Genomic DNA, 97,173 nt, shown 5'->3' on the forward strand with positions numbered 1-97,173 from the left:
TCGCGATATCACTGCAAAATGGGTCACGCTGCCAAACTGGGCACGGATTCGCAACCAATTGGCCATTCGCTTTGACGGACGCTTTCCGGGGTAATGGGGCGAAATACACAATCTACTTGACAGTCCCCTTGGGCAAGGCCAAACAAGTCCATCCATTGTTGTGGTTCGTCGCCGTAGCCTTCTTGGTTTACTTCCTATTGCCGTTGATCGAGGCGAAGATTTAGGTTCCCCTCACCCCCTAGCCCCCTCATCCCGCACGCGGGAGAGGGGGAAAATCACCTGTTGTTTGCAACTAACCTGCTACATTCTTGCTGCATTTCTGCTCTATACTGCTCTAGCTCCTTGCTATACTCGATATATCTCGTTCTCGTCAACGAGTCACTAGGCAAGGAGTCGCGCTCGAAGCGCTCTGCTAGAGGAGTCACATTGTGGAACGTCGTTTTCGACCAAAACTACTATTCGTATCTTTATTGGGATTAGGCTTGTTTGGCTTGTTGCCCCAACAACCAAGTCGGGCATCCAGTCCAGTCCAGTCCAGTCCAGTCCAGTCCAGTCCAGTCCAGTCCAGTCCAGTCCAGTCCAGTCCAGTCCAGTCCAGTCCAGTCCAATTCAACCCCTATCCAACCCCAATGGCTGAACCAATTCTTGAGCCAGTTCAGGGGATGACGGCTATTCCGGTCAGTACCGATGCGATCCTGCCAGAAGATCTGGATCAACCCTACAGCATTGTTGGCGAATATAGTGGGCAAACCTATATCTTTCTCCACACGCTGGATGCCCAATTGAATGTAGGCACTGATTGGTTTGATAGCAATCAGCAGCCCATTTCCTATACAACCTTCTTAGAACAAGAACGCGCTGCCTATTGGGCCAGTTATGGTAATTTTGATGAAACCTTGGTCACTGAACTCGCCTTGAAGCAAGCCAACGATTATGTACCTGTTATGCTCTGGCTCAGTGATGAAACCGCCAATAAACAATCGGTCATCACCACCCTCAATAGCCTGACGAGTCAACCCTATCAATTTACCCAAGGGCAGGTTGCACCAACCTTGTATTCCGCGCTGCGCAAAGCCGATCTCCAAGCCTTGCAATGGCAACCAAGTATTGATCGCATCTATCCCTCGCGCTCATTTGACCCACAGCCCGAGCCGTTAGACATTAATGCGATCCAGTCACCATTGATTCATAGCGCTCTGCAAACTGAATACATTCCAGCATTCTGGCAAGATGAGAACTATGGAGGAGGCCAGAAATTAGCACTAATTGAACCAGGCAAAGTCCGCCCCTTATATGTTGATGTTGTTGCCAGCCAAGCCTCATGTACGAATTATCCTTTTGACCCGCATGCGACAGCCGTTGCCAATGTGATGGCCAGCAGTGGTGCGCTCCTTGGAGTTGCTTCATCTGCCAAGATTATCTCTAGTTGTATTAGTGGTGATGGGCAATTAGAGGAGGCCTTGCATTGGGCCGATACACAAGGTGCAGATGTTACCAATATCAGCCTTGCCCTAGAAGGTTCTTCCCAATTAGGCGGGCCAGATCGGGTTGTTGATTACTTTACCCGCAGTCGTCATCGACTAGCCGTGGTTGCATCAGGAAATGAAGGCGGGTTTGTTGCCACACCCGCTAAAGCATGGAATGCCTTATCGGTTGGTGGCTTTGAGGATATGAACACCATCAAATGGTCGGGCGATGAAATGCTCGATGTTTTTTCATCAGATAGGAGCCACCATGTTGTTTCCGCATGGCAGAATCCATCGAATCAAGCAGGAGCGTGGGAAAAACCTGAGGTAATAGCAGTAGGCCTCTTAGAAATGTACGGGGATGGGGCAAATAATACTGAAATCGCATCGTGGGCAGGCACAAGTGTCGCTACTCCGCAAGTAGTTGGATTAGTTGGGTTACTTTTGAATGTTGCGCCCGACTTAGTAAGCTGGCCCGAGGCCATGAAGGCGATCGTTATGGCTTCATCGGTTCATAATCTTGTTGGACCTCTCTCAATTACGCCCAATGCAGGCGACTTGCGCGATGGAGCAGGGGCAATTGTGGGATCTTTAGCCCGCGATATTGCCAGCAGTCGTAGTTTGAGCAATTGGACGAGTTGTAACTTTTCATGTTGGGGGGCGATCGAACTAACTGACGAACAATTTCCAGTAGGCACAACCACTGGGGGTAAAATCTGGGCCGCCGCAGGCGAACGGGTGCGGGTGGTAGTCGCTTGGCCTGCCCGCGCAACGGCATATTATCATTTTGGAATGGAAACAAATTTAAATTTATCGATCCTAAGTCCAAGTAACCAGCTGGTGACAAGTTCAAATCGCGTTAATAGTAGCTTTGAGATGGTTGATTTCATCGCACCTGTCAGCGGCAGTTATTCGATTAATGTAGTCAACGTGGCCAGCCCAGAAACCGAGCATCGGATCGGGATCGCGGCGCTTGTTTATAATCAAAGCTTGTTACTCGAAATTGACAACAACCTTTTTATCCCCATCGCCCAAGCTAATTAACAATGGAGCAATCGATCATGCGAACGATTTTCACGCTACTACTACTCATATTGCTAGCTGGATGTAGCAGCCAACAGTCAGTTCAAGTCTTACCATTTACAAGGCTTGCTGACCTTGATGATAGGCATCCAGCCTTGGATGATTATCCCCCCGCAGGGGCAGTCTTAAATCTCCGTTTCACCCAAACGACTGGCCAGCAAACCCGCTTGCTTGAAGAACTCCCGAAATATAAAGAGCCTTTCGTCAATCGTGAAGCAATTCAAGCTGTGGATATGCAGACCACCATTATTTTGAGCGTCTTTACTTCAGCGTATGGCCATAGCGGGTATTGGGTCAAAATTAACGAAGTTCAACGCGATCAACAAACCCTAACCGTCGTCGTGGAGTATCATCCACCAAGCCAAGGCCAATTCTTAACTCAAGCAGGTCCAGTGATGTCGATCAGCAGCATTGCAATTGATCGGGCATTGCTGCCGCCAACCGATAGCCTAGTGACGATTCGGGTTGTCGATCAACACCAAACCGAGTGGATTCAGCAGGTCTATGAGTTAAAGCCATATATCGAATAAACATAAAAAAGCCCCTCTCCCGCCGCAGTGGGAGAGGGGTTGGGGTAAGGGAACTTAGCCTGCGGCGTTGACCGTGGCCTTGTCGCCAGTTTCAATCAGATAGACGCTGCCTTTGTGGGCTTTGGCGCGTTTCTTGACATCGGCGGCCAAATCGCCAAACTCGGCAAAGTGGGTAATCTGGTGGTTGAGGCTCGAAACTACCCCGATCGAAATGCTCACAAACGGAAATTGCTTGGGATTGCCCTCGCGGTCGTTTTGGCGAATAAAGCCGCGTTGGCGCGATTCAATGTCGTAATACAATGGTGCAAGCTGATCAAACTCGCGAATAATCGATTCGCAAATCGCCACAACATTATCGGGATGGGCTAGAAATACAAAATCATCGCCGCCAATGTGGCCGACAAAATCGCCAGCCGCCCCCGACCGTTCTACCGCTCCGGTGATAATCCGCGCAGTTTGGTGGATAATCGCATCGCCTTTGAGAAAGCCATATTGATCGTTGTAGGCTTTGAAGTGGTCAAGGTCGCAGTAACCAACCACAAACGGCTGCTTGCGATCAAGCCGAGCAGCAATCGCTCGTTCGATCGCCCGATTACCAGGCAGCATCGTCGATGGGTTGGCGTTGCCTTCGACTTCGCGGCGACGCAGCGAAGCACTGATTCGCGCTAGCAATTCGTTCCAATCGAAGGGCTTGGTAATATAATCGTCTGCGCCCAGCTGAAAGCCACGCACTTTTTCTTCGGGCTTGCCCAGTGCCGACACCAACATCAACGGCGTAGTAGCGGTTTGAGTGCGTTCGCGCAACTGGCGCAACACTGTCCAGCCATCAATATCGGGCAACATCAAATCGAGCATAATCAGATCGAAGGGCTGGCGCATGGCTAGGCGCAAGCCTTCTTCGCCGCTGGTCGTGACCGTGATCGAATAACCAGCGTTGGATAAGCCTTGGCTGACCACTTGCTGAATCTCTTGATCATCTTCGATCACCAAAAGCTCGGCGATGGTTTTCTTGCGACTTTTGATCACCAATTCGCTAACCATGATCGGCAAACGATCTAAGGCTTCGTCTTTGCGAATAATTTGCAGGCGTGGGTCAAGCTCTAGTTTTTCGGTTTGCTTGGCCTCTAAACCTGTATAAATGATAATTGGAATATGCTTGGTTTCAGGGTCTTCGCCCAATACAAAGGCCACTTGCTCGCCATTGAGATGCGGCAACATCAGGTCGAGAATAATCGCCACTGGTTGATAAGCCCGCGCCAAATCTAAGCCAGCCATACCATCGGGAGCGGTCACCACGTTATAGCCCGATTGGGTTAAACGAGCGGAAACCACCGCGCGATAGGTCTGCGAATCTTCGATCAGCAACACGCATGGTTTGCTGGTGTCGATATCGGGGGGATATTTGGGCAAGGCTAAATTGGGCTTTTCGGTAGGCGTTTGAACTGGATGCTGTGGGCGCTGGGCCAGCACCTCGTCAGGAATAATCACCTGAATGCCGGTTGGGTGATCAAACATATATTCTTGCAGCACATCAATCGCGCTGCCCAAGCGGGTAGCCGAGCGATTGAGCAAGCCCATCACCTCAGCAATTTGGGCCGAGTTGGCATTACTTTCAGCTAAATAACGCTCAAGCAACGCCAACCCCGCGTTCAATGTGGTGAGGGGTGTTGCAAAGCGGTGAACAAAACGAGAACGGCGTTCGTAGCTATCCATACAGGTATCTCCAGATGCCTCGCGCTTAGGGACGTTGTCGCTCAACCGAGCCGGAAGGGCGATCGCCTTGGTCTTCCATCAGCGCCAACTGACGGGCCACTTCTTCCACCGCCACCCGTTGTTTTCGATAAAAATCCGATTCGCTCATTGCGAGCTTATCTATAATCTCGCGTATCCGTAAGCCTTTGAGAAAGCGTAATTCTAAAATATTGTAAATCATCCATTCGGGAGCCGTTGGATCAAGTTGATCTTCAGGCCGAATGTTTTCGATCGCTTGGCGCAACACGCCTTGCAAAGCCCGCGTTGGGCTGCCACCCTGCGTATCGAGCAATTGGCGTACTGTGCGCAAATCGAGCAATGGGCTATCGCTCAGTTTTGGGCCACCCCAATAATGTGAAAGTGCATCCTTGACCAGCTGTGGAAACTCAGGATGCAAGGCCACATCAGCCATCGCATCGGCCATTCCGGTAGCTGGTGTTTCGATTTCACTGGTTAATTGTAACAGCGAAGCGCTTTGTGGGGCTAGCCCACGCAACGAGCTAAATAGATTTTGCTGCAATTGCATATGGGTCAGCGCCAATTCCATTTGATGCGCCAAGGTTGCAATCAACTGGCGCGTGGGGATGGTCAGTTGTTCTGGCCGACAACCAATCCCAATTGCACCCAATAATTCCTGCTGGCTATTGTACAGTGGCAATAAACAAAAGCCATCGCGAATGCTAAAATCCTCAACTTCGGGAATACGATCGTTACTGAAAGCCAAGTGGGGCAAATTTTGCAATAGCTCGTTGATATTATGAACATTCAAAAATTGCTTGATGGTGCGGCGCGGGCCACACGACGCTTGGACGGTAAAATGCTCATCATTGGGAGCCAGCACAAAGCCTGATTCAACCCGCAACGAGCCACAAACTGCCACCAAGGTATTTTCGAGCAATTGGCGTAAATCTTGGCGAGTGAAGGCTCGCTCCTCGAAGCGTCGCATCCAGCGTACTTCATCACTATCTTGGCGATAAATCAGGGTATCGACGGTTGGTCGAATTCGCCCAATAAAAATTGGCATCATCACCGTCATCAACATCACCCCAAAAATCGTGATTGTTGCCCGGGGCAAACCTGTAGCGGCACTGATCGGCTCAACCAATTGCAAACAAATAATCAAGGCTACGCCAACGAATGGCCCATATAATACATAACGTAAGAAATTATACTTAACCAAACGATCTGGCACAATCACCCCATGGAAAGCCACGCTATAGGTCATGAGGGTCATCATTACTCCCACGCCGGTGGTGCTTGCGCCTAGTAGCATCAACGAAAGCCAAGATGGCACGCCCTTAGTATTGGCGGCGATAATCAAATAGGGAAATACACCCAGAAATGGAGCTAAAAAAGAAGTACTTAAATACCATAAGCGCCGCCGATTGGCTGGGGTAATCGAGCGTCGATGGGCTTGGCGAATGCACCAAACCCCAAGCAAACACACGGTGATGAAATAGCTAATGAAGAACCAAAACAATGGCCCTTTGCCAAAACCAACATACGGCTGACTTGGCACATCAATCACCAAAATGTTACTCGTCAGTGCGACCAGCCAAAAGCCAACGCTAAATGTATAGAATAAAGGTAACAGCACTCGCGTCCACATACGTGGATCACCCGTGCTACGAAGCAGAGATTCGGCAAAATGGTAATAGGCCGCAGGCACAAGGCTAATACCTGCCCATTGAATGCGCCAAAGCACATGGCGAGTAGCTTCGGTTTGCGCTTGACGTTGGAGAATTGCGCCCCCAAGCACAATCATCAAGCCAACAATCAGCAAAGAAAACGAACGAGCTACCCCATTGCGCCAATTGTGCAGCGCAATATAGGCAAATAATGAAAACCCTACGACCACAATTGCTGCCAGCGTTAGGTCATTGGCTGCAAGCAAAAAATTAGTCCACGAAAACGCCGCCACCATACCTAAAGTTCCTAGCGATTGAGAATGTAGTCTGCGAATGTGGCCGCAGCAGTGCCGCCACCTGAATTATAGCATGGCGCGTCTAGGTGATTCTAAAGGGCTAATTTGAGCGCCGCCGACCATGCTACAATCCCCGCCACCAAACCTACGCCTAAAAGGATGTTTCGGTTGCGGGCTGAGGTGAGCGTATTTGATTGCATTACGCTAAAACAGCCAAAGCTTATTCCGCCGCCCAGCAGCATCAAACCTGTCCATAAATCGCCAAAAATCGTCAATAGCAGCCCAGCCAAACCTAAAATTGCCGCCAAAATTAACAATAATTTCGAGCCAACCAATTGGCCTGGTACACCGTTAGGGTTATCATAGGGTGTGAGTGGCATAATTATGCTCCTCCATGCAACAAGCACGGGGTAAGCCGTGCCTGCTGTGCGATTAATTAAGTTGGTTCTGCATTAAGCTTGCCAAGCAATCCGCAGTTGATTCTGTTCGTCGTAAGAATAGTGGGCGAAAAATGGTGGATCATGTGGTTGCATGCTCAGCACTTTGGGCAATAGAATCGCCAAATCATCAACGAGATCGCTAGTTGGTAATTGCGCAGCCGAGTGCCATTCTAATGCGCCTTCGACGCTTGACACAATGTTTTGGTTGCTGGCCTCGGCAGTCCACACCGCCATCACAATTCCTACATCAGCGCCGCTATCGATATGCACAATGCCAGCCAAACGCGGTTGCGCCACGGTCAAGCCAGTTTCTTCGTGGACTTCACGCAAGGTTGCGCTGAGAAAATCCTCGTTGCGTTCGATATGGCCGCCCACGCCATTTAAGCGATTGGGCCAAACGCGTTTGGTTGGTGCGCCGCGCAACAGTAACACTTGGCGTTCGGCTCCGCTGCCAAAGATCACAAAACATAGCGTGCGTGGAATTGTCTGCCAACGATGCAGATTGTTGTTAATGCCCTGATCTTCGCGCCCCATAGTGTTTACCTACCTCGGTATTGCCCCAGTGCCACGCACTTTGGCTAAGCCCATCACGGCTTCTGCTAAATTCGCGTCGAGTTTATAGGCTTTTTCGTAGGCTTGCAAGGCATCGTTGTTCTTCTTGAGATCAAGGAAGGCCTGGCCTTTGCCACACCACGATTGGGCATCGCGTGGGTTGACCTTCAAAGCTTGATCGAAATAGTACAAGGCTTGCTTGGCTTGGTTTAATTCCAACGAGGCATAGCCCATACTGCGCCAGGTAATCGGATCATTCGGGTCGAGCTTGGAAGCGTATTCGTAGGCTTGAAAGGCCTCTTTGGGCAAGGCCAAGGCACTATAGACGCGACCACGACCTAGCCAAGCCCGCCGCTCTTTTTTATCCAAGTTTAAGGCTGCATCATAATCTTCCAAGGCTTCGCGCAATTGATACAGATATTCGTGCGATTCGCCAGCAAGCCAGTGCAAGCGCACTTCTTCATCGCGACTTGGGTGCAAAGTCAAGGCATGCTCATAGCTTTTAAGCGCATCGTTGTAGGCCAACAAAGCGACTTGGGACATGCCCAAATTGAGCCAATAGGTTGCACGACCGCTTTCAAGCTCGGTTGCTTGGCGAAAACACTTGACCGCCGCACTATATTCGTGCAGCGACATATGCACAATCCCCTTGGCGTTCAAATCGGCGGCTTGGGTTTCGAGGCTGATTGAAACCGTTGGTCGGGCTAATTCTTCGCCAAGGTGATATTTGCGCAGCCATTGCAAATCGTGTTCTAGCTCATCGAACGATTGATAGCGATCGTTGGCTTTTTTGGCCAAACAGCGCAAAATCACATGATCACAGCCGCGCCGCAAATCAGGCCGAACTTCCGAGGGCGTTGGCGGTGGCACATTACAATGCAGATGGGTCAATTCAGCCACAGTCGGTGCTTTGAAGGGCAAATCGCCGATCATCATCTCATACAGCATCACGCCCATGGCATAAATATCGCTGGTTGTGCCCAGCGGCGTGCCTGGTGCACGTTGTTCTGGCGACATATAGGGCTGCGAGCCGCCAAACAAATCGCTGGCGTGGGTCACAATTTTGGATTCATTATGCTGCGAATCGTGGCCCCAACGGACTTTGGTTGAAACACTTGCACCTTGAGCCAAGCCAAAATCGGTGACTTTGGCGATGCCTTCGGGCGTAACCATCACATTATCGGGCTTGAGATCGCGGTGAATCAAATTACAACGATCGTAGGCATATTGCATGCCCCAACAAATTTGGATGGCAAAATCGACAATGTGCTTGAAGCGCAAACGGCCACGGCGCATCATCTCGCGCAGCGAAACCCCTGGCACAAACTCCATAACGATATGCGGACGGCCTGCGATGGTCACAATTCTGGTTGCTTCGACAATATTTGGGTGCGAACCGAGCCGCATCCAAACTTCGGCCTCACGGGTAAAATTAGCAATTGCGCTATCGACCCATGTAAATTTGGCTTGAAACGTTTTCATCGCCACGGTTTGCTCCGAACGCAAATCGCGGGCGATGTAGACTAAGCCCATAAACCCTTTGCGCACATTGCGCACCAAATAGCGTTGGTCGATAATATCGCCAACCTTAAACTCAACGCCCTTTAAATTATCGGCATCATCAGAGCGCGAGAGGAGCTTATCGAGAATGGCCACTGCTCACCTCATTGATTGTGATTGGATTGATGGTCGCCGACTGAGGGTGAACGTTGATCACGGAGAATCGCTGCTGGCTGATTGCTCAAGGCATCAAGCACCCGCTCACGATGTTTTGGCAGAAAATGCTCGGTTGGTAGCTGATCGGGCGCAAACCACTGATGTTCCGATGATTCCTCAGTTATTTGCAACTCGCCGCCAAGCACATGACATTCGAAGGTTAGCACCACCTCATGCTTTTGGGGTTTGGAATAGACCCCAACCAGCCGAGTTACCGCAACTTCTAGGCCTGTTTCTTCGCGCACCTCACGAATAATGCCTTCGCTGACACTTTCGTGGGCTTCAACACCACCACCTGGCAAATTCCACCAGCCGCTCTCAGCCCGTCGTGAAAGCAACACTGCGCCATTGGAACTAAAAATAATGGCAAATGCCGCAACCCGATGGCTCGGTGGATGGATCTTGGTCATCGTTGACGCTCCTAAAAACGAATAATGAATAATAGTCGTCGCAGACCAAAGCAATATAAAACCCAATGTCGTAAACATTGGCTTAACACTATCATAACGTGGTGATCAAGAGGGGCAATTTAGGCCTTTGGTTGTTGATCCAAACTTTTGGCTAATAACATGCCTTGTAGTAGGATTGTCGCATCGGCTGCACGGCGTTGGCGGCTCAATGCTTGAATCGATTCTAACAAGGCGGCATTAGCATCATTTTGCGCTTGTACAATCGGCACAACAAAATCACGGGTGGCCAAGCGTAATAGGCCGTTGCGAATCGCCCCCAACCACCGTTGCCGTGCTGGAATCGGCGCTGGTTCGACCTTCACTTTAGCACGAAGTTGGCGTTCAATCCATTGTAATTCGGTTTCGCCACCATCGGCGGTCTCATCAGGAAAAATATCCAGTTCGCTGATAACTGGCTGTGATTCATGGTTTAAAAAGGCCGATTGATAGGCCAAATAGGCAATTTTCAGGGCTTGAATTTCATCGTCGCTAGCACAAGCCCGAATATGGCCCATCTCGGCAGGCAGCCATGTGCGCATCAGCCAAGTATTGTTGAAGTATTTAAAAAGGTAGCGCAGCCGATTAAAATGATACAGTTGTAAATAGACAGCGCTGCGATGGCCCACGCTGGAGCCTTCGATATGCGTTGCAACTGCCCGTGGCGTGTACAGTACATCAAGGCTGGCGCGACGTAGGCGAGTGCAAAAATCAACTTCTTCGTAATAGGCCGGGTAAAATTGCTCATCAAGGCCATCGAGCACATCCCAAGTGCTACGCCGACAAGCAAAAGCTGCACCAGTTACATAATCGACAGTTTCAAGCGCATTGTATTGGCCATGATCATGCTCGCCAACCCCTCGATGATGGCCCAAGCCCCAAGGCAAGCGTAAAACTCCGCCTGCATGTTGAATTGTTGTGCCATCGCGATACAATAATTTGCCGCCAACCGCGCCAACGCTCGGCCAACGCTCCAACGGCGCGACCAGATGCTCAAGCCAGTCGGGCTGCACTATCAAATCGGGGTTGGCCAACACAATATATTCAGCGGAGGTCAATCTAGCGCCTTGGTTGCAGCCGCCTGCAAAGCCCAAATTGGCTCCGGTTTGCACAAAGCGCACTTGAGGAAATTGATGTTTGACGATCTTGGCCGTTGCATCACGCGAGGCATTGTCAACCACCACCAATTCGCTGGGCGCAGGATCAAGCGCCAACAACGAGTTGAGGCAATCGCCAATATAGCGAGCGTGGTTGTAGGTCACAACAATAATTGCAGCATCAATCGTCACAGAAGCAACCTCATCGCTTTGAATACGTTGGTAGCAGGCTGGTTTGCCAGGTTTGCACAGCGCCAGCCGCTTGCAGTTGTTGTTGAACATGGCTGGCACGTTCAGCCGGAACCAGTGCTAGCATAATTCCACCCCAGCCAGCCCCCGACATTTTGGCTCCCCACGCCCCAGCCGCCAAAGCCGTTTGCACCAAATAATCAAGTTTTTCGGCTGAAACGCCCAGCATTTGCAGTAGTTGGTGATTTTGGCTCAGCAAGTGGCCAAATAGTTCGGCATCATTGCCTGCTAAGGCCACTTGAATCTGGCGTACCAAATTGCCAACCGCCACAAATTGGCGATTATATGGCTCTGGAGCAGCCAACCAGCGCTGGCGTAAATCGCCAACCACGGCTTTGGTTTCGCTGGCAATGCCGCTATCAGCCACCACAAAATGCCATTGATCGCCGACTGCTAACGGCGCAATCAGCGGTTCGCCTTGGGTCTGGCGTTGAAACAAGATTGGTTGTTCGTAGGCTACAACGGTGTTATCAATGCCTGAGGGAGTACCATGAAAGGCTTTTTCGCTCTGATAAACCAGATCTGAAATAACTTGCGCCGAAAGTTGTTGGCCTGCCTGTTCGGCCAAAGCGCGTACTAAAGCTGCGCCAACCGCTGCCCCGCTGCCCATCCCGCTAGCAATCGGAATACTAGAACTAATGGTCAAGCGTAAATCTGGTTCTGGCAATTGTAAATAATCTAAGGTACGTTGGGCCAAATCGCTGAGCGGTGCAGTGGCCCGCAAACGCCAAACCAAGCCTAAATCTGGCGCATGCACAGTCATGCCCGCGCCGCGTGGGGCTAGTTCGGCGGCGACGCTAGCACGTAAGGCGGCAATCGGCATCGCCAAAGCTGGCTGACCATAAACCACGGCATGTTCGCCAGCTAAAATAAGTTTTCCAGGCGCACTATTCATTGCACATATTATAGATCGAATATCTTAATATGCTGTGTGGCTTATGGTTTGCAAATAGTAAGGCTTGCCCTCACCCCGTCCCCTCGCCCACTGCGGCGGGCGAGGGGCATTCCACCTCTTCAGATACGGTGGTTCCCCCTCGCCTCGCTCGGCGGGAGAGGGGGTTAGGGGGTGAGGGCAGTCATTTAATCCCAGAGCAAATAACGCCCAGTTTGATAGATCATGCCCACTGCGGTCAACACGACTGCCGCATACCACGGAATATCAAGCAGCATCATACCAACAACCAACACCACAAATAAAATTGAATAGCCAATAATCCAATTCCGCATGCGCTTGGACATACCCATAACTCCTACACACAACAATACTTGCTTTAACTCAATGCTGTGCAAGCAACAGCTCCACGTTTGTGGGCACGAATGTGGCGCATAGTACTCACAACTGGCGGAGAAAGCAAACGCGGGCTTGCTCTGGGCCAGCATGATTAAGCACAACTGGCACACCCTCGGCCTCGCCATCGCCCAGCTCTAGCTCAAAACCCATCCGTCGATGAAACGCAATTGAGCGTTGATTGACAGGTGCAGTGATTGCGCGAACTGTACGACATTGATTGCTAATGGCCAGTGTAAAGAATTTTTCATACAGTTGCTGGGCTAAACCGGTGCGGCGTAGTTCGGGCGCAACTCCAACCATGTGAATATAGGCCTCAGCTTTGGCTTGATCGATCAGCCCAATCAAAAATCCAACGAGTTTGCCATCCTGCTCAATCACAAAACTGCTAGCGCTAAAATAATGGCACATCCAACGTTGCAACAAGCTGCTCAGCGATCGCTCCCACCAGTCATCAATCACCGCTTGAATTGGTAAGAAATCGGCTTCGTTCATGGCTCGCATGCTTATTCCTTTCGCTACAAAAAACGCAGGCTACCGTGATGGTAACCTGCGTTGCAACCAGAAACAAGCTAGCGACTAAGCTACATCAGCCTCGGGCTTGCCATGTTTATCAACAAACCCAAAACGAGTTTTGACGCTTTCGATCAAACTATAGACAACTGGCACGACCAACAAGGTCAAGAAGGTTGAGGTAAACAAGCCCCCAATCACTGCAATCCCAAGGTCTGCGCCAATAAATCCGCCTTCTTTGAGGCCTAGCGCCAATGGCAACAAGGCAACCATGGTGGCAATCGCGGTCATCAAAATTGGGCGGAGCCGTACCCGAGCTGCTTGCACCAACGATTCGTAGACTGGTTTGCCAGCTTCACGATATTGTTCAACCAACTCGATCAACACAATTGCATTGGTCACCACAATCCCGATCAGCAGCAAGACCCCAATCATTGTGGTGATACCAAGTGGCTTACCAGTGATGAACAATGAAGTCAAGACCCCAATAATTGCCAATGGCAACGAAAAGAGAATGATCAACGGGTTCATCAACGAGCCAAACGAGAGCACCATCACCAAATATACCAAGATAACTGCCACGCCCAAGGCGAGGAACATATCATTAAAGGTGTCGGTTTGGGATTGAGCTTGCGCCCCAGCTTGGATGATCACGCCTTCGGGTAAACCAATGTTATCGCGAATTTCGGCCTCAACCGCAGCTTGGGTCGAGAAGGTATCGTCGCTAGTAAATTGACCAGAGATCGAAGTGGCACGGTCGCCATTAATTCGCACGATGCTGCTAGCGCCTGGTACTTCGCTAATCGTCGCAACTGATGACAGAGGCACGGTATTGATGAGACCAACTTCCAAGGCGCTCAATTTCTCAGCATCCAAGGCCGCAGGATCAACCTGCACATACATATCCAAAGGCTTATCAGCGCCAGCCAATTGGACTGTCCCAGCATTTTCGCCAGTTAACAAAGCGCGAATTTGCAAGGCAATTTGGGCCGTGCTTGTGCCGCTACCGATTGCCTTCTTGGGATCAACTGCGACTTCAAGTTCAGGCTGAACTTCGGCCAAGCCACTCTTGACATTGGCAATATCGAAGCGATCGCTGGCGTTGTTACCACCAATGGCTGCCATAATTTTATCGTTGGCTTCGCGCAGCTTGTTGATATCCGAGCTAACCAAGGTGATATCAAGCCCGGCATTGCCTGGGCCGCCACCTTGCGAAATAACCTCGGCAGCAACTGAATCTAAGCCTGCAACGCCTTTGATTTGGGCTTCAAGCTCTTTGGCAAAGGCAGTTGGGTCAGTCACATTGTCGTTGTTGATCGTCAAACTAAAGCGAGCACTGTTGGGAGCGCTAGCACCACCCGATTGATCGCGGGCGGCATTGGCCCCACCAGCACTCCCAATCACCGTTTGAATATCGCGAACCTTGCCTGCATCGCGTTGCGGCAACAACAATTTTTCAATTTCATCGGCTTTAGCAACCGTGCTATCAAGGTCGGTTCCGGCTGGTGTAAAGACCTGAATTGAAATCAGCTTTTCGCTGCTATCAGGCAAGAAGGTGAATTTCAAGAAGTTGACAAAGCCAAAGCTACCCAGCAAGAGCGCGAATGCAATCACCAAGGTCCAAGCGCGGTTGCGCAAAGCCCACAACAAGGCGGGAGTATAGGCGCGTTGCATCCAGGTGTTTTCTGGCTCTTCTTTGGTTTGGCGAATAAACAGGAATGCCAAGAGCGGCACAATCGTGATCGCCACAATCAACGAAGCCAACAGAGCGTAGGTTACGGTCAAAGCGAAGGGCAAGAAGAACTTCGAGACGATCCCGCCGACCAAGCCCAAGGGCAAGAACACACAAACAGTGGTCAAGGTCGATGAGGTAATCGCGCCAGCAACTTCCTTAGTACCTTCGATCACGGCTTCGCGACGATTTGCGCCTTTATTCAGGTAGCGATAGATGTTTTCCAACACTACAATCGAGTCATCGACCACCCGCCCGACCGCCACGGTCAGACCGCCCAAGGTCATTACGTTGAGCGAGAAGCCTTGCAAACGCATCAGAATCAAAGCCACCATAATTGAAAGTGGAATTGAAACGGCGGTGACCAAGGTGGTGCGCAACGAACGCAAGAACAAGAAAATCACGACGATGGCGACGACTGCGCCGATTGCGCCTTCGGTCAACACCGCACTAACGGCTTGGTTGATTGGCGTGGCTTGTTCGCTGACGATCTGAATCTTCAAATCGCCATTGTTGAATTTAGCAAATTCAGCTTCAACAGCTTCAACGATTTCGACCGTGTTGCCAGTCGTATCTTTGGAAATTTCTAAGCCTAAGCTGGCTTGACCGTTGGTGCGAGTAACCGTGCTGCTCCCAACTGCGCCAACTTTAACGGTGGCAACATCCTTCAAACGAATCAGCAATTCATCGGGAAGGCTAAAACCAGCGCTCACCTCGTCGCTATTGAGCTTTTGAGCAATCGCATCTTGACTTTCTTTAGGCAACAATGCCATTACTTCCGGCGTGAATACGTCTAAACTTTGAGCTGGAATTAGTTCAATCAACGCAGGTGTGATTTGCTCAGGCGAAGTAATGTTAAATTTGGCAAATTCGGCTGGCAAGCCACCTGTAGTCGTAGTTGGCGCTGGCGCAGCGGCCAAAGCTGTGGCCAATGCGGTTTGGCTGGCTTCAGGTAAGGCCAAAGCCAAGTTTATTGGAAACTGTGCCAAACCTGCTGCTGGGAATTGACTAATCACCGCAGGCGTAATTTGGTCTGGTGCGCTAATGCCAAATGCTACCAATTCGGCTGGCACTTCGGCTTCGGGATAGCGCTGAGCCAAGGCGGCTTGGCTTTCATCGCTCAAGGCCAAGGCCAACGGCAAGCTAATTTGGCTCAAACCAGCGTCAGGAATTTGGGTAATCAATGCAGGAGTAATTTGATCAGGCGACGTAATGCCATTTGCTGCAAATGCTGCTGGAATTAAACTGGTTGTGACAGGTGCGGTTGTCGTTGGAGGAGTTGTCGTGGTAACTGCGGTTGTGCCACCAAGTAATTGATCGTATTTTTTGCAGAGTTCAGATTTTTCTTTGGGAGCGCCACCAGCAAGGGCTGCCAAGCCGCCACCACTGCTTGCACCACCCAATCCGCCAGCACCGCCGCCACTGAGGCTACCAAAATCGAAACAGCGAATCCCAACCACGACATTTTCAATTTCGTTGGTTGAGCTATATTTGTGGGTGATGCGCAACGGCAATGAACGGCCTTCATCGGTCACACTACCCACAGGGAAGACGATGTTGTTGGCTTGCAGGAATTGCACAACTTGGGCTTGAGTCAAATTTTCGGTTTTAAGTTTATCAGGGTCAAGCGTAATCAAGACTTTTTCTTGCTGGCCGCCAGTAACCGCCACATTATTCACGCCAGGAATGGCCGACAGTGCTGGAATCAACTCGCCATCGACCTTGGCCTGAACATTGCTCAAGTTCTCGCCGCTAACACTCGCAACCACAATTGGCAACGAATTGAAATCGAAGGTACCAATTGTGGGTTTTTGAGCATTCTCAGGCAATGCCAACGAGCTAATTTTCTCTTGAACCTCAACTTTGGCATCTTTAGGGTCAACATCAACATCAAAGGTCAAAATTGTAAAAGCAAAACTTTCCGATGAAGTTGATTGAACTGCTTGAACACCCGACAAGCCATTAACGGCCTTTTCGATCACCGATGTCACTTCGCTATCCATGGTTTCAGAAGAAGCCCCCGGATAGATCGTGGTGATGCTGACGATGGGGAATGAAATATCCGGGAAGAGTTCCCGTTTCAGCCCTGCTGAAGCAACCAGCCCCGCAATGATCAAGACCACTGAGATCATGATCGTAATTGGCGAGCGCTTAAGCGATTGACGTGTAAACCACAACACTAGGTGGCTCCTTTCGGCACGAAAATGTTTGACGGCAAGATTATTTGTCGCTACGATTATATATGTCGAGAATATTTCGGCACTCGAAATATTATAGGATTTGTGAATTTCGTGTCAAGAGACCAAACGCCCTAAAACGACTTGGTACTTCCGTTTTTCACAATTGTTCACAACGAGGAAACTTTATGGAAGATGAACATCGTAGTTCACTACTTAGCTCAATCTCCGATATGATTCGTCAATTGACATGGCTTTCACATCGCCAAAGCAGCCAAACCATGGAACGCTTGGGCTTAACCCTTTCGCAAGCAATTTTGCTGATTGCGCTCGATGCCCACCAAGGCCGCGCCACCATGAGCGATCTTGGCCGGATTACCCAGCATGCTCCAGCCACCTTAACCGGAATTGTTGATCGCTTGATCGCCAACGATTTGGTAGCGCGTGAGCGTGACGAACAAGATCGACGAGTAGTCTTCGTAGAGCTTACGGATGCTGGGCGCGAAAAGATTGAAGCAATTAATGCTGAACGTTATCGCGATATGTCGCAGCTGATGGAGCAATTCAATAATCAAGAATTGGAATTACTTTCCAGCATTGTTGAGCGTTTTGTGCACGAACTTGCTCGTTTGGATGCAGCCAACTACCATGGCCCACGCTAATTGTGTTGCCATGGAAGGATTCAAGCCATGCCAAGTTTGCGTGAACTGTTGGATGTTGCGACCGAAGCGGCTTATTTAGGTGGTCGCCGAACCCTGGCTTATTTTGGAGCTGATGTTCAAGTTGAAACCAAAGGCGATTCCACTCCCGTCACCCGTGCCGATCGCGAGGCCGAAACGATTATTCGCGACTATATTGGGCGCTATTTTCCAAGCCATACGATTATTGGCGAGGAGCACGGCGAGCAAAAGGGCGATGCCGATTATCGCTGGATTATCGACCCGATTGATGGCACCAAAACCTTTATTCATGGTGTGCCGTTTTATGGCGTGCTGATTGGGCTAGAAATCAAGGGGGAGCCTAGTGTTGGTGCGGTCTATTTGCCAGCCTTCGATGAAATGTTGGCGGCTGCCAATGGCTTAGGTTGTAGCTGGAATGGCCGACCCGCCCATGTCAGTAAGGTTGATAATCTGGCTGAGGCTACCTTGCTGACTACCTCGGTCACTTCGGCCATGAAGCGCTCTGATGGCTATGAGCAACTGGTCGCCAAAACCAAACTCCAACGGACCTGGGGCGATTGCTATGGCTATGTGCTGGTAGCAACTGGTCGCGCCGAAATTATGCTTGATCCAGCCATGAACCCGTGGGATTGTGCGCCGATGCTGCCAATTTTGCGCGAGGCTGGTGGTCATTTCACTACTTGGGCAGGCGAGGCTACAATTTGGGGTGCTGATGGAATGGCGACTAACGCGGCATTGCATCAAGAAGTGCTGGCAATTCTAGCCACTGAGCAACGCAAAATTTAGCCACCTTTTAGGCTGGCTTGCGTAGACGTGTATCATAGTTAAAAGCCTTTAATTGAGATCATCCTATGCAATGTCCTGCTTGTGGCGCGGCCACCACCAATGCTCATCAACGTACCTGTGATCAATGCAGCGCACCACTACCCCAACTGTTGGTAGCTGGTGCGTTGGTGATGAACCAATATCGGGTGATTCAGCCGTTGCGTGAGGGCGGCACTGGCCAAATCTACCTAGCCGAAGATACGCGCACCTTTGACCGTAAGTGTATTTTGAAACGCACGCTCTTGCAGGGCGGCAATGAATCGCGGCGGATGTTTGCGACTGAGGCCGAATTATTAACCCGCCTGCGCCATCCCCAAATTCCCCAAGTTTTTGCCTATTTTGAGGAAGCAGGGGTTGCCACAATTGTGATGGAATATGTGGCAGGACGTGATTTGGAGCATGGTCTAAGCCATCGGCTGATTGATGGTACGTTTATGGCGGGCAAGTCACGCCCTCTTGAGCAAGTGTTGCGTGATGCGATTGTGATCTGCAAAATTTTAGAATATTTGCATGCCCTCAAGCCCGCGCTGGTTCATGGCGATATCAAGCCCGCCAATTTGATTCGCGATCGTGATAGCAATGAGCTTTTTTTGGTCGATTTTGGGGCTGCGGCAACCAGTGGCGTGGGCCAAACCTACGGCACACCTGGCTATGCCGCACCAGAGCAATATCGCAATCAGCGCTATCCGGCGAGCGATATTTATAACTTGGCCGCAACGATTTATCATCTATTGACCGATGATAATCCCTGTGAGCACCCACTACAATTTCCCAAACTCACGAGCCTTTCGTCGCGGCTGCAACAAGTGCTTGGTCGGGCGCTACATGAGGATTTAAATCAACGGCCAAATGCGACAATTTTCCGTGATTTGCTTGAAGAAACGCTTGAGCCAACCTTGGTTCAGCCATTTAAATTTCCTAGTGGAGTAACTCCATACACTGGTTACGACCTTGCTCAGGCAATTCAGGCCGATTGGGGCTATGGCTTGCATGCCTTAGTCAATGGTGATCTGAACACATGGTTGCGCCAGCATCAACAAACTGAATTGGCCATAAAAACTCATCGGATGTTGGTGCAAAACGAACGCCCAGAGCGGGTGCTCGATTTTCTAGTTGGCAGCTTAGCGCCCAATTTGTTAGTGGCGGAAGTCAAATTTGAATATAACACCGTGATGTTACCACTTGATGGAATGAGCGCTACACCGTTAACTGTTACTGTTCGCAATCGCGCGGCCCATATCAAAGCAATTGATGCCCCAGGGTGGCTACAGGTAGGGCCACCAGAATTATACGTTGTACCTGAGCAACCCCAACAATTTCAACTCGGGATTGATCTTGATCGCAACCCACGACCTGGCCAAACTGCCAGTGTCAGTTTTGAAATTCGCGCAGGCGATGAAAAACCGCAACGGCGCAAACTAAAAATCCAGCTAGCCCAAGGCTACCTACCAAAGCCCGATACAGGCGATGTCTGGCCATTGATCGCAGGTTTAGGTGGTGGCGCAGGTATGCTAAGCATTATGTTGGCAGTGGCCTATCATCCCAACAACACCTTATTGATTGAAGCAGCAATTGGTTCGTTGATTGGAATTATTTGGACACTCATGTTTAGCGAATACAAAACCGATGTTGTGCTGCATATGTTATTGAGTATTGGCGGAGCATTACTGGCTGGTAGCATTTACGCGATCTACATTTTTGGTGCGTTTAATCCATTTACATTAACCGCCTTTTTCTATGCTTTAGGTGGTAGTTTAGCGTGTAATGCGGTCTATCACTACTTTTTTAAACACTTTTAAAACACCAAATCCAGCCAACGAATTGGCTGGATCTGAGTCGATTTGGTGGAGATGGCGGGAATCGAACCCGCGTCCAAAAAGTTAAACCGCAAGCATCTACAAGCGTAGTCTATTGATTAAATCTTATCGGAGCACCACCCGATAGACAAAGCGGGCCACGACCAGCCTGTTAATCTTAGCCCCTAGCCCACAGACATAACTAGGGGAGCGACCCGACTAAGTGTCGCCGCTACAAGCCCATCGGGCTGAGGCTAGTAGAGACGTGTTGCCTTAATTAGGCAGCAAGCGCTACAGGAGCGCGGAAAGTGTTTTTGCCAGTTAATGGCGTTGCCGATTTAACGAGGCTCAGCGTCTCGGCTTGCCACTTACGATTGGCCCTCCCTGTCGAAACCAAGCATCCCCAGGAGTTAGGCCTCTGCGTTCGAGGTCTTTGCATTATAGCATACTCACCCTAAATCTTCATAAGACTTTTGTTGGAATTGCGATGGCTAGGGATCAGGGGCTAGGGGTCAGGGGTCAGAGGTTAGCGAACAAAATAAGGCTTGAGTTCAAAAAATTACAATAACAATCCACTGAATACATATTTGGGGGTACAGGGGGATGAAAACCCCCTGTGTCTCCCTCCAGCGGAGGGACGGAAGGGAGGTGAATTCAATAGAAACCATCCATAAGACGTTTGTTGGAATTGCAGGCCACTAAGCATGCCGACTGAGCAACCCTCGGACTTTTGATGGAATCTTTAAAATGCCTTGCTGGCCTCGATTAGAGCAAACTCGAAGCATTTAGGGCTTTGGGAACAACCAAAGCCGTTGATCCGTCTGATGGATACTTGGATACAAGCCTGCGAGGCCCAAAAAGCTTTATGGTATGATGCGTCTCAATTACTCAATGAGGATTTCGGTTATGACAATAGTAGATGCTCCTCCTCCTAATACGGCACGGGTTTTGCTTGATGGCGATTTGATGGTCAACAAAACTAAAGTGCCAGTGCTAATCTCCGCAGGTAATCATCGGTTGGTAGTTTTACAATCGCAAGCGCTCTATGATATTAAGGTTGGCGATAGTGGCCTGTTGGTCAGCGAAGCTCGTGGCCAGCAAGAAGTGCTGATCAGCGATATCGATCGTTTGGCCATGGTTGTGCGCTATGAGTTATCGTCGCCGCCAGCCAATGATGATGATTTTGAATTGCCATCGCCCGAATAAAGTTGACGCACGCTGGTATATGCTGGCTCAATCAATTCATTGGCAATAATTTGGCGTGGGCATGCCCGCCAATCGTGCTGATAATCGCTGGGCAATAGTGGTCGCAACCATTGGGGATACAACTCGGCTAAATCGCTATCTAAGGCTAGCCAATCGGCATAAATCGTTGGTTCCTCGCGAGAGCGCACCACAACCATGGGATCTTGCAAGTGCGCTCGGTAGTAAAATACGATTTCGTGTTTGGGCTTGGGCTTTTTGCGCCCCGCCATAAACATGCCTTCAGCAATATAGACCAGCCGCTCGATTTGAATTGTCACCCCAAACTCCTCGACAAACTCACGAATTAAACACTGTTCAGTCGTCTCACCTACTTCGAGGTGACCACCAGGTAGGGCGCAATAGCTGATGCCTTGTTGCTCAGAGCGATGTACCAATACCTGTTGATCGCGCACAATAATTGCTGCCACCCGCACAAAAAACTTCATCGAATACCCTCCCATTGCGAAAGCACTAATCGTTGCCCAACACACAAAGGGGATAGCCAGCATTTGCCAGCCTATGCTATCCTGAGGTTAATCATACCTATTAATGAGTGTAGTTTATGGCTGATTTACGTCCTGCAATCCTCGGCGGCACGCCTTTGGCAACGTCGCCAATTCGCTTAGTTCGTCCAGTTTTACCAGAATTTGCCACCTTAGCCGCCGATGTTGAGCAAACTTTAATCAGCGGCATGGTCACCAAGGGCCAGCATTTAGCCGCATTTGAACAAGCGGTCGCCACCCATTTAGGCGTGGCGCATGCGATCGCGGTTTCAAGCTGCACCACCGGCTTGGCTTTAGTCTATCGCGCTTTGGGCTTAAACGGGCCAGTCATCGTGCCCAGTTTTACCTTTATGGCCACCGTCAGTGCCTTGATTTGGGCTGGGGCAACCCCGCGCTTTGTGGAAATTGACCCCACGACCACCAATATCGATTTGGATGCAGTGCGGGCTGCATTAACGCCCGAAGTGCAGGCGATTGTAGCAGTGCACAATTTTGGCAATCCAGCCGCAATCGCTGAACTCGAAGCAATCGCCACTGATGCTGGAATTCCCTTGATTTTTGATGCGGCTCATGGGTTTGGGGCGCAATACGATGGGCGGCCTGTCGGTGGATTTGGCACTGCCGAATGTTTCAGCCTTAGCCCAACCAAGCTCTTGATTGCTGGCGAAGGCGGCATTGTTGCCACCAATAATGACGAGCTAGCCCACAAAATTCGCACAGGCCGCGAATATGGCAACGATGGCAAGTATGGCAGCGATTGGGCTGGCTTGAATGCTCGTATGGCCGAATATAACGCGATTATGGGGCGCTACAGCCTTGAGCAATTGGAGCAAGCCGCTCGCCAACGCAGCCAATACGCTGCGCTTTATTGGGCGGCCTTGTTTGCCACGCCTGGGATTGATTTCCAAAAAGTGCGCCCAAACGATCGTTGCTCTTACAAAGATTATTCAATCACGATCGAAGCCAGCGAATTTGGCATCAGTCGCGATTTGCTGAGCAAAGCCTTAGCGGCTGAGGGCATTGATAGTCGTGCTTATTACGATCCGCCAGTTCATCGCCATGCTGCCTATGCCCAATTTGCGCCCGCCGAGGGCAGCTTACCTAAAACCGACTGGTTAGCACAATCGAGTTTGAGCTTGCCGATCCACTCTGAAATGGAGTTCAGCACAATCGAAACCGTTTGCGCGGCGATCAAACGGATTCAGCTGTTTGGTGAGGAGTTAGCAGCAAGGCTATAGACTATCGGAATATTCCGCGAGTTGCAATTGTTTCTTTGCCCCAGAGGCTATAGCTGTAATGGTTCATTGGGTTGTCAATGCATGCCCTCACCCCCAGCCCCTCTCCCACGGCGGCGGGAGAGGGGCTGGGGGTGAGGGAACGGTGAAACTGATTTAACCTCATAATCCATGACACATAGCCAATTATGGCAGCTAGCGAAAGGAGCACTGCCTTGAAATTCTCACGCGCAATTGCTACGCGCCTCGTGGTCGATGCAATTCTCATCAATGTGGGCTTGTTATTGGCCTTTGTGGTGCGCTATATCACGATTGTAATCAACGAGCCAAGTTTGGCTGAACGCTTGATTTTGGATTATCGCGACCAATTTTTGAGCACCAGTTGGCTACTGACCAGCCTTGCGTTGGGTTTGCTGTGGATGTTTGGGGTCTATCACCATGTGCGCAGCTATGCCCGCCGCTTCAAAGTAATCACCTTATTACAAGCCACCACGCTCGCCCATCTCGCGTATGGATTTAGCTTTTTCTTTCTGCGCTTCTTGCCGTTTGTTCCGCGTGGGGTGGTAGTGCTGAGTTGGGTATTTACTTCGGCGCTGGTAATTGGCATTCGCATTGCGCGCAATGTGGTGTTGGCGGTCGATGCCTTAGAACGCCAAACCCCCAAGGTCGATCAGCCGATTAAGCATGTCTTGGTGATTGGCGGCGCAGGCTATATCGGCTCGTTAGTGCTGCGTCGCCTGCTCAATCAAGGCTATCATGTGCGGTTGGTCGATTCGCTGATGTATGGCGATGGAGCAATCCGCGAGCTTTACAATCACCCACAATTTGAATTTGTCCATGGCGATATGCGCCATATTGAAACCGTGGTGCGCTCATTGGTTGGCATGGATGCAGTAATTCACCTTGGGGCGATTGTGGGCGACCCTGCCTGTGCCATCGATGCCGATTTCAGTACTGAAATTAATCTGATTGCTACGCGCATGTTGGCTGAAGCCTGCAAAGGCTATGGGATTCGGCGCTTTATTTTTGCCTCGACCTGTAGCGTGTATGGCGCATCGGATGAATTGCTTGATGAGCGTTCAGCGCTCAATCCGGTTTCGCTTTACGCCCAAACCAAAATCGACTCCGAGACGATCTTGTTGGGCTTGGCAGATCAACAATTTGCCCCGACGATTCTGCGCTTTTCAACGATTTATGGTTTATCGCCCCGCCCGCGCTTTGATTTGGTGGTCAATTTGCTGACCGCCAAAGCCGTGCGCGAGGGCAAAATTACGGTATTTGGGGGCGATCAATGGCGGCCATTTGTGCATGCCGACGATGCCGCTCGCGCAGTGGTGATGAGCTTGAATGCGCCTTTAGCAGCCGTGCGCGGCGAGATTTTCAATGTTGGCTCGGATAGCCAAAATTACACCATCAGCGCCATCGGTGAATTGATTGGGCGTTTAATTCCCGATGCCGAGTTGGTATTACAAGGCAGCGATGTTGATAAGCGCAACTATCGCGTTTCGTTCGCCAAAATTGCTAAAGTGCTCAATTTCAGCCCTGAACACACAGTTGAGGATGGGGTACGCGAAATCGAAGCTGCTTTGCGCGATGGCTCAATTGGCGATTATTACGACCCAGCTTATAACAACCATAAATTCCTAACCAATGTTGATAATGCTCCGTTAATTCGGCTTGAAACGCCATGGGTCAACAAACGTGAGTCGATCAAGCAATGAGCGAGCCTGCCGTGGAATTGTTGTTGGCGGCATGGTCAAGCCAACCAGCCGCCAATTTGGCGCAATTATGTGCCGCCTGTAGCCCAAGCGATTGGCAAACACTCGCTCGTCTAGCCGATTATCATGAAGTTGAGGGCTTGCTCTGGTCGGTGTTGCGCCAACAAGCCCTGCCACCGGAGCTAGCCGAACATTGGCGCGAACGCTATTACCTGACCGCACTACGCAACGATTTGCGGCTGGACGAATTTCAACGAATTCAGCAATTGCTCAACGCCGAATCAATCGAAGTAGCCTTACTCAAAGGCATGGCCTTCGCGCCAACGATTTATTGCGCACTGGGCCAACGCCAAATGGGCGATATTGATTTATTAATTCAGCACGATAATTTGCAACGAGCTTGTGCGGTGTTATTCGCGGCGGGCTATGGCCTGAGTCAATACACGGTGCAAACATGGTCACAACAGCGGCGCAGCGGTGGCGAAGTTCGCTTACAAACGCCCAGTGGCGCAACTTTAGAATTACATTGGTGGTTATTTGCGGGGCTTTGGTCGCGTTGGGCTGGCTTGCATAACTATCCAGCTTGGCAACTTCAGCAAGTACACTATCAAACATTTACCTTGCCAGTGTTGGAGCCAATCACTCAGCTTTTGCATACTGCCCATCATCTAGCAATTAGCAATCAATATGGGGCTGGAATTGGCCGTATGCTAACTGATATTGATCGCTTGATTACGACCTATGCATTTGATTGGCAACAGGTTTGGCATGAAGCGCAACGTTGGGGCTTGGCACATATGCTTTGGGGCGGGTTGCGTTTGGCTGAACAATGGTTTAATTCAGCAATTGAGTGGCATTGGCAGCCAAGTGCTTGGCGCAAAGCCTTGCTCGAACGCTGCTTACCAAGCCAAAAACTCTTGTGCGGGTTAGATCCGCGCTTGCAACGCTGGTGGCGTTATGCAATTTTGGCCAGTGCTTTGGATTGAGTTCGAGCGTAATCTAAGCCTTCTTGCAGGGTCGCGGCGCTGGTAACACTTCCTAATTGCAAGTTGCCGTTGGCTAAACTGGCAGCAACATCAGGCCGTACTCCCACTAAAATCGTTTTCGCCCCCAACAACTTCAAGGCCTCAATAATGCGAACCAAGCTCAGCGCAATCTGATCGTCGATCAGCGGCACGCCCGTAATATCAAGCACCAAATACCGCGCCTTGAGTTGACTAATTGTTTGTAGGGCTTGGTTGCGTACATCATTAAGCCGTTGCTGATCGAGCGAGCCGACCAAAGGCAGCACCAGCGTGCGTTGATCGATTGGCAAAATTGGCACCGATAAATTGCGAATAATCAGCCGTTGGTGTTCCACCTCGGCTAATAAACGGGTTTGTTCGGTGTTGGTTTGCTGCAATTGCGAGAGCGTTAATGTTCGTTCAATAATTTGTTGCTCCATCACCGCTTGCGCTTGTAATAGCTCTTTTTGGGCTTGGGTTGCCTTGAGAAAATTATTGCGTAGGCGTGACTGAAACAGATTCAACACTAAAAAGGCAATGCCTGCTAAAACTGCCAAGCCGACAAAATCGCTTATTTCCATGCTTGGCATAACTGCTTGATGAAATAGGTTAACGTTGTAGGCCAAGATTGTTGCAAGCAACATACACAGCCAAGCGACCACACTGAGCACTCGCGCCATCGTTTGCTCAAGATAAAGCATCGCCAAAATCAAGGCCAAAATCGGCATCATCAAAATAACTGGCAAAGCAAACGGATTAGAAAGCGCCATCATAATACATGAGCCGAGCATCGCTGTGGCGACCAACAGCATCGCTTGCGGGGTGCGACCACGTTGATTAACCAGATAGCTCGCAGTTAAAAATCCCAATAAGCCAAGTAAATTGGCCAAATGTAAATAACGCGCAGGCTTTGGCGCAAGGATTTGCAATCCAATGTCATAGCAAATAAATGCCAAGAGGAAAATCAATGAACCCCGAACAATACGGGCGAAACGTTGTTGTTGCAGACGATCATTATCAAGCTCGGCCATGAGCATATTCCTATAGCTAGCTAGCTGAATATGCTCATTATAGCGGGATCAAAACAATTATTCTATCCACAAAGGGCTATTTTGGGCTAGTACTGAGGCGTTTTTAAGCTAAAGTATAGGAGCATCAAGGATGCTCCCTAGTATGAGAGCATCCTTGGCTGTTGGTTAAATGTGGGCTGGTTGTAGTTCGTTGGATTCAACGCCATGCCCATGCTGTAATTTGGCAGCACGTTTCAAACGCAGCGAGTTGGTAACCACAAAGACCGATGAGAAGGCCATGGCTCCAGCCGCCAAGAGTGGCGAAAGTTGCCAACCAGTCAGGTTGTAGAACAAGCCTGCGGCAATTGGAATGCCAATCACGTTGTAGATAAAGGCCCAGAACAAGTTCCAGCGAATCGTAGTCATGGTACGGCGCGAAAGTTCAATTGCCTGTGCCACGCCCACCAAATCGCCGCGCAACAAGGTGATATCGCTGGCTTCAATCGCGACATCGGTGCCTGTGCCAATTGCCACGCCAACATCAGCTTGAGCCAAGGCCGGAGCATCGTTTACGCCATCGCCAACCATCGCCACCAACGTACCATTGGCTTGCAATTGCTTGATCGTGGCAGCTTTGTCCGCTGGTAGCACATCGGCAATCACTTGCTCGACCCCAGCTTCGCGGCCAATCGCCTCAGCAGTACGTTGATTGTCGCCAGTCAGCATCACCACTTTTAGCCCCAATTTGCGCAATTGCTGAATAGCGGCTGGCGAACTGGCTTTGATCGTATCGGCAACTGCTAACACACCAGCAAGTTGTTGCTCAACCACCACAACCATAGCGGTTTTGCCTTCCGATTGCCATTGATCAATCGTGGTTTGGATGCTGCTCAGCTCGTAGCCTTGTTCGCGAATCAAACGCGGACTGCCAATCACCACCTTCTGTTGATTGACTTCCGCTTCGATCCCGCCGCCAACAATTGCCTTGAAGTTTGTAGCTTGACCAAGGGTTGCGCCACGGGCAGCCGCACCTTGAACAATCGCCTTACCCAAGGGATGCTCCGAACCACGTTCGGCAGTCGCAGCAAGGGCTAGCAGCGTTGCTTCATCACCCAAGGCTAGCACATTGGTCAGGGTTGGCTTGCCTTCGGTAATTGTGCCAGTTTTATCGAGCACAATCGTTTGCAACCGCACGGCGCGTTCAAGGCTCTCAGCGTTTTTGATCAAAATGCCATGTTGTGCGCCAACCCCAGTGCCAACCATAATTGCCGTCGGCGTAGCCAAGCCCAAGGCACACGGGCAGGCAATCACCAACACAGCCACCGCGAAAATCAGCGATTGCGTAAAACCAACGCCGCCAACCCAATACCACAGGCCAAAGGTCAGCAAGGCAATCGCAATTACAATTGGCACAAATACGCCCGAAATTTGGTCGGCTAGGCGTTGAATTGGCGCTTTGGAGCCTTGGGCTGCTTTGACTAAATTGACAATTTGCGCTAAAGCGCTGGCCTTGCCCACCGCCGTGGCACGTAATTGAAAACTGCCAGCATTGTTGAGCGTCGCGCCAAATACGCTATCGCCAACCCGCTTTTCAACCGGCAACGATTCGCCAGTCAGCATCGATTCATCAACTGCCGATTGCCCCATTGTGACCACGCCATCAACCGGAATTTTCTCGCCAGGCCGCATGACCACAATCTCGCCAGCTCGCACTTCAGCCACCGCCATTTCAACTTCAACCCCACCCCGCAGCACGCGGGCAGTTGGCGGCTGAAGATTGATCAAAGCGCGAATAGCTGATGAGGTAGCGCTTTTGGCTTGGGCTTCGAGATATTTACCCACCAAAATCAAGGCCACAATCATCGCGGCAGTTTCAAAATAAACGTGGCCGCTCAGTTTGAACAGCAGCACTGCCAAGCTAAAACCATAGGCAGTCAGCGAACCGAGGGCAATTAGCGTATCCATATTGGCGCTGCCATGCTTGAGATTAACCCATGCTCCACGAATAAAATCGCGCCCACTATAAAACACCACGGGCGTTGCCATCAGGCCAAACAGCCATGGCCAGAGGTTGTAGAAGGCTGGCATATCATGGCCCATGCCAGTCATATCGCGAGCGCTGCCCAGCCAAATCGGGCTAATTAAGCTAAAGTCGTGCATCATCGAGACGATCATCAGCGGCACGCCCACGATCAACGCCACAATCAAATTGGTGCGTTTGCGCTTGAGTTCAGCCTGACGTGCTTGAGTTTCGCTATCCTCAGCATCGTCATCCTCGCCTGTATCAATCACCCCATAGCCTGCTTTGGTCACGGCGGCTTTAATCTGCTCAAGGCTGGCTTGATCAGGCAGGTAGCGGATGCTTGCAGTTTCGGTTGCCAAGTTAACCGTTGCTTCTAATACGCCATCGACTTTGCGCAAGGCTTTTTCGACCCGCGTGACACAGGCGGCGCAGGTCATTCCGGTAATTGGCAGCGTGCGTTCGGCAGTAATCACGCCATAGCCGCCTTTTTCGACCGCAGCGATTAAGTTAGTTGGGCTAACCGCTGCTGGGTCAAATGCCACGGTTGCCGATTCGCTGGCTAAATTGACGCTGGCCTCAGCAACTCCGGTGACCTTCTTCAAATTGCGTTCGACGCGCGTCACACAAGCGGCGCAGGTCATTCCGGTTACTGGCAATGTAAGTGTCTTTGTATCCATACCATACCTTCAGATCTGGTGAGTTAAGCAGGATGACGGGCTGACTGGGCAACCCGACCTAGCCTCGAAACTTAATTTAAGGGAATTGTATTCGTAAATGGCGAAACATCGTAGCCTGCTTCGCTGATTGCCGTTACCAATTGATCGCGGCTAACTTGCTCGTTGCTTTCGACTTTGACGGTCTTGCTGGCCAAATCGACAACGACATTTTGAACTCCAGCAACTGCGCTAACTTCGTTGTTGATCGCATTAACACAGTGTTGGCATGAGATGCCTGGAACGTTGAAGCTTTCAGTTTTCATTGCATTACTCCTTATGATGTACCACCCCCCACCCGGGGGGTATGCATAAACCATAACACGCCATTTTGGGCTTGTCAACCGATGAAATTTTGAGGGATGAATTATGAAGGATGAAACACTAGACCATGAGCTAGAGGAATATACCTACTACTTGATTGATTCATTCATTCCTATAGCCAAAAGCCGATAGCCATTCTTCGTGCAGCTTCGTGTCCTTCGTGGATCAAACCCAACAACCTTCTAGTGCTTGACATTTTCGCCATGGTAGCGCAGATTGAGCCAGGATTCTTTTGATTTAGGTTGATCTATGAAAATTGGCTTTTTGATTGATGATCATATGCACCGCGCTGGTGGCATTCAGGTATATGTTCGTGGTTTGTACCATTATTTTCAAAGCAAAGGTCATGAGGTGGTGATTTTTGCTGGTGGTAGTCAGTTTGATAATAGCAAATTAGCTGAGCGGGTTATCTCTCTAGGCGTTTCAGTTCCCACCTATGGCAGCGGTTCAAGCACCTCACTGCCAATCTGCATCGAATCGAATCGACGCTTGCGCGAGATTTTGGCCGAAGAAGCTTGCGATGTCTTGCATGTGCAATCGTTGCACTCGCCGACCTTGAGCGGGCGGCTTTTGGCGAATTCCAAGGCTTGTCATGTTTCAACCTTTCATATTCGGGTTGATGAGGCTTGGAAATTGCAGGCCTTGCGATTGGCAACCGCGCTTGGCCCCGATTTGTATCGGCATATTCATGGGCGAATTGCTGGCTCACGGGCGGCGCTCGAAACGGCGCAGGCAATTTTTGGCACAAAAGCCGAATATACAATTATTGCCAGTGGCATCACGAGCGATCGCTTTGATGCAGCGGTGAATTTGCCACGCTTACATCAATATAACGATGATAAAATTACGCTCTTTACGCTTGGGCGCTTGGAGCAACGCAAGGGCGTGGAGTATCTGCTACGGGCTTATGCCTTGCTCCAAAAGGATTATCCCAACCAATTGCGCTTGGTGATTGCTGGCGATGGGCCATTACGCGAAGAATTACAAGCCTTGGCAGCCCAATTGCGATTGACTGATGTCGAATGGCTGGGCTATGTGACCGATCTGGCCTTGCCGCATTTGATGGCGAGTGCTGATATTTTTTGTGCGCCAGCGATTGGACAAGAGAGCTTTGGCTATGTATTGGTTGAGGCGATGGCGGTTGGCTTGCCAATTGTGGCGGCAGCCAATGCAGGCTATGCCGGAGTGTTGGCCAATCATCCAGGTAATTTAGCAGTGCCGCCGCGCGATCCACGAGCGATGGCTGGGGCGATTGCTAGTTTTGTTGCCAGCCCTGCCGCCCGCAAACGCCTGCGCCAACTTAATCTGCAAGCGGCTAAAGGCTATAGTTGGCAAGTGATTGGCGACCAAATTATGGAATTCTACAAAAAAACCATGGCGCAAACTGTGCAATAGTACCAAGTGCTTAGGCGGTTTTTTGTGTAGTTTGCATAACAGGTGCTTAATAATCTTGTGCTATAGTATGGCTATGCCAACGGTGGCAACGAACCCCAATGTGGTGGATTCTAACGATGAGCTATCTAGAGGAGGCGCATATGCGTTCCCATGATTATTCAATCGAAGAAGCCGCCGGATTAATGCAGCTCTCAGAAGATACCGTGCGGCGTTGGGTTAGCAAAAAGTTGATTGGCTCGTATCAACTTGGGCGTGGCTGGCGAATTTCCGAAGACGAGATTCAAAATATTTTGACGGCACGACACGAAATGGAGCAAGAACGCCAATTTGCCCCAAGTGCAGCCTAGGTTCCAAAATATCCTTGCAGACAACACAAAGCAGGCTGGATTCTTAGCGAATCCAGCCTACTTGTTTAATTCAGGCCGCTGAGAACTTAACCATCTCTGCCTACAAATTTATCTTGTGGCGATATGCACCGCAACCGCACCAAAGCCCAATTGCTTCCAAGTTACATCGTGCCAGCCACATTCAGTGATAATGTGGGCTAGCTCAGGCGGCTGCGGGAAGATCGAAGCTGATTGGGGCAAGTAGGTGTAGGCACGATTGTTGCCGCCCACAAGACTGCCAATAATCGGCACAATATTGTTGAAATAGAACTGATGGCCCCAACGTACCAAGGGATTTTTAGGCCGCGCAACTTCCAAGCAGGCCAATTTGCCACCTGGCTTGGTTACCCGTGCCATCTCGCTAAATGCCTGACGAATATCCACAATATTGCGCATCGCAAAGCCTGTCGTCACAATATCGAATGCTGCTTCCTCGAAGGGCAAGTGCATACCATCGCCATTGATAAAGCTATGGCCAAGCGTATCTTGCTCGCGTTTAGCTTGGCCAGCCTGCATCATCGCCAAGGTAAAATCGAGACCAACGACGCTGAGCTGGGGCATGGCTTGTTGCAAAATCGGCAGAAAATCGCCAGTACCCGAGCCAACATCTAAGGCCCATATCGCTTGAGGCTGTTTGATGCGCTTGGTTGCCCAACGCCGCCAGCCTTGATCCAGCCCAAAGGTCATCAGTCGATTCATCAGATCATAGCGTTGGGCAATCGCTGTGAACATGGCATTGACATAGACCGCCTTCTGATCGGATTGTGGCAAAACTGACATTATTCAAGCTCCAAGCCAGCCCATTGCTGGTTACGATCAAGCTCAGGGCTTAGCCCCAAGCCAACTAAGGCGCGGGCTGCCACAAAATCGACCACCTCGGCAACCGTAGTTGGGCGAGCATAGAAATTGGGCATTGGCGGTACAAGCCGCACGCCACGTTGGGATAACCGCAGCATATTTTCCAAATGCACGCTCGATAGTGGGGTTTCGCGCGGGACGACGACTAAGCGCCGTCCCTCTTTTTGGGTTACATCGGCCACCCGTAGCAGCAAATTATTGGCAAAACCAGCCGCCAAGGCTGCAACTGTGCCCATCGAGCAGGGCACAATTAGCATGCCATAGACTGGATACGAACCGCTAGCAATCGTCGCCGCTTGATTATTGGGATTATGCTCGGTGATCAAGCCTGAAGCCTGCCAACGCGCCACGGCTTCAGCCCAAGGATAGCCTTGTTCTTGTCGCCAAACGATCCGCGCCGATGACGTAGCAATCAACTCAATCGGGTGTTCCAAAGCAATTAAACGCTCGATCACCCGATCAGCGAGGGCCGCTCCGCTGGCACCACTAACCCCAACCACCACTGGCAAACGCTTACTCATCGTCCCATAGCTCCAATAATTCGCGCCATTCGTTTTCAAGTTCTTCGCGACGAGCAGCATAGTAGATATGATCAACGCCATCTTCATCGCGATAGACCAGATCGACCTGTGAGCGCATTGGCCGCATATAGCCGATGTTGCCCCACCAACGGACTGCCGCCTCATCGATTGGCAGATCTTCGAGGAACATTCGCGCGGCATATTCGCGGACTGTGCCTTGCTCAAGATCTTGGTCGCGCCACGGGTCGCTGACCTCGCCACTGCGCAAATTGCGGAAGCGGAACGAGCGGCCAAAATCGCTTTCTTCCATTGCCACAACTTCGATGCCAGTGGTTGGCGGCTTGACCCGAATCAAATTGAGCCATGCTTCGGTCAATTTGGCGCGAGTTACGTCGTTGAAGGTTTGGAAATCTTCATCTTCTTTATTTTTCATGGCCAGATCGAAGCGAATTTTTTCGTCGTTGCCGTAAATTCGCCACAGCCCGCCGCGCCCTTTCCAACGATATTTGCGATCGCCCCAAGGCATCCAATCGTCTTCGCCGTCGGTTTGCGCATCGTCGAGGGGAGCAGTAAAGCCGCGTGGCACACTAATGGGCGCGTGATCATCGTTGACATTCAGATCAACGCCGAAATTATCGTTGATGCCCAATAACGAGCGCCAGCCTTCGCCGAGACCCCATTCGGAAACACCATAGAAAATATGGTCGATCACACCTGAAGCATCGCGATGAATCAGATCGTATTTGGTGCGATTGCCTTGTTGGAAGGTACGCCACACACCGAGCCGCCCATACCAACGCACATCTTCGTTGAGGTCAATTTTGGCATCGCGCAATTCTTCGTGGCGAGCGATGGCATAAGCCCACAAACCTTGAGCACGATCACGCTCAACCCCAGTGGTAGTGCGCAAGTCACGCACTTCATAGGTCCAAACTGCGTTGCGTTTTTGTTCGCTAACGATCTCGACCCCAGAGCGTGGCAATTCTAAATCTTCGCCATTATCGAGTGGCGACATAGTGCTGCGAACCAAGGCTCGGCGGGCAAGTTGCAATAATTCTTCGCGATTGGCGACGTGAGTTTGATCGTCGCGGCGCACATAGACTGAGCCATTGCTAGCGACGTAAGGCGGCAATTCTTCAGTTTTAACTTCGATCCGCACCACATCACGTTCTTGATATTGCATTAATTCTAGGCTGAGGCTGGGCTGAGGGTCGAGATGTTGGGCTACGAGTTGCTTAATTTGCTCGCTAATCACAGTTGGCGAGACATTTTGCTCACCATCAGTACCGATTAACAAAACCCCGCCGTCGGCATTGGCGAGGGCGGCAATATCGTGCCAAGCTTGCGCCAAATACTCCTCGGTTGCCGGCCGGGCAATTAAGTGGCGCGAATCGCCATTCAGTCGCACGTTATCAATCTCCCATTGCTTTTGGTCGCGGCGGGGCACGCGAACCTTATCGATTTGCTTGCTATTGAACAAGGCTTTGAGCGCATCAAACGAGGCTTCGGGCAACAAGGCCTCGAAATAGCGATCGCCTACGCCATAGACTTTTTTGCTTTCTGGATTATCGGCATCAGCCCGACTAATGCGATGGGCATCGGAGCCTTGAATGCAAAACATTGGCCGTTCGTAATAGGTATGTTGGCCATTGTAGAAATTTGGGCTAAGGTAGCTCTCGTGCGAAGCGTAGAAATGCACAAATTCTAAGGCGTGCAAATAGGGGCTTTGGGTGGCCGCGACGCGTGATTGACCGCTATTGCCAAAGCGAATTGACTCGCTGACCACGCCAGCATGGGCATTGACATGGGCGGCGATAACAATCCCGCCAGCGCGATGAATAATTTCGTAGGCTTCGGTCACATGTTTGGTGTTGGAGATTGAGCACGAGCCAGCTTTTAATTCTTGGGCGGGAATCCCCAATTGCAACAAAACCGCTTCGAGCACGCTCAACGGGGTCTTAGGGGAAAAGAGCGCCAAAATATGTGAGCCATAATGGCTAGTAAACTCAAAACCTGGCAGCACCGTCAATTGAGCCAGCAATTGTTGATATTCGCCGTAGCGTTCGCGCTCCTCGGGCGTACAGCGATCAGCTTGGACAAAACGTTCGAGTAAGGCTAGCTCATCGCGAAATTGTTCATAGCCGCGAATCGTGTTGTGGTCGGTAAAGGCAATAATATCGAGTTGGTGGGCGGCAGCAGCCCGCAAAATATCGAGATAACTTACCTCTGGTTCAGCATAATCTTCAGATGCTGGTGTATGGATATGTAAATCTAAACGCATCCATCGCTCGGAAATCGCAGATACCTGCTCATCGCTAAAGGTCATTTTCCGTTTTACTCCATCAAGATCAATGTTTTTATTTCGCCAAAAACTCTCGACTTCTCAAGCCGATTTTGCTCGTCATGATACCTCAATCTGCTCAGGGCAGCAATTTACTTAAAATTGACCAATCGATCGCAAATATGTTCTACTGTTTCCCGTGAAACCATTAATTTCTCACCAATTTGGCTTAGTTATCAAGAAGTTATCCACAGCATGTGGATAACTTCGGTTAATTGCTAATGTGGAAAAGCTGTGGGAAATGTGCATAACATAGCCAAATTAGGCATTAACGTTAATTCAATGTTAAGCAACCCAAGATCGTTGTGCATATGTTTCACAAGCCAACCGAAGCATTACCCAAAAAGAACAGCGCACCCTTTGGATTAAAGGTACGCTGTTTGATCAATCGGCTAAATGTTTCCCGTGAAACATTTAGGCCGAGTAAGCCCAAGCCTCGCCAGGTTGCAACGCAACGATTTCGGTATTGAGCTGAAGTTTGTTTAATTCGCTCTTCAAAGCTGCCGGGTTACCATGCAAGGCAGGGAATGTGCCATAGTGTTCAGGGATAGCAAATTTAGAGCCAATTAATTTGAGTGCATGGGCTGCCTGACGTGGCCCCATCGTATAAAAATCGCCAATTGGCAAGATTGTCACATTCGGCTGATAAATCTCGCCCATCAGGGCCATATCGCTATGCACACAGGTATCGCCAGTGTGATAAACCACGCAGCCATCGGAAAATTCGAGGATAAAGCCACAAGGATCGCCCAAGTAGAGCGAAATACTGCCGCTGGTGATGCTGCTGCTGTGGTGGGCTGTGGTTAAGGTTGCTTTGATGCCAGCAATCTCGATACAACCACCTTTGTTGAAGCCAATACATTGTGTCGCATCGACACCTTGGCCTTGCACCCAACCAATCAGTTCAACGATGCCAGCGACTGGTGCTTTGGTTTGCTGAGCCAGCGTGATAACGTTACCAGTATGATCCATATGGCCGTGCGTGAGCAAAATTGCATCAACGTTTTCGAGTTCGGCTTTAGCAGTCTCGGGAAAGCTAGGATTGCCCTCGTACCAAGGGTCAAGTACAATCCGTTTGCCTTCGGGCGTGACAAATAAAAAGCTGGCGTGACCAAGCCAAGTGATGGTTGTGTTGGCCATGAATTAATCTCCTTGCACACCAAAATACAGCTACTCACTAAAATTCTACCACAGCCGCTCGAACAACGGCAGGGTTTCCAAAGGCGCAGGGTAATTGTAGAGCCAGGTTTCGCCCTCGAATTTCTCACCAGTCCAATAATCGCGCCAACCACCTTCGGGTAAGTAGATGTCGCGTTGATAGTGGTTGGCTTGGAGCATTGGCGCAACCAAGTATTGCTCACCAAACAGCCATTGATCGCCAATAAAACGCGTACTGGCATCGTCGGGGTAGTGCCACCATAATGGCCGAACTAAAGGAGTACCGTCGGCAATTGTCGCTTGCAACAATTCGGCAATGTATGGCTCTAGCTCAGCGTGCAATTGAGCATAGCGCTGGCAAATCTGGCTGGTTTCGACATCGTACTGCCATGGCGCGATCGAAAATTGCATCGCTGGCAATAATGCCGTGACTTGCGTCCAACGAATCAGCAACTCGCGTTCGGGGAATTCACCGTTATAGGCATTGCCGCCGATCATATCGGGCAGCACATAGGGATAGCCGATCACGCTCATGGCGAGGGCTTGGGTTACGACCGCATGCAAGCCATTATCCATCCCCCAGCGGCTCCATTTATCCCACTCACGGAAGAAGATTGGCTGCTGTTGCGAGCGCCAACCAGTTCGTACCTCTGTCCATTGCCACGATTTGGCCACAAAGGCCACATAGCGATCACTATATTGGTTGGGACTCATGGGCAGTTGGGTTTTGGCTTCGGCGGGTAGAAAATTGCCTTCAGCCCCATCAAATTTAAAGCCATCGATGCCATACAAGGTTTGCAAGCGCTCTAAACCTGCTTGCCACCAAGCCAAGGCGGCGGAATTCGAGACATCCAACAAACCGCCCCAACCTTGCCACCAACGGGTTAAATAAGGTTGATCATTCGCAGGATGTTTGACCAAATAGCCGTTGGCAGCAGCTTCTGCAAAGGCCGCGCTCTTAGGATCGAAAAACGGTGGAATCCACAGGGTTACTTTATAACCAAGCTGATGCAATTGATCAACCATGGCCTTGGGATCGGGAAACTTGGCCCGATCGAATTCCAAGTCGCCATAAGCAGTTTGCCAGCGATCGTCGATCTCCAGCACCGAATAAGGATACTGTTGGTCGATAATTTCTTGAGCAAACGCCAAAGTCTGTATTTGATCGATATCCATTTTATAGCGTGCCCAGGTTGTCCAAATTGGCTTGCTAAACATTGCCAAGGGTGGAGCCGCCTTGGGATAGCCTAATTGTTGAATGACTTGTTGGGTTACAACGCTAACATTTTCAGCAATCAGCAGATCGAGCACCAAGCGCGTGCCTGCATAATAGGTTTCGCTGCCATCCAAGCCTGCCCCAAATGGGGTTGGCGAAGGAAACTGCACTAGCCGAATCACGCCCGCCGGATCGCTATCGATTGTGACATGCAATGGGCCGGTATCTTCGGCCACGATAAACGCCACGCCATTCGCGCCAATCCAAGCTGGTGTAACAATATTGAGTGTGCCATCATTGGCATGGTCATAGGTCATGAAGGGTTGGCTTTGCACCCCCGCCAAGTTAAGCGGCCAACTTTGAATCACTCGTTCGCCCATGCCATACCATGAGCCTGCTGGTTGAACACCAATGGCTAAGCCAATTTGGGCAACCTGATGTTTCACGTGAAACACCAAACGATAGCCTATTGCTGTCGTTTCGAGATTAAGCTCAAAGCTTTGGTTATCGAAACTGGTATATTGCACCGTATCAAGCTTAGTTTGCACCCCCAACGCTGCAAACTGCGAGCCATAAGCCTGCAAGTAGGGCTGAATCGTTAAGACCTCTTCGTCATCACGTTGAAACACCAATAAGCCTGTTGATTCGAGAGTGTATGCCATAAACGCCTCACGTAACGATCACTATGTTGCCAGCTATTATAGTTGGGGATGAAGAACATATATGAGGGGTCAGGGATCAGTAGTCAGGGATCAGGGGTGAGGTTTAACGTAGAGGCGCAGAGAACCAAAGGATGAGGGATGAGGGATGAGGTGTGTGGCATAGCGCAATAATCAAAATAATCTGTGGAATCTGTGGCTAAAAAACTTAACCTTCGCGTTCTTCGCGGTTTCAGTTCTTCATACTCTTCATGGAGCAAGCAACGTTTCACGTGAAACATGCAATTTTGCGCAAAATTCATACGCTTGAAACTTCGCTAAAATCGTATAATTCAAAACAAATAAATTCATTTTATCCTTCTACAAAAACCTATTTTATATTTATTTGTAAAGATTTTTATTTTATTTAAAACCTCGTTCGTTCAGTTGACAAAGTATTGGCTGTCGGCTATGATCGCAACACCAACAAAGTTTGTTTGACGACACAACAAATCGCGGACAACGCAGTTCAAATAAAACCCCTTACCAAAGGAGCCGTCCATGCGTGACACTGCCCATCGTCGGAGCCTGATCAGCCGTGTGCTGCTGATCATCATGCTGTTGTCGTTAATGATCCCCACTTTCAGCCAACAAACGCCTGTGGTCGCTGCCCAGCCTGCCCCGTTTGACTTGGCGCTCAATCAAGCCCCAACTATTGCAAATGCTCAAGTTAATTGGTGTTTCGCTGGCGGATTCCAAGGCTGGGACAATGCTGCAACACCCGCCAATGACGAAGGTCTCGCTGGCGATTTAGTCGCTGGCGATGGCATCTATTCATTGGATGTCGAGATCGCAACTGCTGGCCGCTCTGAATGGAAGGCTGTTGTTTGTGGCGATTGGGGGAATTCAGTTCCGGCTGGACCTAATGCTTGGATGAACACCACCCAAGCCAATCAAACCGTCAAATTGACTCTCGATACCAACAACTATAGCGGCAATGCTGGCAATCATGGCGTGCCAAGCAACAATATTATTCATGCCTACGATAGCGATTTTGCCAACTGGACAGCGGTTGGCTCGTTCCAAAGCACTGCTTGGGTTAACAACGACCCAACCACAGCCATGACCAATATTGGCAATGGCTGGTATTATTTGGCCTACTCTGTACCAGCCGCTGGTACATACGAAGGCAAAGTTGTGCATACCGGCGATTGGACAACCCAATATACTGGGGTTGGCCGCGCTGCCGATCAAGGCAATATCAGCTTTACCACCACCCAAGCCAACCAAATGGTGGTCTTTTTGCTCGATATCAACACCAGTCGCCTGACGATTCGCCCGCAAACCACTGGCAATGCAGGCCCATGGTGTGCTCCAGGTACATATCAAACCCCACAATGGCAAGAAGCTGGTAACCCCTTGGTCGATAACGGTACCCAAGGCGACTTGGTGAGCGGCGATGGAGTTTTCAGTCTTGATGTGGTGATTCCAACTGCTGGCACTTATGAATGGAAGGTCAATGCCTGTAATTGGGCGACCGCCTTCCCACCTGCCAACGCTTGGATTTACACCGACCAACCAAACCAAACAGTAAAATTGTTGTTTGATAGCAATAATCACGCTGCTGACAACGGCTGGGATTTGCTGCCAACTCAAAATGTGGTCAACGCGCTTGATGCAGCGGATGATTTCACAGTGGTTGGCGCATTCCAAGGCTGGAGTAACAATAATCCAGCTACCCAAATGACCCAAATCGCCCCAAATCAATATGTGTTGCGCTACACGATTGCAGCACCAGGCGATTATGCTGCGAAGTTCACCCGAACAGGTTCATGGGTCGAGCAATACAATGCCCAAGGTCGGGTCTTCGATGCGAACGATCCCGCACCCATCGGTTTTACCACCGTCAATCTCAATGAAACTGTGGTGTTCTATTTAGATAATCGCACTGGCCGCTGGGCAATTACGCCTCAAGGTGATGGTGAAACACCAGATCCACTTCCTTGCGACGGCGTGATCAGTCGTAATGCAATTGAACATCAGAGCCGCGAATCGCTCTATCGCGTGCCATTTGGCGCAGCTCCGCTCAACCAAGCAGTCACATTACGGTTGCGCACTGCCGCCCACGACATCAATCAAGCGCGGATTCGCTTGTATTACACCGCTAACAATGGTCAAAATATCCAACGTATGACTAAAGTGGCCAGCGACGAAACCTATGATTATTGGGAATACACAGTACCAGCCCAAACTGAACTAGGAGTGATTTACTATCGATTTATTCTTGATGATTGCGGATTAACCCTATTCTATGAAGATGATAATCGCTTCGATGGTGGCTTAGGTGAGGTGGTCAACGTCAGCGCTGATCGCTCGTGGAATATCTATATCTACGATCCAGCCTTTACCACGCCTGAATGGGCCCAAAACGCCACAATTTATCAAATTTTCGTCGAGCGTTTCCGCAACGGCGACCCTAGCAACGACCCAACTGGTGTAGCAACCGATACGACCTACCCAGGACGTGGGTGGTTCTACCCAACCGAGCGCGGCCATCGCTTCCCCGTCACCCCGTGGAACTCGATCGTGCCCGATCCCGAGCCATTCACCGACCAAAATAATCCATGGTGGTCAACTTATAGCAGCACCATGTATGGCGGCGACTTGAATGGGGTGCAAGAACAACTCGATTATTTGCAGGATTTGGGCGTAACCACGCTCTATCTCAATCCGATTTTCGATAGCCCATCCAACCACAAATACGATGGTCGCGATTATCGCAACGTGGATGAGGCTTTTGGTGGGCAGCAAGCCTTTGATGATTTGGTTGCCGATGCCCATGGCCGTGGCATGACTGTTGTACTCGACGGTGTGCCCAATCACGTCAGCAGCGATAGCCCCTTCTTTGATCGCTTTGGTCGCCACGCTGAAGTTGGCGCATGCGAAAGCATCACTAGCCCATATCGCACTTGGTTCTTCTTTGAGCCAGCCGCTGAGCCCGGCACAGGCGTTTGTGCTGGCGATACCAATTATCGTGGTTGGTTTGGCGTAGCCACGTTGCCCCAAATCAACACCAACCATCCCGAAGTAATGGCCTATTGGTTTGGTACGCCTGGAGGCAATCCCAATTTAGATAGCAACACCGCCAGCTACTGGGTCGATGGCACAAACAAAGCCGACGGCTGGCGCATCGACGTTGTGCCCGATGTGATTGGGGTCAACCCAACCTTCTTTGAAACTTGGCGCGATGTGATGAAAGCCGCCAATCCCGATGCTGTGCTCTACTCCGAAACCTGGAGCGAAGGCGATGTCCGTGATCGGGTACTGGGCGATGAATTCGATAGCACCATGAACTATCGCTATCGCCGCGCGGTCTTGGGTTTCTTGCGCGATACCCGCTGGGTCGATAATGACGGCGGCCAAGAGATCGATCCGCTCTTGCCTAGCCAATTTGTCAACAGCTTTGAAACTATCCGCGAGGATTATCCAGAGCCAGCCTACAATGCGGCCATGAACTTGATCGACAGCCACGATACCAATCGGGCAGTCCATGTGCTCAACGAATTGGGCTTTACTGGCACTGGCTACGATCGTCAACCAGTCGATAATTTTGTTGATGCGCGGCATCGTTTATCGTTGGTTGCCGCTTTGCAAATGACCTTGCCAGGTGCGCCAACCATCTATTATGGCGATGAAGTTGGCTTAACTGGCTATGGCTTCGATGTGCCACGCGACGATCCCTATAACCGCCAGCCCTACCCATGGACTGACGAAGCAGGTTACAACAGCTTGCCTGAATGGCGCAAAGCTGACACCAATTTGTTAGCAACCTATCAACGGCTTGGCCAATTGCGCCGCGATTATAGCTACCTGCGCACAGGTTCATTCGATGTGATGACCGCCGACGATGCCAACAAAGTTTTGGCTTATGGTCGCAAGGATGAAAACGGCGCGGCAATTGTGGTGTTCAATCGCGATAGCCAAGCTCATAGCATCGAACTAAACTTGGCTGGCTACGTGCCAACTGGTACGGTACTAACCCGCACCATGCCATTGACCCAAACTGGTTTATTGCCAGCAACCGATGTTACAACCTATACCTTCAGCGTTGCCCCACAAAGCGTTGGCATTTGGCTAACGCCTGATAGCGTTGATATGAGTGCCCCTGCTGCTCCAACCAATTTGCAAGTGACTAATCAACTGTCACAAAGCATCGAGCTTGGCTGGAACAACGTCGCAACTGCTGAAAGCTACAATATTTATCGCTCAATCGTTAGTGGTGGCGGCTATGAGTTGGTTGGCAATACCACCAGCACCAATTTCAGCAATGCCGATCTAACTCCAGGCCAACGCTACTACTACATTGTCAAAGCGGTGCGCAATGGCTTGGAAAGCGACGGCAGCAACGAAGTTTCGGGCTTGCCAGCCTATGTAATCAATTGGTCGAATCTACAATTCCCAACCACAATCAACCATACGATCAGCATTACCAACCCAACCACAAATATTTATGGTCGGGTATACATCGAAGGTGTGACCAGCGAAGCTGGCGCAACTCCAAGCCTGTTGGCCGAAGTTGGTTATGGCCCCGATGGCTCACAACCAAGCGCCGCTAGCTGGACATGGTTCGCGGCTAATTTCAATGTACAAGATGGCAATAACGATGAGTTTGTAGGCAACCTGCTGCCCAACAGTATCGGAACCTTCGATGTAGCCTATCGCTATAGCACCGATGGCGGCACAACGTGGATCTATGCTGATCTCGATGGCTCAGATAATGGCTACTCACCAGCCCAAGCAGCCAGTTTGATTGTTGCAGCAAGCAGTGATACGACTGCACCGACAGCTCCGCTCAATTTGCGCGAAGTGCGGCGCTCAGCCGCGCAAATTGTGATTGGCTGGGATGTTTCAAGCTCCAATGATACCTATCGCTATGATGTGTATCGTGATGGCGACGCGATTGCCTCGGTATTGCATCCAACCACGGTCTTCACCGATACCGAAGTAACCGCAGGCATTACCTATACCTACCAATTGAAGGCGCTTGATGGTTCGTTCAATCAATCGGAATTCTCGAATAGCGTCGATATTCGTGCCGAGCAACGGGTGATCGATGTGACCTTCCGGGTCAAAGTGCCAGTTGAAACCCCAACCAACGAAAGCGTCTATGTCGCTGGCAATGATGGCACGGTTTTCAACGGCGCATGGACGGCAAACGGTCAAATCATGCAACGAGTGCTGACCGATACTTGGGAATTCAATAAACAAATTCTCGAAGGCACAGCCTTGGAGTATAAATACACTCGTGGCGCGTGGGAGCGAGTCGAATCGTGGGGCACGATTGAGGGCTTCAACAATCGCCGCGTAACCATTGAATATGGCAACAACGGCCATTTCGTTGTTGATGATACTGACACCAACTGGGGCACTGGCGACGATAACCGCAAGGCCGTCCAAGCTTGGCGCGACCCCTTGGTCAGCAGCAGTTCAATTGCCAATAACGCGGTTGATGTTGCGCCAACAATTCAGCCATCAATTACTTGGTCGCAAGTTGTTACCGCAACCACCCCGATCAGCCAAGTATTGGTCCTGACCAATGCCCAAAATCAGCCTATCGCTGGAACAGTGGTCGCTACCAGCCCAACAACCTTCAGCTTCATCCCCGCAGCACCACTGCCAAACGGAACCTACACGCTAACCGCATTCAATGTACGGCGGGTCATTGGTGATCCATCGCCAATGCAACAACGCTACGTTGTACGCTTCACCGTTGGCCGGAAAATCTTCCTGCCAATGGTTGGACGTTCAAACTAATTTCATTCTCCGCCCGCTAATTGAATACCGATAATGGTGTCGGGGTATTGTTGATGGCCTAGCCATCACGATACCCCGTTTTGCACCGCTCAATGCTGAGGCTCTGTTGGTCGTTGTGAGGATGGTCTAGGCCGCCATCGTTGTAAGCACCAACAGGGAACATAGGTAGCCGAGCGTTCGACGCTAGGTTTGGTGTGCCTAAAATTTGGCGCAAGGCTCCTATTGAAACGTTGGTGTTTCACAACAAATACTCTGAACAACGAAGTAAACGGAGTCATTAATGCTAAACAAACGATTTGGCGGATTGCTCGCGTTGGTGCTGTTGGCCTTGGCGTTGTTGCCAAATCCCAAGTCGGTCGCTGCTGGGGATAATAATGTGCATTGGGATGAGCTGTATCATGCTGCTCCCAGCGCTAACCCACGCGTTGAGCTTGTGCCAGGCGAAAGTTTTACCTTCCAACAAGGCGAAGCTAATGGCACGATTGTTTCAACTACCAATGTGCAAATTTCAATCTTGGCACTTGCTGGCGATCTAACCAGTGCTCAAATTCGCTACTGGAACGGAACCGAGCAAATTGTGGCGATGAGCAAAGTCAAAACCTTGACTGCCAGCTTTCGCAATACCGCCAGCACCAGTTACGATCTGTGGCGCGGCACAATTCCAGCCCATGCTGCTGGCTCAACCGTATATTATCGGGTTCGGGTGTATGATGGCAGTATTTTAGCCCTACTCAAAGCCCAAAATGGCAGCTACGTCAATCCACGTGGCCAACATGTGCGTGGCGCAAACTATGATCCCGATGATTATAGTTTTACGGTGCAAAGCGGCGGCACTCCCACAGCTACCCCGACGCTTGCTCCAACCGCCACCAACACGCCAACCAGAACGCCCACGCCGATTGGTACAATCAGCGCTACGCCGACCCCATCGCGCACTCCAACCGCTACTGCTACCAATACCCCAACCCCAACGGTTTCAGCCACTCCATCAGGGGCTTGCAACGGCGCAGCGGTCGGCAACAACACGATCATCAGCAACGCGATTTACCACGATAGCACCAACAGCGTGTATCGCGACCCACTTGGTTCGCTGCAAGCAGGCCAATCGGCTAGCATTCGTTTGCGCACCTGTAGTAATGATGTTAGCGCTGTGAGTTTATCAGTCTGGTTAACTGGCGCACCATTCAGCCAACCATCGTTCACCTATCCATTAAGTGTGGTGAGCAATGATGGAACCTACGCCATGTGGCAAGCCAGCGTGCCAGCCCCCAGCACTTCAACCGATCAGTGGTATCAATTTAAGCTAACCGATGGCTCGACGATTGGCTATTATGTGGTTGCCAACACCAGCAACACAGGCCCAGGCGTGTGGAGCGCCACCGCGATTGATCGTTCGTGGAGGTTAGGAACGGTTCCAGCGCCACCGCAAGATTATGCCGTGCCAACATGGCTGCAAGATGCAGTGATCTACCAAATTTTCCCTGATCGCTTCCGTGATGGCGATAGCAGCAATAACTTCAACAATCTGCGGGTCTATGGCCCAAACACATGCAACGGCTACAGCGGCGCAGGTGCACCCAACTGTTTGGCTTCGATTCATAGCAATTGGAATGAAACACCAACTACCCCGGGCTATGGCATCGATTTTTATGGCGGCGATTTGCAAGGCATTGTCGATAAAATCAATGCTGGCTATTTCAACGATCTTGGCGTGAATGTGCTCTATCTCAACCCAATTTTCGATGCTTCCTCAAACCATGGCTACGATACCAACGATTATTACGGCATCAACCCTCGTTTCGGCAATTTGGCAAAATTCGATGAAATGATCGCCGCCGCCGATGCCAAAGGCCTCAAAGTTATTCTCGATGGCGTATTCAACCATGCAGGTATGGATAGCATCTATCTGCAAGGCTACCCAGGCTACAAAACCGACCGCTGGACAGGCATCAACGGTGCTTGTGAATCGGCAGCATCGCCCTATCGCAGTTGGTTTACCCAAGGCTCGGCTGGCACTAGCGGCTCGTATCCATGTGCTGGCGGCTGGGGATGGAAGGGTTGGTATGGCTATGAAACTATTCCCGAATTTATCGAAAACGACCCAGTTAAGCAATTTTTCTATCGTGATGGCAGCGCTCAAAGCCCCAACGGTAAATCGGTTACCCGCTTCTGGCTCGAACGGGGTATCGCTGGCTGGCGCTTCGACGTAGCTCAAGATATTACCCACGCTTGGTGGAGCGATATGCGGCCCTACGTCAAAAATGGCTATGGCGATAGCGAAAGTTTATTGCTTGGTGAAGTCACTGGCGGCTGTGATTGGGGCTTATATCGCGCCTATCTCAACCAAAACGAGCTTGATTCGGTGATGAACTATTGTTTCCGTGATTGGGCGGTGAGCTTCGCTAATGGCAATACACCTAGCTCATTCGACAGTAGCTACAATGCTTTCCGTGCCCAAATGCCTGCTACCCCGTGGTTTGGCCTGATGAACTTGGTCAGTTCGCACGACTCAACTCGTGCCTTACGCTTGCTCAACGACGATAAAGCTCGCATGAAATTGATGGTGCTGTTGCAAATGACCCTGCCAGGTGCGCCATCGGTGTATTATGGCGATGAAGTTGGGGTAACTGGTGGCGGCGATCCCGATAACCGTCGCACCTATCCTTGGGCCGATAAAGGCGGCAGCCCCGATACGGCGATGTATGCCCATTTCAAGAAATTGATCGGTCTACGCCGCACCTATCCAGCGCTCAGCAGTGGCGATGTGGCAACCTTACTGGTCAATGATGCCAGCAAACTGTATGGCTATCGCCGCTGGAAGGGCACACAAGAGGCGGTTGTAGTGCTCAATAACGGCACGGCCAACCAAACTGCGACCGTCAACGTCAGCCATTTAGCCAACGGCACAGTCTTAACCGATGTCTTGAATGGTGGCAGTTACACCGTCAGTAACGGCCAATTGACCTTGCCAGTTTCTGCCCAATCGGGCGTGGTGCTGGTGAAATAATTGTTCCCTCACCCCAACCCCTCTCCTCGCTCTGCGGGAGCGGGGGCTAGGGGGTGAGGGAATTCAAAATTCCAGCTCGCTAGTTTCGAGCCAACCAAAACGTTGCCAGCTAATATAACCACGCTGATCAAACTCGATGCCTTCAGCTTCTAAGCGTTGACGTTGCTCAAGCGCCGTATGTTCTGGGCAATTGGTCGAAATCCGGCCCTCGCGATTAACCACTCGCCACCAAGCCACGTCAGGATATTGCTCATCCAAGGCATGCAAGGCTTTGCCAACTGCCCGCGCATAGCCAGGGTAGCCTGCTGCTAGAGCCAACCGCCCATAATTTACAATTCGGCCTGCTGGCACTTGTTTGAGGGTTTGATAAATTGCCGTCAAAAATTCTGTACTCATCGATTCGCTCACTGGTAGATTTCGCTACCAGCACTTTAGCATGGAACACAACGAAGTAGGGGTCAGGGGCTAGTTGTCAGGGGTTAGGGGATAGGAAGCTGAGAGATAGGAACCACAACACGAAGCGCACGAAGGGGTCAGGGTTCAGGGACGAGGGATCAGCTTTGCATTACCTCACCCAACCATAAATCCCTGACCCCTGATTGCCGGCCCCTGAATCCTAAAATACTCTCTGCGCCTCTGCGTTAAGGTTTGGATCTAGCGTCCACTATTTTCACGGCGAGCACGTGAGGCCGCATCAATCGTAACTGCCAATAAAAGCACCGAGCCAGTTACGATAAATTTGATCGATGACTTGAGCGCCAGCAAATCCATGCCATTAGCAATCGCCCCAATCACCAGCGCACCCAACAAGGCCGACCAGATCCGGCCACGCCCGCCAAACAGGCTGGTACCGCCGATCACCGCTGCCGCGATTGCATTCAACAACACATCGCCATCGCCTGATGATTGATTGGCCGCGTTCAAACGTGAGGCGGCCAAAATCCCGCCACAGGCGGCGAGTGCCGAAGCCAGCATAAAAATCGTAATCCGAATCCGATTAACGTTGATCCCTGCGCGGCGAGCAGCCTCGGTATTGCCGCCAACTGCATAGACATAGCGGCCAAAGCGCGTACGCTGAGTAATAAAATCAAAGATAATCAAGAAGGTCAGGAAGATAATGACTGCGCTTGGTACGCCTTGAATTGGGTTGCCAGCAGCGTTGGCATTGCGGTTGACGCTCATCATTGCAACCCCTGCCAAGACACTTGCACCAACCACGCCAACCCGCCAAAATACCCCGTTCAACGAGCCAGTTGGCAATTCAGCGGCGCGGCGGCTGCGATATTCGTTGAACACAATCAGGGTATAGATCACCACACTGACGATGCCCAAAACCCAGCCAAGCCAAATTGGCAGCTTATAGTTGGCAATATCATTAATAAATTTATTGGTGATGTTGATGCTGCCTGTGTCGCCAAGCACCCGTAGCCGTGACCCTTGCCAAGCTAGCAAGCCTGCGAGGGTAACCACGAACGAGGGCACACGGAAGGATGAAATCCACCAGCCTTGCAACAGACCAACCAAGGCTCCCACCACAATCGCCCCAATAATTGCCACGCCTGCGGGCAGATTATGGCGTGAAACCAACACCGCCATCACTGCTGCCGCCAAACCGCTAACTTGGCCAGCCGAAAGATCAACCTCGCCAAGCAGCAAAATCAGCACAACCCCAGTTGAAATTGTGCCCATCGCGGCAATTTGCACCATCAAGTTGGTCAAGTTGAGCGGCGTGAGAAAGTTTTTATTGATACTTTGAAACACCAGCGCAATAATAATCAAGCCAATAATCACTGGCAGCGAGCCTAGGTTGCCTTGGCGAAAGCGTTCGGCTAATGCTTCGCGCCAATTGTTAGGCGCAGCAGCAAGATTCGTCGGTTGCGTTTTCATCATTCGGCCTCTCCATAGGCATTGCTGGGCAGCATTGCTCCAGTAATCGCGCCAATCACTTGTTCGTTGGTACTACGGGATGTGTGGAAGGTAGCGACCCGTCGCCCCAGTCGCATCACAATGATGCGATCCGAGACTTCAAACACATCCGCAACATTATGACTAATCACCACCACAGCCAAGCCGCGATCACGCAAACGCATAATCAAATCTTTGACTTGGCGGGTTTGCTCAACACCGAGTGCCGCAGTTGGCTCATCGAGCAACACAACTTTGGAGTTCCACATCACCGAGCGAGCAACTGCCACCGATTGGCGTTGACCACCAGAAAGATTGGCAATTTGCACCCGCACACTAGGAATTTTGACGCTCAGATCGCGCAGCACTTCAGTTGCCCGACGTTCCATCTCGGTTTCATTCAGCAGATCGAGGGATTTAAGCCCGCTGCGGCGCACATTTTCGCGGCCAAGATAAAGATTGGAAACCACATCAAGATTATCGCACAAGGCCAAATCTTGGTAGACGGTTTCAACCCCGAGGTCGGTGGCATCGCGTGGGCTATTGACTGAAACGACCTTGCCTTCAAAGACATAATCGCCCTCGTCGGGTTTGTATGCTCCAGCGATGGTCTTAATCAGCGTCGATTTGCCTGCGCCATTATCGCCAACCAACGCCACCACCTCATTCGAGAAAACCTCGAAATCGACGTTGGAGAGTGCTTGAACTGCACCAAAGCGTTTGCTAATTTGGCGCAATTGCAAGACAGGCATCGCTGCTTCTGTTGCTGTCATGACATATTCCTTTTGCTGTGGGTCAGTGGAGTAGTCGCTGGGCTGGCTGTGTGAGCCGTGCCAACCCAGCGACACAGAGGTTAGTTATTGAATACCGGCATCAGTACAGGCCTTGGCAAAATCGCCAGCACAGATCTGATCAACTTTGTGGAATTGGTCTTTGATGATCGTGTCTTTGACGTTTTCTTTGGTCACAGCAATCGGGGTCAGCAAGATTGAAGGAACATCAATTTTGCCGTTGTTGACTTTGCTGGTGGCTTTGTCGGTGGTTTTGCCTTCGAGCAAGGCAAAGGCCAATTCAGCAGCGGCTTCGGCTTCAGGCTTGATGGCTTTGTACACAGTCATGTATTGGTCACCAGCCAAAATCCGTTGCACTGCCGCCAATTCAGCATCTTGGCCAGTGACTGGGGGCAATGGTGAGAGACCGCCAGCCTTCATGGCGGCAATCGCACCGCCACCCGTGCCGTCGTTAGCAGCATATACGCCATCAACTTTGTTGCCCATGCTGGTCAACGCTTGTTGCATTTGGTCTTGGGCTTTGTCGGGGCTCCAGTCGGGGGTGTCGTATTCATTGGCGATGGTCAATTTGCCAGCGCTAACCAATGGATCAAACACGCTGTGAGCGCCAGCTTTGAACAATTTAGCGTTGTTGTCGGTTGGTGAGCCGTTGATCATGACGATCGTTGGGTTAGCGATGCCTTGTTTGTCTAATTGCGCGACCAAGCTTTCAGCTTGCAACTTGCCAACTGATTCGTTGTCGAACGAAATGTAGTAGCTCACGCCATCTGAGTTGAGGATCAAACGGTCGTAGGCGATGACTGGTACATTTTGGGCTTTGGCTTTGTCGGCAATCGAAGCAGCAGCGGCTGAATCAACTGGGTCAAGCACCAGCACTTTTGCGCCGTTGGTCAAGGCTGCTTCTGCTTGTTGCAATTGCAAGCTTGCATCTTGATTGGCGTTGTTGTAAATCACCTGACAATCTGGGCAAAGCTCTTTCATTTTGGCTTCGAAGTAGGGGCGGTCAGCTGTTTCATAGCGGGCAGTTTTGGCATCGGGCAAGAACAAAGCAACGACTTTGCCGCCACTGCTGGTTGTGCCACCAGTCCCAGTGGTTGGAGCAGTTGTGGCGCTCTCGCTGCCACAGGCTGCGATCACACCAGAGATGAGGATTAACAAGAGGGAAGTGAATGCGCTACGCCGCACGTTCATAGAGTGGACTCCTTCGTCTGTTAAGACCTACAATCGTCATTGATACCGAATTGTGCGAACAAAAAGCCAACCAAATCGAACGAACCTGCTCCTTGTGAGAAGCGCACCAATGCCCTAGACCATCATCAAAGCTACGCTGAGCGAACCATTGCTTTTTTCTGTAGGTGTAGATTTGCCATGATGGGTAGTTGGTTGGTGGTGGGTTGCCTAAGTTGCGTAAATTCGCCGCTTATGGCACGATAGTATGTGCTGACTGATGTAACGCTAGTGTACGCCAAAGCTGTTGGTCAACAAAACCCCCAATCCCCCAATCTTCCTAGGGTCTTTCCCCTAGTTGAATGGGGGGATTTCCCCCTAAAGCGAGGATTTGCATGCAACTCAATGGCGAGCGTCAGATTCGAATTGTGGTAGCCGATGATCATGCGGTCGTGCGAGCTGGCATTTCAACCGCGCTAAGCGATTTGCCCAATGTTGCAATTGTGGCCGAGGTTGGCGATGGGCCTGGCGTTTTGGCCGCGCTCGATCTGCAACCAGATGCTTTGGTGATCGATGTCAGCATGCCCCAATTCGAGCCGTTGCAAACAATTCGCCAAATTCGCATGCATTATCCCCAACTCAAAATTCTGGTGGTCAGCGCCTACGATGATGATGTCTATGTGCAAGGGCTGTTGCAAGCAGGAGTCGATGGCTACCAACTCAAAGATCAACCGTTGGCTGATATTCGTTTGGCCTTGCAACGGGTGTTGGCTGGTGAACGTTGGGTTTGTACACCCTTGCTTTCTAAATTGATGCGCGGCGTGCCTGTAGTTGAAACTGGCATGACTCCGCGCCAACGTGAATTGCTGTGGTGTTTGCAGCAGGGCGATGATAACCATGCAATTGCCCGGCGGATTGGCCTAAGCGTCAAAACCGTTGAAAATCATCTTACGCGGCTGTATCGTCAAATTGCGGTACAAAGTCGGCTTGAAGCGGTGCATTATGCTGCTCAACACCCGCAATTGCCGATGATGCCAACCAGCAGCCAAACGATCGCCCCCAGCCAAGCCCTCAGTGTGTTGATTGTTGATGATAATTTGCGCTATCGCCAACACGTTAGCCGCATGATTAGCAAAATGCAGCCCAATTGTGCTGTGGTTGAGGCCGCCCATCAAACTGAGGCTATGGCGGCAATTAGCCAACGCTTGCCAGATTTGGCCTTGGTTGATGTGGTCTTGGGCGATGAAGATGGGATTAGTTGCGCCGCTCAAATTAAGCAACAATCGCCCAATACCCGTGTGCTACTGGTCAGCGCCTACCCCGACCGCGAGTTTCATCGACGCGGCTTGGCAGTCGGGGCAGTCGCCTTGCTCGATAAAAAAGACCTCGATGCGGCAGCTCTGCGCTTGTTGTTGGAAGATGTGTAAGCGAGGGGTCAGTTGTCAGGGGTTAGGGGTCAGGATTGAGATCCACGAAGGACACAAAGGACGAGGAGTCAGTTGTCAGGGGCTAGGGGTCAGGTTTTCTCTGACCCCTAGCCCCAACCCCTGCCCCCTAACTCTAGCCAATCCGTTCGATGTCACCCATATATGGCCGTAGCACTTCGGGGACGGTCACGCTGCCATCAGCATTTTGATAGTTTTCCAGAATTGCGATAATCACCCGTGGCAAGGCCAAGCCCGAACCATTCAGGGTGTGCACAAACTCAGGTTTTGCCCCAGCTTCAGGGCGATAGCGAATATTGGCGCGGCGTGCTTGATAATCGCCAAATAAACCACACGACGAAACTTCCAGCCATTCGTTCATGCCAGGTGCCCACATTTCCAAATCGTACTTGACCGTGGCAATGCCCAAATCGGCGGTACACAATTGCAGCAAGCGATAGGGAATCTTCAAGCCTTTGCAGACATCTTCGGCATTGCTAATCAGCGAGAATAATTCGTCGTAGCTGGTAGCTGGCTCAACCATTTTGACCATCTCGACTTTATCGAATTGATACAGCCGTTTGATGCCACGGACATCGCGGCCAGCGCTCATTTGCTCGTTACGGAAACATGGTGTATGCGCCACATAGCGTAAGGGCAACTGGGCTTTATCCAAAATTTCTTCGCGATGCAAGTTGGTTACTGGCACTTCAGCGGTCGGAATCAACCACAAATCGGTATCTTCGATATGAAAAATCGTGTCGGCAAATTTGGGCAAGTTGCCAGTCCCAACCATGGCATCGGCCTTGACCAAGTAGGGCACGGCCAATTCGGTGTAGCCATGTTGATCAACGTGCATATCGATCATCCAGCTAATGAGTGCCCGTTGCAAACGCACGCCCAAGCCCTTCATTACAAAAAAGCGCGTACCGCTCATGCGCACACCACGCTCGAAATCGAGAATCCCGAGGGCTTCGCCTAGCTCCCAGTGTGGCTTAACTTCAAAATTGGTTTCTTTGATTGTACCTTCAACTCGCACCACAACATTATCGTGTTCGTCTTTGCCAACTGGCACTTCGGGCAACGGCAAGTTGGGCAAATCGAGCAGAAGATTGTGCAATTCCAAATCGATTGCATTCGCTTGAGCATCGAGTTCAGTAATTTGATCGCCAACCAGTTTCATAGCGGCAATTTTCGCGTCGCGTTCAGCTTTATCTTTGGTGCGGGCAACATCTTTCGAGCCAGCATTGCGCTCGGCCTTGAGTCGCTCAACTTCGGTAATCGCCTCGCGCCGTTTAAGATCCAAGCCAATCACTTGATCAACTAAGCCTGGATCACGGCCAACTTTGGCAAAGCCTTCGCGTACCAGCTCGGGTTGTTCACGAAATAAACGAATATCAAGCATTGAAACACTCCTTAAACTATGCGTCGGCTGACGCAGCAATATGATCTAATTCCTCGATTGCGACGACAATTCCTGGCCGAATCACCCCAAATGCCACATGAAAACGGTAGGTTTGGTTAGGCTTGGGCAGGGTTTTGCTGTGTTGGTCGTTCAGCAAAAACATATATAAGCTATCGCGGTGCAAGGTAGCCGAAACTGCCTCGGAACGATGCACTTTGACCTCATTGACACTGCCTTCGAGTGTTTCGACCTTGGCTTTATTGAGCCGCTGACGAGCAAGCGCTCCGTTGATCGCGCTAACCAAGGGAAACAAGGCAATTGCCAAGGGAACCCAAAATTGCCATGAATCAGTGCGTTGGGTCAGGGCAAACACCAAAAAGAATCCCCCAAAGGCTAGGCGAATCCAAATATCAAAAATCGAAATTTTCAAAATGCGTTTAATTTGATCAGGGTGCAACTCGCCGCGCTGATTGCTTGGCAACTCGGCTTTAATGCCCCAAACCAGATTAACCGCTTGGGTTTGCGCTACTTGAGCATTATGTTCACGAATTTTGGCTAATTCCTCGCCAGTTGGGCGTTTGGATTGACGCTTGCTCATGCTGTTTCAACCGCCACGATAATGCCCATGCGTGAAACACCTTTGGCCACATAAATTGTGTACGTTTGGCCAACGTGCAGCGGTTGGTGGCCCAATTTGGCCAAGAGTGCATACGAACGCTTATTAATCACCAGCTCTGATTCAAACATGGCAAATGGCACTGGCCGAATTTTTTCGAGTTCGCCGGTAATCGCTTGCACCACGCCAGCCTTGAGCGCAGCTTGGCTTTGGCGACGAACCCAAGCATTGATAATTAACACACCGCCCAAGCCTGCAACAACCCAGCCCAAGGTATCGAAACGCAATGTGCCATAACTAATCAGCGCCAAGCCAATGAGTAGCATCGGCAAAAATGGCACGCGAAAAGCCCGCATCGCTTGGAGTTGACGTTGTTGGTTGGGCGCTAAACGCCCCTCGTGATTATGGATTAGGTCGGCTTGATCGCCTCGAATAATCATGCAGTTTCCTCTGGTTCTGGCTCATTCAGCGCTTCGGCCACCAAACTGCGGTATGGTTGGGGAAGCTCGCTCAATGACTCATAGATGACTGTTTCAACTTCGTACAAGCGGCGTTGACCACGCCGTAATACTGCAAAATCAATGGTTTGTTGGCTACCATGATGCTGAATTGCTTGACGAATCCAGCTTTGGAGCACGCCCTCACAATGGGGACAAATTGATTTAAGCTCGCCACTATCGCTACTAGCTTGAGCTACCGATGCTAAAAACGCTGGCATTTTACTAATATCTGGCAGTGCATGACTAAAATGACATTGTTTACAGCGAACCACAATCGATTCTTGGTCGGGTTGGGCAAAATGGGTGGACACTGGGCGTTCCTTGGCTGGGTTCAACAATTGGTACGATGGCTGTTGCATGCCACCGCCCCAAGCCAAGCGACTAAAAATCCACAGAATAACCACCAAACCAACAATACTGCCGAACGTTACTAAGCCGATTTCCCATGACATAACAAACCTCAACGCTTGGGTTGGGCGAAAATTTCGACATTAAAAACGCCCCTCGTCCCTAGAGAAGGACGAAGAGCGCAAAAGCTCTCGTGGTGCCACCTTCGTTCGTCGTTGCATGCAACAACCTCGAAAAGCTTGCTAACGGAAGCAACCCGAACGCGGGGCGTTACGACTCAGAAATTGGATAGATTGGCAGTGTTCACCGCAATCCCAGCAGCTGCGGCTCTCTGAAGAACAAATGAGGCTCAATCCACGGATTTCGTCAACATCAGTGGCGTTATTATACCACGAAGGCTTGGTAGCCTGTGAGACCTCACGGCGATTGTCACCCAGCCCAAAGCCTGATTTCCGTGAATGAAATAACCAATCTTCGCTTGAATAGCTCTGCGATTGTCACGTATGATGCTTGTCAATCAAGCAGTGTATTGCAATCGAGGAGGCCTTGAATGCAACGAACCCCAGTCTCGTCATCAAATCTTGCCTCAGTTGGCTATGACCGCACCAGCCAAACCTTGGAGATTGAATTTCAAAATCGCTCAATCTATCAGTACTTCAATGTACCCGAGGGTGTTTATAACGAGTTGATGCAGGCAGCTTCGCTCGGCAGTTATTTCAACGACTGTATCAGAGGTGCTTTTAGCTATCGTAAAGTTTCGCGCTAAAAATGTAGCAGGGCTAGCGATTACTAACCCTGCTACATTTTATACCAATTGTTAGCTCTACCTACACATCCAAATTCTTCACGTCGGCGGCGTGGGTTTGGATAAAACGCTTGCGGGGCAACACGATTTCACCCATCAACATCGAGAAGGTTTCATCGGCTTCCATCGCATCTTCAACGGTCACTTGTAAAATCATGCGATTGCCCGGGTTGAGCGTGGTGTCCCACAGTTGGTCGGGATTCATTTCGCCTAGCCCTTTGAAGCGCTGAACGGTGACTTTAGTGCCGGCTGGCAATGAGCGAATGTACTCATCGCGCGTAGCTTCATCGTAGACATATTTGTAGGCCTTGCCATGTTGTACGCGGAACAACGGCGGCTGGGCTACATACAAGTGCCCGTTGGTGATCAAATCGCGCATATGCCGGAAGAAGAAGGTTAGCAACAAGGTACGGATGTGGCTGCCGTCAACGTCTGCGTCGGTGTTGTGGGCATACAAACCACCAGTACCACACAGAAAGTTTTCATCTTCTTCGACTGAGAAGTCGTAAACGAACTCGCCAGTTGGAGCCAATTCTTCAACTGCCAAGACTTCTAAGCCAACCATATCGTCGCTCAATGGCGTGAAGGCTTGGGCTTTGGTCGTTGGTTTGGCCAAATGTGCTTCGACTTTAGCCGCCAAATGATGGCGCTGCCAAACGCCACGCAATTGCTCTAGCTGCTGCTTGCCACTAATTGCAATGTTGTAATAGTCGTGCACGGTTTGAATTGACGCATCGGCTGGTAAGTTGGGCTTGATATTGCTAACACCAGCGAAAACGCCAAGCTGGCCAAGCAAATAGAGCAAGCCATCTTTGAGTTCGGTTGAGTTGGTGGTCATGCTGATTGTACTATCGCAGAGTGTGCCATCGCCAAGGAAATAGCCTTCGAGATAGCTGCGCTGCAAATCGTTGCTCAAGCTGAACAGCATATTTGGCACTCGTTTTTGATGGGCAACCGCACCCAAGCCCAAGGCTCGAATCAGTCGCGCTGCCAAAACGCTATGGAAATAGCATTTGATCCCGCCATTATCGGGCGATTGATAGAAGCGTGGGGTTTCACCAAAGAGTTGTTCAATCGTGGTTTTTAGCTCGTCGAAGAAGGCTGCATCTTTTTGGCCCAGCGACAAACTGACTTGATGTTTGCTCAAGGAGCCTTCAGCGGTGAACCAGCCCAAGAACCACAGCAATTCTGGGGTGATGCTCAGCATGCGTGGGAAGGCCCGATCGTCGTGGGCTTGCGGTACAAGCTCAACTTCACGATCAAGCAAATCTAGCTCGTCGCTGCTGAAACTATCGAAGGCTTTGTAGTTGCTCACTTCACGCCAGCGGGCATTGTTGCTGCTATCATCTTGCAGCAATAAGCGCTCGATCTTCGATGGCACAAGCTCGTAGCTGATGGGTTCTTCCCAGCCAATCGTTGCCAAATATTCATCAAATTGCGATTGAATAGGCCGCAACATGCCACGTTCCCATTGGCTAATCGTAATCGCTTGCTTGACTCCCAGCCGTTGGGCAACCGCTTTTTGGCTGAGGCCATTAGCTTGGCGATATTCAACCAAACGTTCCCAAGCAGCAGTATGCAAACTGATCCGCGCTTCGTTCCATTGTTCTGGCTGCGAAACGTTGTTGAGCACCCGCTGGGCTGCGATTGTGCGCACGCTTTCGCCGCGCAAATACAGGTTATCAATCAAGCCTGCTTCAGCAAACAGCTTCACAAGGTCGATTTCGCGAGGTTGGCTGGCTGGCCGTGGAATCCGACGGCTAGCAACCAACTGATCGCCAAGTCGAATCTGGTCGCCTTTTTTCAACACAGGCTGGCCATTTTCGAGCACAAAAACGCTATGCGAGGCCGTTACTTTGACTGAACGGCCATAGCGCGTGGTCAGTTTGTACATTGGCTCATGGTTGGCATGGCGCATCACGGCTTTGAGTGGGCGGAAGCGGGCCACATGACGCTTTTGATCAAAGCTGATCACTTCGTATTCGCTGGCGCTACGTTGACCTGCAATACATTGATCGATAAATTCGCCGATCCGTACAAACTCGGTATGACCTTGTGCATTACGAATCAAGGTTGGCTCATCACCAGCCACGCTCATAATCAAAATGCGATGATAGCGCAAACGCGAAATATCAAATGTTTCGCCAATACCTGTGCCAAGCGCGGTAATTAATGCTCGAACTTCATTATTCGCCAGCATTTTATCCAAACGCGATTTTTCCACGTTCAGAATTTTACCGCGCAGCGGCAAAATCGCTTGGAAACGGCGATCACGGCCTTGTTTTGCACTTCCTCCGGCGCTGTCGCCTTCGACGATGAAGATTTCGCAGTGAGCTGGCTCTTTATCTGAGCAATCGGCCAGTTTGCCAGGCAACGCAAAGCCTTCGAGTGCGCCTTTGCGTTGCACCAAATCGCGGGCTTTACGAGCGGCATCGCGGGCGCGTGAGGCCAACAGCGATTTCTCGATAATCCGGCGGGCTTCGTTAGGATTTTCATCCAAGAAGGCCGATAATGCTTCGTTGAGCACGGTTTCGACGGCAGTTTTCGCTTCAGGCGTTGCCAGCTTCGATTTGGTTTGGCTTTCAAATTGTGGGCGAAACAGCTTGATGCTGATGATCGCGGTCAAGCCTTCGCGCACATCTTCGCCTGAAAGTGCATCGCCTTCTTTGAGCAAGCCTTTGTTACGACCATAGGCATTGATCGTTCGGGTCAAGGCCGCTCGGAAGCCAGTTACGTGCGTGCCGCCATCGGGGTTGGCAATATTGTTGGTAAAGGCTAAAAGATTTTCGTTGAAATCGCCAGTATATTGCATTGCAATTTCAACATTGACGTTTTCATAGGGCTTTTCGACGTAAAACGGCTGAGCCAGCACTGGGCCTTTTTCGCGCGTCAGATGGCGCACGAACGAGACAATCCCACCATCGAAATAATAAGTTACTTCGCGATCACTGTTATAATCGACCAGTTTGAAGCGCAGGCTCTTGTTGAGGTAGGCCATATCGCGCAACCGGTTGGCCAAGGTGCGATAGTTAAAATCAACCGTGGTAAATAATTGGGCATCGGGCTTGAAGATAATCGTTGTGCCAGTGCCTTCAGCATCGCCAACCGCTTTAACTGGAGCTTGGGGCATGCCTAGGCGAAAATCTTGTGCCCACAGCTTACCATCGCGTTTAACTTCAGCCCGCAAAAATTCGGAGACGGCGTTAACTGCCGAAACCCCGACCCCGTGCAAGCCGCCAGAAACTTTGTAGCCCTGCGAGCCTTTGAATTTACCACCAGCATGCAGCTCGGTGAGCACAATTTCCAAGGCCGAGCGACCCTCGACTGGGTGAATATCGGTGGGAATCCCGCGCCCATTATCAACGACAGCGATTGATCCGTCAGTCCGCATCTCGACGATAATCGTATCGCAGTAGCCTGCTAAAGCTTCATCAACTGAGTTATCGACAACTTCATAGACCAAGTGATGCAAGGCTGACGTGTCTTGACCACCGAGATACATCCCCATGTTTTCGCGTACTGCTTCCAAGCCGCGCAACATTTGAATCTGAGCGGCATCGTATGTACTCTGATTGGAATTTGTCGCCATCGAATCGAACCTCACTTTTGTGTTAGGGCAACAGGAAAACGGTGGGCAAGTGAGCCAACACGTTCGCTATAAAAGGCTAATTTTGCTGCTTGTAAACTACAGCTGAGCAACCCAAACAGGGCGCTAGCAGCCATAATGCTGATCAGATCGTTGGCTAATGGCCGTAGTAAAAAGGCCGTGCCATGGATCAAAACGCCACTCGCGATGATCAGCGGAAAGGCTTCGCGGGGCTGTTGACGAACGAGATTATAGCTTTGGTAGAGAGCCACTAAGGCTGATTGTTGGCCAATAATAATCGCTGCTGGTGCAAGGCTGGCATAGAGCCACAGCGCAATCAGCATCACGCCAAATGCTGCCAGCACCAGTTGTGCACCAAATGCGCTGGCCGAAAGCAGAAAGCTAGCAGCCACAAACGCTGGAATCCCAAAGAGTAACCCAAGCCCAACAATAATCAAGCACATCTTGGTCAAAGCCCAAAGTTGCTTAGGCAAAGCCGATAATGCTGGTTTGGTTGTACCGAGATGCTGCCCGAGCCAGAACAAAACTAAGGTGCTTAGCCCTAAACCAGCGATGTTCAGCCCAAGCACCAACAATAACGTCAACCAACCATTGAACAACCATGGTGCGCCAGCGTAAATCGAGGGCGTAGCATCGCCGCTAAACAAACTGGGTACGAGGTAGGTACCAACAGCGCTCGAGCGTAAATCGATGGTTTGCAACAATTCGTTAGCCTGCGACCAAAGCTGTTGGCCTTGGGCTTGGCTAAAACGGCTGATGACGCTACCAATGCTCGCAAGCCAGCGATTGGGTGCTAAAGCTGGCAGCAGCGTGAGCCATAGATCAAGCAAAATTGGCATTAAAATAACCCAAGGTGCTCGACGAACGACGCGAAATCCTTGGCTTAGACGTTCCGGAAGATTCCGCCGTTGTGGCTCTTGGGCTTGTGGTTGTAAACGTCTATTCATGGCTCTATTATACCACAAAAGCCCTATTATAACATAATATTTTAGCACAAATTTTCGATATTTAAAGCATAGAACCTATTTGATCCACGAAGAGCACGAAGCGCACGAAGCGCACGAAGGCTAAGTTTTTAGCCACAGATTGCACAGATTATTTTGATTATTGCTCTAAGCCACACACCTCGAATGCTCATCCTGTTGGAATTTCATCCCTCATCCCTCATAATTCATCCTTTGGTGCTCTGCGTCTCTGCGTTGAACTTGATTGTTAATTCCTAGCCCCTGATTCTATGCTCTATGTTCTATGCTCTATCCCTCATTGCAGTTAGCGCAATTCAACCCCAACCAGTGGTAGGAAGAGATCAGGCAGGTCAATTGGTTGGGTCGCGGTTGGCGTATTGGTTGGCGAGTTCGTCACCGTTGATGTTGGCGTATCGGTCGGCGTATTGGTCGCGGTTGGCGTTGCTGTATTGGTTGGCGTTAACGTAACGGTTAGGGTATTGGTTGGCGTATTCGTTGATGTGTTGGTTGGCGTGTTGGTGGCCGTTGAGGTCGATGTAGCGGTAGCGGTGTTGGTTGGTGTATTCGTAGCGGTTGCCGTTGGGGTGTTAGTTGCGGTCGGTGTTGGCGTGGCAGTGGTGAGCACAAACCGACAGATTTGGAATGATTCGTTGCGGCTGCTCATGGTAAAGACATTATTAGCAAACTGCCGACCGCCCACCACAAATACGGTGTCGTTAATGCTATCGGCCTCGGCTCCATAGCGTGAGCTATTCAACAACACTTCTGACCATTGGTTGGTCTGTTGATCGAAAATAAGGCTTGAATTCGAGGCTACAACTGGCATTGAATAGCCTGTGGTAATCACAAAAAAACGATCAAGAATTTGGGCATCACCACCTTGCATTTGGCGGCGGGGCAAGTTGGGCGCAGGCATCCAAAATCCAAGATTCGCATCATAGATCTCCATAGTATCCATGGCGGTTTGATTGCTGATCGTAGCCGTACCGCCTGCAACATACATTTTGTTGCCAATTACCCCAGCCGAAGCAAATGCGCGGGCAGTGGTCATCGCTGGGCCAGCATTCCATGTTTGGTTAACAGGATCAAAAATCCAAACGCTGGCTAAGGCATTGCTACCATTCGAGCCACCAATAATATAGAGTTTGCCATTAACAACTGCCGATTGATAATAGGCCAATGCGATCGGCAAACTCGGGCCGTTGCGCCAAGTATCGAGTGTTGGCGAATAAATTTGTAAACTGCTAATCAAACCTGTCGTGGTCGAGCCACCAGTGGTATAGCCCCCAGCTACATAAATTTCGCCGTTGAGGGCGGCTGCATCAGCCCCAAACACTGGCGTGGTCATAGCCGCCCGTTGTTGCCAGCTGCCAGTAATTGGCTGATAGCGCAGGGTATTCCCCAAAGCAGGCGAGTTGTTATTTGGCCCTTGACCGCCAATTTGGAAGAGTGCCCCGTCAGCACTAACTACCGATGAATAACGCGCAGCAACCAACGAATCCTCGCGATCAACCCACTGCCCAAGGGCACAATTAGTCACAATCGCCTGATTCAGATCAACCAAAGCATTGCTCAATTGCAAGGTCGTTTGATCGCTGCTATGCGGCTGGGCTGTTGCTGGAATCTGCACGCTAACCGTGATTGGGCGGCTGCTTTGGGCTGGAATCGCGAGTTGATTAAAGGGTAAACTACTGGGCCAAGCGCTTGCAGCCAAATTAAGATTCAGCATTTGATCGCTAGGATAATTATTGCGTACACTTAAAGGATAAAGCAATGTATCGCCAGCACACCCTTGATTGCTGGTTGTCCCAAAAATCTCAATCGGCGGTGTATCTTGAATCAGCACATCATCGAGCAAAAGATTGGCCCCAAAATCGCTGATACCCAAAAATCCAAGGTAAAACGGCTGGTCAGCGCTGGCAAACGGCAGATCAAGCTGATACTGCGTCCAGCCATCGGTTGCCCGATAGCGTGGGTAGCCAGCACGGGTTATGTAGTTTTGGCCATCGCTGCTAGTTTGTAGTAGCAACATATCGGCTGAAGTTGGAAAAATCGCGCTATGGTAATACCAAAAACTGATCCGCAACACGCTGGTTGTTGGTGTTAGCACGACCGATAATCGCGCTGCATTGCCATTGATCGTGGAATAACTATTGAAATGGGCCATACCCGCGCCAGTGTGCGGCTGGGCAGTCGGGCGGGTTGCACTCGTCACATAAGTCCATTCAGGATCAGGCGTATCGGTCGAAGTAATAATGGTTGTTGACCAATTGAGCGACGGAAAATTAGCAAGATCAAAGCTTTCGTTGATGTAGGTTGTTGGCACAAGCACGGTTTGTGGGCGTGGTATTGGCCGTTGCAGCTCACGCGCCTGCGTATACGAGCCACTAAAAAATAGCAGCACCAACCCCAGCAGGAGCACAATCCGAAGGGTACGCGTAGTCATGGGCTTGCCTCCAACAAGTACAACCGCAATCAACGATAGCCGATAGTAGTTCATCCGCAGCAATAAAAAGTGGTTAGCCCCATTATACGCGCATTCGCTAGCCAAAGGCTAGAAATCGCTCCACGAGGGGTCAGGATTCAGAGACTAGGGATCAGATTCGAATTACCTAGCCCAATCATCGGCCATGACTTCTGATCACTGGCCCCTGACCTCTATCACCCTCTACGCCGCTGCGTTAAAACCTCATTCACAAAATGTTATTTTTAGCCACAGATGTACACAGATTGTTTTGATTATTATCCTATGCCGATTCCCTGATCCCTCGCCCCTGATCGCTGGCCCCTATTGTTCTATGCTCTTTGCTCTATGTTCTTCTTGACTTCGCGTATACTTAGGCCCATGTTGACAATTCGCCAAACCAGCATGTTGATAACCTTGCAGGATGCGGGGCGCACCGGCCTACGGCATTGGGGCGTGCCCGCCAGCGGAGCACTCGATTGGCTAGCGCATGGCTTGGCAAGCCGCTTGGTTGGTAATACCGAGGATCACGCCAGTCTCGAAATTACGGGATCAGGGGCTTGTTTGCACTTCAGCCAATTAACCATCATCAGTTTGGTTGGGGCAGATTTAGGCGCTGAATTAAACGATCAGCCAATCGGCCTTGGGCGGGCATGGCTGGTGCGGCCTGATAGTGAATTGCGCTTTACCCAACGCCGCGTTGGCGCACGTTGCTATTTGGCAATTGCTGGCGGCTTCAATATTGTGCCCCAACTTGGCTCTCAAAGTACATTGCTCGGCGCACCTTGGCATGGCTATTTGGCGCGACCCTTGCACATTGGCGATCAATTGACCTATGCTGAGCCAAATTTGAGCTTTGCTGGGCGCAGTTTGGACACAGCATCCAACGTTTCAAGCCAAGCTCCAATTCGCTACCTACCCAATCGCCAATGTGCCAACAACCTTCAACGCCAATTTCAAGCCCAAACCTGGCAAATCAGCAGCAAAAGCAATCGCATGGGCTATCGTTGCCAAGGCCCAGCTTTAGCCGCACCGACCCAAGCAATTCGCTCATTTGGGGTTGTGCCAGGCACGATTCAGTTGCCGCCTGATGGTCAACCGATTGTGCTCTTGGCCGATGCCCAAACCACTGGCGGCTATCCAGTGCTTGGCGTGGTAATTCGCGCCGACTTGCCAAAACTCGCTCAGCGCTTGCCTTCGGAGTATTTGCAATTTCAGTCGATCAGGGTTACACTAGCCGAACGCGCTTTTGCTGAACAACTAAACATCCTCAAAACCAACTTCGAGCCAGAACCACTCATTATTGGCACACCAATTTAGCGTTAACCCCAAAGTACTAACTCGATATCCCCCAAAAAGATTGTGCAAAAAGAAACAATACCCCAAAAATGTGGGTAAGTGTGGGATAATGTGGGATAACTTTTTGAAATTTGTCAAATTAATTGTTTTCCCACAGCCATAATAACACAAACGTTCGATATAATTTCAAAATCCGCTTGTTAATAAAAACATATGTTCGTAATTCTATCCCCAAATACCTAAAGTTACCCCCAAAAATGTGGATAACCATGTGGGATATGTGGGAAACTTGGGATATGTGGGATATTTCATGGCCGGCAAATGATTGTGTATAATCACCAAGGCCAACGATAGTCGCGGCCAAAATCATGAATTTGAGGCTTTGTATGCGCAGCTATCAGCTTGCAAAAGCACTTTTGTTTCGTTTACCACCAGAAAAAGCTCATCGGCTCACCACTTTAGGCCTAGATTTGGCCACTCGTTTACCATTTACCTCAGCTTTATTCCGTTCCTTCCATCACAATGACCCATTGCTTAACACTAATTTGTGTGGGTTAACCTTGAATAATCCAGTTGGTTTAGCAGCAGGTTTCGATAAAGATGGCACCCATATCCGTGGAATGCGCCAATTGGGCTTTGGTTTTTTGGAATTAGGCACAGTTACACCAAAACCTCAAACTGGTAATGAACAACCACGGCTATTTCGTTTAGTCGAAGATCAAGCATTAATTAATCGAATGGGATTTAATAATGCTGGAATTGCAGCGCTTGCTCAACGTTTGGCGAAACAATCATATTCAATTCCACTTGGGATAAATTTGGGCAAAAATAAAATCACGCCCAATGAGCAAGCTGCTGATGATTATCGCCAAGGGATTAATTTGCTTGGCGAATATGCCGATTACATTGTGATCAATATTTCATCGCCGAATACCCCAGGTTTGCGTGAACTCAGCCGCCGCGAACCATTAACCGAATTATTGCAGGTTGTAAAAACTGCCCGCCAGCAATTACGCCGTCAAGCGCCATTATTCGTCAAGCTCTCGCCCGATGAAGATCGCGAAGGCTTAGACGCAGCACTTGGGGCAGCACTGGATGCTGGAGTGGATGGAATTATTGCCACCAACACAACCGTCAGCCGTCAAGGATTACGTTCAGCGCATCAAACCGAAACTGGTGGGTTAAGTGGCGCTCCGCTTAAAGCCAAGGCCTTAGCTACCCTCAACTATATTTATCAAACAACCAACGGTAAATTGCCCTTGATTGGCGTTGGCGGAATTGCCAGCGGCCAAGATGCTTACGAACGGATTTTGGCTGGCGCAAGTGCCGTGCAACTCTATACCAGCCTGATCTATGCTGGGCCACAATTGGTTGGCACAATCAACCGTGAGCTGGCGGCATTGCTGCGGCGCGATGGCTTTGATTCAATTCAAGCAGCCATTGGGTCAGCAGTTTAGCGCTAGAGAGGGGACGCAAATTCACCCATATGGCAAAATCAAGATGACACCAGAGCATGACATAACTGGTTGCGCTGCCCTAGGTGGCGTGGTAAGATGCATCGCATGGAGCGGCAATTAACTAAGTATGCACCACGATGATGCATAGAAAGGTTTCAGCGTTATGGTTCGCGTCCAGGTTGATAGCATACGCTTTAGTCTACTCACACAACAACGGATTGTTGTCCTGCGGGAACTTAACAGCCGTCGCTATGTGACAATCTGGATCGGCCCGTTTGAAGCCGATGCAATTGCACTAGCCGTCCAAGGCCACGAGCCACCACGCCCAATGACCCACGATTTACTCTTGGCAACTGTCAAAGCACTAGGCGGCACGATTCGCGAAGTTGTGGTTAGCGATTTTCGTGATAGCACCTTCTTTGCTCGCTTAGTTGTCGATAATAATGGTCAAGCCATCGAGCTTGATTCACGTTCGAGCGATGCCATCGCCTTGGCAGTTCGCGCTGAAGCTCCCATTTTTGTGGCCGACCATGTAATGGATGAATTGGGCCATATGATGGACGACCAAGACGAAAGCGAAGATATTCCGACAACATCGGTTTCGCAGGCAGAGCCAGAGGCCGCCCCAACCACCGATGAAGAAGAGCTTTCGATCTTTCGTAAATTCATCGATTCAATTGATCCCGAATCGGATCAATAGCTCGCCCGTAGCCCGCTCCTTTGGCCTCAACTGATGCTTCAGTTGGGGCTTTTTCTAGCCAAATTTGGGGCTTGGATTGTCCACATGTTTCCACAACTATCCACAGGCCCATCAGCCGATCATGCTATCCAGAGGTTTTCCACCGAGTTATCAGCAGCTTTTCCACATATCGTCCACGCAGTAGATCTACTATATCTAGGGCCATGCAACTGAAATCTATCCTAGATTTAGCGTTATCCCCGTTTATTCGCTAGTTATCCCCAAAGTTATCCACAAAATGGGGATAACTAGCCTTTTGGTGTGGAAAACTCGCGGTCATGTGGACAAACATGGGGAAAGCATGTGCGCCGATCGTGCACAACAATCCACAACATGCGCTAATCCCCAAACCCATGGGGAACATGGGGAAACTCTTCCACGATCTATCCCGATCAATCATGCGCCATTACAAGAGCATGAAACGCGATCTTTCCACAAATCCACATGCTCTACTGTTAACGTCTATTTCATGATCCTAATTAAATAATATATTGGGGATATCCCCAATGCTGCGCATTGGATTTAAGCCGATTGGGAAAAGACGAAACTAAACGTTCAAAAAAACTAAATCTTGCCAAGCTAAAAATAAATTTACAGCTTTATCTATGTATTTAGATGTTTATTTGCCTGTTTATTCTCTGTGTAAATGCTTTTTAAAGTATGCTAGGATGTAAGCAGCCATTTCTAGTGAAGACGGAGCCTTGTTATGTCTGATGAGCAGCGAGCCACGATTCGGATTTTGTTAGCCGAAGACAACGAACTAGTGGCCTTGACCATGGAAGAATATTTGACCGATTTGGGCTTTCAGGTGGTCGGAGTTGCCCGCACCGGAACCCAAGCGTTGGAGCTGGCACGCCAATTAGAGCCAGATATGGCGATTCTTGATGTTAAGTTGCCCGAATTGGAAGGCACCGAGGTTGCCGCACGGCTTTATGCTGAGCGTCCGATGCCAATTGTGATGGTAACCGCTTTTACCGACCGCGACACCATTCGCAAGGCTGAACGGGCTGGGGCACTGGGCTATTTGGTCAAACCTGTTACGATGGAAGCATTGACTCCAGCGATTGATATTGCCTTAGCTCGCTTTGCCGAAATTCGCGCGTTGCGCCAAGAAGTCGATGCTTTACATGAATCGCTGGAAGCTCGTAAATTGATCGAGCGAGCCAAAGGGATTTTGATGCAGCGCTTGAATATTAGCGAACACGATGCCTACGAACGTTTGCGCCATCGAGCACGCGAAAAACGGGTCAAGCTCAAAGACATTGCCCAGACGATCATCGATGCTGAAGCCTTGCTCTCATAATTGCCCCAGCATCCTCGTTTGTTTGCTTTTGGTCTTTTTGGGTTATTGCCGAGCTAAACGAAGCGCCCTTGTTGGATTGCCGACAAGAGCGCTTCAAGCGTTAAGCAAGTACTACGACATTGGGGTTGTGAGGGTGAATTTTGACCTGCACTGTATCGCCCGCATCAGGCGCTTTGAGCAGCTCGAGGAATGGATAGATTTTGAGTGTAGTTTGTTCGAGGCGTAACTCTAGCTCAAACTCAAAAATGCGTCGGCCATAGGTTCCGCGTAGCCAGCCAGTTGGGGTGGCACTCACAACCAGCGCCTGCCGAATGTGACCATTGAGTTTGGCTTCGCGTTCGGCTGGCGGGCTGTATAAGTGCATGCCATGGCGAATTGCCTTAGCGATCAAGCCGCCAATTAATATGATCAACAGCGTAATTGTCAATCCGAGCGAAAATCCAGCTACTTGGGCTGCCCCAATTGCTGGAATAAACAATGAGATGGCTAGCCCCAACAACACTGCATCAACCCATAAGCCGCGTAGGCGTTTGGCAACAGGCATGAATCTTGTTCCTCTATCGTTTCAAATTTGCTTCATTGGGCTAGTTTAGTTGATTTTGGTTCGTTGGTTCACGCTGACTATTGACAAAAGTGGCCTTTTTTGTCAATAGTCGTTTACTATTGAGTGATTCGCACAATAACGTTTTCACTCAATTCAGCTTATGGGCATTGGCGGTTGAGTGCTTGATCGAGCGCTGCGGGGCTTGCTTGCAGCGTTTGTAACGTCAGACTCTGGATTTTCCACGGCTGATCTGGCTCGGTGTTGTTACGATGCAAGGTGACACAGCCCGCTTGCACTTGCAATTGACCAGCTTGATCGTTGGTTAGCCACACCAGATTGGTCGAATAATATAGATTGCCAGCTCCAGCATCGCTCAGACCCTGCGGGTTGATCAACACTTGGATAAATTGGTTTGGATCAAACTGCTGGCTCCAAGTTGCCAAATCACTAGCTGGTTGTGCGTGCCAATAATTCCATGCTTGGGCATAATTGGCTTGGTTCAAGGTATAAATATACAGAGCTAACGTTTGTTCGGGAGTTTGAACTCTAGCGGGCGACTCGATCACTGGGCAAATTTGGCCAACCCTTTGGCTCATAGTTTGTAAATCGTTGGTCAGCTCAAATTGGCTGTTGCGAATGTGCCAAGGCTCATCTGGCCCGTTAATGTTGACCCGATGTAATTCGTAGCAGCCCACAAAATATTGCCAACCTGCTTGGCGATCATAGGCAATCAAGCCAGCGACAACCCGCGTGTTTTGGTTGCCAGCACCAACATCAATCACAAAATGGGGATCGATCAATACCTTGACGCTGAGCGTTTGCTCATAGCCTTGCTCAAATTGATCAAACGGCATTGGTGCGACTTCAAAATAGCCATAGGCGCGTTGGTAATCGGCGCGATTGACCGCATTGTAAAAGCTCGCCAACAAACTCAGCGGATCTTGGCGATCATCGAATGCTGGGAGATTGAATGGGCTGGGTGGAGCGGAATTATCCTCACTGACTGCGGTTTGGCTGATTGCTGGAGTTGAAGTTGGTTGCTCGGGGTTGGCTGCTGGAATGCTAGCGGTTGGTTGTTCGGGCAATGGTTGTATCGTAGTTGGGCTGCTATTGCTGCAAGCGCTGAGCAATGTAAGGCCCAAAATAAGCATTAGACGTGTATAACGGTGCACGATGGCCTCCTTTCATCGTGCAGTATACGCCGCCTATGATCGGTTTGGGGTGACATCGCTCTGATGGGTTGCTGATAATTAGGCCTCGTTCAAGCGCATAATAATTTCGCCATCTTCGACCTCGCCAGTTGCTTCAAAGCCCACTTTTTGATAGAGCTTTTCGGCTACGACGTTGCCTGGCACATAACTCAGCCGAATTTCGGTGCGATAGGCTTTATGCTTGAGATGATCAATCACCGCCAAAAGTGCTGGCTTGGAATAGCCCTTGCCTTGGTGCTCAGCCCCAATCATAAAGCGAATAATCCAATCGTGGCCAGTTTCAGTGTCGCGGCCCATCATCACAAAGCCAACCAAATCGCTATCGGCATAAATCGCGCGTGGCTCCCAATCAGGGTGCACATAGGCCTCGGCTACCGAAAACATATTTTGCGCCACAAATTGAGTTTGATCATCGCGAACCTTGAGTTTGAGCACAGGCCGTAAGTTTTCCTCAGTAATTGGTTCTAAACGAATCGTTGCCATAGTAAAACCTCTGTTTAGAAAAGTATGAAGGATGAATTATGAGGGATGACAAGGTGTCAGGGTTTAATGCAGAGGGTGATAGGGGTCAGGGGCTAGGGGTCAGGTGACAGCATAGGACAATCATTTGGGATTGTGTGTTCTGGCTCCTGATCTCTGACCCCTGACCCCTTGTCATTGGTTAAAAAAGGTCTAGCCCTTGAACTCTAACCCCTGACTCCTTACATAAAACAAACCAGCGATGAAGGTAACAACACCTTCATCGCTGGTTTGTTGCTAGCGCTTAGTCGCCGCCGAGCAAGTTGCCAATGATGTTGCCACCACTGCTTCCGCCACCACTCGAGGGCATGTATTCGGCCAATTTCTTGGCGACATTCATGACTGGCATTGTTTGCAGCCAAACTTTGCCAGGGCCGCGCAGGGTTGCTAGGAACAAGCCTTCGCCGCCGAAGAGAATGTTCTTGAAGCCGCGCACCATTTCAATATCGAACTGAACGCTTGGCTCATACATTGCCACGTGACCAGTATCGACCTTCATCATTTGGCCTGGTTGCAAGTAGTATTCAACGACTTCGCCATCAAGCTCAGCAAAAACCACGCCGGGGCCAGTTGCCCGTTGCATGATAAAGCCTTCGCCACCAAACAGGCCTGCCCCCAATTTACGGCGGAAGTGAATATCAAGCTGAACCGACTTTTCGGCACACATAAACGAATCTTTTTGCATGATGATTTCTTGGCCGGGGGCGAGGTGCAATGGCACAATCTTGCCAGGCATTTCGCTGGCAAAACCAATCAAACCAGTGCCGCCTGCAACCGTGAAATCAACGATGAACAACGATTCGCCTGAGAAGGCGCGTTTGAACATCTTGCCGATGCCGCCGCCAGAATTCGTGTTCATCTCAACGTTGCCGCTCATCCACGACATGCCGCCGCTTTCCGAGAAGATCATCTGGCCTGGATCAAGCTCGATGATCGCTGCTTGGAGCACAGTACCAATAATTTTGTAGCGCAAACCAGTGGTCATGCCACGGCCACTCAAGGCAACTGGTGGTTCGGGCAAATCGAGCGGGCGGCCTGGCTCGCTGGCCATGGTGTATGCGCCTGCTGGAGCGCCGTAGTTTGGTTGGGGTGGTGGTGGATAGCCACCTTGGGGCTGCTGTGGTGGGTAACCGCCTTGGGGCTGATTGGGAATGGGTTGGCCGGTTTGGGGATCAAATTTAGGTCGATAATCGTTATCAGACATCACACGCTCCTCAAATGCTAGCACAAACATGTGCAACATACTTGGTAATTGCATTGTACAACTGTCGTCTAGTACGCCCGTGCTTGGCCAAATGTTGCTAGGGCTGGTGGTTGCGCTTAATGATGCTATGCGTTATGATGGTAGCGCGTTTCTACCTTTGGGGATGGGCCAAACAGGCTATCCCAATGGTCTCCACCGACACACAAGGAGTTTCCAGCATGCGGCGTTTTGGAGCGATTCTGGCCTTTTTAATTGGCGCAGTTGTGGGTTTAGTTGGCGGCGCGGCCTTGCTAGCCTATGCCTATCAAGTGGCGGGTTTGTATCCCCCCGACGATGCCACGATTAAATTCATTGCCCAAGAACGGGGCTGGTTCGACCCGAACACTGAGGAAACACCTGCATCCTAAGACCCACCCTGTTCGCCCTGTTGCCTCACCGAATGTTTTGCTTGTCCGCTGTTGAGGAGGTATCATCGTGGATACGCCATGGACAACACACTACGAGCCAACGGTCAAGCCCTCATTGCAATACTCCACTGAGCCGTTGATTTCGTTATTGGATACCGCCGTTGCCAATTATCCCAATCAGGTGGCTACAAACTTTGTACTGAAATATGTACTTGGTGGTCGGGTGGCAATTGGTGGTTCGCTCACCTATCGGCAATTGAAGGAAGCGGTTGATCGGTTTGCCACAGCCTTGCATGGCTTGGGTGTTCGCAAGGGTGATCGCTTTGCGATTATGCTGCCCAACACGCCCCAGTTTGTGATTGGCTTTTTTGCTGCGCTGCGTTTAGGGGCCACGGTTGTTAATATCAACCCAACCTACTCGCCTCGCGAACTCAAACATCAATTAGCCGACTCTGGTGCTGAGACGATTTTTGTACTTAGCCCGTTCTACCCCAAAGTCCAAGAAATTTTGGCTGAAACACCGCTCAAACGGGTGATCGTGACCTATGTTCACGATGTTTTATCCTTTCCTCAAAGTATCTTGGTACGCCGTACCCAGCAAAAAGATCCAAGCTGGGTTGAGATTACGCCTGATCGCACGACCTTGTTGTTTAGCACGTTGTTGGCTGAGTATCCACCTGCCCCGCCCAAAGTTGTAATCGATGGCCATGATGTGGCGCTGTTTCAATATACTGGCGGCACGACTGGCGCTCCCAAAGCAGCAATGCTAACCCACTACAACATTCTGGCTAATACCAGCCAATTGTTGAATTGGATGAATGGTCTCAAGCCTGGCCAAGAGCGCGTGATGTGTGCAATTCCGTTTTTCCATGTCTATGGGATGACGGTCGGCATGTGCTTTGCGGTGGCAATTGGTGCAGAAATGATCATCATTCCCAACCCGCGCCCGGTTGATGGTGTGCTCGAAGCCTTGCACAACGAACGGGCAACGATCTTCCCAGGCGTGCCAGCGCTCTACATTGGGATTATCAATCACAAAGATATTGATAAATACAATTTGCGCTCAATCAAGGCCTGTATTAGTGGCTCGGCGGCCTTGCCAATGGAAGTTCAAGAGAAATTTGGTGAATTAACCGGCGGACGTTTGGTCGAAGGCTATGGCCTGACCGAAGCGGCTCCAGTTACGCACTGTAACCCGGTTTTTGGTACTCGCAAATCTGGCTCGATCGGCGTGCCAATGCCCGATGTTGAAGTGCAAATTTTGGATCTTGAGACCGAAGAACCACTGCCAATTGGCTCGGAACGCGAAGGCGAACTGCTGATTCGTGCGCCACAAATTATGAAGGGCTATTGGGGTCGTGATGACGAAACCGCCAAGGTGTTGACCGAAGATGGTTGGCTACGCACTGGTGATATTGTCAAAACCGACGGCGATGGCTATTTCTATGTGGTTGATCGCAAGAAAGACTTAATTATCGCTTCGGGCTATAATATTGTGCCACGTGAAGTCGAGGAAGTGCTGTTTATGCACCCAGCCGTGCTTGAAGCGGCGGTGGCAGGCATTCCCGATACCTACCGTGGTGAAACAGTTAAGGCCTTTGTGGTGCTCAAGCCCGATACGTCTGCCACAGCCAAAGAAATTCGCGATTTTTGCAAGGAAAATCTCGCACCATATAAAGTTCCGACCCAAGTCGAATTTATTGAGGAATTGCCCAAAACCCAAGTTGGCAAAGTGCTGCGGCGGGTGTTGGTCGAGATGGAAAAGCAAAAACAAGCTGAGCAAATCCAGCAGGAGGCAAGTTAGGCCAAACCTAACGTTGGGATATGCGTTCTCGCCATGAAGTTGCCGTGGTGCAATGCCCTGCTTGTGGGGCGCAATTCGATGCGCCCCTGTGGCTGATTCTCGATGCTGAGGAGCAGCCTGGTTTAGTGCAACAGTTATTTGATGGTCGTTTGCGCGAAACTCAATGCCCCTATTGTGATGCGTTTGGTTCGTTAACTGCACCATTGTTGTATCATGATGCTCGTTATGAGCAATTGATTTTAGCTTTGCCATTATCGGTTGCCAGCGCTAGCGAGGCTGAAGCTTTGGCCCAGCAATTGGTTGGCTTGTTGCATAGCCGATTGGCGCTCGAAACGCTGGATCAAGCCGAGTATTTGGGCCATGTCCAGCTTGCGGCAGATCTTGACGATTTGCAGTTAATGCTGATCCATGCGAGTTATCGTCGCGAGTTAATTGCGCTGATGGCGACGATGGAATGGCCAGCGCAGCAGCTGGCAACAATCGATCAGTTTGAAACCTTGCTGCAAAGCCATGATCGCGACCATCACCAAGCATTTTGGCAAAGCTTAACTGCTACCCAACAATCTGACTTAACGTTGCTGTTTGATCGCTTAGCCGCCGTTGTGCCAATAGACAGTGGGCTTAGCGATTTTTTGCGTCGATTAATACCCTAGCGAGAGCCATGCATGCCAATTTCGTATAGCCAACCATATGAGCTTGTTTGCCCAACCTGCCAAACCCCGTTTGTGGCCGAGGCTTGGTTGATTGTTGATGCCGAGGAACGCCCTGATTTGGTGCAGGCGATTCGTGCTGTAAGCTTGCACGACACCCGCTGCCCAGGTTGTGGCCAAACTGGGGTTGTGCCTGCGCCTATTTTGCTGCATGATCGGCGGGCTAAGGCGGTACTATTTGGGGTTCCTTATGGTATGCCCGAAGCCGAATGGAATGAATTGGCTCAAGGCTTGCTGTGGATGTTGATTGGGGCATTACCACGCGAAAATCAATTGCCCTATCTTGGTAATGTGCAAGCTGAGGCTGGGGTGGCGGGCGTGGCTGAAGCCTTAGATCAACTGAATTACACGCCGCAATCAGCAATTGAAGCGATTGGCGATGCGCTTGGCTCGGAAGATTCGGATAGTTTGCCGCCCTTAGCTGAAGCGATTATGCGTATGCTGGCTGCCGATACTCCCGAAGCATTGCAAGCAGTGTTGCATGAATATCCCTTTTTGCTTGATGAGGCGATGGACGAGGGCTTGGCCGGCTTGGCCGAAGCAGCGGTTGATGCAGGCGAATTTGAAATTAGCCAAGCCTTTGAACGAGCCAGAATTACTCTGATTCAGCTGCGCCAAACACTTGATCAATCGAGCCAAACCCAAGCTAACACCAAACCAGCGGTGGCGGCCCAAGCGAGTGCTCCGCCGCCAGCCAATTGGCACAGCATTCGGCGGGCGGTTTTGGCATGTGAGGATGCTGGCGAACTGCTGGCTTTACGGGCCGAATATCCCATTTTGGCAAGCGCTGATGCCGATGCGTGGCTGGCCGAGGAGCAACAAGCCTTGCGCGATGTTGGGGATTTAGGTGCAGCGCAGTTAATTGGTGAGGCGCGAGCGGTCTTGCGCGGTGAACGCTAGATTTAGAATGTAGAACTAGAGGTCAGGGGCTAGGGACTAGGGGCCAGGAATCAAGAATAACAGCAGGCAAAATTCCAGAACATAGAATAGAGGCTAGGGGTTAGGAATCAAGAATTAAAATACTAGATGGGACTGTCGTCATTTGTGTACTTCATGGTTTTAACTTCTGACCCCTAACCCCTGACTACTGATCCCTCGATAAAAGGAGCCAACTATGCAAGAATTTTTTGAGTTTCGTTTACTGCCACGGGTGTTGTATAAATCGGGCTTGGTTGCCGAAATGGGAGCTGAATTAAGCTCGCTGGGCGCAACCAAGGCCTTCATTGTGACCGATGCTGGTTTAGTCAAGTCGGGCTTGGTTGAGCACGTTCAACAAGCGTTGGCCGAGACGGTCGAAGTTGTCGGTGTCTACAGCGATGTGCCGCCGAATTCCTCGGTGACCGTGGTTGAGGCGGCTGCGGCTCAAGCTCGCGAATCGGGCGCTGATCTGTTGGTGGCGCTTGGTGGTGGTTCGCCAATTGATACCGCCAAAGCCATGCGCATTTTGATTACCGAGGGCGGTAATTTGCTCGATTACGAAGGGATCAACATCCTCGAACGGCGCTTAATTCCGATGGTGGCAATTCCTACGACCGCTGGCACTGGCTCGGAGGCGAGCAACTTTGCTGTGATCAAAGATGAAGCCAATAATGTTAAGCTCTCGTTTACTAGCCCATATCTTGCGCCAGAGTTAGCGATTCTCGATCCGCAAGTAACCCAAAGTTTGCCTGCGCATTTGGCTGCTGCAACGGGTATGGATACGCTGACCCATGCCTTTGAAACCTATGTCTCAACCGAATCTGAGCCAATGAGCGATGCCTTGGCTTTGGGCGCGGTCGAGATTGTTTCAAATTATCTGCGTGACGCGACTCACCATGGCCCGACCAACGAAGAAGCTCGCGGCCAGATGTTGATTGCCTCGTGTATGGCGGGGATTGCCTTTACCAACGCATATTTGGGTGCGGTGCATGCCTTGGCTCACGCTACAGGTGGCCATTTCCCCTTGCATCATGGCTTGCTCAACTCGATTTTCCTACCACATGTTGTCGCCTTCAATGCTAGCACCGTGCCCGATCGCTATGCTCGGCTCGCGCGGGCCTTTGGAATCAACACTGGTGGTCGGCCACGCGAAGAGGTGATCGACGATTTGATTGCCGGTTTGCGCCAGTTGGCCAGCGATTGCGGATTGATTACTCAGCTACGCGATTTGGGTATTCCCGAAGATGCTTTGCCCATGTTGGCTGAACAGGCTTTTGGCGATGGGGCGATTTATCATAACCCAGTTGCGCCAACCGTTGACGATTTACTGGGGATTTTGCAAGCAGCATGGTAGTTGATACGATGACGATCTTCAGCCAGCGTCGCCAGTGGTTGACGCTGGTTACGTTATTAATTGGGCTTTTAATTGGTTTGGGCGTTGTCTCCAATCGCCAATGGCAAGTGCCGTTGAATCTGGGCTTAGAAGAGGGCATCAACAATGATGCCCCATTTGTGGTTGGCTTTAATGCTGGCGAACAATTGCCTGATCGTTCAGCTCGCTACCGTTGGTCAACCCTGAATGCTCAATTACGCTTCCCGAATGTGCCGCAACGCCACTACTGGCTCGATTTGCCCCAACTTACGGGCAATCCAGCCAGCCTCATCATGGGAACGAGCCAATTTACCAACACCGCCGGACGGGTTTTGCATGTGCTGTTGCCTGCCGATGCCGCTGGCAAAGTGGCAATTACGGTTGCTCAGCCAGTGGTGAGCGATGATCCACGTGAACTGGGGGCAGCGTTTAGTGGTGGGCAATTAAGCAGCAGTGGTTGGGCTTGGCCTGCCCTTTATCCAACCCTAGCTTGGCTATTTTTGCTGACGACGCTTGGTTTGAGCATTACTTGGCTTGGTGGTTCGAGTCTTGAAGTTGGCTCGGCAGTTGGCCTGACTGGCTTGGGAATTGTGGCCGCTACCTGGTTTGCACCATTACGGGCAAGTTATGCAGCACCAGCAATCGTTCAAACAACGCTTTATGGTTTGGCTGCACTGGTGCTGTTGCGCTGGGTCTTGCCACCAATCTTGCAGCGCTTGGGATTAACGATCAGTCGCGATGTCTTGCGTTGGCTGATTTTGGCAACGGTGCTGGTCTGGTCGCTCAAATTGGGCGGGCGCTTGCTGCTCGAACATATGCCAGGCGATATTGGCTTTCATCGCAACCGGATTCATGCTACCAACCTTGGCGATTTGTTTCGGCCATCGCGCCATCGCGGCATCGATTTTCCCTATCCGCCAGTGTTGTACGCATTGTTACAGCCACTGACCCTGACTGGGATTTCAGCCGATTGGTTGTTGCAATTAACTGCGGCAGCCTGTGAAGCCTTGGCGATTCCAGTGCTATTTTGCTTGGGCTGGCGCACAACTGGTTCAAGTCGTGGAGCGCTGATCGGCGCGATTATCTATGGCCTCGTGCCTGCGGGCTTTATGACTAACGCTTGGTCATTTGATTCGCACATTTTTAGCCAATTTGTGGCCTTGCTACTGGCAACATTTATGGTTTGGACGTGGCAACACTGGCATGAGCGGCGTAACTGGCTGTGGATTACACTCGGGTTGAGTACGATTGCGCTCGGCCATTTTGGCTTTTATCTCAATACTGGCTTGATGGGTGGGTTGCTGATGCTCTGGCTCTGGTGGCGCGGCCCACGTTCCCAAGGTTCGGCGCTATTCACTAGCTTGATCATAACTCAAGTGATTGTTTGGGCCTTGTATTACTCAAGCTTTATTGGGCTGTTTTTGCAGCAAGGCCAATCGTTTGCCGAAGGTGGCATGAACGCAGTTAATCAGCGCGAAGCTGTGCCACGGCTGCAATTACTGTGGGATATGATCTATCTTGGGTTTTGGCGACACTATGGTTTGCTGCCTGTCCTAATTGCACCATTTGGTTGGTGGCTCAGTCGCAAAGATCGTGGCTTGCAATTGGTGGCTGGGGCGACGTTCGTTGTTAGTTTGATCTTGGCGGCCTTTCCAATTATCAATGGCTCGACCATCACCACCCGTTGGTTGATGTTTAGCGCTTGGGCAATTGCTTTGATGACCGGAATTGCCCTCGATTGGTTGTGGCAACGCACGCGCTGGGGTCGCTGGCCTGCAATTCTGATTACCAGCGGTTGCGCAATTTTTGGCATGATCATCTGGTTTGCGGCGATGATCTATAAAATTCGCCCACCGGAACCGTTTTAACAAGGATGAGGGATGAGGGATGAGGGATGAAAAAGGTAGAAACTAGGGATCAAGGGCTAGATAAAACGCATAGGCGCAGAGAGGATTTAGGTCTCAGGGGCCAGTGATCAGTGGGTAAGGTTGATGATTGGGCTGGGTAATTCAAATCTGGCCCCTCGTCCCTGAATCCTGATCCCTCGTCCCTGCCTGCTCTTCGTGGTTAAAAGCTCTATCCTTATGTTCTTTGCTCTATGTTCTTTGCTCGACGTAAACTATGTTGAAGATTGAACTATTTGGCGATAGCGCCTTGTTGATTACCGCTCCGCAGCCTACCCAATTAGGGTTGGTGTTGCGGAATGCCTGCTTGTTTGGGGTGATTGATGTGGTTGCTGGTTTGGAAACAGTTACTGTTTTATTTGATTTGCGGTTGACCAATGCTCGCCAAGTGCGGCGGCAAATCCAGCGACTTCAATTGAGCCAACAAACTTTGCCAACTCCGAGCATCCATCGGATTCCAATTCGCTACGATGGGGTTGATTTAGCTGAGGTTGCTGAACGTTGTCAATTAACGATTAATCAAGTGATCGAGTTGCATTCAAGCGCCGAATATCGGGTGGCAATGGTCGGGTTTTTGCCAGGCTTTCCCTATCTTGATGGCTTGCCTGTGGCTTTACATTTACCTCGACGTACAACTCCCCGCGCTAAAGTTGCCGCTGGCTCAGTGGCGATTGCCAACGATCAGACGGGTATTTATCCCCAAAGCTCGCCTGGTGGCTGGCATATACTTGGCACAACCCCGCTACGATTGTTTGACTCACGGGCCGATCCGCCAGCGCTGTTGAACGCAGGCGATTTGGTTTATTTTGATCCCAATTAAGATAACGATGAAGGATGAATTATGAGGGATGAATATAAAAACAATGACAGAGAACGATGAAATCGATCTTCGTGCGCTTCGTGTCCTTCGTGGTTAAAATTTTTCTTCTCTGCTGCCTATGTTCTTTGCTCTATGCTCTATGTTCCCCAAATCTGCTATACTCGCGCATAACACAGGTGGTCAGTAGCTCCAAGGAGGTAGCCTCATGGCTGAAGCAGTGTTAATTGATGCCGTTCGCACGCCGATTGGTCGCCAACAAGGCAGCCTACGCGATGTGCGCCCCGATGTTTTATATGCCCATGTGCTCAACACTTTAATCGAACGCACTGGGATTGATCCAAACCTGATTGAAGATGTGGTTACTGGTTGTGTGACCAATACTGGTGAGCAAGGCGCAAATATTGGCCGCTTGGGCGTGATGCTCTCTAATTTGCCAATTACAGTTCCCGCAGTAACCCTCAACCGAATGTGTGGCTCAGCCCAACAGGCGATTCATTTCGCGGCGCAGGCAATTGCCGCAGGCGATGCGCACTACGCGATCGCTGGCGGGGTTGAATCGATGAGCCGTGTGCCGATGTTTAGTGATGTGACTGGCAATTTTGCCACATTCAATCCTGCGATCAACGAAAAATACCAACTGGTGCATCAAGGCGAATCAGCCGAACTGATCGCCGACAAATATCAATTATCACGCACCGAGCTTGATGATTGGAGCTTTGAGAGCCATCAACGCGCCGCCGCCGCAACCAAGGCTGGTTGGTTCAGCAGCCAACTCGCGCCAATTGTTGGCAGCGATAAAACCGGTAATCCCCACGAATTAATCTACGATGAAGGCATTCGCTTCGAGGCTGATCGGGCCAAGATGGGCACGCTCAAAACGGTGTTTCGTACCGATGGCGTGGTCACTGCCGCCAATGCCAGCCAAATTTCCGATGGCGCAGCGGTGGTATTAATTGGTGAGCGCGAACAAGCCCTCGCCGATGGCTTCAAGCCCCGTGCCAAATTCCGTGCGCGGGTGGTTGCCGCTGGCGATCCGCGCATGCAGTTACTCGAAGTGATTCCTGCGACGCATAAAGCCTTGGCCAAGGCTGGCTTGAGCATCAACGATCTTGATCTGGTCGAAATCAACGAGGCTTTTGCTTCGGTGGTGTTGGCATGGTTGCGTGAATTTAAGCTTGATCCTAGCCGCGTGAATCCTAACGGCGGCGCGATTGCCCATGGTCACCCATTAGGCGCAACTGGTGCAGTATTGATGAGCAAAATGCTCAACGAACTCGAACGTCGTGATGCCCAATTTGGCCTGCAAGTGATGTGTATCGGCCACGGTCAAGCGACTGCCACAATTATTGAACGGGTATAACATAGGGTAGGGGGCAGGGTCTAGGGGCTAGGGAGCAGCGCATAGAATATAGCGAATTGAGGTTTTTAGCATAGCAACATAATCAAAGAAATCTGCGTAATCTGTGGCTAAAACAGCTCTTCGCGGTTAATCCTAGCCCCTGATCCCTAGCTCCTAGACCCTTAGCTAATAAGGACCAACAATGGAAATTCAAAGTTTGAGTGTGGTGGTAACTGGTGGAGCTTCGGGCTTGGGCGGCGCAACCGTGCGCCGCTTGCATAGTGCTGGAGCCAAGGTTGTGATTGCTGATCGCAATGTTGAGGTTGGCGAGGCGCTTGCTAAAGAATTAGGCTCAAATGCTCGATTTGTAGCGTGTGATGTAACCGATGAAACGTCACTGGCTGCTGCATTTGATCAAGCGATTGCCACCAATGGGTGTTTGCAAGCGGTGATTAGCTGTGCAGGCGTTGGCAGTGCCGAGAAAATTCTGGGCCGCAATGGTGTGCATAGCCTTGAACTTTTCAATCGGGTGCTCCAAGTTAACTTAAATGGAGTGTTTAATGCCTTGCGTTTGGGTGCTGAACGCATGAGCCAAAATGAGCCAAATGCCGCTGGCGAACGCGGTGTCATTATCAACACCGCCTCGATTGCTGCCTTCGATGGCCAAGTTGGTCAAGTCGCCTATAGTGCCTCGAAAGGGGCAATTGTTGGGCTAACCCTGCCTGCTGCCCGCGAATTGGCACGGCATGGCATTCGGGTGATGACGATTGCCCCAGGCACATTTGACACGCCGTTGTTGGCAGGTTTGCCCGAACCGGCCCGCCAAACCCTGGCCGCGCAAGTGCCCTTCCCGCCACGTTTGGGCGATCCGGCGGAGTTCGCAATGCTGGCCCAGCATATTCTCGAAAATCCCATGTTAAATGGTGAGACTATTCGTTTGGATGGGGCATTACGCATGGGCTATAAGTAAGCATTCGGCTTGGGCAGTGGTACAATCAGCCACTGCCTTGGTTTTTTAGGAGCATGGTGATGAGCGGGATGCAATTATTTTTAACTGCCTTGATTTTGGCAGGCAATGTGTTGTGGTGGTTGCGTGGCGTTCGTTTAACCGAAGATTGGTTTTTTGGTCAATGGCTGAGCCAGCGCTGGCAGGTTGAACTTCGGCGCAGCGAACGCTTCAAAGGCAAAACATGGGAAATTCATCCAAATGATGTTAACAAAATCAGTGCTGGCAAACGTACAGCCTTTCAAGTTATCCAAAGCGTCTTTCCATTAATCAGCGCGATTCCCACGATTTTCTCGATCTTTTTAATTACTTGGGTCGCGGCGATGTTTGGTCAATAAACGTAGCAACCTGAGCACTGGTATAATGCAGCCTGATTGGCCGCAGCAATGGGAGTATCTATCGTGCGGATTGGGATTAGTGGCACATTTTGGGCTGAACCAATGGTGGGCAGCGGCCAGTATTTACATCATTTAATTGAACATTTGCCGCATGTAGGCCCACAGCACGAATATGTGCTTTTTTTGCCAGCCTATACCCAAGCCGAAATTCCCCAAATTCCGCATATTGCGGTCGATCGCGTGCCTACCCCGTTTGATAAGCTGCATCCTAAATTAGCCAAACTTTGGTATGAGCAAATTGAGTTACCACGCGCCGCCTTGCGCTTAGCCGTTGATTTGTTGCATGTGCCCTATTATGCGCCGCCCCGTCGTCAATTAGTGCCGACAGTGGTAACAGTCCACGATATTATTCCATTAATTTTGCCTGAATATCGTGGCTCGTTGGCGATGCGAGCCTATACTGCCCTAGCGACAAGTGCTGTGCGCCGTTGTCGTCAATTAGTGGCGGTCTCTGACCATACCCGCGATGATATTATTGATGTGTTGAAAGTCAATGCATTACACGTACACACAATCTACGAAGGCGTTGCACCTGATTATCAACCGCAGACAGATGAACAGATTAGCCAAACCTTGCAACGCTTTAATCTTAATCAGCCCTATTTTTATTATATTGGCGGCTTTGATGTACGCAAAAATCTTACCACGCTATTACGGGCATTTGGGCGTGTACGTCGCCGAATTGAGCAACCGATTAAATTAGTGATTGCTGGAAGCCGTCCTAAGGCCAATTCGCCATTTTTTCCTGCTTTGGAAACCACCATTCTTGATGAAGATTTAGCTGCCGATATTATTTTCACTGGGCGCGTAACCAATGCTGAAAACGCCGCGCTATTTGCGGGAGCTAGTGCATTTGTTTGGCCTTCAACCTATGAAGGTTTTGGCTTGCCACCATTAGAAGCGATGAGTTGTGGTACACCAGTGATTTCTTCGAATACCAGCAGCATGCCCGAAATTGTTGGCGAGGCTGGAATTTTGCTGCCGCCACACGATACCGAGGCTTGGGCTATGGCAATGTTGCGCATGTTAAATGATGCTGAATTAAATAACGAATATCGCCAACGTGGTTTGCAACGAGCAAGCCAATTTAATTGGCAACACTTTGCGACTCAGATGCTTAAGGTTTATGAGAAAGCCTAGGGTTTGATCAGATTTGGATGCTTCAGATGGCCTAAATCCTTTAAATTGGCGCATTTTAAACCTCAATCGTTGCCAAAAAGCTTAAATTCTTAGTTAATTAAAATTAATAAAGATTTGAAAAATGGTAAAAAAGAGCTTAAATTTTCAACTAAATTATGGTCAACTTTGTGCCTAACATCACATAATGATTAGAGTTTTCTCATCCATTTTCAAGAAAATATGTGCTAATTTGATGAAGAAAACGCTGATTTAAGGCTTTACTATGGCCTAAAAGTACTATCTGATAAATATCTGAAAAGCTTAAGCCAGTAGTCTGAAAAATAGCTGAGATTTGCAAACATGGCACAAATATGTTAACTTCGCTCTCGGCATTGCACGATGCATAAACGTTAATTATTTAATTGTCGGTGCGATATCATTAAGGCGCATTCGATAATAGGGAGGTTACAGCTGCATGCAAGATGCTAAGTCCTCGAATGATCTGGTCCAAGAAGATCATGATCTACAAGACTTCCAGCAGCGGGCTGTGAACAACGAAAATTCGCTTTTACGAACGACCAGTTTACGCCAGCGCGTTAACGCCCGTTCTGTTTCTGCACTTCGTGCGGTTCCATCGTACCTGCGCAAAGCTCCACGGCGCTACCTACTCCATCTCATGGTGCTTTCGCTCTTACCAGTTGGTTTAGTTGTCAACAAAGATGCTACTAAACCTCAGGTAGATACTGCACTCTTAGTCAGCGCATCGCCAACTGCTGAACGCCAAGTTCGGCCAGCACTCGGCTTGATGACCATGACCCACCGCAACGAACCAGCTCCGTTGACGGCTCTGAATGATTCAGAAGCTACGCCTGATCCAGGTGTTGGCGATGGGCCAATTAGCAGTCCCGATTTCGATGATTCGTTGGTGATTCCAGTAGGCCGCCCAGTCAACAATACTCCGAACTATCCCGAATCAGTAGTAAACGGCGATATTGCCAACTTGCGCAATGGCCCAAGCACTGAATTCGATCGCCTAGATAAATTAGATTCTGGCACCAAGGTAACCGTTTTGGCACGCCACGCCGATTGGGTGCAAGTACGCACCGAGGGCGGCCAAGAAGGTTGGCTCGCCGCTGATTTGCTTGATTTAGAGCAATCGGTAATCGATGCCTTGCCTGATGCCCAAAATATTCCAACCCCACCACCAGCCAAAGTGGGCAAAATCACCCAAGATAATTTGAACTTGCGTGACGGCCCTGGCACTGACTACATCAGCATGAAAAAGCTGGGGATTGATAGCCAAGTTTCGTTATTGGCCCGCTATCAAGGCTGGTATCAAATTGAAACTGGCGAAGGCAATGTGGGTTGGGTTTCAGCCGAATTCTTGAATCTTGAAGCTGGTGTTGCCGAACGCATCGCCGAAGCTGAATCGATTCCATCAGCCAACCCTGATTTGGTTGGTTGGGCAACTGATGAAGGCGTAAACTTGCGCTCTGGCCCAAGCACCAAATTCGATTCATTGGGCAAGCTGAGCAAAGGTGCTGAATTAACCTTATTGGCTCGTTACAAAGAATGGGTCAAGGTTCAAACTGCCAAAGGCACCAAAGGCTGGATCTCACAAGATTTAGTTGATGTCAGCAACTTTGTGTTCCGACGTGTACCATTCACGACCAATGTGCCTTCATTGCCAGTTGCACCAGCTGCCCCCAAAAAGAGCACCCCTAGCCAACCAGCTGGTGGCGGTGGCGGCGGTGGTGGCACTGCTAGCGGCGACGTTGCTTCGATGGCTTGGGCCTATGTTGGCTACAATTATCGCTGGGGTGGCGAAAGCCCAAGCAGTGGCTTCGATTGCAGCGGCTTGACCAAGTATTTGTATCGTCAAGTTGGGGTCAGCTTGCCCCACAGCGCCGCTGGCCAATATAGCAGCGCTTATGGCACCTTCATCGGAAGCATGAGCAACTTGCAACCAGGCGACCTGTTGTTCTATGCTGGCACTGCTGGCCCTGGCATCACCCACGTAGGCATCTACGTTGGCGGCGGTGTGATGGTCAATGCGATGACTCCCGCTTCGGGCGTTGGTGCAGTCAGCATCTATAGCAGCTACTGGCTCAATCACTATTACGGCGCGTTGCGGCCTTATCGCTAGTCGCTGTTTCATACAATAACTCAATGCAAGAAGCGTTCCACAAATTGTGGGACGCTTCTTTTGTTTTTTGGCTTAATCTCGGCTACTATAATCGCGCGTAAGGCTATTTCATAGTGGGGAGGATAACCCTATGCGAATTCGGACGATGCTTATGCTGGTGTTGGTGTTGGCGCTGATCGGTGTAGTTGGCTATGCATTTTTATCACCATCGCTCGGTTTTGACGGAATCATGGCTCAACCAACCTCAACGATTAAGCCAGGTATGACGGTACTCCAAGCAATCAAACGCCAGGCCAAGCTCTCAACGCTCTCAATGAATTTCTCTAAAGACACCACGATTATTCGTGAGCATGGAATTTTGGGGGCTTGCACCGAAGAAATTACCTATTTGGGCTATTTCAATGTGCAGGCGGGGATTGATTTGAGCAAAATTAGCGAAGAACGTCTGATTGTGAGCAATGATGGCTACCCTGACCAAGCCACCGTCGAAATCGTTTTGCCCGATGCTGAATTGCTGAGCAACGAGCTTGATACCCAAAACAGCCGAATTATTGCCCAAGATACGCCCAAATGGCTGCCTGGCTGTTCACATGAAATTGCCGACATGACGGTGGAAGCCCAAAACACCTTGCGCGAACAAGTGCGCCAAGATGCGCTCGAAAAAGGCATTCTCTCGCAATCGCAGCAACAAGCTAGTGAAGAACTTGGGCGTTTGTTAACTGATGTTGGCTATAAAAATATTACGATTCGCGCCTCGAATGGCTCCGTGCTCTACACAACCAAGTCGCAATAAACCAAGTATGAGGGTTATGGTATGGATTGGAATTTGTGGTCGGAACAAGCGCAGGATTTTGCGATTCGGGTGCTGCCACGAGTTTTAGCGGCAATTGTGGTGCTCTTGACGTTGCGCTATGGCATTCGGCTGGCCAATGGCGCAACCAACCGCGTATTAAAACGAGTGGAATTACCCAGCGAAGCCGAAAACCTAATTTTACGCTTAGTACGAATTTTGGTGATTGTCGCCGGTTTGGTGATTGTGCTGCTGGTCATGGGCTGGGGCCAACTGGCGCTTTCGTTTGTAGCAGGCTTGGGTGTAAGTGGCTTGATCATTGGTTTTGCCTTGCAAGACATCACCAAAAACTTAGCCGCTGGGATTTTGTTGCTGTTCCAGCGCCCGTTTCGGGTGGGCGACCGCATTTTAGTTGGCAATGATGAGGGCACGGTGACCGATATTGCGGTGCGAGCCACGACCATGCGCACTGCCGATGGTCGCGAAGTGATGGTGCCGAATGCTACGATTTACACCGGCACTATTACCAATTTGACGCGCTATGTGCAGCGTCGCCATAGCGTTGAACTGACCCTCAAACGCGATGTCGATTTTGCCCCAGTGGTGCAGGGCTTAGCTGAATTGGCTCGGACAACCGAGCATGTGTTGGAAAAACCTGCTGCCGAAGTGCTAATCACCGCCGTCAAAGCTGATGGCTTGATTGTCGAAACCCGTTTTTGGTTGCCATCCAAAGGTGTAGATAGCAACGTAGTACGCTCGAATTTGGCTGGTCGCTTGCGAGCTAAAGCATTGGCTGAGGATTGGCTGGCATGATCATCGATCTCAACGCCGATTTGGGCGAAGGTAGCGATTTTGATGCTGAATTAATGCCGCTGCTTTCGTCGTGCAATATTGCTTGTGGCGGCCATGCTGGCGACGAAGCAAGCATGCGAACTGCCTTGCAATTGGCTCAGCAACACGATGTTTGTATCGGGGCACACCCAAGCTACCCTGATCGGGCGCAGTTTGGGCGAGTGGTGATTGAACTTGAACCAAGCCAACTGCAGGCTAGCTTAACCGCGCAAATTACGCAGTTACAACGTTTGGCGACTGAGCAAGGGACTAAGGTACGCTATGTTAAACCCCATGGAGCTTTATATAATCAGGCTGCGATTGATTCCGATTTAGCCCAACTGCTGATTGCGACGATCCAAAACATCGACCCAAGCCTTGGATTGATGGGTTTGGCGGGTAGCTCGTTGCTCGAACAAGCGGCAGCGGCAGGCTTGCAGACAATCGCCGAAGGCTTTATCGACCGAGCTTACGAAATTGATGGTCGCTTGCGGTCGCGCAGCTTGGCTGGAGCTGTGCACCATGAGCCGAATGTGGCACTCCAACAGGCTTTAGCGCTTGCCAAAGGCATGCCATTTCCAAGTTATACTAAACTACCAATTCGGTTAACCGTGCAAAGTTTGTGTTTGCATAGCGATACCCCGCAAGCACTGGCTTTTGCCCAAGCTGTTCGTACTGCGCTAGTAGCTGAAGCTATTACGATTCAGGCGGCCTGCTGACGCGCCATATGGTCGCTAACTTGCGATGGCGGGTTGGCTATGCTAGACTCGATATAGCACAATCCAGACAGGAGTAGCCTATGACAATCACTGATCGCATGTTGATTGGGGCAATTGCCAGCAATCCCGGCGATTATGCGAAGGCAGGTCAGGCACGCTATTGTTTTACCACCCAAACAATTTACTTTTCGAGCGCCAAAAGCCCTGCGCCGGAAGATGCCAATAACAACTATTTCGACTTGCCCGCACTCAACGCTGATGGCTCCAAAAAATTAGTGACGGCGTTTCAACGCTATATCAAACGCTGGCCCGAAGATCGTCAGGCGATTATCGAAAAGTTTGCGTTGCGCCGTGGCTGGGAGCTAGCCATGGAGTTGCATTATGGGGGCGGTGCATTAACTGATCAAGAATCAGCCGAATGGCGCAAGATTGTTGATGGTCGGCTAACCCAATTAGTGGCTGCTGCTCGCCGTTATATTGAAGCTGGGCCAGGTGCGGCCAAGGAAATTATTGAATGAGCCTCGATTTAACCCAGTTTGTTCGCAATATCCCCGATTTTCCAATTCCTGGGGTTCAGTTTAAAGATATTACGCCGTTGTTGGGCAATGCTCAAGCTTTCGATGCAGCGATTGAGCACTTTGCTCAGCGCTATGCCAACCAACAATTACAAGCGATTGTCGGGATTGAATCACGTGGTTTTATTTTTGGTGCGCCTTTGGCATTACGCTTGGGGATTGGCTTTGTGCCAATTCGCAAGCCAGGCAAATTGCCAGCCCAAACCATCGGCGTAGATTATAGCTTGGAATATGGTACCAATCGCTTGGAAATTCATAACGATGCCTTGCAAGCTGGCGATCGGGTTGTAGTTGTCGATGATCTCTTGGCAACTGGGGGAACCGTGGTCGCGGCCTGCGATTTGCTCAACCAACTCGGGGCTGAGATGGTTGAGGCAGCTTTTTTAATTGAATTGACCTTTTTAGGTGGGCGCGAAAAACTTGGCAATCGGCCATTTTACGCCCAAATTCAATACTAAACCGACAATGAGGCCAGCAAGCCCCTACCGCATGCTGGTCTCAGGTTGTCCAATGGCGGGAGGTTGGTGCGATGGGTTACGCTGCCGATCTTTGTAATCAAGCAACTCAGCTTTTTCGGCAAGGCCAGTTTCGCAGCGCTGCGAGTTTGTTGGAGCAGGGAATTGTCGTCGCACGCCAAGAAGCCGATGGCGATAACGAATTGCTGTGTTACCAAAAGCTTACCGCAGCCCTGATGAACTTGGATCAGAGCCAGCAGGCGCTTGAGGTGGCAACCACGATGTTGGCGCGGGCACGCCAATTGCGCGAACCGCACTATGAATTAGTTGCCACAATTCGGCTGTGCAGTGCGCTGATCGACCTTGATTTGAAAGGACGCTGGGACGAAATTAAGGTCTTGTTGCTCGATTGTTTGCAGCAAGCCCAAGCCCGCAATACCACTGCTTGGCAACTCGATTGTCTACGCTTGTTGGCCAGCAATGCCATGACTATGCAAGAATACGATGATGCCCTGCAATATGCCCAACAAGGCTTGGGCATGATTCGCCACGATACCTACTCCGCTGATTTTTACCGCTATGTGTTTTATCGTGTGCTGCAACGTTTGCATACCCAGCGCGAGGAGCCTGCTGAAGCCTTGCGCTATGGTTTACTGTCGTTTGAATATGCTCAGCGCGAAGGCAACCCAGCGTGGATGATCACTGCTCGCCGCTATTTGGCCCATCTCCACTATCAACAAGGCAATCTTCAGGCAGCATTTGAGTTGTTTAGCGAGAATGTTGCCAGCGCCTTGGCCTACGATTCTGCCAGCGACCATCAAGATGCGACGATGTGGCGAGCCGAAATCGCCTTGCAATTAAAGATGGGCGAGCAAGCGCTCGAATTTTCGCGTGCAGCCCTCGAAATAGCCCGCAAACGGCTGCATGCCCGCGATGAGGCTTGGGCTTTGTTGGCGAATGTGCGGGCCTTGCACGCATTAAATCGTACTGATGAGGCTTGGTATTTTGCCAATGAAGCCTACCACTTTGCCCAAACCCAACAGCTTGAGCACCGCCAAAAAGAGGCGCGTGAGTGGATTGAAACCCTGACCAAGCAACAACAGCCCCAAAAATCGGCAACCAAACAAGGCTCATGGTTTGATCGTCTAATCGGAAAGCGCTGAGTGATGAGTACTGGAACATTTCAAGTTGATTTTGAACATCTGATTCGTTTGTTGGCCGAGAATTTGTATAGCGATCCACACGTTGCGATTCGTGAGTTAATTCAGAATGCCAGCGATTCGTGTGTGCGGCGTTTGGCCCAACACGGCGTTTTTCAGCCAGCAATTCATGTGCGAATCGACCCAACCAAGCGTTTGTTGGTGGTTGAAGATAATGGCACGGGCATGGCTCGCGATGATGTCGTGCGCTATTTGGCGACGATTGGCGCTAGCCAAACCCGCCAGGTCAAATTTTCAACCGCCGATCAAAACGCCGCGCAGATGTTGATTGGTCAATTTGGGATTGGCTTTCTCTCCACCTTTGTGATTGGACATCAAGTAACGGTTGATACCTTGGCTGAAGGCAGTGAGCAAGCGGTGTTGTGGCGTTCGCAGGGCAGCGCCGATTATAGCCTTGAATTGGGCACACGCCAGCAGATTGGCACAACTGTTACGATTGAATTAGAGCCAGCTTTCTATAATTTGCTCGATGAAACGACGCTTCGTGCCACAATCATTCGTTATGCCGATTTCATTCAATTTCCGGTCTACCTCGGCGACGATGCTCGCCCGATCAACCGCATGCATGCTCCTTGGCATTTGGATGCTTCGGAGCACGAATATATTGACTATGTGAAGCATCGTTATGGGGTCGTGCCCTTGGCAGTCGAGCCAATCACGATTAAGCAGCAGCAAGCTGAATGCGTTGGGGTTTTGGCAATTATGCCGTTGCAGGCCAATTTAGCCATTCGCCCGCGCAGCCTTGATGTGTTTCAGCGGCGCATGTATGTTTGCCAAGATTTGCAATTGCTGCCCGATTGGGCCACCTTTATCTGTGGGATTATCGATGCGCCATTGCTGGAGTTAGTTGCCAGCCGTGAAGGCTTTATGATCGAACGCCCTAACTATCGTGCTTTACGAGAAGCCTTGGTTGAGGCGGTGCGCTCGTTCTTAATTCGCTTGGCCCAGCGTGAGCCAGCGACCTTTGTGCAGGTGGTCAAACAATATAATAGTGGCATCAAACAGGCGGCAGTCAACGATAGTCAATTTTTTGCTGCGGTCGCCGATTTGCTGACCTTCGAGAGCGATATTGGCCCGATTACCCTAACGCGCTATCTTGAGCGAATTCCAGTTCGTGGGGCCGACGAACGGACAATTTTTTATGTGCTGAATGATTTGCCCCCAAGCGCTCAACAACGGGCAATTGTGGGTGCACGCGGTGTACCAGTGTTGCATATTAATTCAATCGAAGAAAAATTCTTGAAAAAATATTGTAGCCTGCGCCATGGCGTAAGTTTTCAGCCGCTCACCGCTGGCATCGCCGAGTTGATCGAAGCTGAAACCGACCAGCAATGGCGAAAATTAGAGCAACACTGCGAACAATTGGGCATGCAGGTTTATGCGGTGCGCTTCGAGCCAAGCCATTTGACGGCCTTAGCCATGCGCTCTAGCGATTATAAACGTGAACAAGTTGTGGATAGCCTGTTGAAAGGTAGTGGAAGTTTGCTCAGTTTTGTGCAATCGGTCGGGCGCAATCGTAGCGATGATTATGTTTTATGCGTCAACACGCTCAACCCATTAATTCAGCAACTGCGCGATGGCCAACTCAGCGACCCAACCTGGGCTACGGTTGTCCGAGCTTTATGGGGTTATGCCTTGCTTTCCAGCGGGGTTGAACTCACGCCCGAACTGGGTGAGGCGGTGCAAAAAGCCCAAACTTCGCTGCTCGAACTGGCACTGGCTCAACGCTAAGGAGTTGTTATGCAACGACCACATGGGATTCGCCAAGGTCAAATGACGATTAATGTGCCTGGGGTGATTCGCACCCTTGGCGAAAGTTTATATGCCGACCCGCATGTGGCGATTCGCGAATTGCTGCAAAATGCCCACGATACCTGCCTCGTGCGCCAAGCCGATGATCCCAATGCGCCATTGCCCGAAATTCATGTGCGCTATGACCCCTTTGGTCGCAGCTTAACGATCGAAGATAACGGTGTGGGTATGAATGAGACCGAGGTCGAGCAATTTCTCTCGGTGATTGGGGCCAGCAACACCGATGCTGTGCGTTCGCGGCTTGAGGCCATCGGTGAGCGTAGTTTGGCCGAACGCTTGATCGGGCGCTTTGGCTTGGGCATGCTAGCGGCCTTTATCATCGGCGAACGGATAGAGTTTGTTACCCGTTCGTTTCGCAGCGAAGGCGAGGCCGCAGTTTGGTGGGAATGTAGCGGCGAGCAATCCTACCGCATGGGCCAAACCACCCGCCCTAATGCTGGCACAACCGTCACCGTGGCGATCAAGCCAAGTCAAGTGCATTTACTGCGGGAAGATGAGCTTAGTCGTTTGATACGGCTGTTTGCTGATTTGCTGAGTGTGCCGATTTACCTCGATCCATCGCCACGCCCAGTTAATGTGATGCAAGCGCCATGGCATAGCGGAGCCAGCGAAAGCGAGTATATTCGCTATTTGAATGAACTGTATCCTAGCGAATCGGTTTTGGCGGTGATTCCGCTGAATGTCGAGGAAGATGATGGCGCGTTTAAGCTTGGCGGGGTGCTGTTTATCCCCAAGCAGCCGTATCTGAATGTGCGCGAACATGGCGATTTGATTATCTATGTGCGACGGATGTTTGTCTGTCGTGGCGAGCGCAGTTTGCTGCCAGAGTGGGCCAAATTCGTTAAGGGCGTGGTCGAAAGCCCGAATTTACGCGAAACAACTTCGCGCGAAGCTTTGCGCCGCGATGAATATTTCGAGCGGGTTCAGCGCACGTTGGGCCAAGTAATTTTAAATTATCTTGAACAATTGGCACTCAACGATCAGCGCTTGTTCCGCGAAATTGTCACCCAACACAATCGGGTGATCAAATCGTGGGCGCTAATTTCCGATGAGCTGTTTGCTCGAATCAAAGACATCGTGTTGTTTGAGACTGATGCTGGACGCATGAATTTGCCACGCTATTTTGAGCAATCGCAACTTTCGCGCAGCGGCATCAACAACGACGATGCCCATCAACGCTTGTTATTCTATTTCACTACGCCAGGCGGGATTGGTCAGCATGCTGTGTTGTTTGCGGCCAAAGGCTTACGCGTGATCGATGCGCAATATTTTCCTGATGAGCCATTTTTGCGCCGTTACGCTGAATTAACGCCTAATATTGGCTTGCGGCGCTTGGATGTTGGTGGTGATTTCATTTTCGAAGCTATGCCCAACAAAGATCAGCGTTGGTTGGAGCTTGAGGAGCGTTACGCCGAAATGGGCGTGCAAGCCCAAGTTTCGCAATATTTGCCTGAATCAATTCCAGCAGTGTTGATTTTTTCTGAGAATTCCGAAACCAGCGAACAAGTTGATACCTTGTTGGCCGACCCAAATTTGAGTCCATCGATTAAGCAACTGCTGCAGGCAATGCTTGATGAGCGCAAAGCTCAGCGCAAACATACTGGCAGCAAAGGTATGCTCTATTTAAATGCTCGCAATGCAGTGATTAACCAAGTAGCCCAATTAAACCATTATGCCGACCCGCAAATGCGTGATGTTTTGATTTTTCTCTACAACAATGCGCTGATGTTGAGTGCCCAAGGTGCACAGCGGATCGTCAAGCCTGAGCATGCCAAACAAATTTTCGATGCCAATAATCGGGTTGCTAGCGCCTTGATGAACGCAATTACTGGCACAACCAATGCGGTTGATTTGCCGCCAACCACAGTTGCACCTTACGCTGTGTTGATTAATACCCTTGGCAACAACCAAGTTAACCAGGAATTGCGTTATGTGCTGGAAAGCGCTCCCTTCTTTTTGCGAATCGTTGGCATTGATGCAGCAATCTCGCTGACTGAGCATAGTTTGCAGAGTTTGCAGCAGGCCGCCTGTATTGTGATTGATGCCAGCGAACCGGCTCAGGCTAGTTTGTTGGCTTTGGGAGCGGTTTGGGCGATTGCGCCGCATGTGCCAATTATCGCCTTGCGTTCAGCTGAAACCGAGCCATTGGCGATTCCAGCGATCGATGCAGTGTATGATTTGGGTGTGCGGGACGAGGCCTTGCGACGGGCTTTGCAGGAATTAAATATGGCTCAATCCGAACGTCGCTTAACCGCCGCTGATTTTCTGCGCTACGAATTTGTCAGTGAACGTTTGGCCCAAGCCTTAGCCGAACAATTTAGGAGCATCGATCAATTGCTTCGCGCCGATCCAGCTGAGGTCAGTAATTTGCTGGGAGTTCGTTTAGCGCCCTTGGGCTTGATCGAAGAATTACAACGAGCTTTAGAAGAAGATCGCGGACATTAGATCCGACGGAGCACGACGACGGTCATATCATCTTGGTATTGGCCGTCGCTCCAGCGATTGGCAGCGTTCATAATTTCGCTTACCAACTGCGAGGCCGGACGCTGGCTAAGCATACTGATTAGGTTACGCAAGCGATTCAAGCCAAATAATTCGCGATCATGGTTGGCGGCTTCAACCACACCATCGCTGACAAAAATCAAACTCTCGCCAGCTTGAAGTTCGAGCGCCGATTCGTTGTATTCCGCTTGCGCCACCGCGCCCAAGGGAAAGCCCGTCAAATCAAGATAATCGCATTCGCCGTTTTTTCGCACATGCAACGGCGCAATTAAGCCAGCGTTGCCCAACTGCATATGGCCAGTTTTTGAATCAAGCAAAGCATAGGCCAACCCAGTGTTGATTTTTTGCTGCGCCATACGCCGATAAAACAACGGATTGAGCCGATTAGCCAAACTTAGTTGGTTGGTTGATTGGCCCTCTTGCAAATGCAAATCGATTACGCTCATGGCGATAGCCATGAAAAATGCGCCAACTACGCCCTTGCCCGAAACATCGCCAACCGCAATATACCAACGGCCATCAGGCAAACTGAGCACATTGAAGAAATCGCCACCAACCTCACGGGCTGGTTGAGTAAAACCAGCAATTTCGTAGCCGCTGATCGCTGGTAATTGCTGGGGCAAAAAGCGTTGCTGCACCTCAGCCGCCAGATCAAACTCGCGCTGCAAGCGGGCGCGTTCAGAGCGTTCCTCGACTTGGCGAAAATTCTCTAGCACAACTTCGACTTTGCTGCCCATCGCTTCGACTGTGGCTTGCTCTTGTTTGCTAAACCCGCCAGGCCGATTGTAGAACGCCAACAGACCAATTGGCTTGCCTTCCAAGCGTAACGGCACAGCGAGGGCAGCATCAATTCGTTGGCCAAAACCGACTCGCTGAAAATCGCTGTTGTTTTCGAGGCTGGTTGCTGACCATGGCTCATTGCGCTTCAAAATATAGGCTGCGAGGCTGGTTTGGTAGGCGGCAGTGGCTTGAGCTTCAATCCCCCAACTAGCAGCAATGCGTGCTTGGCCTTGCTCAATCAAAATAATCTCACCGCCTTGAGCATCGATCAGCGTGCCGCCCTCTTGCAAAATCTCGGCGAGCAATTGATCGCGGGGCAGCGAACGGCCAAATAAATCGCCCATGCGGCTCAAAAATTGATAAAGCTCACGCTGGCGACTAAGCCGACCCCAACCGCTGCCCGCAAAATAGGCCAAGACCGGCATCAAAACGAGGGTCACAATAATTTCAACCGTGGGAGCGCCAAACATCCCATATTTAGCCAAGGCGGTAGCAACCAAGGGGGCGAATAGCAGATCGGCCAAAATCGCCACAGCCATGCTGCCCATCAAGCCAAACCCCATCGCAGCCTGAGCGATTGGAATCAAATAGAGGTAGCGTAACGCAGGCGCAGCTGCCCAACGCCCCTCACCAAGGTACATCACAATCGTAATGACCGAGAGCAACAGGCTGATGCTAATCACATCACGATGGCGGCGAGCACGATTCATGCGCGTAAAATTGCACTAAAACTAAACACAATATTGCAAAGGTAGCCTGGCACGACGCTTTGGTAGCGCCGAAACAACAGCGAGGCCGCAATCGAAATCATCGACAAATAAATCACGACCCCAGCCAATTGAATCGGATTTTGCCATTGACTGCGAATGAGGTAAATGCTCAAATTAGCGACGGTGGTAATAGCGGTTGCTTGCCAGAAGTTGAGTTTATACACATTTTGCAGCGAACGCAAGAGCACGCCGCGAAAAAATAATTCTTCGCCCAGCGATTGAAATACCTCGTAGCCCAGCGACCAAAACATATATTGCCACGGCTTAATGCTGAGTCCGACGATCCCGCTAAATCGAATCGTCGAGAAAAAGTGCAGCGAGATGAAAATACCTGCAAGCAAGCCAATCAAGACTTGATCTGGCCATTTGCGTAGGTGCAAGCCATGATTTTGCAATTGCTGATCGCGCTGAGCATACCAAAATAGCAGGATTGGGGGAATAAAAAAGAGGCCAGCCCAATATAAGCGCGGCGAATCGGCCAAGCCAAGCGCCAAAAAATGCTGATTTAGCCCGTGTTTGGCAGCAAGATTAACCGTGATTGCTGCCGCCGCCCATAATCCAAAGACTAAAATGGTGCGGCGTTTGGCCTGCGGCTGGCGAAACCATGCCAACCAACAGAACACCCCGGTAAACACAACCCACGAACCAACCTCCGTTACTACACCTTGGGTTGCTTGGCTGGTAAACGTCGTGCCCCACAAAATCATGGCCAAAGCACAGAGCATCGTTAGTACGATTGCCAAGCCATAACGCCAGGGTGGGCGTTGCAACAACGGGTGTTCTGGCGATTCTAGTTGATGAAAAGCAAGCAGCGACATAGTGCCTCCGTTGGTCGTGAGCGCTATTGTAGCATAGGGGAAAGAACATAGATGTAATGGTTCATTGGGTTGGCAACCAGTGCTCGTTCCCTCACCCCCAGCCCCTCGCCCACGGCGGCGGGCGAGGGGAGACTGTTGGAGCGGTTCCCCCTCGCCTCGCGGGCGGGAGAGGGCGGACAGGTTGGGACTGTCAAGTAGATTGTGTATTTCGCCCCATTACCCCGGAAAGCGTCCGTCAAAGCGAATGGCCAATTGGTTGCGAATCCGTGCCCAGTTTGGCAGCGTGACCCATTTTGCAGTGATATCGCGA

General features: G+C 50.5%; 76 protein-coding genes and 1 other RNA gene. 39 read left to right on the top strand and 38 right to left on the bottom strand.

The features are described 5' to 3' along the window. Window positions 1-428 precede the first annotated feature (428 nt). Together ABEB26_RS21510 and ABEB26_RS21515 are read left to right on the top strand one after the other, a co-directional pair. Window positions 429-2,510, top strand: a complete 2,082-nt coding sequence (locus ABEB26_RS21510) for a S8 family serine peptidase (RefSeq protein WP_345724140.1) — start codon at window positions 429-431, stop codon at window positions 2,508-2,510. 17 nt (window positions 2,511-2,527) lie between these two features. Continuing rightward, window positions 2,528-3,079, top strand: coding sequence for a hypothetical protein (locus tag ABEB26_RS21515; RefSeq protein WP_345724141.1), 552 nt, complete (start codon window positions 2,528-2,530; stop codon window positions 3,077-3,079). Window positions 3,080-3,133: 54 nt separating this feature from the next. Here ABEB26_RS21515 and ABEB26_RS21520 read toward each other — a convergent pair whose 3' ends face one another. The 11 genes from ABEB26_RS21520 to ABEB26_RS21570 form a co-directional block, all read right to left on the bottom strand. Beyond that, window positions 3,134-4,792 carry a response regulator gene (locus ABEB26_RS21520; RefSeq protein ID WP_345724142.1) on the bottom strand — a complete coding sequence of 553 codons (1,659 nt, stop codon included), beginning with the start codon at window positions 4,790-4,792 and terminating at the stop codon, window positions 3,134-3,136. 25 nt (window positions 4,793-4,817) lie between these two features. Beyond that, window positions 4,818-6,755 carry a histidine kinase N-terminal 7TM domain-containing protein gene (locus ABEB26_RS21525; RefSeq protein WP_345724143.1) on the bottom strand — a complete coding sequence of 646 codons (1,938 nt, stop codon included), beginning with the start codon at window positions 6,753-6,755 and terminating at the stop codon, window positions 4,818-4,820. A gap of 92 nt (window positions 6,756-6,847) precedes the next feature. Continuing rightward, on the bottom strand, window positions 6,848-7,135 hold the full coding sequence (locus tag ABEB26_RS21530) for a hypothetical protein (protein WP_345724144.1): 288 nt from the start codon (window positions 7,133-7,135) through the stop codon (window positions 6,848-6,850). A gap of 72 nt (window positions 7,136-7,207) precedes the next feature. Then, complete coding sequence (locus ABEB26_RS21535; RefSeq protein ID WP_345724145.1) at window positions 7,208-7,729, bottom strand: NUDIX hydrolase; 522 nt, start codon at window positions 7,727-7,729, stop codon at window positions 7,208-7,210. 9 nt (window positions 7,730-7,738) lie between these two features. Further along, complete coding sequence (locus ABEB26_RS21540) at window positions 7,739-9,403, bottom strand: protein kinase domain-containing protein (protein WP_345724146.1); 1,665 nt, start codon at window positions 9,401-9,403, stop codon at window positions 7,739-7,741. 8 nt (window positions 9,404-9,411) lie between these two features. After that, entirely contained in the window at window positions 9,412-9,873 is a 462-nt protein-coding gene (locus tag ABEB26_RS21545; RefSeq protein WP_345724147.1) for an NUDIX hydrolase, read from the bottom strand. A gap of 119 nt (window positions 9,874-9,992) precedes the next feature. Beyond that, complete coding sequence (locus ABEB26_RS21550) at window positions 9,993-11,198, bottom strand: glycosyltransferase family 2 protein (protein ID WP_345724148.1); 1,206 nt, start codon at window positions 11,196-11,198, stop codon at window positions 9,993-9,995. Window positions 11,199-11,208: 10 nt separating this feature from the next. Continuing rightward, window positions 11,209-12,150, bottom strand: coding sequence for a mevalonate kinase (gene mvk, locus ABEB26_RS21555; protein ID WP_345724149.1), 942 nt, complete (start codon window positions 12,148-12,150; stop codon window positions 11,209-11,211). A gap of 185 nt (window positions 12,151-12,335) precedes the next feature. Then, window positions 12,336-12,494 carry a hypothetical protein gene (locus ABEB26_RS21560; protein ID WP_287044932.1) on the bottom strand — a complete coding sequence of 53 codons (159 nt, stop codon included), beginning with the start codon at window positions 12,492-12,494 and terminating at the stop codon, window positions 12,336-12,338. A gap of 94 nt (window positions 12,495-12,588) precedes the next feature. After that, window positions 12,589-13,047: a GNAT family N-acetyltransferase gene (locus tag ABEB26_RS21565; RefSeq protein ID WP_345724150.1), complete on the bottom strand. Its 459-nt coding sequence runs from the start codon at window positions 13,045-13,047 to the stop codon at window positions 12,589-12,591. A gap of 75 nt (window positions 13,048-13,122) precedes the next feature. After that, entirely contained in the window at window positions 13,123-16,968 is a 3,846-nt protein-coding gene (locus ABEB26_RS21570; RefSeq protein ID WP_345724151.1) for an efflux RND transporter permease subunit, read from the bottom strand. Between the two features lie 185 nt (window positions 16,969-17,153). Between ABEB26_RS21570 and ABEB26_RS21575 the strand changes: the two genes are divergently transcribed. From ABEB26_RS21575 to ABEB26_RS21585, 3 genes are all read left to right on the top strand, one after another. Continuing rightward, window positions 17,154-17,627 carry a MarR family winged helix-turn-helix transcriptional regulator gene (locus ABEB26_RS21575; protein WP_345724152.1) on the top strand — a complete coding sequence of 158 codons (474 nt, stop codon included), beginning with the start codon at window positions 17,154-17,156 and terminating at the stop codon, window positions 17,625-17,627. Window positions 17,628-17,654: 27 nt separating this feature from the next. Then, window positions 17,655-18,431, top strand: coding sequence for a histidinol-phosphatase (gene hisN, locus ABEB26_RS21580; RefSeq protein ID WP_345724153.1), 777 nt, complete (start codon window positions 17,655-17,657; stop codon window positions 18,429-18,431). 65 nt (window positions 18,432-18,496) lie between these two features. Beyond that, entirely contained in the window at window positions 18,497-20,269 is a 1,773-nt protein-coding gene (locus tag ABEB26_RS21585; protein WP_345724154.1) for a serine/threonine protein kinase, read from the top strand. 43 nt (window positions 20,270-20,312) lie between these two features. On the opposite strand, the gene ssrA is transcribed toward ABEB26_RS21585, so the two are convergent. Beyond that, window positions 20,313-20,671: a transfer-messenger RNA gene (gene ssrA, locus ABEB26_RS21590) on the bottom strand. Window positions 20,672-21,172: 501 nt separating this feature from the next. Here ssrA and ABEB26_RS21595 point away from each other — a divergent pair. Continuing rightward, window positions 21,173-21,472, top strand: coding sequence for a hypothetical protein (locus ABEB26_RS21595; RefSeq protein WP_345724155.1), 300 nt, complete (start codon window positions 21,173-21,175; stop codon window positions 21,470-21,472). Here ABEB26_RS21595 and ABEB26_RS21600 read toward each other — a convergent pair. Continuing rightward, window positions 21,412-21,957: an NUDIX hydrolase gene (locus ABEB26_RS21600; protein WP_345724156.1), complete on the bottom strand. Its 546-nt coding sequence runs from the start codon at window positions 21,955-21,957 to the stop codon at window positions 21,412-21,414. The two genes, ABEB26_RS21595 and ABEB26_RS21600, sit on opposite strands and share 61 nt — an antisense overlap. A 116-nt stretch (window positions 21,958-22,073) precedes the next feature. Between ABEB26_RS21600 and ABEB26_RS21605 the strand changes: the two genes are divergently transcribed. The 3 genes from ABEB26_RS21605 to ABEB26_RS21615 all read left to right on the top strand — a co-directional run bounded on the left by ABEB26_RS21605 (window position 22,074) and on the right by ABEB26_RS21615 (window position 25,953). Further along, the gene (locus ABEB26_RS21605) at window positions 22,074-23,252 is read left to right on the top strand and encodes a DegT/DnrJ/EryC1/StrS family aminotransferase (RefSeq protein ID WP_345724157.1); all 1,179 of its coding nucleotides are present in this window, start codon (window positions 22,074-22,076) and stop codon (window positions 23,250-23,252) included. Window positions 23,253-23,464: 212 nt separating this feature from the next. After that, a complete protein-coding gene (locus ABEB26_RS21610) occupies window positions 23,465-24,970 on the top strand; it encodes an NAD-dependent epimerase/dehydratase family protein (protein ID WP_345724158.1) in 1,506 nt (501 codons plus the stop codon). Further along, on the top strand, window positions 24,967-25,953 hold the full coding sequence (locus ABEB26_RS21615; RefSeq protein ID WP_345724159.1) for a nucleotidyltransferase domain-containing protein: 987 nt from the start codon (window positions 24,967-24,969) through the stop codon (window positions 25,951-25,953). The genes ABEB26_RS21610 and ABEB26_RS21615 overlap by 4 nt, the downstream gene beginning before the upstream one ends. Here the strand turns inward: ABEB26_RS21615 and ABEB26_RS21620 are convergent. The 3 genes from ABEB26_RS21620 to ABEB26_RS21630 all read right to left on the bottom strand — a co-directional run bounded on the left by ABEB26_RS21620 (window position 25,923) and on the right by ABEB26_RS21630 (window position 29,983). After that, complete coding sequence (locus tag ABEB26_RS21620) at window positions 25,923-27,002, bottom strand: STAS domain-containing protein (protein ID WP_345724161.1); 1,080 nt, start codon at window positions 27,000-27,002, stop codon at window positions 25,923-25,925. The genes ABEB26_RS21615 and ABEB26_RS21620 overlap by 31 nt on opposite strands. 165 nt (window positions 27,003-27,167) lie before the next feature. Further along, complete coding sequence (locus ABEB26_RS21625; protein ID WP_345724162.1) at window positions 27,168-29,681, bottom strand: heavy metal translocating P-type ATPase; 2,514 nt, start codon at window positions 29,679-29,681, stop codon at window positions 27,168-27,170. 71 nt (window positions 29,682-29,752) lie between these two features. After that, complete coding sequence (locus ABEB26_RS21630; protein ID WP_345724164.1) at window positions 29,753-29,983, bottom strand: heavy-metal-associated domain-containing protein; 231 nt, start codon at window positions 29,981-29,983, stop codon at window positions 29,753-29,755. A 307-nt stretch (window positions 29,984-30,290) separates the two neighbouring features. On the opposite strand from ABEB26_RS21630, the gene ABEB26_RS21635 reads away from it, so the two are divergent. Both ABEB26_RS21635 and ABEB26_RS21640 read left to right on the top strand, forming a co-directional pair. Continuing rightward, window positions 30,291-31,436, top strand: coding sequence for a glycosyltransferase family 4 protein (locus tag ABEB26_RS21635; RefSeq protein ID WP_345724165.1), 1,146 nt, complete (start codon window positions 30,291-30,293; stop codon window positions 31,434-31,436). Between the two features lie 140 nt (window positions 31,437-31,576). Further along, complete coding sequence (locus ABEB26_RS21640; protein ID WP_041304855.1) at window positions 31,577-31,783, top strand: helix-turn-helix domain-containing protein; 207 nt, start codon at window positions 31,577-31,579, stop codon at window positions 31,781-31,783. Between the two features lie 108 nt (window positions 31,784-31,891). On the opposite strand, the gene ABEB26_RS21645 is transcribed toward ABEB26_RS21640, so the two are convergent. The 5 genes from ABEB26_RS21645 to ABEB26_RS21665 form a co-directional block, all read right to left on the bottom strand. Next, window positions 31,892-32,602 carry a ubiquinone/menaquinone biosynthesis methyltransferase gene (locus ABEB26_RS21645; RefSeq protein ID WP_345724166.1) on the bottom strand — a complete coding sequence of 237 codons (711 nt, stop codon included), beginning with the start codon at window positions 32,600-32,602 and terminating at the stop codon, window positions 31,892-31,894. Beyond that, on the bottom strand, window positions 32,602-33,201 hold the full coding sequence (locus tag ABEB26_RS21650; RefSeq protein ID WP_345724167.1) for a UbiX family flavin prenyltransferase: 600 nt from the start codon (window positions 33,199-33,201) through the stop codon (window positions 32,602-32,604). The genes ABEB26_RS21645 and ABEB26_RS21650 overlap by 1 nt, the downstream gene beginning before the upstream one ends. After that, the gene (locus ABEB26_RS21655) at window positions 33,194-35,527 is read right to left on the bottom strand and encodes an RNA-binding domain-containing protein (protein WP_345724168.1); all 2,334 of its coding nucleotides are present in this window, start codon (window positions 35,525-35,527) and stop codon (window positions 33,194-33,196) included. The genes ABEB26_RS21650 and ABEB26_RS21655 overlap by 8 nt, the downstream gene beginning before the upstream one ends. Window positions 35,528-35,956: 429 nt before the next feature. Then, the gene (locus ABEB26_RS21660) at window positions 35,957-36,682 is read right to left on the bottom strand and encodes a metal-dependent hydrolase (protein ID WP_345724169.1); all 726 of its coding nucleotides are present in this window, start codon (window positions 36,680-36,682) and stop codon (window positions 35,957-35,959) included. A 45-nt stretch (window positions 36,683-36,727) separates the two neighbouring features. Beyond that, window positions 36,728-38,578, bottom strand: coding sequence for a TIM-barrel domain-containing protein (locus tag ABEB26_RS21665; protein WP_345724170.1), 1,851 nt, complete (start codon window positions 38,576-38,578; stop codon window positions 36,728-36,730). Between the two features lie 537 nt (window positions 38,579-39,115). Here ABEB26_RS21665 and ABEB26_RS21670 point away from each other — a divergent pair. After that, a complete protein-coding gene (locus ABEB26_RS21670) occupies window positions 39,116-44,368 on the top strand; it encodes an alpha amylase N-terminal ig-like domain-containing protein (RefSeq protein ID WP_345724171.1) in 5,253 nt (1,750 codons plus the stop codon). Between the two features lie 280 nt (window positions 44,369-44,648). Next, window positions 44,649-47,375: a glycoside hydrolase family 13 protein gene (locus ABEB26_RS21675; RefSeq protein ID WP_345724172.1), complete on the top strand. Its 2,727-nt coding sequence runs from the start codon at window positions 44,649-44,651 to the stop codon at window positions 47,373-47,375. A gap of 63 nt (window positions 47,376-47,438) precedes the next feature. Here the strand turns inward: ABEB26_RS21675 and ABEB26_RS21680 are convergent, their stop codons facing one another. From ABEB26_RS21680 to ABEB26_RS21695, 4 genes are all read right to left on the bottom strand, one after another. Further along, window positions 47,439-47,771: an MGMT family protein gene (locus tag ABEB26_RS21680; RefSeq protein WP_345724173.1), complete on the bottom strand. Its 333-nt coding sequence runs from the start codon at window positions 47,769-47,771 to the stop codon at window positions 47,439-47,441. 258 nt (window positions 47,772-48,029) lie between these two features. Beyond that, window positions 48,030-49,265, bottom strand: coding sequence for a sugar ABC transporter permease (locus ABEB26_RS21685; protein ID WP_345724174.1), 1,236 nt, complete (start codon window positions 49,263-49,265; stop codon window positions 48,030-48,032). Then, window positions 49,262-50,053 carry an ATP-binding cassette domain-containing protein gene (locus ABEB26_RS21690; protein WP_345724175.1) on the bottom strand — a complete coding sequence of 264 codons (792 nt, stop codon included), beginning with the start codon at window positions 50,051-50,053 and terminating at the stop codon, window positions 49,262-49,264. The genes ABEB26_RS21685 and ABEB26_RS21690 overlap by 4 nt, the downstream gene beginning before the upstream one ends. A gap of 84 nt (window positions 50,054-50,137) precedes the next feature. Continuing rightward, entirely contained in the window at window positions 50,138-51,262 is a 1,125-nt protein-coding gene (locus ABEB26_RS21695; RefSeq protein ID WP_345724176.1) for a sugar ABC transporter substrate-binding protein, read from the bottom strand. Between the two features lie 371 nt (window positions 51,263-51,633). Between ABEB26_RS21695 and ABEB26_RS21700 the strand changes: the two genes are divergently transcribed. After that, window positions 51,634-52,665, top strand: coding sequence for a response regulator (locus ABEB26_RS21700; RefSeq protein ID WP_345724177.1), 1,032 nt, complete (start codon window positions 51,634-51,636; stop codon window positions 52,663-52,665). 133 nt (window positions 52,666-52,798) lie between these two features. Here the strand turns inward: ABEB26_RS21700 and serS are convergent, their stop codons facing one another. From serS to ABEB26_RS21720, 4 genes are read right to left on the bottom strand one after another with little or no spacing between them, the layout of a single operon-like run. Next, on the bottom strand, window positions 52,799-54,067 hold the full coding sequence (gene serS, locus ABEB26_RS21705; protein WP_345724178.1) for a serine--tRNA ligase: 1,269 nt from the start codon (window positions 54,065-54,067) through the stop codon (window positions 52,799-52,801). A 16-nt stretch (window positions 54,068-54,083) separates the two neighbouring features. Further along, a complete protein-coding gene (locus tag ABEB26_RS21710) occupies window positions 54,084-54,665 on the bottom strand; it encodes a hypothetical protein (protein WP_345724179.1) in 582 nt (193 codons plus the stop codon). Further along, entirely contained in the window at window positions 54,662-55,123 is a 462-nt protein-coding gene (locus ABEB26_RS21715) for a hypothetical protein (protein ID WP_345724180.1), read from the bottom strand. Before ABEB26_RS21715 ends, ABEB26_RS21710 begins: the two co-directional genes overlap by 4 nt. Beyond that, window positions 55,120-55,635, bottom strand: a complete 516-nt coding sequence (locus tag ABEB26_RS21720) for a hypothetical protein (RefSeq protein ID WP_345724181.1) — start codon at window positions 55,633-55,635, stop codon at window positions 55,120-55,122. Before ABEB26_RS21720 ends, ABEB26_RS21715 begins: the two co-directional genes overlap by 4 nt. A gap of 446 nt (window positions 55,636-56,081) precedes the next feature. Here ABEB26_RS21720 and ABEB26_RS21725 point away from each other — a divergent pair, with 446 nt between their 5' ends. After that, a complete protein-coding gene (locus tag ABEB26_RS21725; RefSeq protein ID WP_345724182.1) occupies window positions 56,082-56,297 on the top strand; it encodes a KTSC domain-containing protein in 216 nt (71 codons plus the stop codon). A gap of 61 nt (window positions 56,298-56,358) precedes the next feature. Here the strand turns inward: ABEB26_RS21725 and ABEB26_RS21730 are convergent, their stop codons facing one another. The 3 genes from ABEB26_RS21730 to ABEB26_RS21740 all read right to left on the bottom strand — a co-directional run bounded on the left by ABEB26_RS21730 (window position 56,359) and on the right by ABEB26_RS21740 (window position 63,354). Beyond that, a complete protein-coding gene (locus ABEB26_RS21730; RefSeq protein WP_345724183.1) occupies window positions 56,359-59,925 on the bottom strand; it encodes an ATP-binding protein in 3,567 nt (1,188 codons plus the stop codon). Between the two features lie 11 nt (window positions 59,926-59,936). Beyond that, window positions 59,937-60,890: a hypothetical protein gene (locus tag ABEB26_RS21735; RefSeq protein WP_345724184.1), complete on the bottom strand. Its 954-nt coding sequence runs from the start codon at window positions 60,888-60,890 to the stop codon at window positions 59,937-59,939. 322 nt (window positions 60,891-61,212) lie between these two features. Continuing rightward, a complete protein-coding gene (locus ABEB26_RS21740) occupies window positions 61,213-63,354 on the bottom strand; it encodes a Kelch repeat-containing protein (protein ID WP_345724185.1) in 2,142 nt (713 codons plus the stop codon). A gap of 399 nt (window positions 63,355-63,753) precedes the next feature. On the opposite strand from ABEB26_RS21740, the gene ABEB26_RS21745 reads away from it, so the two are divergent. The 4 genes from ABEB26_RS21745 (at window position 63,754) to ABEB26_RS21760 (ending at window position 68,170) form a co-directional block, all read left to right on the top strand. Beyond that, window positions 63,754-64,692, top strand: a complete 939-nt coding sequence (locus tag ABEB26_RS21745; RefSeq protein ID WP_345724186.1) for a 5-oxoprolinase subunit C family protein — start codon at window positions 63,754-63,756, stop codon at window positions 64,690-64,692. 365 nt (window positions 64,693-65,057) lie between these two features. Further along, window positions 65,058-66,128: a quinone-dependent dihydroorotate dehydrogenase gene (locus tag ABEB26_RS21750; RefSeq protein ID WP_345724187.1), complete on the top strand. Its 1,071-nt coding sequence runs from the start codon at window positions 65,058-65,060 to the stop codon at window positions 66,126-66,128. Window positions 66,129-66,291: 163 nt separating this feature from the next. Next, the gene (locus ABEB26_RS21755; protein WP_012191882.1) at window positions 66,292-66,828 is read left to right on the top strand and encodes a bifunctional nuclease family protein; all 537 of its coding nucleotides are present in this window, start codon (window positions 66,292-66,294) and stop codon (window positions 66,826-66,828) included. A gap of 745 nt (window positions 66,829-67,573) precedes the next feature. Further along, on the top strand, window positions 67,574-68,170 hold the full coding sequence (locus tag ABEB26_RS21760) for an ANTAR domain-containing response regulator (protein ID WP_012191881.1): 597 nt from the start codon (window positions 67,574-67,576) through the stop codon (window positions 68,168-68,170). Between the two features lie 100 nt (window positions 68,171-68,270). Here ABEB26_RS21760 and ABEB26_RS21765 read toward each other — a convergent pair whose 3' ends face one another. From ABEB26_RS21765 to ABEB26_RS21780, 4 genes are all read right to left on the bottom strand, one after another. Continuing rightward, on the bottom strand, window positions 68,271-68,714 hold the full coding sequence (locus ABEB26_RS21765) for a hypothetical protein (protein WP_345724189.1): 444 nt from the start codon (window positions 68,712-68,714) through the stop codon (window positions 68,271-68,273). 158 nt (window positions 68,715-68,872) lie between these two features. Continuing rightward, window positions 68,873-69,886, bottom strand: coding sequence for a hypothetical protein (locus ABEB26_RS21770; protein WP_345724191.1), 1,014 nt, complete (start codon window positions 69,884-69,886; stop codon window positions 68,873-68,875). 78 nt (window positions 69,887-69,964) lie between these two features. After that, entirely contained in the window at window positions 69,965-70,408 is a 444-nt protein-coding gene (locus ABEB26_RS21775) for a GNAT family N-acetyltransferase (protein ID WP_345724192.1), read from the bottom strand. 280 nt (window positions 70,409-70,688) lie between these two features. Then, a complete protein-coding gene (locus ABEB26_RS21780) occupies window positions 70,689-71,495 on the bottom strand; it encodes a TIGR00266 family protein (protein ID WP_345724217.1) in 807 nt (268 codons plus the stop codon). Window positions 71,496-71,866: 371 nt separating this feature from the next. Between ABEB26_RS21780 and ABEB26_RS21785 the strand changes: the two genes are divergently transcribed. The 20 genes from ABEB26_RS21785 to ABEB26_RS21880 all read left to right on the top strand — a co-directional run bounded on the left by ABEB26_RS21785 (window position 71,867) and on the right by ABEB26_RS21880 (window position 94,438). Next, window positions 71,867-72,055: a hypothetical protein gene (locus ABEB26_RS21785; RefSeq protein WP_012191876.1), complete on the top strand. Its 189-nt coding sequence runs from the start codon at window positions 71,867-71,869 to the stop codon at window positions 72,053-72,055. Between the two features lie 67 nt (window positions 72,056-72,122). Next, on the top strand, window positions 72,123-73,859 hold the full coding sequence (locus ABEB26_RS21790) for a long-chain-fatty-acid--CoA ligase (RefSeq protein WP_345724193.1): 1,737 nt from the start codon (window positions 72,123-72,125) through the stop codon (window positions 73,857-73,859). Between the two features lie 20 nt (window positions 73,860-73,879). Next, entirely contained in the window at window positions 73,880-74,512 is a 633-nt protein-coding gene (locus ABEB26_RS21795) for a CpXC domain-containing protein (protein ID WP_345724195.1), read from the top strand. 12 nt (window positions 74,513-74,524) lie between these two features. Then, entirely contained in the window at window positions 74,525-75,469 is a 945-nt protein-coding gene (locus ABEB26_RS21800) for a CpXC domain-containing protein (RefSeq protein ID WP_345724196.1), read from the top strand. A 214-nt stretch (window positions 75,470-75,683) separates the two neighbouring features. Further along, entirely contained in the window at window positions 75,684-76,841 is a 1,158-nt protein-coding gene (locus tag ABEB26_RS21805; protein WP_345724197.1) for an iron-containing alcohol dehydrogenase, read from the top strand. After that, the gene (locus ABEB26_RS21810) at window positions 76,835-78,727 is read left to right on the top strand and encodes a hypothetical protein (protein WP_345724198.1); all 1,893 of its coding nucleotides are present in this window, start codon (window positions 76,835-76,837) and stop codon (window positions 78,725-78,727) included. The genes ABEB26_RS21805 and ABEB26_RS21810 overlap by 7 nt, the downstream gene beginning before the upstream one ends. 253 nt (window positions 78,728-78,980) lie before the next feature. Then, the gene (gene pxpB, locus ABEB26_RS21815; protein ID WP_345724199.1) at window positions 78,981-79,583 is read left to right on the top strand and encodes a 5-oxoprolinase subunit PxpB; all 603 of its coding nucleotides are present in this window, start codon (window positions 78,981-78,983) and stop codon (window positions 79,581-79,583) included. Between the two features lie 205 nt (window positions 79,584-79,788). After that, window positions 79,789-80,943 carry a thiolase family protein gene (locus ABEB26_RS21820; RefSeq protein WP_345724200.1) on the top strand — a complete coding sequence of 385 codons (1,155 nt, stop codon included), beginning with the start codon at window positions 79,789-79,791 and terminating at the stop codon, window positions 80,941-80,943. A 181-nt stretch (window positions 80,944-81,124) separates the two neighbouring features. Next, entirely contained in the window at window positions 81,125-81,892 is a 768-nt protein-coding gene (locus ABEB26_RS21825; RefSeq protein WP_345724201.1) for a 3-hydroxyacyl-CoA dehydrogenase, read from the top strand. A 59-nt stretch (window positions 81,893-81,951) separates the two neighbouring features. Then, window positions 81,952-82,266 (top strand): hypothetical protein, encoded by a 315-nt coding sequence (locus ABEB26_RS21830; protein ID WP_345724202.1) that lies wholly within the window; start codon window positions 81,952-81,954, stop codon window positions 82,264-82,266. A gap of 63 nt (window positions 82,267-82,329) precedes the next feature. Continuing rightward, the gene (locus tag ABEB26_RS21835; protein ID WP_345724203.1) at window positions 82,330-83,466 is read left to right on the top strand and encodes a glycosyltransferase family 4 protein; all 1,137 of its coding nucleotides are present in this window, start codon (window positions 82,330-82,332) and stop codon (window positions 83,464-83,466) included. 454 nt (window positions 83,467-83,920) lie between these two features. Further along, window positions 83,921-85,591: a C40 family peptidase gene (locus ABEB26_RS21840; protein WP_345724205.1), complete on the top strand. Its 1,671-nt coding sequence runs from the start codon at window positions 83,921-83,923 to the stop codon at window positions 85,589-85,591. A gap of 130 nt (window positions 85,592-85,721) precedes the next feature. Further along, entirely contained in the window at window positions 85,722-86,384 is a 663-nt protein-coding gene (locus ABEB26_RS21845) for a DUF4230 domain-containing protein (RefSeq protein WP_345724206.1), read from the top strand. 21 nt (window positions 86,385-86,405) lie between these two features. Next, on the top strand, window positions 86,406-87,194 hold the full coding sequence (locus tag ABEB26_RS21850) for a mechanosensitive ion channel family protein (RefSeq protein ID WP_345724207.1): 789 nt from the start codon (window positions 86,406-86,408) through the stop codon (window positions 87,192-87,194). Then, complete coding sequence (gene pxpA / locus ABEB26_RS21855; protein WP_345724208.1) at window positions 87,191-87,931, top strand: 5-oxoprolinase subunit PxpA; 741 nt, start codon at window positions 87,191-87,193, stop codon at window positions 87,929-87,931. Before ABEB26_RS21850 ends, pxpA begins: the two co-directional genes overlap by 4 nt. Window positions 87,932-88,011: 80 nt before the next feature. Then, window positions 88,012-88,449 carry a hypothetical protein gene (locus ABEB26_RS21860; protein ID WP_345724209.1) on the top strand — a complete coding sequence of 146 codons (438 nt, stop codon included), beginning with the start codon at window positions 88,012-88,014 and terminating at the stop codon, window positions 88,447-88,449. After that, complete coding sequence (locus tag ABEB26_RS21865) at window positions 88,446-88,964, top strand: adenine phosphoribosyltransferase (protein ID WP_345724210.1); 519 nt, start codon at window positions 88,446-88,448, stop codon at window positions 88,962-88,964. The genes ABEB26_RS21860 and ABEB26_RS21865 overlap by 4 nt, the downstream gene beginning before the upstream one ends. A gap of 71 nt (window positions 88,965-89,035) precedes the next feature. Beyond that, a complete protein-coding gene (locus ABEB26_RS21870; protein WP_345724211.1) occupies window positions 89,036-90,124 on the top strand; it encodes a tetratricopeptide repeat protein in 1,089 nt (362 codons plus the stop codon). A 3-nt stretch (window positions 90,125-90,127) separates the two neighbouring features. Further along, window positions 90,128-91,912 carry an ATP-binding protein gene (locus tag ABEB26_RS21875; protein WP_345724212.1) on the top strand — a complete coding sequence of 595 codons (1,785 nt, stop codon included), beginning with the start codon at window positions 90,128-90,130 and terminating at the stop codon, window positions 91,910-91,912. A gap of 9 nt (window positions 91,913-91,921) precedes the next feature. Next, entirely contained in the window at window positions 91,922-94,438 is a 2,517-nt protein-coding gene (locus ABEB26_RS21880) for an ATP-binding protein (RefSeq protein ID WP_345724214.1), read from the top strand. Here ABEB26_RS21880 and ABEB26_RS21885 read toward each other — a convergent pair. Together ABEB26_RS21885 and ABEB26_RS21890 are read right to left on the bottom strand one after the other, a co-directional pair. Next, complete coding sequence (locus ABEB26_RS21885) at window positions 94,435-95,985, bottom strand: PP2C family protein-serine/threonine phosphatase (protein WP_345724215.1); 1,551 nt, start codon at window positions 95,983-95,985, stop codon at window positions 94,435-94,437. The two genes, ABEB26_RS21880 and ABEB26_RS21885, sit on opposite strands and share 4 nt — an antisense overlap. Next, window positions 95,982-96,863 (bottom strand): CPBP family glutamic-type intramembrane protease, encoded by an 882-nt coding sequence (locus ABEB26_RS21890; protein WP_345724216.1) that lies wholly within the window; start codon window positions 96,861-96,863, stop codon window positions 95,982-95,984. Before ABEB26_RS21890 ends, ABEB26_RS21885 begins: the two co-directional genes overlap by 4 nt. Window positions 96,864-97,173: the final 310 nt, after the last annotated feature.

The sequence above is a fragment of the Herpetosiphon gulosus genome, from assembly GCF_039545135.1.
Taxonomy (GTDB): Bacteria; Chloroflexota; Chloroflexia; order Chloroflexales; family Herpetosiphonaceae; genus Herpetosiphon; species Herpetosiphon gulosus.

Excerpts from the sequence above, each read along its gene's own strand:
- pxpA (WP_345724208.1), top strand. The coding sequence starts at position 87,191 with ATGATCATCGATCTCAACGCCGATTTGGGCGAAGGTAGCGATTTTGAT.
- serS (WP_345724178.1), bottom strand. The coding sequence starts at position 54,067 with ATGCTTGATATTCGTTTATTTCGTGAACAACCCGAGCTGGTACGCGAA.
- ABEB26_RS21720 (WP_345724181.1), bottom strand. The coding sequence starts at position 55,635 with ATGTCATGGGAAATCGGCTTAGTAACGTTCGGCAGTATTGTTGGTTTG.
- ABEB26_RS21840 (WP_345724205.1), top strand. The coding sequence starts at position 83,921 with ATGCAAGATGCTAAGTCCTCGAATGATCTGGTCCAAGAAGATCATGAT.
- ABEB26_RS21875 (WP_345724212.1), top strand. The coding sequence starts at position 90,128 with ATGAGTACTGGAACATTTCAAGTTGATTTTGAACATCTGATTCGTTTG.
- ABEB26_RS21735 (WP_345724184.1), bottom strand. The coding sequence starts at position 60,890 with ATGAATAGACGTTTACAACCACAAGCCCAAGAGCCACAACGGCGGAAT.
- ABEB26_RS21850 (WP_345724207.1), top strand. The coding sequence starts at position 86,406 with ATGGATTGGAATTTGTGGTCGGAACAAGCGCAGGATTTTGCGATTCGG.
- ABEB26_RS21695 (WP_345724176.1), bottom strand. The coding sequence starts at position 51,262 with ATGAACGTGCGGCGTAGCGCATTCACTTCCCTCTTGTTAATCCTCATC.
- ABEB26_RS21565 (WP_345724150.1), bottom strand. The coding sequence starts at position 13,047 with ATGCGAGCCATGAACGAAGCCGATTTCTTACCAATTCAAGCGGTGATT.
- ABEB26_RS21760 (WP_012191881.1), top strand. The coding sequence starts at position 67,574 with ATGTCTGATGAGCAGCGAGCCACGATTCGGATTTTGTTAGCCGAAGAC.
- ABEB26_RS21710 (WP_345724179.1), bottom strand. The coding sequence starts at position 54,665 with ATGAGCAAGCGTCAATCCAAACGCCCAACTGGCGAGGAATTAGCCAAA.
- ABEB26_RS21535 (WP_345724145.1), bottom strand. The coding sequence starts at position 7,729 with ATGGGGCGCGAAGATCAGGGCATTAACAACAATCTGCATCGTTGGCAG.
- ABEB26_RS21630 (WP_345724164.1), bottom strand. The coding sequence starts at position 29,983 with ATGAAAACTGAAAGCTTCAACGTTCCAGGCATCTCATGCCAACACTGT.
- ABEB26_RS21655 (WP_345724168.1), bottom strand. The coding sequence starts at position 35,527 with ATGACCTTTAGCGATGAGCAGGTATCTGCGATTTCCGAGCGATGGATG.
- ABEB26_RS21830 (WP_345724202.1), top strand. The coding sequence starts at position 81,952 with ATGAGCGGGATGCAATTATTTTTAACTGCCTTGATTTTGGCAGGCAAT.
- ABEB26_RS21665 (WP_345724170.1), bottom strand. The coding sequence starts at position 38,578 with ATGGCATACACTCTCGAATCAACAGGCTTATTGGTGTTTCAACGTGAT.
- ABEB26_RS21785 (WP_012191876.1), top strand. The coding sequence starts at position 71,867 with ATGCGGCGTTTTGGAGCGATTCTGGCCTTTTTAATTGGCGCAGTTGTG.
- ABEB26_RS21740 (WP_345724185.1), bottom strand. The coding sequence starts at position 63,354 with ATGACTACGCGTACCCTTCGGATTGTGCTCCTGCTGGGGTTGGTGCTG.
- ABEB26_RS21645 (WP_345724166.1), bottom strand. The coding sequence starts at position 32,602 with ATGTCAGTTTTGCCACAATCCGATCAGAAGGCGGTCTATGTCAATGCC.
- ABEB26_RS21820 (WP_345724200.1), top strand. The coding sequence starts at position 79,789 with ATGGCTGAAGCAGTGTTAATTGATGCCGTTCGCACGCCGATTGGTCGC.
- ABEB26_RS21620 (WP_345724161.1), bottom strand. The coding sequence starts at position 27,002 with ATGGCCGAGCTTGATAATGATCGTCTGCAACAACAACGTTTCGCCCGT.
- ABEB26_RS21780 (WP_345724217.1), bottom strand. The coding sequence starts at position 71,495 with ATGGCCAGCGAGCCAGGCCGCCCGCTCGATTTGCCCGAACCACCAGTT.
- ABEB26_RS21745 (WP_345724186.1), top strand. The coding sequence starts at position 63,754 with ATGTTGACAATTCGCCAAACCAGCATGTTGATAACCTTGCAGGATGCG.
- ABEB26_RS21520 (WP_345724142.1), bottom strand. The coding sequence starts at position 4,792 with ATGGATAGCTACGAACGCCGTTCTCGTTTTGTTCACCGCTTTGCAACA.
- ABEB26_RS21685 (WP_345724174.1), bottom strand. The coding sequence starts at position 49,265 with ATGATGAAAACGCAACCGACGAATCTTGCTGCTGCGCCTAACAATTGG.
- mvk (WP_345724149.1), bottom strand. The coding sequence starts at position 12,150 with ATGAATAGTGCGCCTGGAAAACTTATTTTAGCTGGCGAACATGCCGTG.
- ABEB26_RS21715 (WP_345724180.1), bottom strand. The coding sequence starts at position 55,123 with ATGATTATTCGAGGCGATCAAGCCGACCTAATCCATAATCACGAGGGG.
- ABEB26_RS21595 (WP_345724155.1), top strand. The coding sequence starts at position 21,173 with ATGACAATAGTAGATGCTCCTCCTCCTAATACGGCACGGGTTTTGCTT.
- ABEB26_RS21810 (WP_345724198.1), top strand. The coding sequence starts at position 76,835 with ATGGTAGTTGATACGATGACGATCTTCAGCCAGCGTCGCCAGTGGTTG.
- pxpB (WP_345724199.1), top strand. The coding sequence starts at position 78,981 with ATGTTGAAGATTGAACTATTTGGCGATAGCGCCTTGTTGATTACCGCT.
- ABEB26_RS21795 (WP_345724195.1), top strand. The coding sequence starts at position 73,880 with ATGCGTTCTCGCCATGAAGTTGCCGTGGTGCAATGCCCTGCTTGTGGG.
- ABEB26_RS21700 (WP_345724177.1), top strand. The coding sequence starts at position 51,634 with ATGCAACTCAATGGCGAGCGTCAGATTCGAATTGTGGTAGCCGATGAT.
- ABEB26_RS21650 (WP_345724167.1), bottom strand. The coding sequence starts at position 33,201 with ATGAGTAAGCGTTTGCCAGTGGTGGTTGGGGTTAGTGGTGCCAGCGGA.
- ABEB26_RS21865 (WP_345724210.1), top strand. The coding sequence starts at position 88,446 with ATGAGCCTCGATTTAACCCAGTTTGTTCGCAATATCCCCGATTTTCCA.
- ABEB26_RS21725 (WP_345724182.1), top strand. The coding sequence starts at position 56,082 with ATGCAACGAACCCCAGTCTCGTCATCAAATCTTGCCTCAGTTGGCTAT.
- ABEB26_RS21880 (WP_345724214.1), top strand. The coding sequence starts at position 91,922 with ATGCAACGACCACATGGGATTCGCCAAGGTCAAATGACGATTAATGTG.
- ABEB26_RS21775 (WP_345724192.1), bottom strand. The coding sequence starts at position 70,408 with ATGGCAACGATTCGTTTAGAACCAATTACTGAGGAAAACTTACGGCCT.
- ABEB26_RS21890 (WP_345724216.1), bottom strand. The coding sequence starts at position 96,863 with ATGTCGCTGCTTGCTTTTCATCAACTAGAATCGCCAGAACACCCGTTG.
- ABEB26_RS21585 (WP_345724154.1), top strand. The coding sequence starts at position 18,497 with ATGCAATGTCCTGCTTGTGGCGCGGCCACCACCAATGCTCATCAACGT.
- hisN (WP_345724153.1), top strand. The coding sequence starts at position 17,655 with ATGCCAAGTTTGCGTGAACTGTTGGATGTTGCGACCGAAGCGGCTTAT.
- ABEB26_RS21530 (WP_345724144.1), bottom strand. The coding sequence starts at position 7,135 with ATGCCACTCACACCCTATGATAACCCTAACGGTGTACCAGGCCAATTG.
- ABEB26_RS21635 (WP_345724165.1), top strand. The coding sequence starts at position 30,291 with ATGAAAATTGGCTTTTTGATTGATGATCATATGCACCGCGCTGGTGGC.
- ABEB26_RS21525 (WP_345724143.1), bottom strand. The coding sequence starts at position 6,755 with ATGGTGGCGGCGTTTTCGTGGACTAATTTTTTGCTTGCAGCCAATGAC.
- ABEB26_RS21825 (WP_345724201.1), top strand. The coding sequence starts at position 81,125 with ATGGAAATTCAAAGTTTGAGTGTGGTGGTAACTGGTGGAGCTTCGGGC.
- ABEB26_RS21755 (WP_012191882.1), top strand. The coding sequence starts at position 66,292 with ATGGTTCGCGTCCAGGTTGATAGCATACGCTTTAGTCTACTCACACAA.
- ABEB26_RS21600 (WP_345724156.1), bottom strand. The coding sequence starts at position 21,957 with ATGAAGTTTTTTGTGCGGGTGGCAGCAATTATTGTGCGCGATCAACAG.
- ABEB26_RS21870 (WP_345724211.1), top strand. The coding sequence starts at position 89,036 with ATGGGTTACGCTGCCGATCTTTGTAATCAAGCAACTCAGCTTTTTCGG.
- ABEB26_RS21545 (WP_345724147.1), bottom strand. The coding sequence starts at position 9,873 with ATGACCAAGATCCATCCACCGAGCCATCGGGTTGCGGCATTTGCCATT.
- ABEB26_RS21805 (WP_345724197.1), top strand. The coding sequence starts at position 75,684 with ATGCAAGAATTTTTTGAGTTTCGTTTACTGCCACGGGTGTTGTATAAA.
- ABEB26_RS21670 (WP_345724171.1), top strand. The coding sequence starts at position 39,116 with ATGCGTGACACTGCCCATCGTCGGAGCCTGATCAGCCGTGTGCTGCTG.
- ABEB26_RS21575 (WP_345724152.1), top strand. The coding sequence starts at position 17,154 with ATGGAAGATGAACATCGTAGTTCACTACTTAGCTCAATCTCCGATATG.
- ABEB26_RS21615 (WP_345724159.1), top strand. The coding sequence starts at position 24,967 with ATGAGCGAGCCTGCCGTGGAATTGTTGTTGGCGGCATGGTCAAGCCAA.
- ABEB26_RS21690 (WP_345724175.1), bottom strand. The coding sequence starts at position 50,053 with ATGACAGCAACAGAAGCAGCGATGCCTGTCTTGCAATTGCGCCAAATT.
- ABEB26_RS21660 (WP_345724169.1), bottom strand. The coding sequence starts at position 36,682 with ATGGCCAACACAACCATCACTTGGCTTGGTCACGCCAGCTTTTTATTT.
- ABEB26_RS21640 (WP_041304855.1), top strand. The coding sequence starts at position 31,577 with ATGCGTTCCCATGATTATTCAATCGAAGAAGCCGCCGGATTAATGCAG.
- ABEB26_RS21885 (WP_345724215.1), bottom strand. The coding sequence starts at position 95,985 with ATGAATCGTGCTCGCCGCCATCGTGATGTGATTAGCATCAGCCTGTTG.
- ABEB26_RS21750 (WP_345724187.1), top strand. The coding sequence starts at position 65,058 with ATGCGCAGCTATCAGCTTGCAAAAGCACTTTTGTTTCGTTTACCACCA.
- ABEB26_RS21560 (WP_287044932.1), bottom strand. The coding sequence starts at position 12,494 with ATGTCCAAGCGCATGCGGAATTGGATTATTGGCTATTCAATTTTATTT.
- ABEB26_RS21730 (WP_345724183.1), bottom strand. The coding sequence starts at position 59,925 with ATGGCGACAAATTCCAATCAGAGTACATACGATGCCGCTCAGATTCAA.
- ABEB26_RS21845 (WP_345724206.1), top strand. The coding sequence starts at position 85,722 with ATGCGAATTCGGACGATGCTTATGCTGGTGTTGGTGTTGGCGCTGATC.
- ABEB26_RS21765 (WP_345724189.1), bottom strand. The coding sequence starts at position 68,714 with ATGCCTGTTGCCAAACGCCTACGCGGCTTATGGGTTGATGCAGTGTTG.
- ABEB26_RS21680 (WP_345724173.1), bottom strand. The coding sequence starts at position 47,771 with ATGAGTACAGAATTTTTGACGGCAATTTATCAAACCCTCAAACAAGTG.
- ABEB26_RS21515 (WP_345724141.1), top strand. The coding sequence starts at position 2,528 with ATGCGAACGATTTTCACGCTACTACTACTCATATTGCTAGCTGGATGT.
- ABEB26_RS21605 (WP_345724157.1), top strand. The coding sequence starts at position 22,074 with ATGGCTGATTTACGTCCTGCAATCCTCGGCGGCACGCCTTTGGCAACG.
- ABEB26_RS21860 (WP_345724209.1), top strand. The coding sequence starts at position 88,012 with ATGACAATCACTGATCGCATGTTGATTGGGGCAATTGCCAGCAATCCC.
- ABEB26_RS21675 (WP_345724172.1), top strand. The coding sequence starts at position 44,649 with ATGCTAAACAAACGATTTGGCGGATTGCTCGCGTTGGTGCTGTTGGCC.
- ABEB26_RS21800 (WP_345724196.1), top strand. The coding sequence starts at position 74,525 with ATGCCAATTTCGTATAGCCAACCATATGAGCTTGTTTGCCCAACCTGC.
- ABEB26_RS21625 (WP_345724162.1), bottom strand. The coding sequence starts at position 29,681 with ATGGATACAAAGACACTTACATTGCCAGTAACCGGAATGACCTGCGCC.